Origin of the sequence: Streptomyces sp. OR43, from assembly GCF_008042275.1 — a bacterium.
Lineage (GTDB): Bacteria > Actinomycetota > Actinomycetes > Streptomycetales > Streptomycetaceae > Streptomyces.
Map to the genome: position 1 here is coordinate 393,196 of NZ_RDBK01000043.1, position 82,105 is coordinate 475,300.

The window sequence follows — 82,105 nt, forward strand, 5'->3', positions numbered from 1 at the left end:
GCGACACCTGCGGTCTGGCTCCGGTGGTGTCGCCGAACGGGATGGTGAGCTCGCCGCCCACCGGTATCGCGGCCGGCGGCCGGGGCAGCAGGGGCAGTAACAGCTCCTCGGCCCGCAGCAGTTCGCAGGCCTCGTCGAGGGCGTCCTCGCGGTCCTCCTCGCGCTCGTCGACGTCGCGGCGTTCGGTGTCGGGGCGGCTTTCGCGCGCGCTGTCCGGCAGCGCCACCTCGCGTTCGGTCTCGGTGCGTTCCTCGGCCAAGTCCACCGGCGCCTCGGGACGCAACCGGCTGGGTGCCGGGCTGGTGCTCGTACCGGATGTGCCGCGTCCCGATCCGCGTACCGCGGTGATGGAGAACCCGGAGGTACCGGAACGCAAGCGGTTCTGCTCGCGTTCGGACTGCGGGGCGCCGGTGGGCCGGGCCCGGGGCGAGCGGCCGGGGCGTACGGAGGGGTTCTGCACCAAGTGCGGCCACCCGTACTCCTTCGTGCCCAAGCTCCAGGGCGGCGACGTCGTCCACGGCCAGTACGAGGTCGCGGGCTGTCTGGCCCACGGCGGGCTCGGCTGGGTCTACCTCGCCGTGGACCGCGCGGTCTCGGACCGCTGGGTGGTGCTCAAGGGCCTGCTCGACACCGGCGACCAGGACGCCATGGCGGCGGCCATCTCCGAGCGCCGCTTCCTCGCCGAGATCGAGCACTCCAACATCGTCCGGATCTACAACTTCGTCGAGCACCTCGACCAGCGGACCGGTTCGCTCGACGGCTACATCGTCATGGAGTACGTCGGCGGCAAGGCGCTCAAGGAGATCGCCAACGAGCGCCGCACCCCGGCCGGGAAGCGGGATCCGCTGCCGGTCGAGCAGGCGTGCGCGTTCGGCATCGAGGCCCTGGAGGCGCTGGGCCATCTGCACAGCCGCAACCTGCTCTACTGCGACTTCAAGGTCGACAACGCGATCCAGACCGAGGACCAGCTGAAGCTGATCGACATGGGCGCGGTGCGCAGGATGGACGACGAGGAGTCGGCCATCTACGGCACGGTGGGCTACCAGGCGCCGGAGGTCGCGGAGGCGGGGCCTTCGGTGGCCTCCGACCTGTACACGGTCGCGCGGACACTCGCGGTGCTCACCTTCGACTTCCAGGGGTACACGAACGTCTTCGTGGACTCGCTGCCGGACCCGGACAACATCGAGGTGTTCCGCACCTACGAGTCGTTCTACCGGCTGCTGGTGCGGGCCACCGACCCCGATCCGGCGCGGCGGTTCGCCTCCGCCGCGGAGATGGCGGAGCAGCTGACGGGCGTGCTGCGCGAGGTGGTGTCGCTACAGACGGGGCGTCCGCGTCCGGCGCTGTCCACGCTGTTCGGTGCGGAGCTGCGGGTCACCGACACGGAGCTCTTCACGATCCGGACCGGTGATGTCTCGCGTCTGGGGGCCCGGACGCCGGAGCCCGGCCGGGCCGGGCTCTTCGGACGGCGGCGGGCCGGCCGGGCGCCGCTGGCACCGCCCGTGTCCCCGCCGGCGGCGGTGGCTCCGCCGGGCGGTGTTCCGGGCGCGCTGCCCGCGGGCCCGCCTGCCGGGTTCGCCGCGGGAGCCGGACCGCRGCCGTCCACCACCACGCATGTCCGTGGCAGCGCCCCGGGCGGCCAGGGAGGCGGCGCCCCGCTCCCGTACACGCAGACCCGGACGGCCATTCCCGCACCCAGGGCGCCGCTCGCGGATCCGGGCGCCGTTCCGGGGCCGTACAGCGCGAACGGGCCCCGGCTGGCCGGGCTCGACGTGCGCGGGACCTCGCTCGCCCTGCCGGTGCCCCGGGTCGATGCGAGCGACCCCAACGCGGGTTTCCTCGCCGGGGTGATGGCCTCGGCACCCGCCGAACTGATCGCCGCGCTCCAGGCCGTGCCGGCCGCCTCGCTGGAGACCCGGCTGCGTGAGCTTCGGGCCGCCCTGGAGATGAACGACCTCGCCGGTGCGACGGAGACCCTGGCCTCGCTGGAGGCGAAGCACCCGGACGACTGGCGCGTGGTCTGGTACCGCGGGCTCACCTCCCTGGTGTCCGGCGACAAGGAGAACGCGGCCCTGTCCTTCGACGCGGTCTACGACGCCTTCCCCGGGGAGCCGGCGCCGAAGCTGGCGCTCGGGATCTGCGCGGAGGTCCTGGGCCAGCTGGACAACGCCGCCGAGTACTACCGGCTGGTGTGGATGACCGACCCGAGCTTCGTGAGCGCGGCGTTCGGCCTGGCCCGGGTGCAGATCGCGGCCGGGGACCGGGGCGGGGCCGTCCGGACCCTGGAGTCGGTGCCGGAGGCGTCGATCCACTTCACGGCGGCCCGGGTCGCCGCGGTACGGGCCCGGCTGCGCGAACGGGCCCCGGACGACCCGCTGATCAACGATCTGATGGCCGCCTCGGCCCAGGTCTCGGGACTGGCCGGGCTCGGTCTGGACGCGGTGCGCCGCGAGCAGTTGTCGACCGAGGTGCTGGGGACGGCGCTCGACTGGGTACTCTCCGGTAGTCCCACGGCTCGGTCCTCGGACCCGCAGTCTGCTCCGCACGCCGGGGCGCAGGGGCCGAAGACGCTGCTCGGCAGTGACTTGGACGAGCGAGGCCTGCGTTTCGGGCTGGAGCGGTCGTACCGGATGCTCGCCCGGCTGGCGGAGCCCGGTGACGAGAGGATCGAACTGGTGGAGCGGGCCAACCGTTTCCGCCCCCGAACGTGGGTGTGAACATGTCGCAGAAGCCACAGGAGACGGCCTTGTCGAGGTGTCCCGGCTGCGAGGAGCCGCTGGAGCCGGGAGACCTGTTCTGCGGTGCGTGCGGGTACGACCTGTCGGCCGTGCCCGAGCCGCCGCAGGACCGCCCGACGATCGCCATCGCCACCCCTGCCGGGGAGCCTTCGCCGGGCGCCGGCTTCGGGCCGGCCCCGGAGACGGTGGAGCCCGCCCCGTGGCAGGCTCCCGGTTCCTCGCCGGGTGCGGAGCGTCCGGTGCCTCCGGCGACCCGTGTCGACGGGCCGGCCGCACCGACTGCGTCCGGCACGTCGGGCGACTTCGAGCTGGCCGCGCCGGCGGCCGCGGGGGCCGCGCCTGATCCCCGTACCTCCCCCGATCCGGCTCTGGCCCCGTCGGCCGGCGCCAAGGTGTGTGTGGCCTGCCGGGCGGGCCGGGTCGACAACGACGGCTACTGCGAGAACTGCGGCCACGCCCAGCCGCGCGAGCGCGACCACATGGAGCAGGAGCTCGAATCGGTCGCCGCGGTCAGCGACCGCGGCCTGCGTCATCACCGCAACGAGGACGCGTTCGCCGTGTCGACCACCGCGCTGCCGGACGGTTCGCCGGCCGTCGTCGCGATCGTGTGCGACGGGGTGTCGTCGGCGAGCCGGCCCGACGAGGCCTCGGCCGCCGCCGCGCACGCCGCCAACGAGGCGCTGCTGGAGTCGCTGCCGCGCGGCACGCATCCCCAGCAGGCGATGCACGAGGCGATCGTCGCCGCCGCCGAGTCGGTCAACCGGCTGGCGCAGGACCCCGGTCAGGCGCAGGAGCACGACCCGCACCGCCATCAGAACGCCCCGGCCTGCACCCTGGTCGGCGCGATCATGGCGAGCGGGCTGCTGGTCGTCGGCTGGGTCGGCGACAGCCGTGTGTACTGGGTGCCCGAGGACCGCGCCACCGCACCGGCCCGGCTCACCGAGGACGACTCCTGGGCCGCGCAGATGGTCGCGGCCGGCCTGATGAACGAGGCGGAGGCGTACGCCGACGAGCGCGCCCACGCCATCACGGGCTGGCTCGGCGCGGACGCCTACGAACTGGAGCCGCACACCGCGTCGTTCAAACCGGACCGGCCGGGACTCGTGGTGGTCTGCACGGACGGCTTGTGGAACTACGCGGAGGCCGCGGCCGAAATGGCCGCCGCCGTGCCCGAGGACGCGTTTGAGCGGCCCCTGCACGGCGCCCAGGTCCTGGTGGGCCATGCGCTCGACGGCGGGGGCCACGACAACGTAACAGTGGCCCTGCTGCCGTTCGCCGTGCCGCCGCAAGGGGCAGGATCCGCCTGAACCAGCGGGTGAGTCCCGTTCCGTCCGTCCCCGCACCCCCGATGCCGTTGTCCGCACATCTGTCTTCATCTGACATGTGGAGCCTCAAGGAGCCGATCAGATGGCCAACTTCTCCAAGTCGAACGTGCCGCAGTTCTCCGTCGAGGTGTACCAGAACGAATATCTGCCCGAGGGCGGCCGTGAGGTCAACGGCATCATCACGGTCACCTCGACCGGGGGCGGCACCACCGGCGGCGTTCCGCTGTCGGGTTCGACGACCCCGCACCGGCCCGGCGGGGCCACCGACGCGGCGGTGGTGATCATGGTGGACTGCTCGGGTTCGATGGACTACCCGCCGACGAAGATGCGCAACGCCCGCGACGCGACGGCGGCGGCCGTCGACACCCTGCGCGACGGCACGTCCTTCGCCGTGGTGGCCGGGACCCACGTCGCCAAGGACGTGTACCCGGGCAACGGGCGGCTCGCGGTCGCGGACGCGCAGACGAAGGCCCAGGCGAAGGAGGCCCTGCGCCGGCTCAGCGCGGGCGGCGGTACGGCGATCGGGACCTGGCTGCGGCTGGCCGACCGGCTGCTCGGCGCCGCCGATGTGGAGATCCGGCACGGAATCCTGCTGACGGACGGGCGCAACGAGCACGAGGCCCCGGAGGACCTGCGGGCCGCGCTCGACGCGTGTGCCGGCCGGTTCACGTGTGACGCCCGCGGTGTCGGGACCGACTGGGAAGTGAAAGAGGTCACAGCGATCGCCTCGGCGCTGCTCGGCACGGCCGACATCGTCGCCGACCCGGCCGGGCTGGCCGCGGACTTCACGCAGATGATGGAGAACGCGATGGGCAAGGAGGTCGCGGACGTGGCGCTGCGGCTCTGGACCCCGGTCGGCGTGCAGATCAAGTTCGTGAAGCAGGTCGCGCCGACGGTGGCCGAGCTGACCGACCGCAGAACCGAGGCCGGTCCTCGCGCGGGCGACTACCCCACCGGTTCCTGGGGCGACGAGTCCCGCGACTACCACGTGTGCGTGCAGGTTCCGGAGGCCGGAATCGGGCAGGAGATGCTGGCTGCGCGCGTCTCACTGATCCTTCCCGACCCGGCCGGCGGCGCGCCCCAGACGCTCTCGCAGGGTCTGGTCCGGGCGGTGTGGACCGACGACATGGTGGCGTCGACCTCGATCAATCCGCAGGTCGCGCACTACACGGGTCAGGCGGAACTGGCACAAGTCATCCAGCAGGGGCTCGATGCACGCAAGTCGGGAGACTTCGACGGCGCGACGGCCAAACTGGGCCGTGCGGTGCAGTTGGCATCGGCGTCCGGGAACGAGGACACTGCGAAACTGCTTTCGAAGGTGGTAGACGTCGTCGACGCGGCGACCGGTACTGTGCGACTGAAGGCGAAGGTCGCGGAAGCGGACGAGATGACACTCGAAACGCGCTCCACGAAGACAGTTCGCGTCAAGAAATAGTCACATATCCGCACTGATGAGCCGCCCGACCGGTCAGGTCCGCCGGGCGGCGACGCAAGAAAAATGACGGCCCACGGGCCGGACGAGGAGAGGGGGAAGCGCCGACATGCCGACCTGCCCGAACGGACACCAGTCGGGTTCCGAGGACTGGTGCGAGGTCTGCGGCCACCGCATGGCCGGAGCGGGCGCCGTTCCGCCGCCGCCTCCCCCGCCGCCCGCGCCCGGCTACGGATATCCGCAGGGTTCCGGCCCCGATGCGACCCAGCATGCCGAGCTCTGCCCCCAGTGCCGCACCCCGCGCGAGGCCATGGCCCCGTTCTGCGAGGAGTGCCGCTGGAACTTCCTCACGAACACCGCCACGTCGTACACGCCGCTGGCTCCGCAGCACGGCGCGCCGGCCGGTCCGGTCCCGGGGCTCAATCTGCCGCCCGGCTTCCAGGCCCAGCAGCCGCCCGGCCCGCCGCAGCCGCGTGAGCCCCGCGATCCGTTCGAGTACCAGAGCTCGCGCCCGTCGCAGATCAACCGGTCGGCCGAGCCGCTCTCCTCGGGCCCGGGCCGGTCCGGCCCTCCGGGACCGGGTCAGCAGCCTTCGCACTCGTTCCAGCAGCAGGGACAGCAGCAGGGACAGCACCCGGGGCAGCAGCAGGGTGGCCCGCCGCCTCCGCCGCCGTTCCAGCAGCAGGGCCAGCAGGGCGGCCCGCAGGGGTTCCCTCAGGGCCAGCAGCACGCCCAGCAGCAGAACTCACCGCAGGGCTCGCCCCCACCGCCGTTCCAGCAGAACTCACCGCAGGGCTCGCCTCCGCCGCCGTTCCAGCAGCAGAGCGCGCCGCCCGCCTTCCAGCGGACGGCTCCCCCGGTCTTCGAGCAGCCCGGACCGCCGGCCCCGCCGCAGCCGCAGACGGGCGGTGACGACTGGCTGCTGTCCCCGCCCTCGCAGGCCCAGGGCCCGCAGTCGCCGATGCAGCAGCCGCCGTACCCGGGCCAGAACGAGGGACCGGGGCAGAACCAGGGACCGGGCCAGGGTCAGGCTCCGCTGTCCATGAACTGGACCGCGGTCATCGCGCCCGACCGTGAGTACTTCCTGGCGATGATGCAGCGCAGCGGCCCCGAGGCCACCGGGCTCAACCTCCCGGCGTACTCCCCGGAGCAGCAGCTGCCGCTCACCGGCAACCAGATCACCATCGGCCGCCGCCGGCACAGCACGGGCGAGTCCCCGGACATCGACCTGTCCGTGCCTCCGGAGGACCCGGGCGTCTCGCACCAGCACGCGGTGCTGGTGCAGCAGCCGGACAGCAGCTGGGCCGTCGTCGACCAGAACTCGACGAACGGCACGACGCTGAACGGCGCCGAGGACCCGATCCAGCCCTACGTCCCCGTACCGCTCCAGGACGGCGACCAGGTGCACGTCGGAGCGTGGACCACGATCACGATCCGCCGGGACTGACCGCTCGGATCCACGCAGCCGGGACCGACCGCTCGGACCCGCGCGACGGCCGGCGAGGGGGTGACCACCCTGTCGCCGGCCGTCGCGCTGTCCGTACCGGCCGGAAATCTCGGGGCCGCGCACATAATCGGGGCCGCGCACATAATTCGCACCACGAATGTCAGCCCTCCCGGCGAGGTCCCGCCACCAGCACCTGCCGTATTCTGGGGGAATGCGAAAGGCCGAGCACGGACAGATGGGGATCGTCACCGCATTGGTGCGCTCCTCGTTCCTGGTGAATGCCGTGTACGCCGATTCCGGCCGCGAACACGGAATCACCGCACAGCAGGGCCAGCTGCTGTGCGTGCTGATGGTGCAGCCGTACGGGATGAGCGAGCTCGGCGCGATGCTGGGGCTGGCGAAGTCCAGCCTCACCGGCCTGGTGGACCGCAGCGTCCAGCGCGGCCTGGTGCGCCGCGAACCCGACCCCGAGGACGGCCGCGCGGTCCGGGTCGCCCTGACCCCGGCGGGCGACGCACTGGCTGACGCGTTCTACGCCGAGACCTGCCGACGGGTGGACACCCTGTCGGCGGGCCTCGACGAGGCCGACCGCGAGCAACTCGCGACGCTGCTCGGCCGGCTGGTGCTGAGCAACAAGGTACCGGTGGTCTTCATGGAACCGGACGAAAGCGCCCCGCCCGCCCCCTGATCCGGCCTGATCCAAACGAAAGCCCCTATCCCCGCGACACTCCGAACAGGGCGGCGAAGCGGCCGACGAACAGGTCCGCGCCCTTGTACTCGCTGACCGCCGCCGCCGGCAGGATGACCGGCCCGTCGGGTGACGGCACCTGCCCCACCCCGCCGCCGGGACCGAGCGGGAGCAGGGCCGAAGGCACGGGGGACGGCCGGTAGGTGGCCGTGGGCCGCTCGCCGCGCACCTGGGCGAGGACGTTCTCCGCGACCACCTCGGCGTGCTTCATCGCGTAGCCGGCCATCTTGGCCTCGGCCACGTCCGTGATGTCCCCGAGGGCGTAGATGTGGTCGTGGCCCTCGACGTTGAGCGCCTCGGTGACCCGGACCCGGCCCTGCGGGGTGCGGACGGCGACCCGGCCGTCGGCGAGGTAGTCGCCGTTGGTGCGCACGCCGTAGCAGCGGAACCAGATGTCGGCGGAGATCTCGCCGCCGTCGGCCGTGGCCACGGTGAAGGACTTGGCCCGGCCCGGTTCGGCCGGTGGCTGCTCGGCCAGCTCGGTACCCAGCCGCAGCTCCACACCGAGCGCGTCCAGCTGGCGGTGCAGTTCCTCGCGGAACTCCGGCAGGAAGCCCGGCACCAACCGGGCGGCGGGGTCGGTGACGGTCACGTGCTTGTCCGGCCAGACCGCCTTGATCTCGCCGGACAGCTCCAGCCCGACCGGACCGGCCCCGGCGATCAGGACCCGCCCGGCGGCGGCGAGTTCGGTGTGCGCCTCGTGGATCCGCCGCAGCGCCTCGCCGGAGAGGTCGGTGTCCATCTTGGCCGGGAACGGGTAGTCGGAGCCGGTGGCGAGCACCAGGTAGGCGGCCTCTATCCGCTCCCCGGAGGCCAGGGTGACCCCGCCGGGGTCCACGGCTGCGGCACGCTCGCGGCGGACGGTGCCGCGCCGCAGGAGGGCGTCGTAGGGGAAGAAGATGTTGTCGGCCCAGTCGGGCCGGACCAGCGCGCGGAGTGACCCCGCCGCATGCACGAACGCGTCCTTGGGATCGACGAGGACGACGTCGGTCTCCTCGTCGAGCGCCTTCGCGACCGCCGCACCGCCGTATCCGCCACCGATGACCACCACCGTACGATTCACGTTCTCGCCCCGCACATTTCCGCTCATCCTTTACCCCACTCCCGATGGCCGCATTAATCATTCGTTACACGAACCATAGTAGTTCGCGTAACGAACTTCAACGAAAGGATCGGGCCACCCTCGCCACCGGCCCTCGGCAGGGCCGCGGTTGGCGTGATCCATGCCCCGGGGGCCCCCTGCCCGGCCGGCGCGTCTGCGACCATGGACGGGTGACTGAGAATCCGCGCGACACGCTGCAGGAGCTGACCTTCTACGAGGCGGTCGGCGGCGAGGACACCTTCCGGCGCCTGGTCCACCGCTTCTACCAGGGCGTGGCCGGTGACCCGCTGCTGCGGCCGATGTACCCGGAGGAGGATCTGGGTCCGGCCGAGGAGCGCTTCACGCTCTTCCTCATGCAGTACTGGGGCGGTCCCCGCACCTACAGCGAGGAGCGCGGGCACCCCAGGCTGCGGATGCGGCACGTGCCGTTCCGGGTGGACCGCGCCGCGCACGACGCCTGGCTGAGCCATATGCGGGTGGCGCTGGACGAGCTCGGGCTGTCGCCCGAGCACGAGCGCCAGCTGTGGGACTACCTCACGTACGCGGCCGCCTCGATGGTGAACACCGAGGGCTGACCCGCGGTCGAAGGCGAGCGGAACCCGGCACTCCACGTCACCGGCCCGCCCGGCAAGTCCCCCTATAGGATCCGCGCATGACGACGTCCGAACGCGAGATCACCGAGCCGGTCGACCTCTGCCTGCCCGACGGCAGCCTGAACCCGGCTGCGGTCGGCTGGTCCCGGTCGCCTCTGCATCGCGCGAATCTGCGCGGCTGGGGCCGGACGAAACGGTGGGAGTACTGGTGCGTGACGACGCCCACCCACCTGGTGGCGCTGACCGTCAGCGATCTCGACTTCCTCGCCCTGAACACCGTCTACCTGCTCGAATACGCACCGGGCGGCCTCGAACTGGAGCGTACGGCGATCATCCCCGGCGGCTTCGGCGTCGAGTTGCCCGACACCGTCGCGGGTGCCCCGGGCTCGCGGGACGTGGTGGTCGGACCCGAGCGGCCGTCCCGCGGCAAGGTACGGGTCGAGATCCGCGACGAGAACGCCGGCACCCGGCTGAGGGCCCGCTGTCTGACCGAGGACCGGCTGCCCCTGGAGGTCGACCTCCTCGTCGCAAGGCCTCCCCGGCACGAGTCGCTCTCGGTCGTCGTGCCGTGGAGCGACCGCCGCTTCCAGTACACGTCCAAGCAGACCGCCCTGCCCGCGTCGGGCCGGGTCCGGATCGGCACCGAGTACCTGGAGTTCGACGGGGACGACACCTGGGCCGTCCTGGATCACGGCCGCGGCCGCTGGCCGCGCACGGTCGACTGGAACTGGGGCGCCGCGTCCGGACGCACCGGCGGCCACACGGTGGGCCTGCAGTTCGGCGGACGCTGGACGGCGGGCACGGGCTCCACCGAGAACGGGCTCTGCGTGGACGGCCGGCTCACCAAGATCGGTGAGGAGCTGGACTGGCGGTGGTCGCCGGCCGACCATCTCGCGCCCTGGACCATCCGTACGCCGTCGTCCGGCCAGGTGGACCTGACGTTCACCCCGTTCCACAACCGGTCGACGCGCACGGAGACCGGCCTGATCGACAACCGCACCGACCAGTGCTTCGGCTACTACGACGGCCGCGTGCGCACCGACGACGGCACCGAGATCACGGTGGAACGCCTGCTGGGCTGGGCCGAGGACGTCCACATGCGCTGGTGAGGCGCGTTCCCGCGGGTGCCTATCCGCCCACGGAGACGGCGAGCGTCCCCAGGCCCCCCGCCGCGCCCGCCCGCCGCAGGGCGATCGACCCGTAAGGGGTACGCAGCCGCAGCCAGGCGCCCGTCGCCAGCAGGGCCACGGGGAAACCGGGGGCGCCACGCAGAAAACCGAGCGCCTGTGCCGCGTGCACGGCACGCAGCGGAAGCTCCGTACCGCCGACGGTCCGCGACCAGATGTCCCGCCCGATGAGGTCCCGCTCCGCCCGGGTGCGCCGTTCCTCGGGCAGCGCCCCGTCCCGCGTTCGGAACTCGGTGACGGCCTCACTCACTGCCGTACCCAGAGCGACGGGACCCGGCAGCCCCGGCTGCTCCTGCCAGCCGCCGCGCGGAGGCAGCACACCGGTCCAGGGAGGACCCGTCACCGGAGCCGGCAGGACGCCGGAGCCGGCCGACTCCTCCAGCGATTCGAGGAGCTCACCGGCGGACACGGTCACGTCGAAGGCGTACGGGTCCCGCAGCCGCACGGCCCGGATCGCCAGGACCTCGAACGACGGCGGCCGGCCGAACACGGCCAGCGCGCCGCCGCCCGCCTGCAGCCGTACGGCCGCGGCACGGTCGTAGTGGAGCAGCCGGCCGAGGAAGGCCGCGAGATCTGCGGCCTCCCTCGTATCGGCGAACTGCAACGACTGCACGGACACCGTCATGCCGCCGCGGGCTCCTCGGCCAGGTACTCCTGGAGGAAGAGCTTCTCCTCGGCGGTGATCCGCCGGGGCCGCTCCTCGGCCAGGTTGTACGGGACGACGATGGTCGACGCCCGTACGTACACCTGCTCCGGGTCCTTGATCTCGTACGCGATCGTGAGCGAGGCGGCACCTATCTTCGTGACCCACGACTCGACGGTCACCGGCGCGTGCCGGTGGACCAGCGGGCGCACGTAGTCGATCTCGTGCCGGGCCACGACGGACCCGCCGGCGAAGGACGGCGAGCCGTCGCCCGGCGCCAGCCGGAACATGAAGTCGATGCGCGCCTCCTCCAGGTAGCGGAGGAAGACCACGTTGTTGACGTGCCCGAAGGCATCCATGTCCGACCAGCGCAGCGGGCAGCTGTAGATATGACGAGCCAAGTCGATCAGCCTCGCGTGAGCTTCTTGTACGTGGCGCGGTGCGGGCGGGCGGCGTCCGCACCGAGGCGCTCGACCTTGTTCTTCTCGTACGACTCGAAGTTGCCCTCGAACCAGTACCACTTGGAGTCGCCCTCGTACGCCAGGATGTGCGTGGCGACGCGGTCCAGGAACCAGCGGTCGTGGGAGATGACCACGGCCGCACCGGGGAACTCCAGCAGCGCGTTCTCGAGCGAGGACAGGGTCTCGACGTCGAGGTCGTTGGTGGGCTCGTCGAGGAGCAGCAGGTTGCCGCCCTCCTTGAGCGTCAGCGCGAGGTTGAGGCGGTTGCGCTCACCACCGGAGAGCACACCGGCCGGCTTCTGCTGGTCCGGCCCCTTGAAGCCGAACGCGGAGACATAGGCCCGCGACGGCATCTCGACCTGGCCGACGTTGATGTAGTCCAGCTCGTCCGAGACGACCGCCCACAGCGTCTTCTTCGGGTCGATGTTGGCACGGCTCTGGTCGACGTAACTGATCTTGACCGTGTCGCCGACCTTGATGGAGCCGCTGTCCGGCGTCTCCAGGCCCTGGATCATCTTGAACAGCGTGGTCTTGCCCGCGCCGTTCGGACCGATGATGCCGACGATGCCGTTACGCGGGAGCGTGAACGACAGGTCGTCGATGAGGACCTTGTCGCCGAAGGCCTTCGAGAGGTTCTCGACCTCGACGACGATGGACCCGAGCCGCGGGCCCGGCGGAATCTGGATCTCCTCGAAGTCCAGCTTCCGCATCTTGTCCGCCTCGGCCGCCATCTCCTCGTACCGGGCGAGACGCGCCTTGGACTTGGTCTGACGCCCCTTGGCGTTCGACCGCACCCACTCCAGCTCTTCCTTGAGCCGCTTCTGCCGCTTCTCGTCCTTGCGGCCCTCGACCTTGAGGCGGGTGGCCTTCTTCTCCAGGTACGTGGAGTAGTTGCCCTCGTACGGAATCGCGCGGCCGCGGTCCAGCTCAAGGATCCACTCGGCGACGTTGTTCAGGAAGTACCGGTCGTGGGTGACGGCCACCACGGCGCCCGCGTACTTCGAGAGGTGCTGCTCCAGCCAGTTCACCGACTCGGCGTCGAGGTGGTTGGTGGGCTCGTCGAGCAGCAGCAGGTCGGGCGCCTCGATGAGGAGCTTGCAGAGCGCGACGCGGCGCTTCTCACCACCGGACAGGTTGGTGACGGGCCAGTCACCGGGCGGGCAGCCCAGCGCGTCCATGGCCTGCTCCAGCTGGGCGTCCAGGTCCCACGCGTTGGCGTGGTCCAGGTCCTCCTGCAGCTTGCCCATCTCGTCCATGAGCGCGTCGGAGTAGTCGGTCGCCATGAGCTCGGCGACCTCGTTGAACCGCTTCAGCTTGCCCATGATCTCGGCGGCGCCGTCCTGGACGTTCTCCAGCACGGTCTTCGATTCGTCGAGGTGGGGCTCCTGCATGAGGATGCCGACGCTGAACCCGGGCGACAGGAAGGCATCACCGTTGGACGGCTGCTCCAGGCCCGCCATGATCTTCAGCACCGTGGACTTACCGGCACCGTTGGGACCCACCACACCGATCTTCGCGCCGGGCAGGAAGCTCAGCGTCACGTCGTCAAGGATGACCTTGTCGCCGTGCGCCTTGCGTGTCTTGCGCATCGTGTAGATGTACTCAGCCAAGAGAAACCGTCCGGCAATCGATGAGTGGGCAGATACACCCCATCTTGCCTGACGTCCACCTCCTGACGGAAACCCGTATCGGTGGATGGGCCTGACCTGGCCGTACGCGTGCCCGCGCTTGTAGGTGATCTGTCACTGAGTGTCGCCGGCCGCTCGCCGGGCGGGGTACTCCCGCAGCGCGCCGCCGCCACGCGCACCGGGATCACCCCGCCGATCGACCACAGGGCGTGGGCGGGGCGTCCGATGGTGAGATCCGCCGCGTCCTCAGCCGACCTGCTGCGGTGTCCAGAAGTGCGGCTCGATGGGGGCCCGCCTCACCACGATGCGGCCGTTCACGCCCGGGTCGTCCACCAGCTTCCCCCACGATCCGGATCCGTCGCCGGGGGTGTGCTCGATGTCGGCCCACACCACGCTGCCCGGTCCGGCGGAGCCGATGGAGACGGTCCACTCGGCGTACCTGCCGGCACAGTCGTTGGCTGCCACTCGGTAGTCGTCGTTCACCTTCAAGCAGGTGAGGGGGTCCGATCCCACCGTGGAGATCTCCATCGTTCCGTTGGGACGCTGCCGTACCCGCCAGTTCGCCGAGGTGTTCGCGTTGTCCGTGCAGTCACCCAGCGACACCCCGCCCCTGTACCCGCCCGGTTTCGGATAGATCAGGCACTTGCCGTCCTGGAGGGCCGCGAACCGGTAGACACCGTCGACGAGCGGGGCGGCGTGGGCGGGTTGCGCAAGTACAGCAGTGGCCGCAGCTGCGGCGGCCATGACAGCGATGACGCGTGAACGCATGGGATCGGGCTCCTCGAACAGCCGTCGCCGCACCGCTCGCGCGGCACAGATCCGGTCGGTGCATGGTCCGCCGGAGTCGGCGGCGGCACCGATCCTGGAGCACCGGCCGGCCCCGGAGCAGCCTGCGAGGGCCGCTGTCACCCGCCTGGCTGACCCACATCACCCGATGGCGTCGCAGCTCAGGGGCTACGGCGTTGCCGCATCGCCCTCGTGGTGGGTCGAGCCCGGCCAGGCCGCGCCGGCGCGAGGAACATATGGCGCGATACGGACTCTGACATGGGCTCGAAGCAACGGCGATTCCTCTCGCGCGCCCCAGCCTGCGGCACCCGAAGGAACCCGCGGAGGCTATGCGAACCGCCTACTCACACACACCAACGAGGTTCGAGCCATATATTCGAGCCATATAAGGGCATTTGCCCACCCCGGGGCTAGGGTCGAGCGGTGAGTCGAATCGAGAGGAGCGCCGAGGGTGCGGGGCCGTTCACGACGCGGCTGACCTGGCGCCTGGGTGACGGCGGCACCGCGGTCTGGGAGTCGCGGCGGGCGCGCAAGCGCGGCCTGCTCACCGTGCGGGCGGCCGGCGATCGCGAACCCCGCTCCCGTAGGGCGGACAGTGCGTCGGTCAGTCGTCTCCGCAGGCTGAATGCCATCGCGGCGAGTGCGTTCGCGGTGGGCGGGGGCCTCTTCGCCTTCGGAGCCGCTGTCGCACAGTTCGGCGCAGGTGAGGCGACGGGAGCCTGGATCTACTTCGCCGGCGGCCTGTTCTTCAACACGGGCGGCTACGTGTCGCTTCTCCAGGCGGTCAACGCCCCTCGCCAGGACGACGGAACCGGGGCACTTGCCGCGCGGCGATGGAGATGGTGGAGCTACGAGCCCGGCCGGATCGACTGGCTGAGTACCTTCCTGCTGTTCGTGGGCACGCTTGTCTTCGGCATCAACTTGCTGAGCTCCCTGTTGCAAGGACTCTCGGTGCAGCAGGTGAACCGGCTGATCTGGGCCCCCGACCTGGTCGGGTGCACCCTGTTCCTCGTCTCGGGACATCTGGCCCTGGTGGAGGTCTGCCACGGCCGGCCGGGAGTCCGGTCCCACGATCTCGGCTGGTGGATCGTCGCGGTCAACCAACTCGGGTCCGTGCTCTTCATGGGCGCGGCACTGGCCGACTTCACCCGACCCGCCACAGCGAGCGTCCTGAACGTCGACATCGCCAACTGGGGCACCCTCGCGGGGGCACTGTGCTTCTCCGTCGGAGGGGTGCTCCAGTACTTCGAGCGCCCGTGAGCCCCCGCTCGCGAACGGCGTGGTTCCGGCCGTGGTACGCCACGGCCCCGGCCGGCCGAAGCCGTACCGGGGCCGTGGTCAGCGCGTCGTGACCGTGCGTCTGGTGTCTGCGCCCGTTACTCGCCCGAGGACTGGTCCTTGCGGCGGCGGAGGAAGAAGACCGAGCCGCCACCGATGACGACCAGGGCGATCGCGATGCCCGCGATCATCGGGGTGGCGTTGGAGCTGCCGGTCTCGGCCAAGTTGCCTTCGACGGCTGCCGTGCTGCCGCCGGCCGTGGCGGTGGTCGTGGTGGGCTGTTCGGCGGTCTGGGTGGTGAGGCCGTCGGTGCCGCTGCCGGTGGTCTTGCAGTCCAGGACGCCCTTGAACGTGCGGCTGAACCCGCCCGGTCCGGTGACCGTGACGTCGTACGCCTGGTCCTCGGCGACCGGCACGGTCACCGTCTCGGACTTGCCGGGCTCCACGGTGCGCTGGGCCCCGGCCAGTTCGTACGTGAAGGCTTCGTCACCCGTGTTGCTGGTGGTGACGTCCACGCCGCCCTTGGCGCAGTTCTTCTTCGCGGTGACCGCCGGGATCGCGCCCTTGCCGGCCCAGGTCGCGGTGGCGCTCGCGGAGACCGTGGACTCGCTGGAGCCGGCCAGGATCTGCGTCTGGCTCTTGGTGGCACCGGCGAAGGCCCGGCCGACGGGGACCGAGGTGGTGGCCTGGACCGTCAGGGAGGCGGAGCCGTCGGCTGAGCCTGCCGGGATGTCGAAGTAGAGCTGGGAGCCGTTGGTGGCCGTGGTGACGGCCTTGCCCTTCTTGTCGGTGATGCGGATGCCGCTGGCGGAGTCCGCGGGCGGAGTCACCGAGACCTGCCCGGCGTTGGTGCGGACGGTGACGGGGCCCAGGCGCTTGCCGGAGTTGCCGGACACCGCGACCGGGTCCAGGGCGAGGGAAGCCTGGGGCTCTGCTGTGTTGGTGGCCGCCTTCTGCAGCCAGTCGGCGAGCTTCTCCGCCTGGACATCGGATGCCGTCACGTCGGCGTTGTCCGAGTAGCGCCAGATGGCGACCTGGGTGCCGGCCGCCGCGGTCCGCTCGGTGAGCGGGCCCGTGCCGGCCTCCTTGGCGAGTGCCTGGAGGTCGTCGATCTTCGGGTAGGAGTGCTCCAGGATCCAGCGGATCCTGCCGGCGTTCTTGTTCGTGCCGAGCGAGGTCTGGTTCCAGGGGGTCTCCAGGTACTTCGCCTGGTCCTGGGTGGGGTTGTGGATGTCGATGCAGTACGTCTTGAACTTGCCGCCGCCGTCGACCGTCATCTCGAAGAGCCCTGCGGGCAGCTTCTGGTTCTTGCCGTCGGCGTGGAGGACCGCGCTGTCGAACGTCTTCAGCCCGTCCAGGGTCGCGGTCGCACCGCCCTGGTGCGGGGGTGCCTCGTCGGCGACCGCGCCACCGGCGCCGGTGAGTGCGCCGGCCACGACCAGGCCTGATGCAACCACCGAGGCGGCGAGCCGGGCTATGCCCCGGGTCCGTCGGGGTTCGGCCGTCGTCATGGATGACGAGGCGGTCGCTGAAGAAGCAGAAAACACAGAATTCCCCTCCGGGCGAGACCCTCGCGTCCGTTACGCGTGTGGGGAATGTCCCGCCAGCCGACTCAAGTGCCCTGTGAGTACTGAGGAATCCTAAAGACCGCGCGAAGCACAGTCCCCCGTCATACCGTCTGACAACCATTCCGAATCGGAATCGTTATGCCGGGTTACGCCCGGCCCTGGAGAGGACCGGGGAGACGGCCGGGGAGAGCGCTCGGGACGGAATGCGGTCCTCGTCGCCTGAACCGGGTGGTGCGTCAGGGCGCCGACACCAGTTCCGCATCGGCCTTCTGACGGGCCGTCCGGCGCCTGGTGACCGGGCGTTCCGCCCGGGCGGCCTCGGCCGGTTCTCGCTCCGTATCCCGCGGCTCCGCCCGGCCCGCAGGCTGTTCGCGATCCGCCGGGCGGTCCCGCACGGCCCACTCGTCCGGCTCGTCGGCCCGCCGCGCCCCGCTCCTCGCCGTCAGCCCCGGCTCGCCCCTGACCACACGCCGGAAGGCCGATGTCCCCCGGGTCAGATCGTGTCCCACCGCCACCGCCTCGATGTCCACGAAGGTCCGGCGCTGCCCCTCCCGTTCCTCCTCGCGCACCTTCAGCCTGCCGTGCACCACCAGAGGCTCCCCCACGGCCACGGAGCCCGTCAGATTCGTGGCCAGGGAGCGCCAGGCCCACACCGTGTAGAAGCTGGTGTGCCCGTCCGCCCAGAGCTCCTTCTCCCGGTCCCACCGCCGCGGCGTCACCGCGAACCGGAATCGCGCCATTCCCCCGCTCGCCGTTTCCCGGAACTCCACACCGGTCGCCGCGTTCCCCACCAGCGTCACCAAGGTCTCGTTCATGACTCCGCCTCCCCTTCGGTCCGGATATCGGTGACCGCACTCCTGCGTCCGGTCACTGATCCCATCGTGAAGGGGAGGCGGAATTCCCGCTGACGCCTGTGGACTAACGGCCCGTTGTGGAAAACTCCGTCACCGCCACGAAACGCTCGCGCACCTCCCGGTAGCGCACCAGTTCCGCCGACACGGGGTCGAGTACCCGCGCCCGCCCGCAGGCCGCCGCCGCTTCGCGCAGCCTTCGTTCGGCCTCCTGGCCGTACCGACGCGCGGGCCCCCGGGCAGCCGCCGCGCACGACCACTCCACCAACGGACCGCCGATGATGCCCGCCAGCATCACCAGAGCGGGCGTCAGCAGACCCGGCTGCAGGACGCCGATGATCTGGCCGGCGAGCCACAGGCCGCCGAGGATCTGCAGCAGCGTCATCACCACCTGGGCCAGTACGGCCGCGGGCCACCAGGCCGGGCGCGGAGGCTTCGTCCCGCGCCCCTGCTGAGCCGGGAAAGCCCCTTCTCGGACACCGTCCGAGGCACCGGCCGACGCGCCGTTCGTACCGGCGGCCGACGCACCGTTCATACCGCCGCCGTCCGCGCCCCGGCCGCCCTCCGTCCCCGCAGCCCGACCCGCCAGTTCGTCGAGTGCCTCCGGCAGCCCCTGAGCCCCGTGCACGGCGGCCTCGCGCACCGCCTGCGCCCATGGCCCGGGCAGTCCGTCGGCCGCGTCGTCGGCGACCGTGCGCACGGCCTGTTCGACGCGTTGGCGTGCGGTGAGCTGCTCCTCCGGCGGGGCGCCGAGTGCGCCGCGGTCCGGGCCGCCGGGCTGCCGGGTCGACTCGTACCAGCGCCACAGCCGCAGCCACGGCGTCCCGCACGCCCGTCCGGCGTTGCGGCGCCACTCGCGTTCGGCTGCCTGTCCGGCGGCGGCTGCGCCGACGGCCTCCGCGAGGCGGTCGGCGAACTCCTCCCGGGCCCGCTCCCCCAGCCCCGGCCGCCCCTCGGCGACGTACACCGGGCGGAGCCGGTCCGCGGCGGCGTCCACGTCCGCGGAGAGCCGGCGGGTGGCTGCCGTACGGTCCTGGACGAACCGGCCCAGCAGTTCACGCAGTTCGCCGACTCCGTCGCCGGTGAGCGCGGACAGGGACAGGACGGTGGCGCCGGGTTCGCCGTGTTCGCCCAGCGCCATGCCGTCCTCGTCGAGGAGCCGGCGCAGGTCGTCCAGGACCTGGTCGGCGGCCTCGCCGGGCAGCCGGTCGATCTGGTTGAGGACGACGAAGGTGACCTCCGCGTGTCCGGCGAGCGGCCGCAGGTAGCGCTCGTGGAGGGCGGCGTCCGCGTACTTCTCCGGGTCCACCACCCAGATCACCGCGTCGACGAGCGCCAGCACCCGGTCCACCTGGTCGCGGTGCCCGCGCGCCGCCGAGTCGTGGTCGGGCAGGTCGACCAGGACGAGGCCCTGGAGCGCCTCGTCGGCTGCCGCGCTGCCGGGCTGCGGCCTGCGCCTGAGGCGCCCGGGGATCGCGAGCCGGTCCAGCAGCCCCGCGGCACCGTCCGTCCAGGAGCAGGCGAGGGGCGCGGCGGTGGTGGGCCTGCGGAGTCCGGTCTCGGAGATCTGGGCGCCCGCGAGGGAGTTGAAAAGGGTCGATTTGCCGCTGCCGCTCGCTCCGGCGATGGCGACGACGGTGTGGCGGGAGGAGAGCCGCCGGCGGGCCGCGGCCTCGTCGAGCACCCGCCCCGCCTCCGCGAGGTCGGCCCTCTCCAGCCGGGCCCTGGAGAGGCCGACGAGTTCGCGCAGCGCGTCCAGGCGCGAACTGAGCGGACTGTCGGAGGGTACGTACGCCTCGACCTGGGGCCGTACGTCGTCCTCCGGGACGGCTGCGGGGGCCTCGTCGGGCGCGGTCTGCCCGGTGTCGGCAGCGGCCCGGCGGGCGATCAGTCCGTCGTCCCAGCCTCCGGGCGGCCTCGCGTCGTCGTGCCCGGGCTGCTCGCCGGAGCCGGAGCCGGGGCGTGGGCCCGAGCCGGGGCCGTCCGGGCCGAAACGGTCCGGTCCGGAACGGTCCGGTCCGGAACCGGCCGTGCCAGAACCCGCGACTCCAGAACGATCCGCGCCACAACCATCCGCGCCGGAACCATCCGTTCCACGCCCGGGTGCCGGCCCACGCCCGGGTACCGCCGGTCCCCGGCTCCGTCCCGGTCCCCGGCTCTGTCCCGGACCTTCGTCAGTGACGGCAGTCATCGCTGCCACCTCTCCTTCTGCAGTACGGACAGCGCGGCGATCAGTTCGGCCTGCGGCTCTGGGGCCACGTCGAGTGCGTCCAGCGGGGCGAGCCGGCGGTCGCGTTCGCCGCCGAGCACCTGGTCGAGATAGCTGGTGAGCAGTGCGCCGCCCTTGTCGCGCAGGCGCAGCGCGCCCTGGACGCCGATGCGTTCGGCCAGTTGCTCGCCCGCGGTACGGGCCCGGCGTCCGCCGAGGAGGGCGGCGGCAAGGAGCGCGGCGACGGTCTCGGTGTCGGGTGCGGTGTTGCGTTCCATGAGCCGCACCTCTTCCTCGGCCAGTTCCTCCAGGACCCGGCGCCACCTCCGTACGGCCATGGCGATCCGGCCGCGGATGTCCTCGGGCGGTCCCCAGCCGCCCGCTTCCCGGCCCCTGGTCTCGAAGCCGAGGGCGGCGGCCGCGGGTTCCCGCCGCCAGGTCGTGCGGATCGTTTCGTCGGCGGCGGCCACCGCGCATTCCAGGAGCGCGGCGAGGGATTCCACGAGTGCGTCGAGCACTTCCTCCGAGGTGCTGTAGAGCGGGTAGCCGCGCCACCGGGTCCGCGCGTCCCCGGCGAGTGCCCCGCCGCTCTGGAGCCGCTTCCGGACACGTGCGCCCTCCTTGCGGTACGCCTCCTCCACCGCCCCGGTCAGCCGTACGGCGGCCGCGTACTGCGCCGCGACTGCTCCGGCCAGGGCCGGCATCCGGACGTCGAGGGAGTCGATAACCCCGGCCGCCGTTCGCCCGACCGCCTGCTGACGGGCCGCCGGGTCCTGCGCGCGATGGGTGAGCCAGGCGCGCAGCGGGGCGACGGCCGTGGTGGGGAGCAGCCCGCTGCCGCCACCGGCGGACTCGGGCAGTTCGGGGATGGTGAAGCGCGGCACCTCGCCGAGACCGGCCTTGGTGAGCAGCGCGCCGTACTGCCGTGAGACCTCGGCGATGACCTGGTGCGGTACCCGGTCGAGGACGGTGACGAGGGAGGCGTCGTACTCCTTGGCCGTACGCAGCAGATGCCACGGCACGGCGTCGGCATAGCGGGAGGCGGTGGTCACCATGACCCAGACGTCCGCCGCGCAGATGAGTTCGGCGGCCAGGACGCGGTTGCGTACGACGAGCGAGTCGATGTCCGGGGCGTCCAGCAGGGCAAGGCCGCGCGGCAGCCCGGCGGCGGTCTCGACGCGCAGGGCGGTCCCTTCCTCGGCGGCGTTCCCGTCGGGTCCGTCGAGGTCGTCGCACTGGCCGGGGTCGGCGGACTCCTCGGGCGGCAGCCAGACGCGGGTGAGCTGGGGCAGCACCCGGACGTCGGCGAACCAGTGATGATCATCCGGATGGCAGACGAGCACCGGCGTGCGCGTGGTCGGCCGCAGCACCCCGGCCTCACTGACGCGGCGTCCGACGAGCGAGTTGACGAGCGTCGACTTGCCCGCGCCGGTGGATCCGCCGATGACCGCGAGGAGGGGGGCCTCGGGGTCCTTGAGCCTGGGCAGCAGGTAGTCGTCGAGCTGGGCGAGCAGTTCGATCCTGGTCTGCCGGGCGCGTGGAGCTCCTGGGAGCGGGAGTGGAAGACGCACGGCAGCGACACGGTCGCGCAGGGCGGAAAGTGCGTCGATGAGCTGAGGCCGTACGTCCAAGGTCACCACATGCGAAGAATGCCCAATTTTGGCGCCTTTTTGAAGCGTATAGACACCTCTGCGCGCCGGTTCCTCCGTCCGGACAGAGGGGACGAGTGGGGCGCAGGCATAACGAGTGCACAACACCCGGGGCGTCAGGCGTCAAAAGCGATGCATGAATCGCACCCACCTGCGATTATCGTCTCGCTTCACTGAACCTCCACATCGTGCCACGCAGGTGAAGCAACCGGGCCGAGTCAATCGGAGCCCTATCCTTGTCCCGGCAAGGTCACGGACCGCCCCGGTCCAGGGCTTCAGGCGGCCACCGAGGCCACCACCCGGCCCCCGTAGCTCAGTGGATAGAGCAGGCGCCTTCTAAGCGCTTGGCCGCAGGTTCGAGTCCTGCCGGGGGCGCATCAGCCCAGCCCATATCAGGCCCTCCTTCGGGAGGGCCTTTTCTGCAGGTCACAGCACGGTAGCGAGGGCGCCGTAGCGAACGCGTAAGGACTACGGGCGCCGAGGCCCGGGTGCCACCGGCGCCGGGCCGAGCGCCTGCGCTTCCGTTCTCGTACGCCCTCCACGACGCCGGCGCCCGCAGCCGCCGTGTCCGCAGGGCAGTGGGCCGGGGGACGGCTGCGCCATTGACCCTGCACCCGGCGCCCGTCTAACCTCCGACCAGCTCGATTGAAACCTTTCAGACCGTGCGCCTGCCGGCCCCGCGCCGACGCGCCCCTCGCCCGGGAGTCCCGATCATGCAGCGCGTCTGCTTCCTGCTGAACGTACGCAAGGACCGCGTCGACGAATACCGTGCGCGGCACTCCGCCGTCTGGCCGGACATGCTCGCGGCGCTCTCCGAGGCGGGCTGGCACAACTACTCGCTCTTCCTCCGCGAGGACGGGCTGCTCGTCGGCTATCTGGAGACGGAGGACTTCGACGCGGCCCGTGAGGCGATGGCCGCGACCGAGGTGAACGAGCGGTGGCAGCGTGACATGGCCGGGTTCTTCGAGCAGTCGGAGGCGGCGGACGACGCGATGGTGCCGCTCGCCGAGGTCTTCCACCTGGCCTGAGGCGGTGCCCGTGCCCCGTCAGATGTCGGCAGCCGCCAGCAGGACGAACGCGGCCAGCGAGAGCGCGGTACGGACGCGGTGCCGGGCGTTCCAGCGGGCTTCGAACGCGGTACGGGCCGCGCTGTCGTCGCCGCCCTCGGAGTCGGCCAGCGCCTGGTTCAACGGGATGTTGCCGGCGATCGTCACCAGGTGGGAGACGACGGCACACCCCAGCGCCACGGTGACCAGCGGCCAGCCGTCCTCTCCGTACTCGGTGAAGGCCGCGACCGCCGGCAAGGCGATCACGCCGAGGAAGAGGACCAGGAAGGCGGGTCCCGGGACCTTCTCGTTGAAGCGGCGCATCGCCGCCGTGAAGCCGGCGTCGGGCAGCGCGGCCAGCCCGGGCATGATCGCGACGAGGAAGGTGATCATGAAACCGGCGTAGAGGCCGGTCGTGATCACGGCGAGAGTCAGGAACGGGGAGGCCATGGGCCCATCATGGCGCGACAGGGCGGGTCGTACAGCCTGATTTCGAAGGACTGTACGACCCGGTCGGCGCGAGGTGCCGTCAGTTCATCTCGCCCTCGTCCGCGCCCGTTCCCGTGTCGGCGCGGCCGTCCTTGAGGCGGTCCGCCTCGGCGATGGCCGTGGCCAGCTTCGCCACCGAGGCGTCCTCGGTCGTTCGCGCCAGTTCGTCGGCCCTGGTGGCCAGTTCCGCCAGCCCGGGCGCGCCCGGGAGCGCGCCGCCTCGCAGGTGATCGGCAAAGTAGGCTGCGGTTGCGGCGACTTGGAGGCGGGCGTTGCTTCCGCCCCACAGCCTGCCGTCGATCGCGCCGGTCTCGACCGAGCCCGACTCCTCGTGCGCCGCCCGGGACTTGGGGTCCAGCCAGCGCACGGTCGCGGTGGCTACATGGCCGGATGCTCCGTCCCGCAGGCGTACGGCGTAGAGCGCCGTCACCGTGTGGCCGGGGCCGATCTCGCCGCCGTCCACGCTGTCGTCGCGGAAGTCGTCGTCGGCGACCTTGCGGTCCTCGTAGCCGATCAGTTTGAACTTCTCCACGGTCTTCGGGTCGAACGCAACCTGCGCCTTCGCGTCGCGCGCCGTCAGTTCGATGTGGGCGGGCAGTTGGTCGACGAAGACCTTGCGGGCCTGCTCCTCGTCGGCGATGTACGTGGTGTGGCCGTCGCCCTTGTTGGTGAGGCGTTCCATCAGGGCGTCGCCGTAGTCGCTGCCGACGCCGACTCCGAAGAGGGTGATGCCGTAGTCGCGGCGGGCCGAGTCGACGCGTTCGAGGATCGCGTCGGCGTCGGTGTCGCCGGTGTTGGCCAGCGCGTCGGAGAGCAGGACGACGCGGTTGTTGGCGCCCTTGCGGTGGCCGTCGACGGCCTCCTCGTACCCGCGCCGGACGCCCGCCCCCACGTTGGTGGAGTCGGCTGGCTCCATGGAGTCGACGGCGTCGTGGATCTTCCCGCGGTGGTCCTTCAGCCGGGTCATCGGCAGGACGGTCTTCGCCTCGTCGCTGAAGGTGACCAGGGAGACCGAGTCGTCGTCGCGCAGCTCGTCGGTGAGGATGCCGAGCGAGGTCTTCACCAGGCCGAGCCGGTCGGACGAGGCCATCGAGCCGGAGATGTCGACGACGAACGTGAGGGCGGCCGACGGCCGTTCGGCGCTGCTGGGCGCTGCTTTGGTGGCGAGGCCGACCCGTACCAGCGACCAGTCACCGTCCTCCGCGCCGGCCCGCGCGCCGTCGACGGAGACCGTGAAGCCGTTGCCGTCCGGGCGGTCGTAGCCCTGGCGGAAGCTGTTGACGAACTCCTCCGGCCGTACGGTCTCCGGGCCCGGGAGCCTGCCGTCGGCGAGGGTGCGGCGCGCGTAGCCGTACGAGGCGGTGTCCACGTCCAGCGCGAAGGTGGACAGGTAGTCCGGCGCCGCGGGCTCCTTCAGGCCGTCCGCCCTCTTCGCACCGTCCGCCTTCTGCGCACCGTCCGTCGGCCTCGGCGCGTCCGCGGCCGATCCTCCGCCGGGGGCGGCCGGTGCGGGACCGGCCGCCCGTTTGCCCTTCTCGGCGGAACTCGTGTCGTACGTCCCGCCCCCCGAGCAACCGGTGAGAAGTACGCCCCCTACGAGGAACAGCCCCACCGCTCCCCGGTACATCCGTGTCCTGCGTCCCATCGTTCGGCCCCCAGTGTCGTCGTGTCACTACGTGTGAATGTGACGTGCGAGCGGGGGCGCCGGAGCCGTCGAGGACGTTGCGGAAGGATCTCGATGCGGCAACGACGGACGGTGATCCGGCGGAATGTCAAGGTCAGGACACGATGTCCTTACGACTGAATCCCCGGAAGGCGAAGGCGAACAGGATCAGGGCATACGTCACCGAGATCGCCGCGCCCTTCGCCATGCCCGCCCACTCCAGATCGGGCTGGAGCGCGTCGGCCCACGCGAACTGCCAGTGGGCGGGCAGGAATTCGCGCCAGGAGCCGAGCGCGGTGACCGCGTCCAGCACATTGCCGACGATGGTCAGTCCGACCGCGCCGCCCACCGCGCCGAGCGGGGCGTCCGTCTTGGTCGACAGCCAGAACGCCAGCCCGGCGGTGACGAGTTGGGACACGAAGATGAAGGCGACGACGAGCGCGATCCTGGGCACCGTGTCCCCGGTCGCGAGCGCGCCGCCGGTAGGCAGTTCGAGCGGCCCCCAGCCGTACGCGGCGGCCCCGGCGGCCAGCGCGACGAGCGGCAGCAGCACCATCGCGGCGAGACTGAAGCCGAGCGCCACGACGAGCTTGCTCCACAGCAGCCTCGCCCGCGGCACGGGCGCGGCCAGCAGGTAGCGCAACGAGGACCAACTGGCCTCGGAGGCAACGGTGTCGCCGCAGAACAGCGCGACCGGAACCACGAGCAGGAAGCCGGCCGAGACGAACAGGCACGTCGCCGCGAAGTTCGCCGCGGACGCGGTCGCGGTGTCCATCAGCGTGACCCGGTCACCTCCCCCGGGACCACCGTCCGGCGTGCCGCCGATCGCGAACGCGACGATCAGGATGAACGGCAGCGCGCCCAGCACCCCGCCCATCAGCAGGGTGCGCCTCCTGCGCAGCTGGCGTACGGCCTCCACGCGCAGCGGAAGGGTGCGCCGGGCACGGTATCCGCGCGCCTCGGGAGCTTCGGCGACGTCGGCCGCTTCTGCTGCTTCTGCCGTGGCGATCATGCGGAGCCTCCGGAGATCAGGGTGAGGAACGCGTCCTCCAGGCGGCGGTGCGGCCCGACGCCGGTCAACGGCACGTCCAGGCGCACCAGTTCGGTGACGAGCTGTGGCGAGGTGGCGCCGTCGAGCCGGACGAGCAGCCCGTGCGTGTCGTCGGTGCGGACGGCGGAGCCGATGCCCGCGAGTGAGGCGATCTTCTCGACGAGCGGTTCGGTGATCTCCTCGGCGGAGGTGACCAGCACCATGTCGCCGGAGCCGGTGATCTCGGCGACGGGTCCGGCCTGGACGAGCCGGCCGCGGTCCATGACCACCAGGTGGGTGCAGGACTGCTCGACCTCGGACAGGAGATGGCTGGAGACGATGACGGTCCGGCCGCCGGCCGCGTACCGGATCATCACGTCGCGCATCTCGCGGATCTGGGGCGGGTCGAGCCCGTTGGTCGGCTCGTCGAGGATGAGGAGGTCCGGCATCCCGAGCATGGCCTGGGCGATGGCGAGGCGTTGCCGCATGCCCTGCGAGTACGTGCGGACGGCCCTGGCCAGTGCGTCGCCGAGCCCGGCGATCTCCAGGGCCTCCTCGATGTGCGAGTCCTCGGCGGGGCGCCCGGTCGCCTGCCAGTACAGCTCCAGGTTGGCGCGGCCCGACAGGTGCGGCAGGAAGCCGGCGCCTTCGACGAAGGACCCGACGCGGGACAGTACGGGCGCACCCGGCCGGATGGCCCGCCCGAAGACGCGGATCTCGCCGTCGTCGGGCGTGATGAGTCCCATGAGCATGCGCAGCGTGGTGGTCTTGCCGGCGCCGTTCGGCCCGAGCAGCCCGAGCACCTGGCCCTTCTCCACGCGGAACGACAGCTCCCTGACCGCGTACCGGTTGGCGGACTTGGCGTACTTCTTCGACAGGCCCGTGATCTGCAGCGGTACGTCGGTGAGTGCGGGGTCCGGGGCGGGGGTGGCGGTACGGCGCCGGGTGGAGAGCAGCAGGACCGCCGCGATCACGGCGGCGGCGGCCGGGAGGCCCCAGGTCCACCAGGGCAGCGTGGCCGCAGCCGTCTTCAGACCGGGCGCGGTGGGGACGGCCAGCGGACCGTCGAGGGAGACGGTGTACGTGGTCGGCGCGGCCGGGGACGCGTAGCCGAGGTCGGTGGCGGCCAGCACGAGGCGCAGGCGGTGTCCCGAGTCGATCTCGTGGTCGACGGCGGGCAGCGTCAGTTCGATGGGCTTGCCCTGCTGCGCGGGGGTGATCCGGTAGGGGGCGACGAGCTGGGAGGGCAGCACCTGCTGCTTCCCGTCCGGCGACACGTCGTACACCTTGCCGAACAGCACCGCGTCGCCCGCTCCCGCCTTCACGTTCACGCGGACGGTCGGTGAGCCGGTGACGCGCCGGGAGGCCGTCAGCGGGGCGGAGTCGAAGCGGGCGTACTGCCCGGGGAAGTCAAGGGAGAGTCCGACGCCGAGCGTGGACAGCTGGGCGAGGCCGCCGCCGACGCCCGGGACGGCGGAGATGGCGGGCGGGTTGGCTCCGGCGGGGTTGCTGAACTTCTGCGTGCCGCCGTTCAGCTCGACGCTCTCGGGGCCGCTGCGCAGCCCGGGGTAGGTATCGCCGCTCGCGCCGCGGGTGAGGGCGGCACCGTCGGTGGAGTCGATGCCGCCGGTACGGGTGACGCGGAAGGCGGGGCCGGTGGCGGCGCCCTTGTCGTCCTTCAGGTAGCGGTCGAACCAGTCGCTGACGCGCTTGTGCACCCGGTCGGTCTCCATGTCGCCTCCGTCGTGCCCGCCGGCGATCCAGTCGACGGAGACGGGTGCGCCGTTGGCGTCGATGGCCTTGGCCATGGCGTCGGCCTGGCCGAGCGGGAAGAGGGAGTCGGTCTGCCCCTGCACGATGAGCGCGGGCACCTTGATGCGGTCGGCGACGGCGCTCGGGGACCGTTCGGTGAGCAGGGCGCGGGCAGCGGCGTCCGGCTTGCCGCTGACGGCGACCCGCTCGTACATGTCGCAGAGCTGCTTCTCGAAGTTCCCGCAGCCGCCGCCCGTGGTGACGAAGATGCCGGCCCAGAGCTTCTTGAACACCCCGTCGGGGAAGAGCGCGTCGGCGAGGTTCCAGTAGGTGATCTCCGGGGCGATGGCGTCGACGCGCCGGTCGTACCCGGCGGCGAGGAGCGAGACGGCTCCGCCGTAGGAGGCCCCGGTGACGCCGACGCGTGGATCGCCCTTGCTGTCGAGCTGGACCTCGGGGCGGGCGGCGAGCCAGTCGATCAGCCGGGAGACGTCCTTGACCTCGCGGTCGGGCGCGTTGAGCGAGATCGTGCCGCCCGACTTACCGAAGCCGCGCGCGGACCAGGTCATGACGGCGTACCCGTCGGCGGCCAGCTGTTCGGCCTGCTCCCGCGTCTCGGCCTTGCTGCCGCCGAATCCGTGGCCGATGAGCACGGCGGGCCGGCGCTGTGTGCCGCCGGTGGTGAAGTACGAGGTGTCGACGGACACCCCGTCGACGCGCATCATCCGGTCCTGCCGGTGGACGGCCGGCGCGCTGTCGTCGGCCACGGCGGTCCAGGTGCCCGCCCCGGCCAGCACGACGAGCGCGGCGATGCCCGCCGCCCACCGGCCTCGGGAGCGGGGCAGCAGACGCCGCCACCTGGACGTACGCGCAATAGGGGTCTCCATGATGTCGAGCCTAAGCGGACCGCCGCCCCGCCTAGGCTGCCGTCAGGCGGAAGTGCCCGGCCTCCTCAAGGCGTACGGCGCTCCCCCGGCGTACTCCGCTCGCGGTATGCCCGCCGCGCGGCCCGGCCCGACCTCCGAAAGGCGTTCCATGGACAACCCGGTGGATATCCGGCGCGCCACGACCGTCGCCGAACTCGAAGCCGCCCAGCACCTCTACGACGGCCCGGCGCGCCCGGAGTGGGCGGCCCGCTTCCTCGCCGCGGACGGCCATCTGATGATGATCGCGTACGTGGCCGGCGTCCCGGCCGGCTTCGTGTCCGGCATCGAGATGCTGCACCCGGACAAGGGCGCGGAGATGTGCCTGTACGAACTCTCCGTCGACGCGCCCTACCGCCGGCGTGACATCGGCCGCGCCCTGACGCGGGCGCTGGCGGCGGTGGCCGAGGACCGGGGCTGCTACGACATGTGGGTGGGCGTGGACCTGGACAACGAGGCGGCGCAGGCGACGTACCGCTCGGCGGGGGCGGCGGACGACGGGCGCTTCGCGATGCTGACGTGGGGGTTCGGGGCGATGCCGCTGCGGGACGACGCTCTCGACCGGGCCGAGTGCTACATCCCTCTCGGTGTCGAGCGTGCGCAGAAGCAGTCGGACAACGGCTGGCCTGCCAGGTCTGGTCGCCGAGGAGGCGGTGGCGGGCAGGGCTGATCGTCGTGGTGGTCATGCTGGTTGCTCCGATCGCTCTCCGCGCGCAGGGGCGTCGGAGTGAGCGGGGTTCAGCCCTTGAGGCCGGACATGAGGTCGCGCATGTCGCTGATCATGGCGGCCTTGTAGGCGGACAGATCCGGCAGCTCCACGGCATCGTCGGGCGGCTGTCCGTTGTCACCCTCCCAGGTGTGGGAGGCCGAAAGTGCCAGGGAGAGGACCGCGCCGCCGTGCAGGACGCGCAGTTCCTGCTCCCCGTCTCCCAGGGAGAGCAGGTACGCCTTGTCGCCGAGCTCCGGCACCTCCTCCACCTCGGTCTCCGGTGCCACCCCGAAGCCGGTCGCGGTCCGCCCCGCCTCGAACTCGACGCGCGGGTCGGTCTTCTTGTGCAGCACGACCTTGACTGTGACGGTGTGGTCGATCGTCCAGCCGTTGTCCGACTGCTTCTGCGCACGCTCGACACCGAGAGGGATGTAGCACTCGGCCCGGTCGAGAGCGTCGTCCCGCAGCGGCATCGCCCCGAGCTCTCTCTCGGGCTGTCCCGGCGCGATCGCCGCCCCGAGCGACTTCAGTCCCACGGCCCCACAGGGATCCTGGCCCAACCGGTACCCGTGCATATCCGGCACCCCGTCACGCGATCCGTCCGCGAACAGCACCGCTCCCCACACGGCCGACGCCACCAGGGCCCCGCCGAGCGCCCACAGCCACCTGCTCCCGGGCCCGGACCTGGGCGCTCGCGGCGGGCGGTCTCCCGCGGCCTGCGGGCCGGAATGGACCAGCACTTCGCGTACGGCGGACGCCTCCTCGAACTCCCCCGCCATCTCCGGCTCGGAAATCATCCCGCTCCCCCTCGGCCGCCCGTCGCACCCCGCACCTCTGCACCATGATTCACTACTGCCCGCCCGCCGGGGGCCGTTCCCGGCCGGCCGACGTGCCGGGCCGGACCGACGCACCTGACGGCCTATCATGGGCGCCATGTCGGCCCCTGATCTGATCCGCATCGTGTCCCGCGACTCACCCATGGCCCTCGCCCAGGTCGAACGCGTCCGTGCCGAACTGGCAGCGCTCCACCCCGGCACCCACACCGAAGTCGTCCCGGTCAAGACGACGGGCGACAAGTGGATGGGCGACCTGAGCGCGGTCGAGGGCAAGGGCGCGTTCACCAAGGAGGTCGACCAGGCGCTGCTCGCCGGTGACGCCGACCTCGCGGTGCACTGTGTCAAGGACATCCCCGCCGACCGGCCCCTGCCCGCCGGGACGACCTTCGCGGCGTTCCTCAAGCGCGACGACATCCGGGACGCCCTGGTCCACCCGGCCGGAGTCCGCCTGGACCAGCTCCCGCCCGGCACCCGGATCGGCACCTCCTCGGTCCGCCGCTCGGCCCAACTGGCCGCGTCGCACCCGCATCTGGACTGCGTACCGATGCGCGGCAACGCGAACCGCAGGATGGAGAAGCTCGCCGCCGGGGAGGCCGACGCGCTGCTCCTGGCGGTGTCCGGCCTGGAGCGCATCGGCCGTACCGACGTGATCACCGAGATCCTGCCGCCGGAGGTCATGTGCCCGCCGATCGGCGCGGGCGTGCTGGCCCTTCAGTGCCGCGAGGGCGACGCCGAACTCATCGACCTGGTGAGCGCGCTCGGCGACCCCGCCACCCATCGCGAGACGACCGCCGAGCGGATGTTCCTCCACGTTCTGCAGGGCCACTGCAACTCGCCGATCGCCGGTTACGCACAGGTCGAGGGCAACGGGGAACTCTCCCTCCGGGCCAAGGTGTTCACCCCCGACGGCAAGACGGTGCTCAACGCCCACGAGTGGGCCGGCCGCCTCGACCCCGCCACCCTCGGCACCTCCGTGGCCGTGGCACTGCTGCGTCAGGGAGCGCGCGAACTGATCGACGGCATCGCTCACTGAGCGGGCGGGGCGGATTGATCCACTTCACGAGCTGAACGGCTTGGCCGCGCACCCTTGTGAGAAGCCCACGTCCACCACCCGCAAAGGCTGTGCGGGCTGCCCAAGTACCCTCTGCCGCTGGCGTGTTGGAATGACACCATGGCCGCTTCGACTGACGCACCCACGCGCCTGAGCCCACTCGAACTCGCACAACGCCTCCGCACCGAGATCGAGCGGATGAGAGACGAGGCGACGCGCCAGAGGAATCTCGCCCATCGCCGGGCCGACTTCTGGGCCAAGGCGGACATCGCCCTCGGCTTCCCCGCTGCCCTGCTCGCGGGCACGGCGGGTGCGGCAGGGCTGGCCTCGGCGGATGTACGCATTCCCGCCGCCCTCGCGGCCCTTGCCTCTGCCGGGTTCGCGGCGGGGGCGGGCTTCCTGCACAGCGACACCAGGCGCCGCGCCAACAAGCGGGCCCGGCACGCCTGGGCGTCGGTCGAGGCCGGGGCCATGGTGGCGCTGAACCAGGAACTCGTATCCAGCGAGGACCTGAGCGACCTGCTGGAACTACGCCAGGCTGCACTGGCCGCCTACGACGGCGAGGAGCCCCTGTCCGGGCCCTCGTGATCTCCGCCGCCGCGCGTCGGAGTGGCCTCTGGCCGTCGATGACGCGCTGCGCCGGGCGCGGGCGGCCTATCTCCGTCAGGGGTGCGTTGCGGCGGACCATGCGGGGTCCATCAGGCTCGCGGGATGACGATGACCGGGTGCACGAGTGATGTCTCGCGCACCCGGCCGTTGGCTGGGCGCCGGCAAGTGGTGAAGCTCAGTGGCACGTTGTGGAAGCGAGGGCCGGCTCGCTCGGAACGCGTGCGCTGTTCGCGGGTCGTCCTCTCTCAGGCGTGACTCGCCGGCCAGACTGAGCATGTCGGTGCGGCGTCCGCCCCAATACCTGCCAGGTGCGTGGCCCGCCCACTGCCACCTCGGCACTCTCGCGCGCGCAGAGTTACCAGGCGACGGCTCCGTTGTCGTCGAAGAAGCCGCCTCGGGGGCCGTCGTCGGGCAGGGTGGCGAGGCGAAGGGCGATCGCGGCGCCCTGCTCGGGTGTGCGTTCCCCGGCGAATCCGGTGAAGTCGGTTGCGACGTACCCGGGGCATGCCACGTTCACGATGATGTCCGTGTCAGCGAATCGGCGGGCGTACTGGGCTGTGACGCTGTTGAGCATCGACTTGGAGGGGGCGTAGGCGGCCATGACCGGGCCGGTCTGCAGCGTCAGTGAGCCCATGTTGCTGGACATGTTGACGACCCGGGGCGAGGCGGCACGGCTGAGCAGTGGGAGCATCGCGTTCGTCACCCGTACCACTCCGAACACATTCGTTTCCAGGACTGTGCGCAGGACGTCGAGGTCGAGGGTCGTGGGGTCCTGCGCCCCGTCCGCGAACCGGCCGGAAATTCCTGCGTTGTTGACGAGGACGTCGAGTCGCCCGGCCTCCTTCTCGATGCTCGTCGCCGCTGCGGCGGCACTGGCGTCGGAGGTGACATCGAGGGCGACTCCGAACGCATCCATGCCTGCCGCATGCAACCGCTGCACGGCCTCCTCGCGTCGGGTGTCGTCACGCGCCCCCACGGCTACGGTGAAGCCGAGGGCTCCGAGACCCTGAGCGATGGCGAAACCGATTCCCTTGTTCGCGCCGGTGACCAGCGCTGTCTTGGTGTTGTTCACGCTTCCCATGCTCGGCGCGCGGCGTCCGTTTCGTCCAATATCGATCAAGTACGCTGTGATACCTGGCGGGTATCAAAAGGTGGATAGGGCATGCGCGTGGACGACCTGGAGACCCGTGAGCTGCGGTACTTCGTCGCGGTGGCCGAGGAGCTGCACTTCGGGCGCGCGGCCCAGCGGCTCGGGATCGCGCAGCCGCCGCTGTCGCGCGCCATCCAGCAGCTGGAACGTCGGCTCGGGGTCCAGCTCCTGGCCCGGGACCGACGAGGGGTGGCCCTCACCGGCGCCGGCCGTGTCCTGCTGCGCGAAGCCCGGGTGGTCCTCGACGCGGTCGCGGCTGCCACGCGCCGGACGCGGCAGGCAGAGGATCTCCAGCGGCCACTGATCCTGGTGACGAAAGCCGGCGCGTCACACGAACTGCTGCAACGCCTCCTCGCCTCGTCGGCAGCCGACACCGATACGGCACCGGTCGAAGTCGTCCTGTGCGAGGTCGGTGAGCAGGCTCGGTTCCTGCGCAGCGGGCGCGCAGATGTGGCCCTCATGCACCGGCCGGTCGACGACCTGGCCGGGTTCGATACCGAAGACCTCTGCACCGAGGGCCAAGTCGCGCTTCTCCCGTCGGGACACCCGCTCGCCGCACGCCCCCAGCTCACCCTCGCGGATGTCGGCAACGTGCCGGACCTTCCCATCGCCCGATGGCCCCGGCTCGACGGCTCCTACCCCGACGGCCCAGGGCCGGAAGTGCACACCCAGTCACAACTCGCTCAGCTCGTCGCGCTCGGCAAGACCCTGCTCGTCATCCCTGCCTCCAGCCGCGCCTGGCAGTGGCCCGACCATGTCGCGGTGCCCGTCGTCGACGCCCCGGACATCACGACCGTGCTCGCATGGCCGGCCGGCCACCGCTCATCGGCCCTCGCCGCACTGGCCCGAGCCGCGGCCGGGCTTCGCAACACGCCACCGGCCGCGCCCACGCCCTGAACCTCCTCGCCGCCCGACTCCGCGGATGCCCTCGCGGATCGCCACCGTCCCGTCCGCGTACCGCCGTGCCGCCTCCCCGGCTCAGCCGGTCGCAGGGTACACCTCCATGTCGATACCCACCGCGGCGTACTCGTTGATCATGTACGTGCTCGCGCTGTCGTAGAGGCCGCGGTCCTTGCCCGTGCGGGCGTCGAGGATGACGCCGTCGGCGTCGGCGGTTGCGTAGACGGCTCCGTGGAAGGCGTTCTCGACCTCGGGCTTCTTCCGTGCGGGGTCGTCCTCCGAGATGGTCCAGAGCACCTCGCGGCTCTGGGCGTCGATGCCTCGTGCGGTCTCCTTGGTGTCGCAGACGACCACGGACCTCTGGTCGTGGAAGCAGTGGATGAAGCTGCCGTTGGGCGCGCTGGGGACGCGCTCGCCCGTACGGCTGTCGCGCAGCGTTCCCGCGACGAAGAAGCCGCCTCCCACCTGCTCGACCTCCACGCCGGCGCGGCCCTCCTCCTTCCAGCGCGGGGAGCCGTCCGTGAGCGCCAGGCCCGCGAGAGCGAGGTCCTCCTGCGGGGAGTGCCAGCCGTCGATCACCTGAAAGGTCGCCTCCTCGCTGAGCTGGGCACCGACGACGACGCCGCCGTCCAGCGCGGCGCCCGCGAAGCCGTCCTTCTGCCAGGTCACCTGGTGGCTCCTCAGGTCGACCGCGTAGGTGGTGGCGCTCTGGCCGCCGTCACTGCCGGCATCGTCCGTGCTGGTGAGGACCCTGACGGCCGCGGTTCCGCCCTCGGCGCCGATCACCGCCGGCTCCAGGTCGCTGACGGTCGCCCCCTTCGGCGCGGGCAGCCGGACCGTCCAGGACGCCTTGCCGCTGTCCGCGTCGACGGAACGCAGGTAGACGTCGGTCCGGTCGCGCTCGGTGCCCGAGCCCTTCGTGTAGTCGGCGTACGCGAAGAGGACGCCCGTGTGCCCGTCCTGCTCGGCGAGGACCGGGGAGATGGTCTGGTCGTCGCTCGGCACGCCCTCCTTGCCTGTGTACCAGTTCTTGCGGCCGAGAGGCGACGACCAGAGCTTCTGCCCGGAGTGGGTGTCGTAGGCATCGAGGGCCTCGGAGGTCCGGTGGTACAGCCTGGGCCCGTGCAGGGCGAACCCCCAGTCCTTGATGTCCTCGTCCACGGGCAGAGCGATCCCCTCACCGAACTTCGCCGGAGGATCGAACGCCTTCGGCTTCGCCGAGGCCGGCGGCCTGGCGCCGGAAGCCGCACCCGGGGCCCCTGCGTCCTCGTCGGTCCCGGACGCGCCGTCGGAACAGCCGGCCAAACCGGTCAGCACTGCCACGAGAGCCAGATGCATGATGTGCCGGTGCGTCGCTCGCACAGCGATCTCCCCCTTTTTTGGACAACTCCGCAGGATCGTAGTGGCGTTGTCCTCGCAGCGCGTGCGCTTAAACCGTGCTCCATGAGGTGAGGCGGACAAGTCGCCTGGAGCAGCACAGGTCTGCCGCGAGGCCGAGAAAGGCCAGGTAGTCGCGTCAGCCAGGACATGATGTGGGAGCGCACCGCTCGGGGCCGAGCAAAGCGCCCGGTCGCTCGAAAGCGTCGGCCGGCACAGGCAGATCACGCGGAAACCGCGCTCACGTCACTCTGTTCCCGGTGTCGACGGCGGTGCCGGGTACGGCCGTTCGCCCGGCAGGATCCCGGCCGCCTCATCTGCTTTGCCCGCCCTCGCCAGTTCGTGAATCTTCCGGGCGAGTGGGGTGACGTCACTGATCGACACCGTCCACTCGTCCGCGTACCGCCGCGACGCCTCCCCCGCGAGGCCCAACTGGAGCGAGCGGTACGGGAGCCGGTTCAGGTGCAGGTCGCGCTCGGGGTCCCACTGGACTCGGGCCGGGGCGTGGCGGAGGGTGCGCTGCCAGGTGGCGCGGTCGGGGTGCATGCCCCGCTCGTAGTGCGAGAGTTCGGCGTTGGCCAGCGCCCAGTCGAAGCCCTCGCGGGTGATCTCCACGGCCAGGACCGTCTCCTGGCCCTCCTTCAGCGCCCAGCCGCAGCGATACATCATCCACAGAAAGCTCGGCTTGATCCATGTCATGCGGTCTCGCTTCCAGGCCGGCGGGAAGCGGCCGTCACGGGCGGCGGGGAGGCCGAGGGCCGGGGTGTACGCCTGGTAGACGGTCACGGTCGTGTCGGTGTGGAGCGCGCGGATCTCGTGTTGAGGTGGGGTGGGAGCGGTCATGCCCTCATCCCAGCATCCGCCGCGGCCCGTCGGCGAACGGGTTTCGTACCTGGCCCGGTACTGACATTCGTCATACGGAGGTCGGTACACCCGGCTCTGCCGGGGACTGGGGTCCGACGGCCAGTCTTTACATATCGAGAGCGGGAGCCGCGAGGGCCCCGCCGATACGGGAGGAACCCGTCATGAGCAGCCCGGTCGCCACCGTCACCGCACCTGTTGCCGGCGTTCCGGCCGGTGCTCCCGCGTTCTCGCCGCGCAAGGCGCTGCTGGACAGCATGATGCCGCTGCTCGTGGATGTGGCGGTGCCGCTCGCCTCGTACTACCTGCTGAAGGCGGCGGGGATGGGCACGTTCGGTGCGCTGGCCTGGAGCAGCGTGGTGCCGGGTGTGCGGACCGTGTGGGGTGTGGTGCGCGACCGGCGGCTCAACGGGCTCGCGGCGCTGATGGTGACCGTCAACGCGGTGGGGCTGCTGCTGAGTCTGGTGGCCGGTGACCCGCGGCTGATGCTGCTGAAGGACAGCGGGGTCAGCAGCACGATCGGGCTGGTGGTCCTGGTGACCGCGCTGCGCGGGCGGCCGATGATGTCGGCGGCGCTCCGGCCGTGGCTGACGCGGGGCGAGGCGGCCAAGTCCGCGGTGTGGGCGCGGCTTTCGGCGGAGTCGGACGCGTTCCGGCGGGCCGAGACGCGGTTCTCCGTGGTGTGGGGTGCGGCGCTGCTGGGCGAGTGCGTGGTGCGGGCCGTGGGGGCGTACACCGTGCCGGTCGAGACGATGGTGTGGGCCGGGACCGTGGTCATGGTGGCCGCGATGGTGCTGGCGTTCGTCGTCTCGGGGCGCGTCGCGGTCGTCCCGATGGAGCGGATGATCGAGGAGGCGGCCGGCGCGGAGCGCGAAGCCGGTCGCTGACCTCGTCACGAACCGCTGCAGGGCCACTCCGGGGGAGTGGCCCTGCAGCGCTGTGCGGGGAGGGGCGACGGGTCAGTGGTTGCTGGGGAAGCCCAGGTCGACGCCGGCGGGGGCGTCCGCCGGGTCGGGCCAGCGGGTGGTGGTGACCTTGCCGCGGGTGTAGAAGTGCACGCCGTCGTTGCCGTAGATGTGGTGGTCGCCGAAGAGCGAGTCCTTCCAGCCACCGAAGGAGTGGTAGCCCACCGGCACCGGGATCGGGACGTTGATGCCGACCATGCCGGCCTCGATCTCCAGCTGGAAGCGGCGGGCGGCGCCGCCGTCGCGGGTGAAGATCGCGGTGCCGTTGCCGTACGGCGAGGCGTTCATCAGCGCGACGCCCTCCTCGTACGTGTCGACGCGCAGCACGCACAGGACCGGGCCGAAGATCTCGTCCTTGTACGCGTCCGAGTCGGTGGAGACGTTGTCGAGGAGGGAGAGGCCGATCCAGTGGCCGTCCTCGAAGCCCTCGACCGTGTGACCGGTGCCGTCGAGGACGACATCGGCCCCCTGGGCGGCCGCGCCCGTGACGTAGGAGGCGACCTTGTCGCGGTGGGCGGCGGTGATCAGCGGGCCCATCTCGGACGTGGGGTCGTTGCCGGGGCCGATCTTGATCTTCTCGGCGCGGTCCTTGATCCGGGCGACCAGGTCGTCGGCGACGGAGCCGACCGCGACGACGGCGGAGATCGCCATGCAGCGCTCACCCGCGGATCCGTACGCGGCGGAGACGGCGGCGTCGGCGGCGGCGTCGAGGTCCGCGTCCGGCAGGACCAGCATGTGGTTCTTCGCGCCGCCGAGTGCCTGGACGCGCTTGCCGTTGGCCGACGCGGTGGCGTGGATGTAGCGGGCGATCGGGGTCGAGCCGACGAAGGAGACGACCGAGACGTCCGGGTGGTTCAGCAGGCCGTCGACGGCGACCTTGTCACCGTGCAGGACGTTCAGGACGCCGTCCGGCAGACCGGCCTCGGAGGCCAGCTCGGCAAGGAGGTTGGCGGCCGACGGGTCTTTCTCGCTCGGCTTGAGCACGAACGTGTTGCCGCAGGCGACGGCCAGCGGGAACATCCACATCGGCACCATGGCCGGGAAGTTGAACGGCGTGATGCCGGCGACGACACCGATCGACTGGCGGATCGAGGAGACGTCCACCCGGTTGGAGACCTGGGTGGAGAGTTCGCCCTTGAGCTGCGTGGTGATCCCGCACGCCAGCTCGACGATCTCCAGACCGCGGGCGACCTCGCCGAGCGCGTCCGAGTGCACCTTGCCGTGCTCGGCGGTGATCAGCGCGGCGATCTCGTCGCGGTGGGCGTCCAGCAGCGCGCGGTAGCGGAACAGGATCGCGGTGCGGGCGGACAGCGACGAGGTGCCCCACGTCGCGTACGCGTCCTTCGCGGCGGCCACCGCGGCGTCGACCTCGTCCGAGGAGGCGAGCGCGACCTGGGTGGTGACGGCTCCGGTGGCCGGGTCGGTGACCGGGCCGTAGTTGCCCGACGCGCCCTCGACGGTCTTGCCACCGATCCAGTGGTTGACGGTCTTCATGCGGTGTCTCCTTCAGCGTGGGTGGCGGCGTCGGCCGGTGTGGCGTCGTCGTTCGTACTCTTCCCGTGCGGGGACCGGCGACGGGCAAAGTGGCCTTTTCGGCTATGCCAACATCCCACCACGCCCGTGCCGGAGGGGGGCCCGACACTGTGTCTGCCGTTTCGGTACCCGCGTAGACAGAAGGAGCACGGCCGGGGGCTGCGCAGGCTCGATGGCGCGGCCCGGCGGGGATACCTCCGGCGCCGCGGGCCGGCCGGTGCGGTTCCAGGCGGAAACCTCCGGCGCCGCGCAGGCCGGCGGGTGCGGTTCGACGGGATACCTCCGGCGCGGGGCCGTAGCGAGCGGGGAGCTTCGCTCGCACTTCGCTCCTGCCAGGGCGAAGCGGCCGCCTGCGCCGGAGGCGATCTGTGCATGGGCGTCACGCGGTACGTACGCGAAGGCGGCCCCCCGCTGAACACGCTCTTCCGGCCCAGCAGTTCAAAGATCTCATCTGAGATGTGCACCGTACAGCCACCGGTCAACGGCAGTACGGTCCACTCGCTCTCTCCGGTGACAAGTGTGTGAACTCCTTCCGGCTCCAGGTCCCGGCTGCCGTCCCGGGAGTGACGTGACGGCGGTACGCGGTGTTGTCCTCGACGAGAGGACGGAGCCCGCTGCCCCTGGCAGCCGGCCACCGTCACCGCATCGTTCGAGGAGTACCCCACCGTGATCCGTACGACTCCGTCGTTCCCCCGCCCGGCCCAGGGCTCGGCCCTGGCCGCGCTCGTCCTGGCCGCCGCGCTCGCCCTGGCACCCGGCGCCGCAGCCGAGGAGACCAACGCGACCCCGCCCGGCTCCAGCCCCGTCTGCGCCTTCTACGACGGGGACGGGCTGACCGTCTTCGGCGAACAGGGCGAGCGCGTCTCGCAGGTGCAGTGCATGCTCGCCAACCGGCGCTACCTGCCGTGGGAGGCGGTCGACGGCGTGTTCGGCGCCCGGACCCTCGTGGCCGTCCAGCGCTTCCAGGCCGACCACCCGCCGCTCGTCCCGGACGGCCTCGTCGGCCCGCGGACCTGGTCGGCGCTCTGGCACGCCTGACGGTCGGGGTGGGCCCGGGGTCTGTGCTGTGCCCACTGTGTCTCTTCTGTCTCAGCGGTGACCTGCCCGTCACGCATGTCTCCGTTACGCGGGTTTTCCGTCACAGCCGGTCGACAGGCCCACCCCACCTCCCGTCACCCTCGTTCACCGGCCAGAGGCTGAGTGATCGACCGCGTCCGTGCCGCAGCTCCCCCGACGGCCCTCCGGGCCACCGCCGCGGCGCAGCGCAGAGAGGTGGCACGCATGACGGACAGAAGGCTCTGGTCCTACAAGGACATCGCCGCGCACATCCGGGTGCAGCCGGACACCGTCCGCTCCTACCGCAAGCACGGTCTCCTGCCGGCTCCGGACCACGTGGAGGGCGGGAAGCCCTACTGGTACGCGGACACCGTCCGCGCCTGGGTCGCCGCCCGGCCGGGCAACCGGGGCCGGCGGGAATGACCACCCGCTCGCCCGCTCACCCGGTTGGCCCACGGCCCCGGGGACCACTCGCATTCATACCCCCTAGGGGTATATAGTCGAGAGTGTGGAGGCGCACCGGCCTTCCCGGAGTCCCCCTGGGCCCCAGCCGCCACATCCATTTGTGCTCGTCGAAGAGGAGAACACGATGACCGCCGAGACCCAGCTCCCCCAGGCGACCGGCTCCTGCTGCTCGCCCACCGGTTCCTGCCACGACAGCGCGGACACGGGCGCCGAGCAGGGCGGCGTGACCACCGTCTACCAGGTGACCGGCATGACCTGCGGGCACTGCGAGGGCGCGGTCTCCGAGGAGATCTTCGCCATCGAGGGTGTCACCTCGGTGAAGGCCGTGGCGTCCACGGGGCAGGTGACCGTGGTCTCCCAGGCCCTGCTGGACGACGAAGCGGTGCGCGCCGCGGTCGACGAGGCAGGTTACGAGCTCGCCGGCCGGGCCTGACCGCACCGGGATCCACAGCACCCGCATCACCCCTTCGCCGCCGGGCCGGGCCGACCAGCAGATACTGGTGGGGCACGGCCCGGTCGGCGTTTCAGGAGTTCGGACATGCACAGCGCAACAGATGTCGAGGCCGCGGCGGCGGAGAGCTCGCAGGCCGAGCTCACGATCGGCGGAATGACCTGCGCGTCCTGCGCGGCTCGCGTCGAGAAGAAGCTGAACCGGATGGACGGGGTCAGCGCCACCGTCAACTACGCGACGGAGAAGGCCCGGGTCTCCTACGGACCCGGAACCGGCCTCGCGGACCTGATCGCCACGGTCGAGAAGACCGGTTACACGGCGAAACCGGTACCGCGTCCGGCACCGAAGCCCGCGGCTCCGCCCGCCCCGGCAAGAGCGACCCCGGCACCAGCGCCCGTGCCCGCTACGGCACCGGCTACGGCCCCGGCACCCGCTACGGCTGCCGATACGGCCGCGGCTACGGACGGCGACACCGACGACGACGGCCCTGCCTCCGCTCTCGCCGTACTGCGCCAACGGCTCATCGTCTCAGCCGTCCTCGCCGCCCCCGTGGTGCTGCTCGCGATGGTCCCGGCCCTCCAGTTCGACAACTGGCAGTGGCTCTCCCTCACGCTGGCCGCCCCCGTCGTCATCTGGGGCGGGCTGCCCTTCCATCGCGCCACCTGGACCAACCTGCGCCACGGCGCGGCCACCATGGACACCCTGGTCTCGGTCGGGACCCTCGCCGCCTTCGGCTGGTCGCTCTGGGCCCTGTTCCTCGGCGACGCCGGAATGCCCGGCATGCGGCACGGCTTCGACTTCACGGTCTCCCGCGCCGACGGGGCCTCCACCATCTACCTGGAGGTCGCGGCCGGAGTCGTCACCTTCATCCTGCTGGGCCGCTACCTGGAGGCGAAGTCCAAGCGGAAGGCCGGTTCCGCTCTCCGCGCGCTGATGCACCTGGGCGCCAAGGACGTCGCGGTCCTGCGGGACGGTACGGAGGTACGCGTCCCTGTGGGCCGGCTCGCCGTCGGCGACCGCTTCGTCGTCCGACCCGGCGAGAAGGTCGCCACCGACGGCACCGTCGTCCAGGGCGCGTCGGCGGTGGACGCGTCGATGCTCACCGGCGAGTCCGTGCCCGTCGACGTGCGCCCCGGGGACTCCGTCACCGGCGCCACCGTGAACGTCTCCGGCCGGCTCGTCGTCGAGGCGACCCGGGTCGGCGCCGACACCCAGCTGGCCCGGATGGCCCGGCTCGTCGAGGACGCGCAGAACGGCAAGGCCGAGGTACAGCGGCTGGCCGACCGGATCTCGGCGGTGTTCGTCCCCGTGGTCCTGGTGATCGCCCTGGTCACCCTGGTCGTCTGGCTGCTGGTGACGGACGACGTGACGGCCTCGTTCACGGCCGCCGTCGCCGTACTGATCATCGCCTGCCCGTGCGCCCTCGGCCTCGCCACCCCGACCGCCCTGATGGTCGGCACCGGACGCGGCGCCCAGCTCGGCATCCTCATCAAGGGCCCCGAAGTCCTGGAGACCACCCGCCGCGTCGACACCATCGTCCTCGACAAGACCGGCACCGTCACCACCGGAAAGATGACCCTCCAGACCGTCCACACCGCCGACGGCACCACCGAGACCGACGTCCTGCGCCTGTCCGGAGCCCTGGAACACGCCTCCGAACACCCCATCGCCCAGGCCGTCGCCACCGGAGCCACCCACCGCACCGGCGCCGCACTCCCCACCCCCGAGAACTTCGCCAACGTCCCCGGACTCGGCGTCCAGGGCATCGTCGAGGGCCACACCGTCCTCGTCGGCCGTCCCCGGCTGCTCACCGACGCCGGAATCGGCATCCCCGGCCCCCTGGCCGCCGCGATGACGGCGGCGACCGCTCAGGGCCGTACCGCGATCGCGGTCGCCTGGGACGGCGAGGCACGCGGTGCCTTCGAAGTCGCCGACGCGGTCAAGGAGACCAGCGCGGCCGCGGTCGCCGATCTCCGCGCGCTCGGCCTGACCCCGATCCTGCTGACCGGCGACAACCGGGCGGTCGCGGAGTCCGTGGCCCGCGCCGTCGGGATCGACGAGGTCCGTGCCGAGGTACTCCCCGAGGAGAAAGCGCACGTCATCGAGCGCCTCCAGGCAGAGGGGCGTTCGGTCGCCATGGTCGGTGACGGGGTCAACGACGCCGCGGCACTGGCCACCGCCTATCTCGGTCTGGCGATGGGCACGGGTACGGACGCCGCGATCGAGGCGAGCGATCTGACGCTCGTTCGTGGAGATCTCAAGGTGGCAGCCGATGCCATCCGGCTCTCCCGACGCACCCTGGCCACCATCAGGGGCAACCTTTTCTGGGCATTCGGCTACAACGTTGCCGCTCTACCCCTTGCGGCATTTGGCCTGCTCAACCCTATGATTGCGGGAGCGGCGATGGCCTTCTCCTCGGTCTTCGTCGTGACGAACAGCCTGCGCCTGCGGTCCTTCACGTAATTTCCACAAAGAGACTTAGATCACACCGGTTCAGGGGTAACCATTCGGTGGGTTCGCGAGTCTAAGAGTGCGATGCCAAAGGATGTCTTGGGGGACGTCCGACGGAGGGTCTTGGGGGACGCTCCGGGCAAGCGTTGGCCGGGGCACGTGCACCGGGGAGCTTTGAGCGGCCCTCCCGTCGGTACGTACCCCGGCAGACCGCAGGCGGCACGCGCAGGCGGTACGAGGAAAAGCGCAGGACAGCAGGACCAGTACGACCCAGCAGTACCGAGGAACCCAGGAGCTTCGGCTCCCACTGAACGCCCGGCCGGATCCCGTGGGGGGAATCCGCTCCGGGACATGGGAAGCGCCTCGTTGTCGGCCCGTGGGGGGATCGACGGCGGGGCGCTTCTCGCTTTCACGCGGGAGCGCTCCCGCACGCTGCCATGAGGAAGCGCCGGTGAAGAAGCGCCCTTGAAGAGCGCCCGGGCAAGCAAATCGCCCCGGACACCGCGCTCTGTGCGAAAGCGCGGCAGTCGGGGCGAAGGCAACCGGCCCAGGGCCGGGATGGTGCGGGGGTGGCCGGTGGGTCAGCGACCCTCGACCGGGACGAAGTCGCGCAGGACCTCGCCGGTGTAGATCTGGCGCGGGCGGCCGATGCGGGAACCCGGCTCCTTGATCATCTCGTGCCACTGGGCGATCCAGCCCGGCAGCCGGCCGATCGCGAAGAGCACGGTGAACATCTCGCTCGGGAAGCCCATGGCCCGGTAGATCAGACCCGTGTAGAAGTCCACGTTGGGGTAGAGGTTGCGCGAGACGAAGTACTCGTCGGAGAGCGCGTGCTCCTCCAGCTTGAGCGCGATGTCGAGCAGCTCGTCGGACTTGCCGAGCGAGGACAGCACGTCGTGGGCCGCGGCCTTGATGATCTTGGCGCGCGGGTCGAAGGACTTGTACACCCGGTGGCCGAAGCCCATCAGGCGGACGCCGTCCTCCTTGTTCTTCACCTTCTGGATGAAGCTGTCGACGTCGCCACCGTTGGCCTGGATGCCCTCGAGCATCTCCAGCACCGACTGGTTGGCGCCACCGTGCAGGGGGCCCCACAGCGCCGAGATGCCGGCGGAGATCGAGGCGAACATGTTCGCCTGCGAGGAGCCGACCAGACGCACGGTGGAGGTCGAACAGTTCTGCTCGTGGTCCGCGTGCAGGATGAGCAGCTTCTCCAGCGCCGAGACGACGACCGGGTCCGGCACGTACTCCTGGGCGGGGACCGAGAAGGTCATGCGCAGGAAGTTCTCGACGTAGCCGAGGTCGTTGCGCGGGTAGACGAACGGGTGACCGATCGACTTCTTGTACGCGTACGCCGCGATGGTCGGCAGCTTGGCCAGCAGCCGGATCGTCGAGAGGTGGCGCTGCTCCTCGTCGAACGGGTTGTGGCTGTCCTGGTAGAACGTCGACAGCGCGCTGACGACCGAGGACAGCATGGCCATCGGGTGGGCGTCGCGCGGGAAGCCGTCGAAGAACCGCTTGACGTCCTCGTGCAGCAGCGTGTGCTGGGTGATCTCGTTCTTGAACGCCGACAGCTCGTCGACCTTCGGGAGCTCACCGTTGATGAGCGTGTACGCGACCTCAAGGAACGTCGACTGCTCGGCGAGCTGCTCGATGGGGTAGCCGCGGTAGCGCAGGATGCCCTGCTCGCCATCGAGGTAGGTGATGGCCGATTTATAGGCAGCGGTGTTGCCGTATCCGCTGTCCAGCGTCACCAGACCGGTGTTCGCCCGGAGCTTCCCGATGTCGAAGCCCTTGTCGCCGACGGTGCTGTCGATCACCGGGTAGGTGTACTCGTCATCGCCGTACCGCAGTACTACAGCGTTGCTGGTGTGCTCGCTCACGTCATCCCTCACCGACGTAGTGCCTCTTCTTCGAGGTTCCCTGACTGTCTCCACCCTCCCCCATTTGGCTCAGGAGAGTGCACTCGGGGTCGTCCATTGGACCTACTCGCGGCACTGAGTGCCGCGAACTTATTCATCCTGCCCCCTTGCCTGCGGTTGCGGAAGACCTGCGTGATGTTTCCCACCGATTTGATCGATCATTTTTTCCGAGGATCCTCCGTGGATCCTCCTTCCGCGCCTCCGCGCAACCGGTGATCCAGCGCCGTACAGCGTCTGCCTGCGGAAACCGTGCGGACCGCCTGGCCGATGGCCTGCCGGGAGCCGACCAGCACGACGAGCTTCTTCGCCCTCGTCACGGCGGTGTACAGCAGGTTCCGCTGGAGCATCATCCAGGCGCTCTTCGTCACGGGGATGACGACGGCCGGGTACTCGCTGCCCTGGGAGCGATGGATCGTCATGGCGTACGCGTGGGACAGCTCGTCGAGCTCGTCGAAGTCGTAGCTGATCTCCTCGTCCTCGTCCGTCAGCACGCTCAGCTTCTGTTCGTCCAGGTCGAGAGCGGTGACGACGCCGACGGTGCCGTTGAAGACACCGTTCTCCCCCTTGTCGTAGTTGTTACGGATCTGGGTGACCTTGTCGCCGACGCGGAACACCCGGCCGCCGAACCGCTTCTCGGGCAGATCGGGGCGGCCCGGGGTGATGGCCTGCTGGAGCAGCCCGTTGAGATGGCCGGCTCCGGCCGGGCCGCGGTGCATCGGCGCGAGCACCTGCACGTCCCGGCGCGGGTCGAGCCCGAACTTGGCCGGGATACGACGGGCCGCGACGTCCACGGCCAGCACCCCGGCGTCCTCCGTCTCGTCCTCCACGAAGAGGAAGAAGTCGCTGAGTCCCTGGGTGAGGGGCGGTACGCCGGAGTTGATGCGGTGGGCGTTGGTGACGACGCCGGACTGCTGGGCCTGGCGGAAGATGGTGGTCAGCCGGACCGCCGGGACGGGGCTGCCGTCGGCGAGCAGATCCCGCAGCACCTCCCCCGCCCCGACCGAGGGCAGCTGGTCCACATCGCCGACCAGCAGCAGATGGGCGCCGGGCGCCACGGCCTTGACGAGCTTGTTGGCGAGCAGCAGGTCGAGCATGGACGCCTCATCGACGACGACGAGATCGGCGTCCAGCGGACGGTCCCGGTCGTACGCCGCGTCCCCGCCCGGCTTCAGCTCCAGCAGGCGGTGCACGGTGGACGCCTCGGCGCCCGTCAGCTCGGAGAGCCGCTTGGCCGCCCGCCCGGTGGGCGCCGCCAGCACCACCTTCGCCTTCTTCGCGCGGGCCAGCTCCACGATCGACCGGACGGTGAACGACTTGCCGCAGCCGGGCCCCCCGGTCAGCACGGCCACCTTCCGGCTGAGCGCCAGCCGTACGGCGGCCTCCTGCTCGGGCGCCAGCGTCGCCCCCGTACGCCCGGCGAGCCACTTCAGCGCCGCGTCCCAGTCCACGTCCCCGAAGGCCGGCATCCGCTCCTCCGGCGTCCGCAGCAATCGCCGCACCTGAGCGGCCAGGGCGATCTCGGCGCGGTGGAAGGGCACCAGGTAGACGGCCGTGACCGGTTCACCGCCCTCGGGCGACGGCACCTTCTCCCGTACGACACCCTCCGGTTCGGCGGCGAGCTCGGCCAGGCACTCGATGACCAGCCCGGTGTCGACCTGGAGGAGCTTGACCGCGTCCGCGATGAGCCGCTCCTCGGGCAGGAAGCAGTGCCCCTGGTCGCTGGACTGCGACAGCGCGTACTGCAGCCCGGCCTTGACGCGCTCGGGGCTGTCGTGCGGAATGCCGACGGCCTGGGCGATCCGGTCCGCGGTCAGGAAGCCGATGCCCCAGACGTCGGCGGCCAGCCGGTAGGGCTGGTTCTTCACTACGGAGATCGAGGCGTCCTCGTACTTCTTGTAGATACGGACGGCGATGGAGGTCGAGACGCCGACGCTCTGGAGGAAGACCATGACCTCCTTGATCGCCTTCTGCTCCTCCCACGCGGCGGCGATCATCTTCGTCCGCTTCGGCCCGAGCCCGGGGACCTCGACCAGACGCTTGGGCTGCTGCTCGATGATGTCGAGGGTGTCCACGCCGAAGTGGGTGGTGATCCGGTCGGCCATCACCGGCCCGATGCCCTTGATCAGTCCGGAGCCGAGGTAGCGGCGGATGCCCTGGATCGTGGCCGGGAGGATCGTCGTGTAGTTCTCGACGGTGAACTGCTTGCCGTACTGGGAGTGGGAACTCCACCGCCCCTCCATCCGCAGCGACTCACCGGGCTGCGCGCCGAGCAGTGAGCCGACGACGGTGAGCAGGTCGTTGCTCCCCCGCCCGGTGTCGACGCGCGCGACCGTGTACCCGTTCTCCTCGTTCGCGTACGTGATGCGCTCGAGCACGCCTTCGAGGACGGCCATGTTCGGTGTGGCCGATGCCGTGGGTGCCGTCGTGGAAGGCCTGGTGGACATGACCGTGACGGTACCGGGCGGGGCTGACAGCGCGGGGCCGTAACACTCAGTGTTACGGTGGTGTCATGGCAACCGAGCGCTTCTCCATCAGCATGTCGGCCGAGGTCCGCGACCGGATCAGGGAGCATGCTGCGGCCGCCGGACTCGATGTCTCCACGTTCCTGACGATCGCCGCCCAGGCGCAGATGGACCAGCAGGACCGCGTCAGAAGGATCTTCAAGCCCTTCGAGGAAGCTCGCGAGGAGGCCGAGGAACAGGCAGGCACCGGCACTTGGGCCGGCGACGAGATCGAGCCGACCAGGGAAGAACGGGCGGAGGTCGAAGCGATCCTCGGCCGGTCCTCCCACGATGAGGCCGCGGCATGACGGTCGTCGTCTACGACACCGGCATGCTGATGGCGCTGGTGAGCCAGGACCGCCGGGCGCACATCCTGCACAAGGGCTTCGTCGCAGCCGGTGGACATCAGCCGGTCGTTCCTGGCCCCGCTCTCTCCCAGGCCTGGCGAACAAGCCCGAAGACTGCCTACGCGTGGAAGCGTCTTCTCGCCGATGTCGTCGTATATCCCGGGGCCAGGGCCCGCTTCCCCCTTGAGCAAGTACCCCGCTGCCTCCCCTGTGCAGGGGGAATGACCGTCGAGGACTGGAAGACGATGGGCGACATGATCGGTACCGCCGCGTTGCCTCCCAAGAAACGTCCCGACCCGGTGGACGCACTGGCGGTCTTCGTCGCTGCCGCACACGGCGGGGGCGCCGTGCTGACCTCCGACGCCGACGACATCAAGGCGTACGCCGCCACGCTGCCGGGGGCCGGCGTCTCGGTCGTGGCCGTCTGAGCAACGGGGCCCAGAGCCTCAGAGCAGTCCGTATCGGCCTTGTCAGAGGCCGTGGTTACGCTGCGGGCATGAGCAACAAGACGTGGGATGCCCTGGCGGCCACCCCCCTTCCGGAAGTACGGCGCCGCGCGACCGTCATGGACAAGCTCGCCGAGGTCGAACCGGTGACGGTGCCCGGCGCACACCGTCTGGCCTGGAACGACCGCGGCGGCCAGTCGGTGGTCTGGTACTTCGCGGAGGACGGCCGCGCGCTGCTGCTGACGTTCGACCACGAGTCGGACCTGAATCTGTACGCGGAGGACGATTTCGTCCTCCAGGAGTCCTTCTACGAGGGCGTCCCCGACTCCCTCGTCGCCCTGGTCCGCGACCGTCCCGAGAACTACGAGTCCCTGAACCTCACGGACCCCGTGACGGGCCGGACGATTCACTACGCGGGCGGCGTCTTCTGGTACGACGGCACGCGCTGGCACGTCGCCGACGGCCTGGCGGAACACTGCCGCAGCGAGGGGGCGGACCTCTTCAACGACTCAGGCTTCGACTACTGCCTGCGCGGCTACCTCTTCGGCCAGGAGTTCACGCCGGAGGCTCCGTAGCCAGGGGCTGCCGTCAGCCCGCCACCGCGGTGAGCGAGCGGTGGTGCTTCGGCGTCTCGATCTCGTCGATCAGCGCGACCGCCAGGTCCGCGTAGGAGAAGGACGGGGCGCCGTCGGCCATCACCTGCTCGCCTCCCGTCCGGTAGTGGCCGGTCCTCGGGGCCTCGTTGTCCAGCATCACGGGCGGCGGGGCGATGACGAGCCAGTCGATGTCCGTCCCGGCGGCCCGGAGCGCGGCGAGTTCCGCGGTGTGGCCGAGCGAGAAGGCCCGCGCCTCCTGTGGGAAGCCGGGGGCGTCGTGGACGGCCACGCCCGGAGCGGTCTCCAGCACGCTTCCGATCCCGATCAGGACCAGCCGTTCGACCCCGGCACGGGCCAGACCGTCCAGCAGGGCGTGGGCGGCGCTCACGTAGAACTCGTCCGAGGGCATGTCGAGCCGGCCCGCGGCGCTGATCGCCGCGTCGTGCCCCGCGGCGACCTCGGCGACGCTGTCCGCCCGGGTGACGTCACCGGCGACGATCGTCACGCCGGCACCGGCCAGGTCCGGGTACCGGTCCGGATCGCGCACGACCGCGGTCACCCGGTGCCCGCGCGCCACGGCCTCCGCGACCGCACGCCTGCCGGCCCGTCCGCCCGCTCCGAACACGACGATGCTGCTGCTCATGGGGTTCCCCTCGCCAAGGCCCGCTGACCGCCGGCCGACGCAGCGGACGCTAGCCCCGCACCCCATGGTTTCCGCAACGATAGTTACGTACGCTCGTCAGGGTGAGCCAACCACTTGATCCCGAAATGTTCACGGGCTGCTCCCACACCACCTCGCCGTTCCGGATCGGCGGCAAATGGACCCCGAAGATCATCAGGTGTCTGGAGGCCGGACCGCGCCGCTTCTCCGAACTCGAGGTCCCGCTGCACGGCGTCACACCGAAGGTGCTGACCGAGACGCTGCGGTCGATGGAGCGGGACGGCCTCGTCATCCGTACGGTCGGCGACGGAATCCCGCCTCGGGTGGACTACGAACTGAGCGCGCTCGGACGGACGTTGCTCGGGCCGATGGCGGCCTGCTGCGCATGGGCGGCGGCGCATCTGCCGGAACTGGAGGATGCCCGGGAGACGTACGCGGGTCCGGCGCACAGCTCCGCTCCCTGAGGAACCCCTCAGGGAGCGGCACGGGCTGTCAGGGCGTCGGCCCGTCACCACCGCTGGGCGCGTGGCTCAGGTCCACCACACAGAAGATGTTGCCGTCCGGGTCGGCGAGAACGACGAAGTCAGGATCGGGCGGGTACTGGTCCCAGTCGACGGTGCGCGCGCCGAGCCCGACCAGTCGCCGGACCTCCGCCTGTTGTTCCTCGGCCGTGTCCGTGAAGAGGTCCAGGTGGATCCGGGGGTGCGGCTCGGCCGGGGAAGCGCTGCGCATCAGGCCGAGGGCCCGGCCGGAGCCGTCGGGGTGAATGAGCGTCCGCCACGTCTCGCTCTGCCACTCCTCGGCAGCGACGAGGTTCAACGCCGTGGTCCAGAAGGCCACTGCGCGGGGAAGGTCCGTGACACCGATGACGGGGATTCCTAGTCTCAGCATGAAGGCGAGCCTAGGGGCAGCCGGAATCCACAGCCCGGTGGCGGGACCGCGGCCCCGCTCAGCCGCCGGCCGTGAGCCGGATGGTGCCGATCCGCCCCAACCCCTCGAAGGAGACGACGGCGGTGTTCCCGGCCGGCAGATCGGCGGTCGGCTGGTCGCCTTCCTCGCGCTGCGGCGCCCCGTGGTGATCGAAGGTGCGGGAATTCTCTCCTGCCGTGCGGGAACCTCCGGGCGGCTGCCGGACACGTATAGGGCATGGAACTGAACGACGCCGGTCCGGCCGCATTGGTCGGAGGGATATCTGACCGAGAGCTGTGGGCGCGGGCCGTCGACGGCGACCGGGAGGCCTTCGGCCGGATCTTCGACCGGCACGGGAAGACCGTCTACAACCACCTGTTCCGGCGCACTGCCGACTGGGCCGAGGCCGAGGACCTGACCTCGACCGTGTTCCTGCACGCCTGGCGCCGGCGGTCGGAGACGGTGCTGGACCGCGACTCGGCCCTGCCGTGGCTACTGGGCATCGCCGACCGTCTGCTGTCGAACACCAGGCGGCGGCTGAGGCGGGCCGAGGCGTTGCTGCGCCGGCTCGTCTCGCACGAGGAACCGGTGGGCGACCACGCGGACCGCGTCGCCGGCCTGGTCGACGACGAGCTCCGCATGTCGCAGATCCACCGGGCGCTGGCCCGGCTGCCACGCCATGAGCGCGACGTCGTCGAGCTCTGTGTGTGGTCGGGTCTTGACCAGCAGGCGGCCGCGGCAGCGCTGGGTGTGGCGGTCGGAACGGTGAAGTCCAGGCTGCACCGGGCGCGGCGGAGGCTGGGAGCCGACCTCGTCGGCACAGCCACCGATCCGGCGTCCTTCAGTTCGATGCATCCCGTCAACGCGGAAGAGGTCGCACGATGAATCACGCCCAGGGTGTTCCTGCGGCTCCTTCCGATCGCGATCTGCCGGACCACCGGCGGACCCGAGAGGAGCTCCTGATGAAGATCGGCCCCGAGGACAACCGTGTTTCGCTGCGGCGCAGGTGGGGGGTGCCGCTGGGGGTCGCCACCGGCGTGGCCGGGCTGAGTGTGGCGGCCGTGACCGTCTTCAGCGGGGTGGGAGACGCCAAGCCGCTGCTCGCCGGCCCCGCCGGCAACCCGTCGAGCGCCCCCACGTCACCGGGGCCGAGCACGGCGCAGGGCTCCACATCGGGCGGAACCGGTACGGAGCCGTCCTCGGCTCCCGCGGGTTCCGCCGCGGACGACTTCACGATCACCAGCGCCACGACGACCCCGATCGACGCGGGAACGGTCTCCAAGATCCTTGGCTCCTGCCTGGGCCCGGACGCCTCGCGATTCGACGCGGTGGTCTCGGAGCGCGCCCCCGTCGCCTCGAAGCACGCGGACGGCGTGGTCGTCGCCGTCGACTCCGCCGGTCAGTACGTGCAGTGCGAGTCGAAGGGCAACAAGGGCAGCAGCCCGGACTCGCCGCCCACGTTCATCAACGACCGGCTGTGGGGTACCGGGCGCATGATCGGGTACTTCAACTCCGTCATGGAGCCCGCCGGCAAGGGGCGCTACGTCATGCGGGGCGCCGGGCACTACACGTCGGACGTCGCCAAGGTCACCATCAGCTACGGCGACGACCCGAAGCAGTACCCGGCGTCGATGGCCGGCGGCGCCTTCGCGTACGCGGCGGCTCTCTCCACCGACAGCTCCGACCCGCACTATTCGGGCCCCGGCCCCTACGTCCACGCCTTCGACGCGTCCGGCAAGGAGATCTACAACCAGAAGAAGGACCCGCAGTTCAGCGACGAGCAGTAGGGCGGTTCCCGCGCCCGGCCGGCCGCACGCCCTTCTCGCCGGCGTGCGGCCGGCCGTGCCGTGACGGCGAAACGGGGCCCGGTCTCTCGACCGAGCCCCTCTCGCTCTCCCCCTGTCAGGCGCCTCCCGATCCCCCCGGACCCCTCCCCGGAAGCTCCTGACTACACCTACGACACGGCAGGGCACGGAAGGGTTGCACGCCGGGGCGATCTTTTTTGCCTCCGGGGTCCGGGGCGGCGGAATCCGCCCGCCGGTCAGGGTGTCAGCAGGCGTGCTCCACGTACCGGGCGGCGACCTCCGCCAGGACCTCCGCGCCGTCGCGTGCCCACAGCGCCTCGTTGAAGATCTCCACCTCGATCGGGCCGTCGAAGCCGGTGGCCTCCACCGCCGTGCGGAAGGCGCGGAAGTCCACGCTGCCGTCGCCGAGTTGGCCCCTGCCCAGCAGGACGCCCGCAGGGAGCGGGGTGATCCAGTCGGCGAGCTGGAAGGAGTGGATCCGGCCCGCCGCCCCCGCCCGGGCGATCTGGGCGGGGGCCTGGTCGTCCCACCAGAGGTGGTACGTGTCGACGACCACGCCGACCTGCTCGGCCGGGAAGCGTTCCGCGATGTCCAGGGCCTGGGACAGGGTGGAGACCACGCAGCGGTCCGAGGCGAACATCGGGTGCAGCGGTTCGATGGCCAGGCGTACGTTCCGTTCGGCCGCGTAGGGAACCAGTTCGGCCAGGGCGTCGGCGATGCGTTCGCGGGCGCCGTACAGGTCCTTGCTGCCCTCCGGGAGGCCGCCCGAGACCAGGACCAGGGTGTCCGTGGACAGGCCCGCCGCCTCGTCGAGCGCCGCGCGGTTGTCGTCGAGGGCGCGGGCCCGCTCGGCCGGGTCGAGGGCGGTGAAGAAGCCGCCCCGGCAGAGACTGGTGACGGTGAGCCCGTGGTCGGCGAGGAGGGCGGCGGTGCGCGCGACGCCGTACTCCTGAACCGGGGCCCGCCACAGACCGACCTTGTCCACGCCTGCCTTGGCGCAGCCTTCGGCCAGCTCGGGCAGCGACCACTGCTTGATGGTCTCCTGGTTGATGGAGAGCCGGGAGAGGTCCTGGTCGGTCATCGGGTGCCTCCTTGCACGGTGAGCAGCGCGCGCATCCGCGACTCGGCCAGTTCCGGGTCGGGGAACAGGCCCAGGCGGTCCGCCAGTTCATAGGCCTTCGCCAGGTGCGGCAGGGAGCGGGCCGAGTGCAGGCCGCCCACCATCGTGAAGTGGTCCTGGTGGCCGGCCAGCCAGGCGAGGAACACCACGCCCGTCTTGTAGTAGCGGGTGGGCGACTGGAAGAGGTGGCGCGACAACTCAACCGTCGGGTCGAGGAGTTCGCGGAATCCCTTGGTGTCCCCGGTGTCCAGGACCCGTACCGCGTGGGCGGCCAGCGGGCCGAGCGGGTCGAAGATGCCGAGCAGGGCGTGGCTGAAGCCGCGGTCGTCGCCGGCGATCAGCTCGGGGTAGTTGAAGTCGTCCCCGGTGTAGCAGCGCACCCCGCTCGGGAGTCGGCGGCGGACGTCGATCTCGCGCTCCGCGTCGAGGAGCGAGATCTTGATGCCGTCGACCTTGTCGGGGTGTTCGGCGATGACCTGGAGGAAGGTGTCGGTGGCCGCGTCCAGGTCGGTGGAGCCCCAGTAGCCGTCGAGCGCCGGGTCGAACATCGGGCCCAGCCAGTGCAGGACGACCGGTTCGGTGGCCTGGCGGAGGAGATGCGCGTACGTGTCCAGGTAGTCCTGCGGGCCCTTGGCGGCGGCGGCCAGCGCACGGGAGGCCATCAGGATCGCCTGGGCGCCGCTCTCCTCGACGAGGGCGAGCTGCTCCTCGTACGCGGACCGCACCTCGGCGAGCGTGGCCGGGCCGGCGGGGAGCTGGTCGGTGCCGACGCCGCAGGCGATGGCACCGCCGACGGACCTGGCCTCGGCGGACGAGCGCCGGATGAGCTCGGCGGCGCCGGCCCAGTCCAGGCCCATGCCGCGCTGGGCGGTGTCCATGGCCTCGGCGACGCCCAGACCGTGCGACCAGAGATGACGACGGAACGCGAGGGTGGCGTCCCAGTCGACGGCGGCCGGTGAGTCGGGGCTGATGTCGGCATACGGGTCCGCGACGACGTGGGCCGCGGAGAAGACCGTACGGGAGGCCAGGGGCGCGCCGCCGGGGGCGAGGTCGAGCGGGGTGGTGCGGGGCTCGTACGGGCCCTGCGGGAGGTGGATCGTCATGCGGTCAACTCCGGTGCTTCCTGCGGGAGGCGGATCGTCACGGTGTCCACTCCGGTGCGACGGGGGTGCGGCGCTGCGTCACAGGGTCAGCTCCGGCACGTCGAAGCGGCGGCCCTCGGCGGAGGACTTGAGGCCGAGCTCGGCGAGCTGGACGCCGCGCGCGCCGGCCATCAGGTCCCAGGCGTAGGGCTCGTCGAGCACGATGTGACGGAGGAACAGCTCCCACTGGGCCTTGAAGCCGTTGTCGAAGACCGCGTTGTCCGGGACTTCCTGCCACTGGTCGCGGAAGGACTCGGTGACCGGGAGGTCAGGGTTCCAGACCGGCTTGGGGGTCGCCGAGCGGTGCTGGACGCGGCAGTTCCGCAGACCCGCGACGGCGGAGCCGTGGGTGCCGTCGACCTGGAACTCGACGAGCTCGTCGCGGTTGACCCGGACCGTCCAGGAGGAGTTGATCTGGGCGACCGCGCCGCCCTCCAGCTGGAAGATGCCGTACGCGGCGTCGTCCGCGGTCGCGGCGTACGGCTTGCCGTGCTCGTCCCAGCGCTCGGGAACGTGCGTCTGGACGTGGGCCTGGACGGTGGTGACCCGGCCGAACAGCTCGTGGAGCACGTACTCCCAGTGCGGGAACATGTCGACGACGATGCCGCCGCCGTCCTCCGCACGGTAGTTCCACGAGGGCCGCTGGGCCTCCTGCCAGTCGCCCTCGAAGACCCAGTAGCCGAACTCGCCGCGCACGGAGAGGATCTCGCCGAAGAAGCCGCCGTCGATGAGGCGCTTCAGCTTGAGCAGGCCCGGCAGGAAGATCTTGTCCTGGACGACACCGTGCTTGATGCCGGCGTCGCGGGCGAGGCGGGCGAGGTCGAGGGCGCCCTCGACGTCCGTGGCGGTGGGCTTCTCGGTGTAGATGTGCTTGCCCGCCGCGATGGCCTTCTTGATCGCCTCGACGCGCGCCGAGGTGACCTGCGCGTCGAAGTAGATGTCGATGGTGTCGTCGGCGAGGACCGCGTCCAGGTCGGTCGACCACTCGGTCAGACCGTGCTGCTCGGCGAGTGCCTCCAGCGCGTGGGCGCGGCGGCCGACGAGGACGGGCTCGGGCCACAGCACGTCGCCGTTGCCGATGTCGAGGCCGCCCTGCTCGCGGATCGCGAGGACCGAGCGCACCAGGTGCTGCCGGTATCCCATGCGACCCGTGACGCCGTTCATGGCGATGCGCACTGTCCTGCGTGTCACGAAAGTTCCTCCATACAGCCGTAGCAAGCGCTTTCTATGCGGTATGACGCTAGCCTGCCGACAGCGGCCTGGACAAGAGGGGGCGCGCTGATTGGTTTGGTCCACTCCCCCCTCGTCACTTCTCGGAGGAATTCGATGACAGTCACCCTGGCGGACGTGGCGGCTCGCGCCCGGGTGTCCCCGGCCACCGTCTCCCGTGTGCTGAACGGCAATTACCCGGTGGCGACGTCCACCCGGGAGCGGGTGCTGCGTGCGGTGGACGACCTGGACTACGTGCTCAACGGGCCCGCGAGTTCACTCGCCGCGGCCACGTCCGACCTGATCGGGATCCTGGTCAACGACATCGCCGACCCGTTCTTCGGGATCATGGCGGGCGCGGCCCAGACGGAGATCGGCGGCCCGGGCGACGGTTCGGGCCGGGCGGGCGGCGAGAAGCTCGCGATCGTCTGCAACACCGGCGGCACCCCGGAGCGCGAGCTCACCTATCTGACCCTGCTCCAGCGCCAGCGCGCCGCGGCCGTCGTCCTCACCGGCGGCGCGGTCGAGGACCCGGCCCACCAGGCCGCGGTCTCCGCGAAGCTGGCGAAACTCGCGGACGCGGGCACCCGGGTGGTGCTCTGCGGACGCCCCCCGCTGGCCGACAACACCTCCGTGGTGGCCGCGCTGGCCTTCGACAACCGCGGCGGCGGCCGGCGTCTCACCGAGCACCTGCTCTCGCTGGGCCACCGGAACATCGGCTACGTCGCGGGCCCGGTGGAGCGGACCACGACCCGCCACCGGCTGGAGGGCCACCGCGACGCGATGAAGGCCGTGGGGCTCGTGGGCGACGAGGACCGGCTCACCGTGCACGGCTCCTACGACCGGCGCTCCGGCTACGACGCCACGGTCGAACTCCTGCGCCGCGAACCGGGGATCACCGCCGTGGTCGCGGCCAACGACACGGTCGCCCTGGGTGCCACCGCGGCGATCCGCGACCGCGGACTGCGCATCCCCGAGGACATCTCGGTGGCGGGCTTCGACGACCTGCCGTTCTCCGTGGACGTGGTCCCGGCCCTGACCACCGTACGGCTGCCGCTCTTCGAGGCGGGCGCCCGGGCGGGCCGGCTGGCGACCGGCAAGGACGCTCCGCCGCCGGGCGGCATCGCGACGATCGCCGCGGAGCTGATGGTGCGCGGCTCGACGGCCCCGCCCCGGCGATGAGAGCAGGACCGCGGGAGGCGGGCGTGCGCGGCGCCGCCGGGGCCGGGTGAGTCGCACGGCACGGACGGGGCACGCGTGCGACGCACCCGGGCCCGGGTGCGTCGCACGGTACGGGCCGGGGTACGCGCCTGACGCACCCGGCCGGGGGCGAGTCGCACCGCACGGACCGGGGTACGCGCCGGACGCGCCCGGTCCTGGGTGCGTCGCACGGTACGGACCGGGGTACGCGCCTGACGCACCCGGTCCTGGGTGCGTCGCACGGTACGGACCGGGGTACGCGCCTGACGCACCCGGCCGGGGGCGAGTCGCACCGCACGGACCGGGGTACGCGCCGGACGCGCCCGGTCCGTACCGTGCAGGGGCGCATACCGACGGAAGGAACACGCACGTGAAGCTCGCCTTCTCCACCCTCGGGGTTCCGGGACTGCCGATGGCCGAGGTCGTCCGGCTGGCCGCCGGGCACGGCTACCAGGGGGTGGAGCTGCGCGCCCACCCCGAGGAGCCGGTGCACCCCGGCCTCACCAAGGCCGAACGGGCCGCTGTCGCCGCTGAGTTCGAGCGGGGCGGGGTCGAGATCCTGACCGTGGCCGGTTACGTACGGGCGGCCGCCGAGGGCGAGGACCAGCCGGTGCTGGACGAGCTCGCCGGGCTGATCGAGCTGGCCCACGATCTGGGCGCGTCAAACGTCCGGGTCTTCCCGGGCGGCGGCGACCAGGACCCCGGAGCCGCCGACGCCACGGCCGCCCGCCGGCTGGCCGCCGCCGCGCCGTACGCCGCCGACCTGGGCGTACGCGTCCTGCTGGAGACCCACGACTCGCACCGAGCGGGGGCCGATGTGGCCCGGGTGGTCGGCACGGTCGGGCACGGGAGCATCGGCGCGTTGTGGGACGTCATGCACACCTGGCTGGCGGGCGAGGAGCCGGTGGCGAGCCATGCGGTGCTGGCCCCGCACCTGGGATACGTACAGGTGAAGGACATCGCCTCGGCCGAGGACACCACGCCGGTGGCCCTGGGTGCGGGGGTCCTGCCGCTGCGGGCCTGCCTGGACACGCTCGACGCGGACAGCTGGGTCTGCTGGGAGTACGAGAAGCGCTGGCACCCGGAGGCGGCGGAGCTGCCGGGGATGCTCGCCGCGGGGCGCGAGCACCTGCTGCGGCTCGGGGCGCCGAAGGACTGAAACGGGTGCGGGGAGAACCTCCGTCCATGAGCAACAGGTCGTCCCCGCAGGCCCTCAGCCGTCGCCCTCAGCGGCCGCCAGCGGCCCTCGGCCACCCTCGCGCCTCAGCGACCTCAGCGACCTCAGCGAGCGAACTTCTCGATGGCGGCCGGTGTGACGGGAGTGAAGAAGTTGACGAGGTTGCCGTCGGGGTCGCGGAACAGGAGCGCGCGGTTGCCCCAGGGCATGGTGGTCGGCTCGTTGACGAAGTCGTCCACGAAGCCGGTCAGGTTCTTGTGCACGCTGTCCACGTCGTCGACGAGGAATTCGAGGATGACGCTGTGGTTGTCGGCCGGGCGGGCGGAGCCGGGCGCGAACAGCGGGACGGTGCGGGTGCTGCCGATCGCGAGGGTGGCGGAGGCGGTCCTGAGCTCGGCGAAGTCCTCGTTGGACCAGTCGGCGGTTACTCCGGTGGCGCGCTCGTAGAAGTCGACGAGGCGGGCGACATCGCCCGTGATGATGCGGATGGAGACGAAGTCCATGGGTCTTCTCCTGGCTGGTCGGTGTTCCTGACCAGCACGCTACGGCCGATACCGGGCGGAATCCGCCCGGTATGTGCGGGAGACTTCTGAGCATGCCTCGTCCCCTTGCTCGCGTGCTCGCCCTGCTCGAACTCCTGCAGTCGGGCGGCATCCGGACCGTGACCGAGCTCGCCGACCGACTCGACGTCGACGAACGGACCGTGCGGCGCTACGTCGGCCACCTCATCGACCTCGACGTGCCCGTCGAGTCGGTACGCGGCCGCTACGGCGGATACCGGCTCGCCCCCGGCTACCGCATGCCTCCACTCATGCTGAGCGACGACGAAGCGCTCGCCGTGCTGCTCGGCCTGGTCGCGGGACGGCGAGCCGGTCTGACGACGGCAACGGGCACGGCGGGCGAGACGGCGGCGGCCAAGATCCGGCGGGTGCTGCCCGAGCGGCTGCGCCTCGGACTCGACGCCGTCCTCGGGTCGCTCGCCTTCACGGCTCCGCCCGGCGCAGCAGCCGCCCCGGAATCCGGGGTCCTGCTCCCGATCGCCGACGCGGTGAACCATCACCGCCCGGTCTCGGTCGGGTACACCGCCGCCGACGGCCGGCGCAGCGAACGCACACTGCACCCGTACGGGGTCGTCGCCCACTCGGGCAAGTGGTACGTCACGGCTGCGGATCTCACGGCGGGCGAGGACCGGACGTTCCGGCTGGATCGCATCTCCGGTGTGAGGACGCTGCCCGGCTCGTTCGAGCCACCTGCCGGCCTCGACCCGGCGGAGCGCCTTCTGACGGGGCTCGCGACGGCTCCGTACCGGCACGAGGTGACCCTGCGGGTCCGGGGGACGGCCGAGCAGATCCACACCCGGCTTCCCGCCGGCGTCGCGATCGTGGAGGAACTGCCGTCCCCGGGCGGCGCGGACCCGGAGACGGAGCGCTGGTCACGAGTCGAGCTGCGGGTGGACCGGCTCGACTGGCTGCCCGCTGTGCTCGCCTCGCTGGACCGGCCGTTCGTCATCGAACGTCCGGATGAGCTCCGCGGTCTCGTCGAGGCTCTCGCCGAACGGCTCAGGCACTCGGCCCGGCGAGGCCCGCCTCACGTATGACGGAGCGGGTGCGCCCTCGTGCCGGTCGCCCCTGACCTCTCGGAGACGTGGGCTGTCCGGCGCCGTCGAAGCCGCACCGCAGGACGGTTCGCGGTCCGGCCGCGGGGGCGTGTTCCGGCTACCCGCCTACGGGGGCCGGCTCGGGCCTCTCCGGCGCGGCGGCCCGGGCCCGCCGCGCCCCCGCGAGCGAGGTCAGCGCCACCCCGCCGACCAGCAGCGCCGCCGCGCACCACCGCAACGGGCTCACCGACTCGCCGAGCAGCAGCGCGGCCGACGACATCCCGAACACCGGCACGAGCAGGGTGAACGGGGCCACGGACGAGGCCTGGTAGCGGCTGAGCAGGAAGCCCCAGGCCCCGAAGCCGAAGATCGTGACGACCCAGGCGACGTAGACGATGATTCCGGCGCCGCTCCAGTCCAGCGCGGCGAGCGCGTCCCGGTCGCGGTCCCAGCCCTCGAAGAGCAGGGACAGGCCGAGCAGCGGCAGGACGGGCACGGTCGAGACCCAGACCATGAAGTTGAGGGAGTCGGGCGGCGCGGCCCGGCGGGTCAGGACGTTCGAGACGCCCCAGCAGGCCGCCGCGGCGATCACCAGGACGAAGGCGAGCACGGGCCCGCTCGCGCCTTCGTCGACGGCGGCCACCCCGATGCCGGCCAGCGCCACCGCCATACCCAGCAGCTTCGTCCTTCCCGGCCGTTCGCCCAGCACGAGTGCCGCGAAGAGCGCCGTGAACACCGCCTGCACCTGAAGGACCAGGGAGGAGAGCCCGGCGCCCATCCCCCGGTCCATCCCGATGAAGAGCAGGCCGAACTTGGCCACACCCAAGGCCAGCCCCACGCCCACGATCCACTTCCACGCGACCTTCGGCCTGCCCACGAAGAACACGGCGGGCAGGGCCGCGACGAGGAAGCGCAGGGCGGAGAAGAGCAGCGGCGGGAAGTGGTCGAGTCCGAGCTCGATGACGACGAAGTTGACGCCCCAGAGGGCGGCCACCAGGACGGCCAGGGCGATGTGGAGGGGGCGCATGCACCGAGGATCGCGTGCGCGGACCATGTAGCACCAGCACGGATTTCTTCATGGTGAAATTGAGCAGCGCTAATGATTCCCGAGGACCCCGGAGGCCACGGTGCTCGATCTCGCCCGGCTGCGCGCCCTGCACGCCATCTCCGTCCACGGCTCCGTCGCGCGTGCGGCGGCCGCGCTCGGCTACACCCCGTCGGCGGTCTCGCAGCAGATCACCAAGCTGGAGCGGGAGACCCGTACGACGTTGCTGGAGCGACGCGGACGCGGGGTCGCACTGACCGAGGAGGCCGTTCATCTGGCCGCGACCGCGCAGGAGTTGCTGGCGATCGTGGAGCGCGCCGAGACCTCGCTGGAGGAGCGCCGGGGGCTGCCGACGGGCCGGCTGTCGATCGGCGCGTTCGCCTCGGCGGCGCGGGGCCTGCTGCCCGGGGTGCTGGCGGAGCTGGACCGCGAGCACCCCGAGCTCGACGTGCGGCTGACGGAGGTCGACCCGCACCTCTCGGTGGACCTGGTGGCCAAGGGCGTGATCGACCTGGCCGTCGCCCACGACTGGGACATCGCCCCGCTGCCCGCGCCGGAGGGCGTGGCGCAGGCGGACATCGGGGACGACCGGTGCGATCTGCTGGTGCCCGCGGGCCACCGGCTGGCCGGCCGGGACGGGGTACGGCGCGAGGAACTGGCGAAGGAGCGGTGGATCTGCCAGCCGCCGGGGACGGTCTGCCACGACTGGCTCGTAAGGACGCTGCGCACGGCGGGCTACGAACCCGACATCCGCCACCAGGCCGAGGAGAACCACACCCAGCTCGCCCTGCTCGCCGCCGGACTCGGGGTGGCCATGATCCCCCGGCTGGGGCGCGGGCCACTGCCGGACGGGGTGGTGGCGGTGCGGATCGACCCCGTACCGGTGCGGCGGCTGTACGCGCTGTGGCGTACGGACGCGGCCCGCCGTCCGGCGATCACGGCGGCCGTCTCGGCGCTCCAGGCACATGGGGCGGGCGTGGGGCTGCGGTGACCGTCCGTCCGCTCAGATCGCTCCCGCCACGAGACGGTCCAGCGCGGCCACACTGCGGCGAAGTCACCGTGGGCCTCCAGGCCCATGCGCGCAGCCTCACGGCGCACTTCGGCCATGCGCTCCCGGGTGACGGCCCGCGGGTGCGGCATGAGATCCCGCAACAGCATCCTCACGCTGACCCAGTCGGGCGGCACCTCCGGTTCCTCGTCCCCCGTGGTCACCATCTCGGGCGGCGGCTCGGGAACACCCTGCCGCCGGGCCGGAAGAAGCGCTTCCAGGGCGGCGCGGACAGCGGCGCCTCCAGATCCGACCGCTCACCCATCAACAGGCCCCTCCCCGTACACCTTCCGGCGCCCCGCCACGGCCGGGGACGCGCAGGCTCAGAGTGTCACCGTTGGGCGCACCCCCGGCACTTCCGGACGCGCTCAAAACGGTCCGCACCCTTGACCGGAAGTTATTTTCTGTATATCCGTGATCCTTGGCAGTTTCTTTCAACCCCCTCGTCATCGAGTACGGCCGAAGGAGCTCACGTGCACGACCGCACCTCCAGACGCACCCTCCTCACCGCCACCGCGGCAACCGCCGTCGCGGCGGCTGCGGGCATGGCAGTCGCCCCCGGCGCCCTCGCCGCCCAGAAGTCCGCCAGCAGCAGCCACACCTCCGCCGCCACCACACAGCGGCTGAAGCGGCTCATCTCCCGGATGAGCCTGGAGGAGAAGGTCGGCCAGCTCTTCGTCATGCGGGTCTACGGGCACTCCGCGACCGAGCCCGACCAGGCCGACATCGACTCCAACCTCGCCGAGATCGGGGTGCGTACCGCCGCCGAGATGATCGCCAAGTACCACGTGGGCGGCATCATCTACTTCGCGTGGGCGCACAACACCCGGGACCCGCACCAGATCGCCGATCTCTCCAACGGCATCCAGCGGGCCGGGCTGGCGGGGCCCAACTCCGTGCCGCTCCTCATCTCCACCGACCAGGAGCACGGCATCGTCTGCCGGGTCGGCGAGCCCGCCACGCTGATGCCGGGCGCGATGGCGCTGGGTGCGGGCGGTTCGCGGTCCGACGCCCGCCGGGCCGGGCAGATCGCCGGCGCCGAGCTGGCCGCGATCGGGATCTGCCAGAACTACGCACCGGACGCGGACGTCAACGTCAACCCGTCCAACCCGGTGATCGGCGTACGGTCCTTCGGCTCCGACCCGCAGTCCGTGGCCGGCATGGTCGCGGCCCAGGTGAAGGGGTACCAGAGCGCGGGGATCGCCTCCACGGCCAAGCACTTCCCCGGCCACGGCGACACCAGCACCGACAGCCACACCGGGCTTCCGGTCATCACCCACACCCGCGAGCAGTGGGCCGAGCTGGACGAGCCGCCGTTCAAGGCGGCCATCGCCGCGGGCATCGACTCGATCATGACGGCGCACATCGTGGTGCCCGCGCTCGACCCGGCCGAGGACCCGGCGACGCTGTCCAGGCCGATCCTCACCGGGATCCTCCGCGAGGAGCTCGGCTACGACGGTGTCGTGGTCACCGACTCGCTGGGCATGGAGGGCGTGCGGACGAAGTACGGCGACGAGCGGGTCCCGGTGCTGGCGCTCCAGGCGGGCGTCGACCAGCTGCTCAACCCGCCGAGCCTGGAGGTGTCGTGGAACGCCCTCCTGGCGGCCGTCAAGAGCGGTGAGGTCAGCGAGGCCCGGCTCGACGAATCGATCCTGCGCATCCTGCGGCTCAAGACGAAGCTGGGGCTGTTCGACGACCCGTTCGTCAGCCGGCGGGGCGTGGACCGTACCGTCGGCACCCGGTCGCACCTCGCCGCCGCCGACCGGATCGCGGAGCACACCACCACGCTGCTGGCCAACGACGGCGCGCTGCTGCCGCTGTCGCGCCGCTCGCACCGGAACCTGCTGGTGGTGGGAGCCGACCCGGCCTCCCCGTCCGGTACGACGGGACCGCCGACCACCACCCTGGCGGGGGCGTTCAACGAGCTGGGGTACACGGCCACGGCCCTGCCCACCGGTACCGCCCCGACCAGGGCGGCCATCGACGCGGCGGTGGCCGCCGCGCAGGGCAAGGACGCGGTGGTCGTGGGGACGTACAACGTCTCGGCGACGAGTGCGCAGCGCACCCTGGTGCGCGAGCTGGCCGCGACCGGCGTCCCGGTGATCACGGTCGCGATCCGCAATCCGTACGACATCGCCCAGCTGGCCGGGACGGGATACGCGGCGAGCCTGGCCTCGTACTCGTGGACCGACGTCGAACTGCGTGCGGCCGTCCGGGTGATCGCGGGCCGGGCCGAGCCGCAGGGCAGGCTCCCGGTGCCGGTGCAGCGGGCGGACGATCCGGCGCAGGTGCTGTACCCGGTGGGATACGGGCTCACGTACTAGCCGGTAGCGCCTTCGGGCGGTACGGACGGCTCCGCGTCCGTACCGCCCGGAGCGTCCGTGCCGCCCGCAGCGCTGTGCCACGGGAGCGGCCCGGCAGCCCGCGGCCCGTCCGGGCGCTCCGGTGGCGGATGGCCGGGACAGGGCAGATTCTGGTGCGGTAGCCGTATGTCGCGCGGCGCGCGGACGCCTGTCGCGGGTCCCGTCCGGGGGCGAAGGAGCTGGCGTGATGGCTGGAGCCCCTCTGATCGTCGTGGACGGCAGCGGTGTGGTCACCGGCTGGAGCAGGGGCGCCGAGCAGCGCTTCGGGCTGTCGGCCGCCGACGCGGCGGGACGCCCCGTCGCGGACGTCCTGGCAGGCGGCGCCCGGTGGCGGACCCGTGACGACGAGGTCCCGGGGCTGTGGGTGGAGCCGCTGACCGGGACGGACTGGGGGATCTGGGCGTCCGACGGGGACGTGGGGGCCATCGGGCAGGCGTTGCTCGACATGATGTTCTCCCAGTCGTACATCCCCGTGCGCGTACTCGATACACACCTGCGCGTGACGCGCGCGAGCGTCCCGCCCGGCACCCGCGAGGACGCGGCCGACGGGCTGCGGGGGCGGATCTTCACCGAGCTGTGCGGCTTCGAGGAACCGGAGGCGGTGGACGCCTTCCTGCGCGAGGTCCTGGACACCGGTGTGCCCGGAATCCGGCGGCTGTTCCACGCCCGTCCGGATGGAGCGCCCGACCACGCCCCGGGCACCGGACGGCTTCTCGCACCGGGTGAACGACGCGCGCTGTCCATCACGGCGCTCCGGCTCGAGGCACGGCAGGGGGATCAGGAGCGCGAGGGCCGCACCGTCCTCGGCATCGCCGTGTCCATGATCGACGTGACCGAGGAAACCAGGCGCACGCACCGGGCGGCCACCCTCACCGCCGTGCGCGAGAACGTGGGCGCGACCCTCGACATCGAAGCCACCTGCCACGAGCTCGTCGACACGCTGGTCCCCGCCTACGCCGACGTCGGCGTGGTCGAGATCGTCGAGTCGCTCCTGCGCGGCGAGGCCCCGCAGCCCGGGCCGATGCAGGGCGACGTACCGCTGCGGCGTGCCGCGTACAAGGGACGGCCCCCGCCGGCCCGCCGGGTGGGAGACATCCGCACGCTCGCCCCCGGAACCCCCTTCCAACAGGCCCTGTCCGATCTGCGGCCGCGCCTGATCCCGCTGACCGGCGAACTCTGGGCCGACGTCGACCCGGCACAGGCGCGCTTCATCCGGGCCGCCGGTTCGCACACGCTGCTGCTGGCACCGCTGACGCTGCGCGGTGCGGTCCTCGGACTGGTCAGCCTCTACCGGAGCGGCGACTCCGAGCCCTTCACCGAGGAGGACATCCCGGTCGCGGCGGCGGTGGCCTCCCGGGCCGCCCTCGGTATCGACAACGCGCGCCGCTACGTCCACGAGTACACCGTCGTCAGCGCGCTGCGCAGAGCCCTGCTGCCGCAGCGGCCGGCGGAGCAGCCCGCCGTCCGCACGGATCACCTGGTGCTGCCGGGACGGGACAGTACGAGCTGGTTCGACACGATCTCCCTGCCGGGGGCCCGGACCGCCCTGGTGATCGGGGAGGTGACCGAACACGGCATCCACGCGGCCACCGCCCTGGGTCAGCTGCGCACCGTCGTCCAGGCCCTCGCCGCGCTGGACCTGGAGCCCGACGAGCTGATCGCCCGCGTGTACGACACCGCGGCGATGCTGGTGCGGGAGCGGGACCAGCTGCCGCCGGAGGACCCGCTGCACCGCAGGCCGCTCTCCGCCTCGTGCCTGTACGCCGTCTACGACCCGTTCAGCGAGACGTGCGTCGTGGCCKCGGCCGGTCATCCCGCCCCGCTCGTCGTCGCCCCGGACGGCACCGCCTCCGTCGCCGGTGTGCCGGCGGGGCCGCTGCTGGGCGCCGAGGGGCGGGGGCCCGTGGCCGCGGCCACGGTTCCGCTGCGCGAGGGCAGCCTTCTCGCCCTCTACAGCGGTGCGCTGCGCGACTACGCCGAACCGTCCTCGGGTGTGCTGCGCCAGGCGTTCGCCCGCCCGGACCGGCCGCTGTCGCACCTGTGCGAAGCGGCCGCCTCCGCCCTGCCCGACGCGCCCGGCCTCCAGGGCGCCGTCCTGCTCCTGGCCAGGACCCGGGCCATGCCCCCGGACCGGTACGCCGCCTGGGAACTGCCGCACGACGCGTCCGCACCGGCCACGGCGCGCCATCTGGTCGCCGAACGACTGGCCGCCTGGAACCTCGCCGAGGACACCGGCGACGCGACCGAGCTCATCGTCAGCGAGCTGGTGACCAACGCGGTGCGCTACGGCAGGCCGCCGGTGAAACTGCGTCTCATCCTGGACCGCGGACTGACCTGCGAGATCTGGGACGGCAGCACCACCGCCCCGCACATGAAGTACGCCGGGGTGGTGGACGAGGGCGGGCGGGGACTGTTCATCATCTCCCAGCTCGCCACGCTGTGGGGCACGCGTTACGCCCCCGAGGGCAAGACCGTCTGGTCCGAGCAGGCGCTCACTCCCGACGAGGAGTGAGCGCCCGCTCCGGGTCCCTACGGGCGCCTGGTGCCGAGCCGGTGCTCGGTCGTCAGGTCCTTCTTGTCGAGCCGCGCGTCGAACTTCGCGAGCGGCTTCGCCTTCGCCGGATCCGCCTGGACGGCGGCCGGGGCGACACCCGCCCAGCGCAGGATCGCCGCGGTGGCCGTGGCCTTCTGCTCCGGGGACAGACCGGCGACGTTCGAGCCGTGGTTGCCGCCGGGCACCGTGAAGACATAGCTGTCACGGGCGCCCCTGCCGAGCCGGAAGCGCTCGGCGCCCCACGGGTCGTTCTCGCCGTACACGTACAGCATGTGGTTGGCGTGGTTCTTCACCCAGGTGTCGACGTCGCGCATCACCCAGGGCTGGAACTTCATGGGGATGGAGCTCGGTACGAAGTTGCGCGGCGGCTGGTAGCCGTAGCGGCTCAGCTTGCCGAGCCAGGGCTGCCTGATGTCGGGCGAGCCGAGCTGGGTGCCGGCCTGGTAGTAGTACGGCGTGTAGTTCGCCAGGCCCTGGTCCGCGTAGGCGGAGAAGCCGGAGATCGAGTCGATCGAGTCCCAGATCGCCTGGTCGGTGGCGCTCTTCGCGTCGGCCGGGATGGTGTCGCAGTCGGCGAGCAGGCTGTACTGCCAGTACGCCCAGACATAGTCCATGACGACGGCCTCGTAGGCCTTGTCCAGGGTGCCGACGGTGGTGAAGGTGTAGCCGTTGTCGGCGGCGTACTGCTGGTACTTCTTCTCCAGCGGGGCCCGGCGGACCAGCGCCTCGCGCTGCACGCCCTGGAGCCGGTCGCGGCACTCCTTGGTGCCCACGTTGGCGAAGAACCGGTCGTACGCCGAATCCTCCTTGTTGACCACGTCGTTGGGCGCGACGTAGGCGACGACGCCGTCCATGTCCTTCGGGTAGAAACGCTCGAAGTACGTGGCGGTCATGCCGCCCTTGGAACCGCCGGTGGTCAGCCAGTTCTTGGAGTAGATCCGCTTCAGCGCGGTGAAGACCCGGTGCTGGTCACTGGCGGCCTGCCAGATGTCGAGCTTCGACCAGTCGGCGGGCGACGGACGCGACGGGGTGAAGAACCGGTACTCCAGCGAGACCTGGTTCCCGTCGATGATCCGGGTCGGCTCCGAGCGGCTGGCGTTGGTGGAGACGTTGTAGCCGCCCGTGTAGAAGACCGTCGGGCGGGACGTGTCCTTGTGCAGCACGGTGATGCGCTGCTGGAACGTGCCCTTGGACGGGTGCCGGTGGTCGATCGGCTGGGTGTAGTTGAGGACGAAGTAGCGGTATCCCGCGTACGGCTTCTCCTCGATGAGACTCATGCCCGGGATGGCCAGGATGCGGTCCTTGATGTCCGTGCTCGTACCGCTGTCACTGACGGCGGAACGGACCGCGGCCGGTTCTGCGGCGGTGGCCGCCCCGGCCGAAGCACCCGTCGCACTCACTGTGCCGATGAGCACCGCGAGCGACAGGAACCCTCTGAGCGCCTTACGCATACACACTCCCCTTGGTTCACAACAGACGTCGTGAACCTAGCCGGGCAATACCCGCACCACCAGACCCTGTTGCGCGGGTGTGTGCTCACGTCATCCGGTCAGCACAGGATCCAGCCCGTGGTGCCGGTCTTCCCGGAGATCGTGCCCGAGGCCCGGACGCACCGGTTCAGCGCGTGCACGGTCACCGGTCCGGCCTGCTGGGTGAAGGAGCCGCTGTCGATGACGGGCCGGCCGCCGCGGGGCTGGATCTGTACGGACATCGGGCGCCGTTTTCCGGGCTTGGCCGCGACGGCGACGGCGCAGGCGTAGGAGCGGGTCCGGTAGACGCGCAGCTCCCCCGTCGAGAACTTCACCGTCTTCGCGGGCCGTCCGGCGCACACCGAGGCGGCGTCGGCACTGCTCGCCTCCACACCGCCGACGACGAGCCCGAGAGCGGTCGCCAGAGCCAGGGCGAGCAGGCGGAACGCCGCGCGTCCCGTACGCCCGCCGTGTCGTTCGGTCCCTCTGGTCACCAGCAGCCCCATCGCCATCGCCTCGTCGAACACACGGGCCCCTACCCGACACCTGTGCGCACCTACGTGTATCTGCCTACGACGCGGGAGGCCATCCGGAGGTTGCACCCGGCGCGCTCCGTGTTCCGCCCGGCCGGACCGGCCCACGATGGGCCCACCGGACAGAGCCGTACGAAAGCCTTACGAAAGGCGGGAATCGCAATGACCCGACTCCGCACCTCCGGGCGTCCTGGTGGCCCGCGCGTCATCGGCCGCACGCTGCTCGCCGCCGCGCTCCTGACCGCCGTGGCCGCCGTCCCGGCCGCCGCCGTCGTGCCGCAGGGCGCGCCGGCCGCCGCCGCGGCGCGCGCCGCGGCCCCGGCGTACGAGCAGGTCGTCCACTTCTACGGCGCCTACATCGACGCGGTCGCCGCCGAGGACGGCGCCGAACTGGCCGCCTCGTTGCGGGACTTCTACCTCACGCCCGGCCTGCGCGCCGAGCTGGGCGACTGGGAGGCTGCCCATGGCGCCGACGGTGTGCTGCACGCCCAGAACGCCCCGTCCGGCTTCCGTGTCAGCGGGGGCGACAGCGGCGCCGGGCACACCTGGTCGACGGTCCGGCTCACCTGGGGGTCGGACCAGGACCCCACGTACACGTATCTGAAGGTCCGCTCGGACCTGGCGACCGGGAAGATCTCCGGCATCCGGGAGTAGCCGCCCTTCCTCACACGGCCGCCGGCTCGTCCTCTCCTATGAAGGTGCGCCACAGCACCGCGTAGTGCCCGTTCCGGGCGAGGAGTTCGTCGTGGGTGCCGTCCTCGACGACGCGGCCGTGGTCCATCACCACGACCCGGTCGGCGCGGGCGGCGGTGGTGAGGCGGTGGGCGACGACGAGGGTGGTGCGCCGGCCCGCGAGCCGGTCGGTCGCCTGGTTGACGAGGGCCTCGCTGGCGAGGTCCAGGGACGCGGTGGCCTCGTCGAGCAGCAGGATGTCCGGGTCGACGAGTTCGGCGCGGGCGAGCGCGATCAGCTGGCGCTGGCCGGCCGACAGGTTGCGGCCGCGTTCGGCGACCTCGTGGAGGTAGCCGTCCTCCAGGGTGGCGATCATGTCGTGCGCGCCGACCGCCCGGGCCGCCGCCTCCACCTCGGCGTCGGTGGCCTCCGGCCGCCCGTACGCGATGGCGTCACGCACCGTGCCGGCGAAGAGGTACGCCTCCTGGGGGACGACCCCGAGCCGGTGCCGGTACGCCGTCATGTCCAGCGCGCGCAGATCGGTGCCGTCCGCCGTGACCCGGCCGCCCGTCGGGTCGTAGAAGCGGGCGACGAGCTTGACCAGGGTGGACTTGCCGGCGCCGGTCTCGCCGACGAACGCGACCGTCTGGCCGGCCGGGATGCGCAGGTCGATCCCGCTGAGCGCGGTCTCCTCGCCGCCGTACGCGAAGGACACGTCCTCGAAGGCGATGTCGCCGCGCAGCGACCTCACGTCCTGTGGTTCGTCCCGGTCGGCGGTGGACGTCGGCTCCTGGAGGAGTTCCTGGATGCGGCGGAGGGAGACGGTGGCCTGCTGGTAGCCGTCGAAGACCTGCGAGAGCTGCTGCACGGGGGCGAAGAACAGGTCGATGTAGAGCAGGTAGGCGACCAGCGCACCCGTAGTGAGCGTGCCGTTGTCGACCCGGCCCGCGCCGACGATCAGCACGGCGGCGGCGGCCACCGACGACAGCAGCTGGACGAACGGGAAGTACACCGAGATCAGCCACTGGCCGCGGACCCGGGCCTCGCGGTAGTGGTCGCTGCGGGCGGCGAACCGGTCGGAGCCGTCCCGCTCGCGGCGGAAGGCCTGGACGATCCGGAGGCCGGAGACGGACTCCTGGAGGTCGGCGTTGACGACGCTGATCCGCTCACGGGCCAGCTCGTACGCCTTGACGCTCTTGCGGCGGAAGAAGAACGTGCCGATGACCAGCAGCGGCAGTGTCGCGAAGACGACCAGGGCGAGTTCCACGTCGAGGACCAGCAGCGCCACCATGATCCCGAAGAACGTGACGACGGAGACGAAGGCCGTGACGAGACCGGTCTGGAGGAACGTCGACAGGGCGTCCACGTCCGTCGTCATCCGGGTCATGATCCGGCCGGTCAGCTCGCGCTCGTAGTAGTCCAGGCCGAGGCGCTGGAGCTGCGCGAAGATCTTCAGCCGCAGCGAGTAGAGCACGCGCTCGCCGGTGCGGCCGGTCATCCGGGTCTCGCCGGTCTGGGCCGCCCACTGCACCAGGACGACGAGGAGGCCGAGGGCGGAGGCCGTCCAGACCGCGCCGAGTGCCAGCTGGGTGACTCCGTCGTCGATGCCGTTCCTGATCAGTACGGGCAGCAGCAGGCCCGCCCCGGCGTCCACGGCCACCAGAGCCAGGCTGACCAGCAGCGGCAGCCCGAAGCCGCGCAGCAGCCGGCGGAGCCCGTAGGACTCCTCGGCGTGCACGGCGCGGGCCTCGTCGACGTCCGGGGTGTCGGTCGCCGGGGGCAGGGCCTCGACCTGGGCGAGGAGCTCGGGCGTGGCGGGGGTGCCGGCCGCGTCGGTCTCGCGCTCCTCCTCCTTGCGGACCCACAGCTCGGGCGTGATGCCCCGTTCGGCGTCGAACTCCGCGTCGATCTCCTCCTGGAGCGCGCGGTCGTCGGCGGGGTCCGGGGCCGCCTTGGTCAGGTGGCCGGGCGAGGTGCCGCCCAGCTCGTCCGGGTCGGTGAGCAGGCGACGGTAGAGCGCGCAGCGGCGCTCCAGCTCCTCGTGGGTGCCGATGTCGGCGAGCCGGCCGTTCTCCAGGACGGCGATCCGGTCGGCGAGGTTGAGGGTGGAGCGGCGGTGGGCGATCAGCAGGGTGGTGCGGCCGGCCATGACCTGACGCAGGGCGTCGTGGATCTCGTGCTCGACGCGGGCGTCGACGGCGGAGGTGGCGTCGTCGAGGAGGAGCAGCCGGGGGTCGGTGAGGATGGCGCGGGCGAGCGCGACGCGCTGGCGCTGGCCGCCGGAGAGGGTGAGTCCGTGCTCGCCGACCTTGGTGTCGTAGCCGTCGGGCAGGTCGGCGATGAACCGGTCGGCCCGGGCGGAGCGGGCCGCCTGTTCGATCTGTTCGTCGGTGGCGTCGGGAAGCCCGTAGGCGATGTTGGCGCGGATGGTGTCGGAGAACAGGAAGCTGTCCTCCGGTACGAGACCGATGGCGGCCCGCAGCGAGTCGAGGGTCAGTTCGCGCACGTCGTGTCCGCCGACGAGGACGGCGCCGTGCGTGACGTCGTAGAAGCGCGGCAACAGCAGCGAGACGGTCGACTTGCCGCTGCCGGACGCGCCGACGAGGGCGACGGTCTCGCCGGGTTCGATGGTCAGCGAGAAGCCGTCGAGGACGGGGCGGTCCTCGGTGTAGCCGAAGCGCACGTCGTCGAACTCGACACCGGCGGGGATGCCGGCCGGCAGTTCCTTGGTGCCGTCCTGGAGGGACGGTTCGGTGTCGATCAGTTCCAGTACGCGCTCCACACCGGCGCGGGCCTGCTGGCCGACGGTGAGGACCATGGCGAGCATCCGGACCGGGCCGACGAGCTGGGCGAGGTAGGTGGAGAAGGCGACGAACGTGCCGAGGGTGATCTCGCCGCGGGTGGCGAGCCAGCCGCCGAGGGCGAGCATCGCGACCTGGCCGAGTGCGGGGACGGCCTGGAGCGCGGGGGTGTAGCGGGAGTTCAGGCGAATGGTGCGCAGCCGGCCGGCGAAGAGCCTGCGCCCGACCTCGCGCAGCTTGCCGGTCTCCTGGTCCTCCTGCCCGAAGCCCTTGACGACGCGGACCCCGGAGACGGCGCCGTCGACGACTCCGGCGACGGCGGCGGCCTGCGACTGGGCGTACCAGGTGGCGGGGAAGAGGCGGGTGCGGGAGCGGCGGGCGATGTACCAGAGGGCGGGGGCGACGGCGACGGCGATGAGGGTCAGCAGCGGCGAGAGCCACGCCATGATCACCAGGGAGATCAGGAAGAGCAGGACGTTCCCGATGGTCATCGGGAGCATGAAGAGCAGGCTCTGGATCAGCTGGAGGTCGCTGGTGGCCCGGCCGACGACCTGTCCGGTGGAGAGCTCGTCCTGGCGTCTGCCGTCGAGGCGGGTGATCGTCCCGTAGATCTCGGTCCGCAGGTCGTGCTGGACGTCGAGGGCGAGCCGGCCGCCGTAGTAGCGGCGGATGTACGTGGAGACGTACACGAGTGCGGCCGCGACGATCAGCAGTCCGGTCCAGACGGCCAGGGACCGGGTGTGGCCGACGACCACATCGTCGATGATGACCTTGGTGACGAGGGGGACGAGGGCCATCACGGCCATGCCGGCGAGCGACGAGCCGAGCGCCAGCAGCACGTTGCGCCGGTAGCGCCAGGCGTATCCGCTCAGCCTCCGTGCCCAGCCGCGCGGCTCTCCGCCGCTTCTCTGCTCGCCTGCGTCCGACACGCGGTGCCTCCCGATCGACCTGCTGTACCGGAAGGCACCAACGCGGTGGGCTGCGGATTTCATCCCGCTGCAACAAATACGGGACCTTCGGCGTAGGTCCTCGGGCGGGCCCGGCCCGATCCGGACGAGAGGTTTCAGGCCGGTTCGGTGGGGGTCCGCGCGGGGCGGGCCGTGAGCCGCCCCAGATGGTGGAAGAACAGGTTGAGCAGGACGGCCGACAGCGTGCCGAGCATGATGCCGCTCTCGAAGAGCACCTGGAGCTGGCGCGTGGGCATGTGCTCCGCGAACTGGGGATAGGCCGTGGGCAGGAAGCCGATGCCGAGGCTCGCCGCGACCAGCACGGTGTTGCGGGCGTCGGAGAGGTCGGCCTTGACGAGGATCTGCACGCCGACGACGGCGATCGTGGAGAACAGGACGATGGTCGCGCCGCCCAGCACGGCGGCGGGCATGGCGGCGACCACCGCACCCACCTTGGGCATCAGGCCGAGGACCAGCATCAGCACGCCGGCCGCCGCGACGATCCAGCGGGAGGTGACGCGGGTCAGCCGCAGCAGTCCGACGTTCTGCGAGTAGACCGTGGTCGGGAAGGAGTTGATCAGCCCGGCCAGGACGGTCGCCAGGCCGTCGGCGCGCAGGGCTCGGGTGATGTCGCGTTCGTCGACCTCGCGTCCTGCTATCTCTCCGACGGCGAAGAACTGACCGATGGACTCCACCGCGATGATCACGAGGACGAGGACGATCGCGAGGACGGCCATGACGTCGAAGCGCGGTGCGCCGTAGTGCAGGGGGGCCTGCATGCCGACCCAGTCGGCCTCGCCTATGCCGGAGAAGTCCGTACGCCCCACGGTCGCGGCGAGTGCCGTTCCGGCGGCGAGGCCCACGAGCACGGCGACGGAGGCGAGGAAGCCCTTGGCGAACCGGGACAACACCACGATCACCGCCAGCGTGGCCCCGGCCAGGCCGAGATGCGCGGGGGTGCCGAAGTCGGCTGCGGAGGAGTCGCCGCCGCCGACCTGCCGCGCCGCGACACCCATCAGGGTCACGCCGACGATGATCACGATGGTGCCGGTGACCAGCGGAGGGAAGAAGCGGATGAGCCGGCCGAACACGGGCGCGACGAGGAAGAGGACCACTCCCGCCGCGATCACCGCTCCGAAGACCGTGGGCAGTCCCGCCTTCCCCCCACCCGCGGCGACGCCGACCGAGACCAGAGAGGGCACGGCCGCGGTCGACATGCCCTGGACGACGGGCAGCCGGATGCCGATGCCCGGCAGGCCGACCGTCTGCAGCAGGGTCGCGGCCCCGCAGGCCACCAGCGCGGTGTTGATCAGGGCCGCCGTGTCGGCAGCGGACAGCCCCATGCCCTGAGCCACCAGAAGCGGCATGACCACGGCGCCCGCGTAGAACGCGAGGACGTGCTGCAGGCCCAGCGCACCGAGTCGCCACCACTGCGGCACCGCCTCGACCGGATCGGCGACAGGACCTCCGGCGGTCTTCCCGTCCTGCCTCTCCTCCTGCTCCTCCCGCTGCCCGTGTGCCGGTTGCGTGTGCGTGTCGGTCATGATGTCGCCACCCTTCTCCGCCGGTCCTGGTTCCCGTCACGCCACGGCTCGGTCAGAGCCCCGAAATCCGCCCGCCGCACCAGGCGCTCCGCCCGCTCCCGGGCGTGCGCGGCCAGAGCCTCCTCGTCGACGCCCGGGCAGTGGCCGTTCTCGTACACGACGCGTCCGTCCACGAGCGTCATCACCACGTCCGCCGCACGGGCGGAGTAGACGAGCGCGGACACCGCCCGGTGCACGGGCTGCACGGCTGTCCCCGTCAGGTCCACGACCACCAGGTCGGCCGGCGCGCCCGGCCGGATCACCCCGCCGCCTTCGATACCCGCGTACCGGGCACCGTCGCGTGTCGCGGCCTCGATGGCCTCCTCGCACCGCACGGCCGAGGGATCGAGCCTGCTCAGGCGCTGCCCGAACAAGGTCTGCTTCATCACCTCGAACATGTCCTGGCGACCGCCCGCACTGGGGCCGTCCGTGCCGAGGGCCACCACCGCGCCCGCCTCGCGCAGGCCGCGCCACGGCATCGCTCCGGAGGCCAGGTAGGCGTTGGAGCAGGGGCAGTGGGCCACGCCCGCCCCGTACGCGCCGACCGCCTCGGTCTCCTCCTCGTCGAGCCACACCGCGTGGGCCAGTGTGGCGTGCTCGTCCAGCAGGTTCTCCGTCGCCAGCCAGGCCACCGGCCGTTTCCCGTACCGGTCCAGGAAGCTCTGCGGGTCCTTGGCCCCCTCACTGCAGTGGGTGTGCCAGCGGATCCCGTGCTCACGGGCGAGGGCAGCGGCTCCGCGCACCAGGTCCCGGTCGCCGTAGGAAAGGTTCAGAGGGGCGGGCCAGACGCGCACCTTGGACTCGGCGCCACGGGCGGCCACGCACTGCCGGGTGAGTTCGAGCTCCTGGTCGGTGCTGTAGCGGTAGAGGGATGTCGGCAGGCCGCGCGCCTCGGCCACGGCGGTACGGTCGCCGAGCATGCCGCGGGCGACCGCCCCGCGCAGTCCGATCTCCTCGATCGCGTCGGCGACGGCCAGCACGGTCTCGGGGTCGCTGGGCGCGTAGTGGTGGTCGACGACCGTGGTGATGCCGGCCCGGGCAGCCTCCACTGCACCCAGCCGGGCGGCGATCCGGGCGTCCTCGGAGTCGAGGTGAATGGCGTACGGCCACATGAACTCGTTCAGCCACCGCCCGATGGCCAGGCCGTCGCCGATGCCCCGGGCCAGGCTCTGGAACAGGTGGGTGTGAGCGTCGGTGAAGCCGGGCAGGACGGCGCTGCCACGGCAGTCGACCGTGCGGAGCGGGCGCCAGCGGGCGACCAGCTCGGCGGTCGGGCCTGCGTCGACGATCCGGTGGCCGTCGACGGCCACCGCTCCGTCGGGGTGAACGGTGCGCGCGTCGTCGACGGTGACCACCTGGGCACCGGACAGCAGCAGCGTGCACGGACGTGGTTCGGACATGCGGGACCCCGCTTTCGTGCGTGGGTTCGGAAGGGGCCGCCGTGGCCGTTCGCGCGTGCGGCCACGGCGGCGGCGGTCGCCCTGGGGGGGGCGGCTGCGCTGGGGGCGGCTGCCCGTCAGCCGGCGAAGTTGGCGGCGATGCGCTGCCGCAGGTACTCCTCGGCGGTGATCGGCGCGTGGCGCCCGTCCGGCGCGGCGATCACCGCGTCCCGGTCGGCCTGCGCGAAGTACGCGATGGAGTGGCGAGGCCCCTGGTCGTCGTCCGGGCCGGGCGTGGCGACCCGGTGGAAGTTGGACGGCAGGAGGTCGCCGCTCCACCGCATGAGCATGTCGCCGATGTTGCAGGTGATGAGGTCGCCGCAAGCCGGCACGGGAGTCCACGCACGGCCGTCCGCCTCCTTTCCGGGGCACACCTGGAGACCGTCCTGCCCGTCACGCTGGAAGAGGAGGGTCAGACAGTCGAAGTCGGTGTGGGCTCCGGCGCGCCACCCGCCGTCCGCCCGGCCGCGTGCCTGCTCGGGGACGGCGTAGTAGTGCAGCAGCCGCAGGGTGCTCTGGTGGAGAGGGCTGGCCGGATCGTGCCGCCGGGCGAAGAAGTCACGTGCGAATCCGAGACGTTCGGCGAAGCAGGACAGCACCTGGTGGGCGACGGTGTGACAGCGGCGCTCGAAATCGAGCAGGGTCTCGCGGAACCCCGGCAGTTCGCCCTCGTCCGGCCAGAGCCCGTCCATGTGCGGCCGGGTGAGCTGGTAGGACTCCTTCTCGTCCGGGGTGCCGGTGGAGGGGCGTACCTGACTTCGGTACTCCCAGCCCGTGTTCAGCCCCTTCTTGAGCGCGTTGCGGCTCTTGACGGCGACGGGCAGGTCGAAGTACGCCTGGGCCGCGGCGAACGCCGCGTCGATCTCGGCCGGGTCGAGGCCGTGCCCCGAGAGCTGGAAGAAGCCGATCTCGGTGGCGGCCTGCCACAACTCCTCGGCGATGTCGGCGCGGCGGGCATCGAAGTCGGTCAGATCGACGACCCGGATGTCCCGGGCAGCGGTCGCGGTCCCGGTCGCGGCGCCCATCCGCCGCTCCCGGTCGAGCTCCTCCTCGGCCCCGGTCACGCGCTCGGCGGGCATGCTGTACGGCTCTGTGGTCAACGTGGTTCTCCCTCTTCGCTGCGTACGCGGCCGTTGAGCCGGTACGCGGGGGAACGAAGCGCGGTCACCGCCCCCGGCGCTTCCACCGTCCCGCACAGGGCGGGCCGGGCACGCACGCACCGGCCTTGCTGCCGGACGCGTCGTGAGCTTGCAGCCCGGGTGGAGGGTCGAGCCCGTCGGTCCCGGGAGCTGCGCGATGCCGAGAGTCTTGCGCCCAGGTGTTACGGGGGCGCTACGGAAAGTGTCCCCCGGGTTAAAGCGAAGGCCCGGGGACCCATCCGGTGGGCCCGGAGGGGATTCCGCGTCGAGCGAGGCGCCGGGGTGCCGCGGCCCCGGGGAGAGCGTGCCGGGCTCCGCGAACCCGGCACGCTCCGGACCAGGGACCCAGGTCCCTGGTCCGGACGGACTACCGCACGGGCACGGTGAGCATCCGGCCGGCCGGTGCCTCGGGTACCGGCGGGATGGCCTCCTGGAGGAGCGGGGTCACGGTGGGGGCGTCCGCCCGGCGCAGGGTGCGGGCGGACAGGTCGCGCAGGATGCGCGGCTTCGCCGGCGGCAGGTTCAGGTCCTTGTGCACGACCTTGGCGACGGCCTGGATGGTGTTGACGCCGTCCGTCATCGTCTTGTTGTCCTGGGTGAGCACCGTGAGCACGTAGTCGTGCCCCTTGCCCGTGAAGGCGCCGATGCTGTGTACCCGCCAGCCGTGGGTGGCGCGCTGCAGCCAGCCGTTCTTGACCTGGACGGTGACGCCGGCCGGGGCCCCGGCGGGCGTGCCCCAGCGCTGGCCCGAGACGACCTTGCGCATCAGGCCGAGCTCGTAGGAGCGGGCGCTGTCGGTGAGCACGGAGTTCTTGGCGGTGAGGAGGGTCAGCAGCCGTTGCTCGTCCTGGGCGGTGATCTGGGTCAGCCCCCAGTAACCGCCGGACCCGGGCACGGTGTGCGTCATCCCGGCCGCCTTGAGGAAGGCGTTGACCTTGGTGACGCCGAGCTGCTTCCACAGGGCGGTGGTCGCGTTGTTGTCGGACTTGGTGATCATCGCGGTGCTGAGGTCGGCCTCGCGCTGCGTGAGGTGGCGGCCGCGCTTGGCGTTGTCCCAGAGCAGCGTGGCCAGCACGGTCGCCTTCACGACGCTGGCGGAGTCGTACTTCGACGTGGCCCGGAGCGTGCACGTGGTCTTCGTGGTCCGGTCGTAGAGGGCCACCGCGGCGGTCGACGCGCGTCCCTTGAGCGCGGCGGTGATGTCCTTCGACAGCTTGGCGGCGAGCCCGGACCTCGCCGAGGTGCAGCTCGCCGTCGGTGTGGCGGCCGCGGCGGGTGCCGCGGCCGCCACGGGTGCGAGCACGCCGACGGCGAGCGCGGCACTGAGTGCGCCGCGGGCACGTCGGGATATGCGGGGTGTCGTCATGTGTGTGGCTTCCCGTCCCCTGAGGTTCGTGGGCGCGCCCCCCGGCGTGCCCACTGGGTTGACTCGCGGGCGGGCGGAAAGTTGTACGACGAAGGTGGTTCGTGCCCGATTTCATGCCCCGCTCCGTGTCCGCTCCCGTGCCCGGGTTCACGCACGCCTCGTCGCGGCGTTCCGCCGCGGGCCGTGGCGGGTAGTGATGCCCTCTGCCGGTGGAACGGAGGAGGGACCATGCCGGAGGAGCAGTCCACGGATGCCTATCGCTGCGGTCAGTTGTACGCGGCCCTGGAGACCTTGCAGTTGCTCGCCGACATCGGTTCGCGCGCGCTGGGCCGCGCGGACATGCGGGACAACGCCGCGAAGAAGCCCCGCACCCATATGACCGAACCGCTGATCATGGTGGGCCGGTCCCTTCATTCCGCGCGGCTGCGTGGCCGGGCGGCCGCGGCCGGCGCGGTGTTCCGGATGATCCCGGATCTGCTGCCGGCGGCCCGGGACCTGCCGGGCAGCCAGGACGCCGCGCAGCGCGAGGAGTTCGCCCGGGGCAGGCGGGATCAGCTGGAGGTCATCGGCAAGGAGACCGCCGCGCTCTGAGGCGACGCGCCTGTGCCCGGGACGGCTGCGGTCCCGGGCACACAGGCATGAGGGCCTCGGAGGTGCGTCGCCTCGCGTCGCCTCGTCAGAGGTGCGTCGGCGCGAACATCCGCAGCAGCGCCGGGAGTACGACGACCGAGGGGCCGGGCTGCGCGAGGGCCTTGGCCAGGTCGTCGGTGAGCGCCTCCGGGCTCGTACGGACCGCGGGGACGCCGAAGGACTCGGCGAGGGCCACGAAGTCCGGGCGGGACAGTTCCGTCGCGCTGGTCTCGCCGAACGCGTCGGTCATGTACTCGCGCAGGATGCCGTAGCCGCCGTCGTCGACGATCAGCCAGGTGACGGGCAGGTCGTACTGGCGGGCGGTGGCGAGTTCCGCGATCGAGTACATCGCGCCGCCGTCCCCGGACACCGCGAGGACGGGCTTCGTCCGGTCGGCGGCGGCCGCCCCGATGGCGGCCGGGAAGGCGTAGCCGAGGCCGCCGGAACCCTGGGCGGAGTGCATGGTGTTGGGGTGGCGGGCGTCGAAGGCGGCCCAGGCCCAGTAGCCGAGGATCGTCATGTCCCAGAAGCTGGGTGACGCGTCGGGCAGGGCGGTCCTGATCCCGGCGACGAGGCTTTGTTCCAGGGTGAGTTCCTGGGCGGCGATCCGGTCCCGTACCCGGCCGAGCACCGCCGCGACGCGCTCGGCGGCGGCCGGGTCCGGGCGCGGGGTGACCGCGTCGAGGAGGTCGGCCAGCGCGTCGCGGGCGTCGGCGTGGATACCGAGGGCCGGGTGGTTGGCCTCCAGCTTCCCGGCGTCGGCCTCGATCTGCACGACACGGCCGCGGGGCGCGAACGTGTAGTAGTTCGAGGAGAGTTCGCCGAGTCCGGAGCCGACGACGAGCAGGACGTCGGCGTCCTCCAGGAAGTCCGTCGTGTGCCGGTCCTCGATCCAGGACTGGAGGGAGAGCGGGTGCTCCCACGGGAAGGCGCCCTTGCCGCCGTACGTGGTGACGACCGGGGCGCCGAGCTTCTCCGCCAGGGCGCGCAGCTTGCCGGACGCGTCGGAGCGTACGACTCCGCCGCCCGCGATGACCGCCGGGCGCTCCGCGTGCGACAGCAGGTGCGACGCCACCGCGATGAGTTCGGGGCGGGCGTGCACCTCGCGCGGGGTGGCGTCCATCGCGGTGACGACGGGCAGGGTCGTCTCGGCGCTGAGCACGTCCTCGGGGATCTCGATCCAGACCGGGCCGTGCGGGGCCGTGAGCGCGGACTCCCAGGCGGCCGCGATCGCGGACGGGATCTGTGAGGCGGTACGCACGGTGTGCACGGACTTCACGATGTCGCGGAACGACGCCTTCTGGTCACGCAGCTCGTGCAGATAGCCGTGCCGGCCGCCGCCGAGGCCCGCGCTCGCGATCTGGCTGGAGATCGCCAGTACGGGGGCGGAGGCGGCCGCCGCCTCCTGGAGCGCGGCGAGCGAGGTGAGCGCGCCGGGTCCGGTGGACAGCAGGAGCGGGGCGACCTCGCCGGTGACGCGCCCGTAGGCGTCGGCGGCGAAGCCCGCGTTGTTCTCGACGCGCAGGCCGACGTAGCCGAGGGACGAGCGGCGCAGCGCGTCGAACATGCCGAGCGCGTGCTGCCCGGGCAGGCCGAAGACCGTGGTGGCGCCGAGGCCCTGGAGCGTCTCGACGACGAGGTCGCCGCCGTTGCGTCCGGGCGGCGGGCTGAGTGCGGCGGCGAGCTGGGCGGGCGTGAGCTCGGGCCGCTCGTCGTGGTGGTCGTGGCTCACTGGTCCCCCGCCTCCACGGCCGGCTGCCGGGCGTCCGCGATCTGGCGGGTCATGATCGTCGTCAGTTCGTACGCGGCGTGCGAGGCGGCGACGGAGGTGATCTCTGCGTGGTCGTACGCGGGGGCGACCTCGACCAGGTCGGCGGAGACCAGGTTGCAGGAGGACAGCCCGCGCACGATCTCCAGCAGCTCCCGGGAGGTGAGGCCGCCGGCCTCGGGGGTGCCGGTGCCGGGGGCGTGGGCCGGGTCCAGGACGTCGATGTCGATGGAGATGTAGAGCGGCCGGTCGCCGATGCGCTGACGCAGCTGGTCGGCGATCTCGTCGACGCCGCGCCGCATGACGTCGGCGGAGGTGACGATGCCGAAGCCCATCTTGGCGTCGTCGGTGAGGTCCTGCTTGCCGTACAGCGGGCCGCGGGTGCCGACGTGGGAGAGCGCGGACGTGTCGAGGATGCCTTCCTCGACGGCCCGGCGGAACGGGGTGCCGTGGGTGTACGCGGCGCCGAAGTACGTGTCCCAGGTGTCGAGGTGTGCGTCGAAGTGGAGCAGCGCGACGGGGCCGTGCTTCTTGGCGACGGACCGCAGCAGCGGCAGCGCGATGGTGTGGTCGCCGCCGAGCGTCATCAGCCGGGCGCCGGTGGAGAGGAGGTCGTCGGCGGCGGCCTCGATCGTCTCGACGGCCTCGTTGATGTGGAACGGATTCGCCGCGATGTCCCCGGCGTCGGCGACCTGGGCGAGGGCGAACGGCGAGGCGTCCTGCGCCGGGTTGTACGGGCGCAGCAGCCGCGAGGCCTCCCGGATCGCGTTGCCGCCGAAGCGGGCGCCGGGCCGGTAGGAGACGCCCGAGTCGAAGGGCACCCCGACGACGGCGACCTCCGTCGTGCCGACCTCGTCGAGGCGGGGCAGCCGCGCGAACGTCGCGGGTCCGGCGTACCGCGGGACACGGGACGAGTCGACGGGGCCGCGCGGCGCTTCGTTGCTGCTCATGGGGTGGAGGGCCTTTCCTTCGTTCCTTCGGTGACGCGCTGCTTCGAGTGTGCCGGATCCCGCGGAGGGGCATGGAAGCGCGCGTTCGGGTCCGCTCCGACGCTAAGCGGCCGGGCGGACACCCTGAAGTGTATGTTTCATCCATCGCGACCGTTGAGAACGGACGAACCCTCCATGCCCCTCCGCGGGATCCGGCACACTCGAAGC

68 protein-coding genes, 1 tRNA gene and 2 pseudogenes (1 of these 71 cut by a window edge) are annotated in these 82,105 nt (G+C 71.6%); 33 read left to right on the plus strand and 38 right to left on the minus strand.

All coding sequences use genetic code 11. The annotated features are described in order from the left end of the window. On the minus strand, window positions 1–259 hold the 5' portion of the coding sequence (locus EAO72_RS44320; RefSeq protein WP_459112824.1) for a hypothetical protein. 32 nt of this gene lie to the left of the window's left edge; 259 of the gene's 291 nt are visible here — the first part of the coding sequence; its start codon is at window positions 257–259; its stop codon lies beyond the left edge, outside the window. On the opposite strand from EAO72_RS44320, the gene EAO72_RS20140 reads away from it, so the two are divergent. The 5 genes from EAO72_RS20140 to EAO72_RS20160 all read left to right on the plus strand — a co-directional run bounded on the left by EAO72_RS20140 (window position 243) and on the right by EAO72_RS20160 (window position 7,630). Next, window positions 243–2,717, plus strand: a complete 2,475-nt coding sequence (locus EAO72_RS20140) for a serine/threonine-protein kinase (RefSeq protein ID WP_459112825.1) — start codon at window positions 243–245, stop codon at window positions 2,715–2,717. The genes EAO72_RS44320 and EAO72_RS20140 overlap by 17 nt on opposite strands. Next, window positions 2,714–4,045, plus strand: a complete 1,332-nt coding sequence (locus EAO72_RS20145; protein WP_148021911.1) for a PP2C family serine/threonine-protein phosphatase — start codon at window positions 2,714–2,716, stop codon at window positions 4,043–4,045. The genes EAO72_RS20140 and EAO72_RS20145 overlap by 4 nt, the downstream gene beginning before the upstream one ends. Window positions 4,046–4,145: 100 nt before the next feature. After that, window positions 4,146–5,498, plus strand: coding sequence for a vWA domain-containing protein (locus EAO72_RS20150; RefSeq protein ID WP_148018728.1), 1,353 nt, complete (start codon window positions 4,146–4,148; stop codon window positions 5,496–5,498). A gap of 106 nt (window positions 5,499–5,604) precedes the next feature. Next, window positions 5,605–6,942, plus strand: coding sequence for an FHA domain-containing protein (locus tag EAO72_RS20155; RefSeq protein ID WP_148018729.1), 1,338 nt, complete (start codon window positions 5,605–5,607; stop codon window positions 6,940–6,942). A gap of 235 nt (window positions 6,943–7,177) precedes the next feature. Next, window positions 7,178–7,630 carry a MarR family winged helix-turn-helix transcriptional regulator gene (locus EAO72_RS20160; RefSeq protein WP_148021912.1) on the plus strand — a complete coding sequence of 151 codons (453 nt, stop codon included), beginning with the start codon at window positions 7,178–7,180 and terminating at the stop codon, window positions 7,628–7,630. A 25-nt stretch (window positions 7,631–7,655) separates the two neighbouring features. Here EAO72_RS20160 and EAO72_RS20165 read toward each other — a convergent pair whose 3' ends face one another. Next, on the minus strand, window positions 7,656–8,780 hold the full coding sequence (locus EAO72_RS20165; protein ID WP_148018730.1) for an NAD(P)/FAD-dependent oxidoreductase: 1,125 nt from the start codon (window positions 8,778–8,780) through the stop codon (window positions 7,656–7,658). A 182-nt stretch (window positions 8,781–8,962) separates the two neighbouring features. Between EAO72_RS20165 and EAO72_RS20170 the strand changes: the two genes are divergently transcribed. Then, window positions 8,963–9,367, plus strand: a complete 405-nt coding sequence (locus tag EAO72_RS20170; protein WP_148018731.1) for a globin — start codon at window positions 8,963–8,965, stop codon at window positions 9,365–9,367. Window positions 9,368–9,444: 77 nt separating this feature from the next. Continuing rightward, window positions 9,445–10,494, plus strand: a complete 1,050-nt coding sequence (locus EAO72_RS20175) for a DUF2804 domain-containing protein (RefSeq protein WP_148018732.1) — start codon at window positions 9,445–9,447, stop codon at window positions 10,492–10,494. A 19-nt stretch (window positions 10,495–10,513) separates the two neighbouring features. Here EAO72_RS20175 and EAO72_RS20180 read toward each other — a convergent pair whose 3' ends face one another. The 4 genes from EAO72_RS20180 to EAO72_RS20195 form a co-directional block, all read right to left on the minus strand. Beyond that, entirely contained in the window at window positions 10,514–11,197 is a 684-nt protein-coding gene (locus tag EAO72_RS20180; protein WP_148018733.1) for a hypothetical protein, read from the minus strand. Next, window positions 11,194–11,616: an acyl-CoA thioesterase gene (locus EAO72_RS20185; RefSeq protein ID WP_187285145.1), complete on the minus strand. Its 423-nt coding sequence runs from the start codon at window positions 11,614–11,616 to the stop codon at window positions 11,194–11,196. The genes EAO72_RS20180 and EAO72_RS20185 overlap by 4 nt, the downstream gene beginning before the upstream one ends. A 5-nt stretch (window positions 11,617–11,621) precedes the next feature. Continuing rightward, complete coding sequence (gene ettA, locus EAO72_RS20190; RefSeq protein WP_148018734.1) at window positions 11,622–13,286, minus strand: energy-dependent translational throttle protein EttA; 1,665 nt, start codon at window positions 13,284–13,286, stop codon at window positions 11,622–11,624. 264 nt (window positions 13,287–13,550) lie between these two features. Then, complete coding sequence (locus EAO72_RS20195) at window positions 13,551–14,072, minus strand: hypothetical protein (protein WP_148018735.1); 522 nt, start codon at window positions 14,070–14,072, stop codon at window positions 13,551–13,553. 441 nt (window positions 14,073–14,513) lie between these two features. Between EAO72_RS20195 and EAO72_RS20200 the strand changes: the two genes are divergently transcribed. Further along, window positions 14,514–15,350: a hypothetical protein gene (locus tag EAO72_RS20200; protein ID WP_148018736.1), complete on the plus strand. Its 837-nt coding sequence runs from the start codon at window positions 14,514–14,516 to the stop codon at window positions 15,348–15,350. Between the two features lie 116 nt (window positions 15,351–15,466). Here EAO72_RS20200 and EAO72_RS20205 read toward each other — a convergent pair whose 3' ends face one another. The 4 genes from EAO72_RS20205 to EAO72_RS20220 form a co-directional block, all read right to left on the minus strand. Continuing rightward, entirely contained in the window at window positions 15,467–16,879 is a 1,413-nt protein-coding gene (locus EAO72_RS20205; RefSeq protein ID WP_148018737.1) for an LAETG motif-containing sortase-dependent surface protein, read from the minus strand. 293 nt (window positions 16,880–17,172) lie between these two features. Then, the gene (locus EAO72_RS20210; RefSeq protein WP_148018738.1) at window positions 17,173–17,751 is read right to left on the minus strand and encodes a single-stranded DNA-binding protein; all 579 of its coding nucleotides are present in this window, start codon (window positions 17,749–17,751) and stop codon (window positions 17,173–17,175) included. A 103-nt stretch (window positions 17,752–17,854) separates the two neighbouring features. Beyond that, complete coding sequence (locus tag EAO72_RS20215; protein WP_261991583.1) at window positions 17,855–19,978, minus strand: GTPase; 2,124 nt, start codon at window positions 19,976–19,978, stop codon at window positions 17,855–17,857. Further along, window positions 19,975–21,627 (minus strand): dynamin family protein, encoded by a 1,653-nt coding sequence (locus EAO72_RS20220; protein ID WP_148021915.1) that lies wholly within the window; start codon window positions 21,625–21,627, stop codon window positions 19,975–19,977. The genes EAO72_RS20215 and EAO72_RS20220 overlap by 4 nt, the downstream gene beginning before the upstream one ends. A gap of 320 nt (window positions 21,628–21,947) precedes the next feature. Between EAO72_RS20220 and EAO72_RS20225 the strand changes: the two genes are divergently transcribed. Both EAO72_RS20225 and EAO72_RS20230 read left to right on the plus strand, forming a co-directional pair. Continuing rightward, window positions 21,948–22,020, plus strand: a tRNA-Arg gene (locus EAO72_RS20225). A 338-nt stretch (window positions 22,021–22,358) separates the two neighbouring features. Then, window positions 22,359–22,673: an L-rhamnose mutarotase gene (locus EAO72_RS20230; RefSeq protein WP_148018739.1), complete on the plus strand. Its 315-nt coding sequence runs from the start codon at window positions 22,359–22,361 to the stop codon at window positions 22,671–22,673. Between the two features lie 18 nt (window positions 22,674–22,691). Here the strand turns inward: EAO72_RS20230 and EAO72_RS20235 are convergent, their stop codons facing one another. The 4 genes from EAO72_RS20235 to EAO72_RS20250 all read right to left on the minus strand — a co-directional run bounded on the left by EAO72_RS20235 (window position 22,692) and on the right by EAO72_RS20250 (window position 28,512). After that, window positions 22,692–23,141, minus strand: a complete 450-nt coding sequence (locus EAO72_RS20235; protein WP_148018740.1) for an anthrone oxygenase family protein — start codon at window positions 23,139–23,141, stop codon at window positions 22,692–22,694. 79 nt (window positions 23,142–23,220) lie between these two features. Then, entirely contained in the window at window positions 23,221–24,825 is a 1,605-nt protein-coding gene (locus tag EAO72_RS20240; protein WP_148018741.1) for a vWA domain-containing protein, read from the minus strand. Window positions 24,826–24,958: 133 nt separating this feature from the next. Continuing rightward, complete coding sequence (locus EAO72_RS20245; protein WP_148018742.1) at window positions 24,959–25,855, minus strand: ABC transporter permease; 897 nt, start codon at window positions 25,853–25,855, stop codon at window positions 24,959–24,961. Further along, window positions 25,852–28,512 (minus strand): alpha/beta fold hydrolase, encoded by a 2,661-nt coding sequence (locus EAO72_RS20250; protein WP_148018743.1) that lies wholly within the window; start codon window positions 28,510–28,512, stop codon window positions 25,852–25,854. Before EAO72_RS20250 ends, EAO72_RS20245 begins: the two co-directional genes overlap by 4 nt. 160 nt (window positions 28,513–28,672) lie before the next feature. Here EAO72_RS20250 and EAO72_RS20255 point away from each other — a divergent pair. Beyond that, window positions 28,673–29,080, plus strand: a pseudogene (locus EAO72_RS20255) (GNAT family N-acetyltransferase); the annotation flags it as partial. Window positions 29,081–29,286: 206 nt separating this feature from the next. On the opposite strand, the gene EAO72_RS20260 reads toward EAO72_RS20255, so the two are convergent. Beyond that, complete coding sequence (locus EAO72_RS20260) at window positions 29,287–30,054, minus strand: hypothetical protein (protein WP_148018744.1); 768 nt, start codon at window positions 30,052–30,054, stop codon at window positions 29,287–29,289. A 136-nt stretch (window positions 30,055–30,190) separates the two neighbouring features. On the opposite strand from EAO72_RS20260, the gene hemC reads away from it, so the two are divergent. Next, window positions 30,191–31,126 carry a hydroxymethylbilane synthase gene (hemC, locus tag EAO72_RS20265; protein ID WP_148018745.1) on the plus strand — a complete coding sequence of 312 codons (936 nt, stop codon included), beginning with the start codon at window positions 30,191–30,193 and terminating at the stop codon, window positions 31,124–31,126. Window positions 31,127–31,264: 138 nt separating this feature from the next. Continuing rightward, window positions 31,265–31,732 (plus strand): hypothetical protein, encoded by a 468-nt coding sequence (locus tag EAO72_RS20270; protein ID WP_261991584.1) that lies wholly within the window; start codon window positions 31,265–31,267, stop codon window positions 31,730–31,732. Window positions 31,733–32,108: 376 nt separating this feature from the next. On the opposite strand, the gene EAO72_RS20275 is transcribed toward EAO72_RS20270, so the two are convergent. Next, window positions 32,109–32,834 (minus strand): SDR family oxidoreductase, encoded by a 726-nt coding sequence (locus EAO72_RS20275; RefSeq protein ID WP_148018746.1) that lies wholly within the window; start codon window positions 32,832–32,834, stop codon window positions 32,109–32,111. Window positions 32,835–32,915: 81 nt separating this feature from the next. Between EAO72_RS20275 and EAO72_RS20280 the strand changes: the two genes are divergently transcribed. Continuing rightward, a complete protein-coding gene (locus EAO72_RS20280; protein WP_222724115.1) occupies window positions 32,916–33,800 on the plus strand; it encodes a LysR family transcriptional regulator in 885 nt (294 codons plus the stop codon). Window positions 33,801–33,881: 81 nt separating this feature from the next. Here EAO72_RS20280 and EAO72_RS20285 read toward each other — a convergent pair whose 3' ends face one another. Further along, complete coding sequence (locus tag EAO72_RS20285) at window positions 33,882–35,165, minus strand: PQQ-binding-like beta-propeller repeat protein (RefSeq protein WP_148018747.1); 1,284 nt, start codon at window positions 35,163–35,165, stop codon at window positions 33,882–33,884. A gap of 261 nt (window positions 35,166–35,426) precedes the next feature. Further along, entirely contained in the window at window positions 35,427–36,023 is a 597-nt protein-coding gene (locus EAO72_RS20290; protein ID WP_148018748.1) for a DUF4291 domain-containing protein, read from the minus strand. Window positions 36,024–36,205: 182 nt separating this feature from the next. Here EAO72_RS20290 and EAO72_RS20295 point away from each other — a divergent pair, with 182 nt between their 5' ends. Further along, window positions 36,206–36,928, plus strand: coding sequence for a VC0807 family protein (locus tag EAO72_RS20295; RefSeq protein ID WP_148018749.1), 723 nt, complete (start codon window positions 36,206–36,208; stop codon window positions 36,926–36,928). A 72-nt stretch (window positions 36,929–37,000) separates the two neighbouring features. On the opposite strand, the gene EAO72_RS20300 is transcribed toward EAO72_RS20295, so the two are convergent. Then, complete coding sequence (locus tag EAO72_RS20300) at window positions 37,001–38,500, minus strand: CoA-acylating methylmalonate-semialdehyde dehydrogenase (protein ID WP_148018750.1); 1,500 nt, start codon at window positions 38,498–38,500, stop codon at window positions 37,001–37,003. Between the two features lie 277 nt (window positions 38,501–38,777). After that, window positions 38,778–39,180 (minus strand): annotated as a pseudogene (locus tag EAO72_RS20305) (5-deoxy-glucuronate isomerase); the annotation flags it as partial. Between the two features lie 25 nt (window positions 39,181–39,205). Between EAO72_RS20305 and EAO72_RS20310 the strand changes: the two are divergent. From EAO72_RS20310 to EAO72_RS20325, 4 genes are all read left to right on the plus strand, one after another. Continuing rightward, window positions 39,206–39,577, plus strand: coding sequence for a peptidoglycan-binding domain-containing protein (locus tag EAO72_RS20310; RefSeq protein WP_148018751.1), 372 nt, complete (start codon window positions 39,206–39,208; stop codon window positions 39,575–39,577). 243 nt (window positions 39,578–39,820) lie between these two features. Then, window positions 39,821–40,018 (plus strand): helix-turn-helix transcriptional regulator, encoded by a 198-nt coding sequence (locus EAO72_RS20315; protein WP_148018752.1) that lies wholly within the window; start codon window positions 39,821–39,823, stop codon window positions 40,016–40,018. A 166-nt stretch (window positions 40,019–40,184) separates the two neighbouring features. Further along, window positions 40,185–40,493 (plus strand): heavy-metal-associated domain-containing protein, encoded by a 309-nt coding sequence (locus tag EAO72_RS20320; protein WP_187285146.1) that lies wholly within the window; start codon window positions 40,185–40,187, stop codon window positions 40,491–40,493. A 105-nt stretch (window positions 40,494–40,598) separates the two neighbouring features. After that, entirely contained in the window at window positions 40,599–42,974 is a 2,376-nt protein-coding gene (locus tag EAO72_RS20325) for a heavy metal translocating P-type ATPase (protein WP_148018754.1), read from the plus strand. Between the two features lie 569 nt (window positions 42,975–43,543). On the opposite strand, the gene EAO72_RS20330 is transcribed toward EAO72_RS20325, so the two are convergent. After that, window positions 43,544–44,842, minus strand: a complete 1,299-nt coding sequence (locus tag EAO72_RS20330; protein WP_148018755.1) for a citrate synthase — start codon at window positions 44,840–44,842, stop codon at window positions 43,544–43,546. Window positions 44,843–45,039: 197 nt separating this feature from the next. Further along, the gene (gene recD2 / locus EAO72_RS20335; RefSeq protein WP_187285147.1) at window positions 45,040–47,325 is read right to left on the minus strand and encodes an SF1B family DNA helicase RecD2; all 2,286 of its coding nucleotides are present in this window, start codon (window positions 47,323–47,325) and stop codon (window positions 45,040–45,042) included. A 65-nt stretch (window positions 47,326–47,390) separates the two neighbouring features. Between recD2 and EAO72_RS20340 the strand changes: the two genes are divergently transcribed. The 3 genes from EAO72_RS20340 (at window position 47,391) to EAO72_RS20350 (ending at window position 48,750) form a co-directional block, all read left to right on the plus strand. Then, window positions 47,391–47,690, plus strand: coding sequence for a hypothetical protein (locus EAO72_RS20340; RefSeq protein ID WP_148018756.1), 300 nt, complete (start codon window positions 47,391–47,393; stop codon window positions 47,688–47,690). Continuing rightward, entirely contained in the window at window positions 47,687–48,157 is a 471-nt protein-coding gene (locus EAO72_RS20345) for a hypothetical protein (RefSeq protein ID WP_148018757.1), read from the plus strand. Before EAO72_RS20340 ends, EAO72_RS20345 begins: the two co-directional genes overlap by 4 nt. A gap of 68 nt (window positions 48,158–48,225) precedes the next feature. Continuing rightward, complete coding sequence (locus tag EAO72_RS20350; RefSeq protein WP_148018758.1) at window positions 48,226–48,750, plus strand: hypothetical protein; 525 nt, start codon at window positions 48,226–48,228, stop codon at window positions 48,748–48,750. A gap of 13 nt (window positions 48,751–48,763) precedes the next feature. Here the strand turns inward: EAO72_RS20350 and EAO72_RS20355 are convergent, their stop codons facing one another. Next, the gene (locus EAO72_RS20355) at window positions 48,764–49,414 is read right to left on the minus strand and encodes an NAD(P)-dependent oxidoreductase (RefSeq protein ID WP_187285148.1); all 651 of its coding nucleotides are present in this window, start codon (window positions 49,412–49,414) and stop codon (window positions 48,764–48,766) included. A 125-nt stretch (window positions 49,415–49,539) separates the two neighbouring features. Between EAO72_RS20355 and EAO72_RS20360 the strand changes: the two genes are divergently transcribed. Continuing rightward, complete coding sequence (locus tag EAO72_RS20360; RefSeq protein ID WP_148021921.1) at window positions 49,540–49,896, plus strand: winged helix-turn-helix transcriptional regulator; 357 nt, start codon at window positions 49,540–49,542, stop codon at window positions 49,894–49,896. Between the two features lie 28 nt (window positions 49,897–49,924). Here EAO72_RS20360 and EAO72_RS20365 read toward each other — a convergent pair whose 3' ends face one another. Further along, window positions 49,925–50,323: a VOC family protein gene (locus EAO72_RS20365; protein WP_148018759.1), complete on the minus strand. Its 399-nt coding sequence runs from the start codon at window positions 50,321–50,323 to the stop codon at window positions 49,925–49,927. A 255-nt stretch (window positions 50,324–50,578) separates the two neighbouring features. Between EAO72_RS20365 and EAO72_RS20370 the strand changes: the two genes are divergently transcribed. Continuing rightward, complete coding sequence (locus EAO72_RS20370) at window positions 50,579–51,226, plus strand: RNA polymerase sigma factor (protein ID WP_148018760.1); 648 nt, start codon at window positions 50,579–50,581, stop codon at window positions 51,224–51,226. A gap of 77 nt (window positions 51,227–51,303) precedes the next feature. Further along, complete coding sequence (locus tag EAO72_RS20375; RefSeq protein ID WP_187285149.1) at window positions 51,304–52,128, plus strand: hypothetical protein; 825 nt, start codon at window positions 51,304–51,306, stop codon at window positions 52,126–52,128. Between the two features lie 262 nt (window positions 52,129–52,390). Here the strand turns inward: EAO72_RS20375 and EAO72_RS20380 are convergent, their stop codons facing one another. The 3 genes from EAO72_RS20380 to EAO72_RS20390 form a co-directional block, all read right to left on the minus strand. Further along, window positions 52,391–53,227: a sugar phosphate isomerase/epimerase family protein gene (locus EAO72_RS20380; protein WP_148018762.1), complete on the minus strand. Its 837-nt coding sequence runs from the start codon at window positions 53,225–53,227 to the stop codon at window positions 52,391–52,393. After that, a complete protein-coding gene (locus tag EAO72_RS20385) occupies window positions 53,224–54,369 on the minus strand; it encodes a dihydrodipicolinate synthase family protein (protein ID WP_148018763.1) in 1,146 nt (381 codons plus the stop codon). Before EAO72_RS20385 ends, EAO72_RS20380 begins: the two co-directional genes overlap by 4 nt. A 78-nt stretch (window positions 54,370–54,447) precedes the next feature. Further along, window positions 54,448–55,599, minus strand: coding sequence for a Gfo/Idh/MocA family protein (locus tag EAO72_RS20390; protein WP_148018764.1), 1,152 nt, complete (start codon window positions 55,597–55,599; stop codon window positions 54,448–54,450). Window positions 55,600–55,734: 135 nt separating this feature from the next. Here EAO72_RS20390 and EAO72_RS20395 point away from each other — a divergent pair, with 135 nt between their 5' ends. Both EAO72_RS20395 and EAO72_RS20400 read left to right on the plus strand, forming a co-directional pair. After that, window positions 55,735–56,799 carry a LacI family DNA-binding transcriptional regulator gene (locus EAO72_RS20395; RefSeq protein WP_148018765.1) on the plus strand — a complete coding sequence of 355 codons (1,065 nt, stop codon included), beginning with the start codon at window positions 55,735–55,737 and terminating at the stop codon, window positions 56,797–56,799. Window positions 56,800–57,187: 388 nt separating this feature from the next. Beyond that, window positions 57,188–57,976, plus strand: coding sequence for a sugar phosphate isomerase/epimerase family protein (locus EAO72_RS20400; protein ID WP_148018766.1), 789 nt, complete (start codon window positions 57,188–57,190; stop codon window positions 57,974–57,976). 122 nt (window positions 57,977–58,098) lie between these two features. Here EAO72_RS20400 and EAO72_RS20405 read toward each other — a convergent pair whose 3' ends face one another. Continuing rightward, window positions 58,099–58,497 carry a VOC family protein gene (locus tag EAO72_RS20405; RefSeq protein ID WP_148018767.1) on the minus strand — a complete coding sequence of 133 codons (399 nt, stop codon included), beginning with the start codon at window positions 58,495–58,497 and terminating at the stop codon, window positions 58,099–58,101. A gap of 92 nt (window positions 58,498–58,589) precedes the next feature. Between EAO72_RS20405 and EAO72_RS20410 the strand changes: the two genes are divergently transcribed. Further along, entirely contained in the window at window positions 58,590–59,591 is a 1,002-nt protein-coding gene (locus tag EAO72_RS20410; RefSeq protein WP_148018768.1) for a helix-turn-helix transcriptional regulator, read from the plus strand. Between the two features lie 118 nt (window positions 59,592–59,709). On the opposite strand, the gene EAO72_RS20415 is transcribed toward EAO72_RS20410, so the two are convergent. Next, complete coding sequence (locus EAO72_RS20415; protein ID WP_148018769.1) at window positions 59,710–60,618, minus strand: EamA family transporter; 909 nt, start codon at window positions 60,616–60,618, stop codon at window positions 59,710–59,712. Window positions 60,619–60,718: 100 nt separating this feature from the next. On the opposite strand from EAO72_RS20415, the gene EAO72_RS20420 reads away from it, so the two are divergent. From EAO72_RS20420 to EAO72_RS20430, 3 genes are all read left to right on the plus strand, one after another. Next, the gene (locus EAO72_RS20420) at window positions 60,719–61,627 is read left to right on the plus strand and encodes a LysR family transcriptional regulator (RefSeq protein ID WP_148018770.1); all 909 of its coding nucleotides are present in this window, start codon (window positions 60,719–60,721) and stop codon (window positions 61,625–61,627) included. Window positions 61,628–62,157: 530 nt separating this feature from the next. Further along, window positions 62,158–64,008 (plus strand): glycoside hydrolase family 3 protein, encoded by a 1,851-nt coding sequence (locus tag EAO72_RS20425; RefSeq protein WP_148018771.1) that lies wholly within the window; start codon window positions 62,158–62,160, stop codon window positions 64,006–64,008. Window positions 64,009–64,234: 226 nt separating this feature from the next. Then, window positions 64,235–66,559, plus strand: coding sequence for a SpoIIE family protein phosphatase (locus EAO72_RS20430; protein WP_148018772.1), 2,325 nt, complete (start codon window positions 64,235–64,237; stop codon window positions 66,557–66,559). 17 nt (window positions 66,560–66,576) lie between these two features. On the opposite strand, the gene EAO72_RS20435 is transcribed toward EAO72_RS20430, so the two are convergent. Continuing rightward, a complete protein-coding gene (locus EAO72_RS20435; RefSeq protein ID WP_148018773.1) occupies window positions 66,577–68,052 on the minus strand; it encodes a S28 family serine protease in 1,476 nt (491 codons plus the stop codon). Between the two features lie 98 nt (window positions 68,053–68,150). Continuing rightward, window positions 68,151–68,576 (minus strand): hypothetical protein, encoded by a 426-nt coding sequence (locus EAO72_RS20440; RefSeq protein ID WP_410090537.1) that lies wholly within the window; start codon window positions 68,574–68,576, stop codon window positions 68,151–68,153. Window positions 68,577–68,765: 189 nt separating this feature from the next. Here EAO72_RS20440 and EAO72_RS20445 point away from each other — a divergent pair, with 189 nt between their 5' ends. Continuing rightward, window positions 68,766–69,257 carry a hypothetical protein gene (locus EAO72_RS20445; protein ID WP_148018774.1) on the plus strand — a complete coding sequence of 164 codons (492 nt, stop codon included), beginning with the start codon at window positions 68,766–68,768 and terminating at the stop codon, window positions 69,255–69,257. Window positions 69,258–69,267: 10 nt separating this feature from the next. Here the strand turns inward: EAO72_RS20445 and EAO72_RS20450 are convergent, their stop codons facing one another. The 5 genes from EAO72_RS20450 to EAO72_RS20470 form a co-directional block, all read right to left on the minus strand. Beyond that, window positions 69,268–73,005 (minus strand): ABC transporter ATP-binding protein, encoded by a 3,738-nt coding sequence (locus tag EAO72_RS20450; RefSeq protein ID WP_148018775.1) that lies wholly within the window; start codon window positions 73,003–73,005, stop codon window positions 69,268–69,270. Between the two features lie 134 nt (window positions 73,006–73,139). Further along, window positions 73,140–74,567: a nucleobase:cation symporter-2 family protein gene (locus EAO72_RS20455; RefSeq protein WP_148018776.1), complete on the minus strand. Its 1,428-nt coding sequence runs from the start codon at window positions 74,565–74,567 to the stop codon at window positions 73,140–73,142. After that, window positions 74,564–76,006, minus strand: a complete 1,443-nt coding sequence (locus EAO72_RS20460) for an amidohydrolase family protein (RefSeq protein WP_148018777.1) — start codon at window positions 76,004–76,006, stop codon at window positions 74,564–74,566. The genes EAO72_RS20455 and EAO72_RS20460 overlap by 4 nt, the downstream gene beginning before the upstream one ends. Window positions 76,007–76,122: 116 nt before the next feature. After that, window positions 76,123–77,124, minus strand: coding sequence for an isopenicillin N synthase family dioxygenase (locus tag EAO72_RS20465; protein WP_148021923.1), 1,002 nt, complete (start codon window positions 77,122–77,124; stop codon window positions 76,123–76,125). Between the two features lie 427 nt (window positions 77,125–77,551). Further along, window positions 77,552–78,550: a serine hydrolase gene (locus tag EAO72_RS20470; protein WP_148018778.1), complete on the minus strand. Its 999-nt coding sequence runs from the start codon at window positions 78,548–78,550 to the stop codon at window positions 77,552–77,554. A gap of 228 nt (window positions 78,551–78,778) precedes the next feature. On the opposite strand from EAO72_RS20470, the gene EAO72_RS20475 reads away from it, so the two are divergent. Continuing rightward, window positions 78,779–79,141: a hypothetical protein gene (locus EAO72_RS20475; protein ID WP_148018779.1), complete on the plus strand. Its 363-nt coding sequence runs from the start codon at window positions 78,779–78,781 to the stop codon at window positions 79,139–79,141. An 85-nt stretch (window positions 79,142–79,226) separates the two neighbouring features. Here EAO72_RS20475 and EAO72_RS20480 read toward each other — a convergent pair whose 3' ends face one another. Next, window positions 79,227–80,912, minus strand: coding sequence for a thiamine pyrophosphate-binding protein (locus EAO72_RS20480; protein WP_148018780.1), 1,686 nt, complete (start codon window positions 80,910–80,912; stop codon window positions 79,227–79,229). After that, on the minus strand, window positions 80,909–81,898 hold the full coding sequence (gene speB / locus EAO72_RS20485) for an agmatinase (RefSeq protein ID WP_148018781.1): 990 nt from the start codon (window positions 81,896–81,898) through the stop codon (window positions 80,909–80,911). Before speB ends, EAO72_RS20480 begins: the two co-directional genes overlap by 4 nt. Between the last annotated feature and the right edge of the window lie 207 nt (window positions 81,899–82,105).

Coding starts and splice junctions, on each gene's coding strand:
- EAO72_RS20380 (WP_148018762.1), bottom strand. CDS start 53,227: ATGACCGACCAGGACCTCTCCCGGCTCTCCATCAACCAGGAGACCATC.
- EAO72_RS20350 (WP_148018758.1), top strand. CDS start 48,226: ATGAGCAACAAGACGTGGGATGCCCTGGCGGCCACCCCCCTTCCGGAA.
- EAO72_RS20205 (WP_148018737.1), bottom strand. CDS start 16,879: ATGACGACGGCCGAACCCCGACGGACCCGGGGCATAGCCCGGCTCGCC.
- EAO72_RS20465 (WP_148021923.1), bottom strand. CDS start 77,124: ATGCCCGCCGAGCGCGTGACCGGGGCCGAGGAGGAGCTCGACCGGGAG.
- EAO72_RS20460 (WP_148018777.1), bottom strand. CDS start 76,006: ATGTCCGAACCACGTCCGTGCACGCTGCTGCTGTCCGGTGCCCAGGTG.
- EAO72_RS20290 (WP_148018748.1), bottom strand. CDS start 36,023: ATGACCGCTCCCACCCCACCTCAACACGAGATCCGCGCGCTCCACACC.
- EAO72_RS20315 (WP_148018752.1), top strand. CDS start 39,821: ATGACGGACAGAAGGCTCTGGTCCTACAAGGACATCGCCGCGCACATC.
- EAO72_RS20475 (WP_148018779.1), top strand. CDS start 78,779: ATGCCGGAGGAGCAGTCCACGGATGCCTATCGCTGCGGTCAGTTGTAC.
- EAO72_RS20240 (WP_148018741.1), bottom strand. CDS start 24,825: ATGGGACGCAGGACACGGATGTACCGGGGAGCGGTGGGGCTGTTCCTC.
- EAO72_RS20410 (WP_148018768.1), top strand. CDS start 58,590: ATGCCTCGTCCCCTTGCTCGCGTGCTCGCCCTGCTCGAACTCCTGCAG.
- EAO72_RS20395 (WP_148018765.1), top strand. CDS start 55,735: ATGACAGTCACCCTGGCGGACGTGGCGGCTCGCGCCCGGGTGTCCCCG.
- EAO72_RS20300 (WP_148018750.1), bottom strand. CDS start 38,500: ATGAAGACCGTCAACCACTGGATCGGTGGCAAGACCGTCGAGGGCGCG.
- EAO72_RS20415 (WP_148018769.1), bottom strand. CDS start 60,618: ATGCGCCCCCTCCACATCGCCCTGGCCGTCCTGGTGGCCGCCCTCTGG.
- EAO72_RS20440 (WP_410090537.1), bottom strand. CDS start 68,576: ATGGGGCTGCTGGTGACCAGAGGGACCGAACGACACGGCGGGCGTACG.
- EAO72_RS20340 (WP_148018756.1), top strand. CDS start 47,391: ATGGCAACCGAGCGCTTCTCCATCAGCATGTCGGCCGAGGTCCGCGAC.
- EAO72_RS20360 (WP_148021921.1), top strand. CDS start 49,540: ATGTTCACGGGCTGCTCCCACACCACCTCGCCGTTCCGGATCGGCGGC.
- EAO72_RS20365 (WP_148018759.1), bottom strand. CDS start 50,323: ATGCTGAGACTAGGAATCCCCGTCATCGGTGTCACGGACCTTCCCCGC.
- EAO72_RS20230 (WP_148018739.1), top strand. CDS start 22,359: ATGCAGCGCGTCTGCTTCCTGCTGAACGTACGCAAGGACCGCGTCGAC.
- EAO72_RS20445 (WP_148018774.1), top strand. CDS start 68,766: ATGACCCGACTCCGCACCTCCGGGCGTCCTGGTGGCCCGCGCGTCATC.
- EAO72_RS20435 (WP_148018773.1), bottom strand. CDS start 68,052: ATGCGTAAGGCGCTCAGAGGGTTCCTGTCGCTCGCGGTGCTCATCGGC.
- EAO72_RS20370 (WP_148018760.1), top strand. CDS start 50,579: ATGGAACTGAACGACGCCGGTCCGGCCGCATTGGTCGGAGGGATATCT.
- EAO72_RS20215 (WP_261991583.1), bottom strand. CDS start 19,978: ATGACTGCCGTCACTGACGAAGGTCCGGGACAGAGCCGGGGACCGGGA.
- EAO72_RS20405 (WP_148018767.1), bottom strand. CDS start 58,497: ATGGACTTCGTCTCCATCCGCATCATCACGGGCGATGTCGCCCGCCTC.
- hemC (WP_148018745.1), top strand. CDS start 30,191: ATGTCGGCCCCTGATCTGATCCGCATCGTGTCCCGCGACTCACCCATG.
- EAO72_RS20165 (WP_148018730.1), bottom strand. CDS start 8,780: ATGAGCGGAAATGTGCGGGGCGAGAACGTGAATCGTACGGTGGTGGTC.
- EAO72_RS20345 (WP_148018757.1), top strand. CDS start 47,687: ATGACGGTCGTCGTCTACGACACCGGCATGCTGATGGCGCTGGTGAGC.
- EAO72_RS20275 (WP_148018746.1), bottom strand. CDS start 32,834: ATGGGAAGCGTGAACAACACCAAGACAGCGCTGGTCACCGGCGCGAAC.
- EAO72_RS20295 (WP_148018749.1), top strand. CDS start 36,206: ATGAGCAGCCCGGTCGCCACCGTCACCGCACCTGTTGCCGGCGTTCCG.
- EAO72_RS20195 (WP_148018735.1), bottom strand. CDS start 14,072: ATGCGTTCACGCGTCATCGCTGTCATGGCCGCCGCAGCTGCGGCCACT.
- EAO72_RS20280 (WP_222724115.1), top strand. CDS start 32,916: ATGCGCGTGGACGACCTGGAGACCCGTGAGCTGCGGTACTTCGTCGCG.
- EAO72_RS20235 (WP_148018740.1), bottom strand. CDS start 23,141: ATGGCCTCCCCGTTCCTGACTCTCGCCGTGATCACGACCGGCCTCTAC.
- EAO72_RS20155 (WP_148018729.1), top strand. CDS start 5,605: ATGCCGACCTGCCCGAACGGACACCAGTCGGGTTCCGAGGACTGGTGC.
- EAO72_RS20260 (WP_148018744.1), bottom strand. CDS start 30,054: ATGATTTCCGAGCCGGAGATGGCGGGGGAGTTCGAGGAGGCGTCCGCC.
- EAO72_RS20270 (WP_261991584.1), top strand. CDS start 31,265: ATGGCCGCTTCGACTGACGCACCCACGCGCCTGAGCCCACTCGAACTC.
- EAO72_RS20470 (WP_148018778.1), bottom strand. CDS start 78,550: ATGACGACACCCCGCATATCCCGACGTGCCCGCGGCGCACTCAGTGCC.
- speB (WP_148018781.1), bottom strand. CDS start 81,898: ATGAGCAGCAACGAAGCGCCGCGCGGCCCCGTCGACTCGTCCCGTGTC.
- EAO72_RS20325 (WP_148018754.1), top strand. CDS start 40,599: ATGCACAGCGCAACAGATGTCGAGGCCGCGGCGGCGGAGAGCTCGCAG.
- EAO72_RS20210 (WP_148018738.1), bottom strand. CDS start 17,751: ATGAACGAGACCTTGGTGACGCTGGTGGGGAACGCGGCGACCGGTGTG.
- EAO72_RS20250 (WP_148018743.1), bottom strand. CDS start 28,512: ATGGAGACCCCTATTGCGCGTACGTCCAGGTGGCGGCGTCTGCTGCCC.
- EAO72_RS20160 (WP_148021912.1), top strand. CDS start 7,178: ATGGGGATCGTCACCGCATTGGTGCGCTCCTCGTTCCTGGTGAATGCC.
- EAO72_RS20375 (WP_187285149.1), top strand. CDS start 51,304: ATGAAGATCGGCCCCGAGGACAACCGTGTTTCGCTGCGGCGCAGGTGG.
- EAO72_RS20385 (WP_148018763.1), bottom strand. CDS start 54,369: ATGACGATCCACCTCCCGCAGGGCCCGTACGAGCCCCGCACCACCCCG.
- EAO72_RS20245 (WP_148018742.1), bottom strand. CDS start 25,855: ATGATCGCCACGGCAGAAGCAGCAGAAGCGGCCGACGTCGCCGAAGCT.
- recD2 (WP_187285147.1), bottom strand. CDS start 47,325: ATGTCCACCAGGCCTTCCACGACGGCACCCACGGCATCGGCCACACCG.
- EAO72_RS20355 (WP_187285148.1), bottom strand. CDS start 49,414: ATGAGCAGCAGCATCGTCGTGTTCGGAGCGGGCGGACGGGCCGGCAGG.
- EAO72_RS20180 (WP_148018733.1), bottom strand. CDS start 11,197: ATGACGGTGTCCGTGCAGTCGTTGCAGTTCGCCGATACGAGGGAGGCC.
- EAO72_RS20455 (WP_148018776.1), bottom strand. CDS start 74,567: ATGACCGACACGCACACGCAACCGGCACACGGGCAGCGGGAGGAGCAG.
- EAO72_RS20320 (WP_187285146.1), top strand. CDS start 40,185: ATGACCGCCGAGACCCAGCTCCCCCAGGCGACCGGCTCCTGCTGCTCG.
- EAO72_RS20150 (WP_148018728.1), top strand. CDS start 4,146: ATGGCCAACTTCTCCAAGTCGAACGTGCCGCAGTTCTCCGTCGAGGTG.
- EAO72_RS20175 (WP_148018732.1), top strand. CDS start 9,445: ATGACGACGTCCGAACGCGAGATCACCGAGCCGGTCGACCTCTGCCTG.